Source organism: Methylocapsa palsarum (assembly GCF_900114285.1).
GTDB classification, from domain to species: Bacteria; Pseudomonadota; Alphaproteobacteria; order Rhizobiales; family Beijerinckiaceae; genus Methylocapsa; species Methylocapsa palsarum.
Genome location: NZ_FOSN01000002.1, coordinates 170,809 through 286,151, shown reverse-complemented (window position 1 = coordinate 286,151; position 115,343 = coordinate 170,809). Strand labels below are relative to the sequence as shown.

Annotated in this window: 102 protein-coding genes and 1 tRNA gene (2 of these 103 only partly in view); 57 read left to right on the top strand and 46 right to left on the bottom strand. The window is 62.5% G+C overall.

The features are described 5' to 3' along the window. Positions 1-876, bottom strand: the 5' portion of a protein-coding gene (locus BM177_RS04210; RefSeq protein ID WP_091678446.1) for a ChbG/HpnK family deacetylase. Its footprint begins 45 nt before the window's first position; only the first 876 of its 921 coding nucleotides appear in the window; the start codon lies at positions 874-876; the stop codon falls past the left edge of the window. Positions 877-1,231: 355 nt separating this feature from the next. On the opposite strand from BM177_RS04210, the gene BM177_RS04205 reads away from it, so the two are divergent. After that, entirely contained in the window at positions 1,232-2,236 is a 1,005-nt protein-coding gene (locus BM177_RS04205) for a glycosyltransferase family 2 protein (protein WP_091678858.1), read from the top strand. Between the two features lie 7 nt (positions 2,237-2,243). After that, positions 2,244-3,785: a murein biosynthesis integral membrane protein MurJ gene (murJ, locus tag BM177_RS04200; RefSeq protein ID WP_091678442.1), complete on the top strand. Its 1,542-nt coding sequence runs from the start codon at positions 2,244-2,246 to the stop codon at positions 3,783-3,785. Between the two features lie 2 nt (positions 3,786-3,787). On the opposite strand, the gene BM177_RS04195 is transcribed toward murJ, so the two are convergent. Next, entirely contained in the window at positions 3,788-5,170 is a 1,383-nt protein-coding gene (locus BM177_RS04195; RefSeq protein ID WP_091678854.1) for a M20/M25/M40 family metallo-hydrolase, read from the bottom strand. Between the two features lie 231 nt (positions 5,171-5,401). On the opposite strand from BM177_RS04195, the gene BM177_RS04190 reads away from it, so the two are divergent. The 5 genes from BM177_RS04190 (at position 5,402) to scpA (ending at position 11,158) form a co-directional block, all read left to right on the top strand. After that, positions 5,402-5,740 carry a DUF1491 family protein gene (locus BM177_RS04190; protein WP_091678439.1) on the top strand — a complete coding sequence of 113 codons (339 nt, stop codon included), beginning with the start codon at positions 5,402-5,404 and terminating at the stop codon, positions 5,738-5,740. A 153-nt stretch (positions 5,741-5,893) separates the two neighbouring features. Then, positions 5,894-6,385, top strand: coding sequence for an acyl-CoA thioesterase (locus tag BM177_RS04185; RefSeq protein ID WP_091678436.1), 492 nt, complete (start codon positions 5,894-5,896; stop codon positions 6,383-6,385). A 159-nt stretch (positions 6,386-6,544) separates the two neighbouring features. Further along, complete coding sequence (locus BM177_RS04180) at positions 6,545-8,488, top strand: methylmalonyl-CoA mutase subunit beta (protein WP_091678433.1); 1,944 nt, start codon at positions 6,545-6,547, stop codon at positions 8,486-8,488. 2 nt (positions 8,489-8,490) lie between these two features. Further along, entirely contained in the window at positions 8,491-8,880 is a 390-nt protein-coding gene (locus tag BM177_RS04175; RefSeq protein WP_139223509.1) for a hypothetical protein, read from the top strand. Positions 8,881-8,992: 112 nt separating this feature from the next. Continuing rightward, positions 8,993-11,158: a methylmalonyl-CoA mutase gene (gene scpA / locus BM177_RS04170; RefSeq protein ID WP_091678425.1), complete on the top strand. Its 2,166-nt coding sequence runs from the start codon at positions 8,993-8,995 to the stop codon at positions 11,156-11,158. Positions 11,159-11,167: 9 nt separating this feature from the next. Here scpA and otsB read toward each other — a convergent pair whose 3' ends face one another. Next, on the bottom strand, positions 11,168-11,923 hold the full coding sequence (otsB, locus tag BM177_RS04165; RefSeq protein WP_244532098.1) for a trehalose-phosphatase: 756 nt from the start codon (positions 11,921-11,923) through the stop codon (positions 11,168-11,170). After that, positions 11,920-12,360 (bottom strand): VOC family protein, encoded by a 441-nt coding sequence (locus BM177_RS04160; RefSeq protein ID WP_091678420.1) that lies wholly within the window; start codon positions 12,358-12,360, stop codon positions 11,920-11,922. The genes otsB and BM177_RS04160 overlap by 4 nt, the downstream gene beginning before the upstream one ends. A gap of 209 nt (positions 12,361-12,569) precedes the next feature. Between BM177_RS04160 and BM177_RS04155 the strand changes: the two genes are divergently transcribed. The 4 genes from BM177_RS04155 to BM177_RS04140 are packed head-to-tail and all read left to right on the top strand — an operon-like array spanning position 12,570 to position 16,666. Then, entirely contained in the window at positions 12,570-13,949 is a 1,380-nt protein-coding gene (locus BM177_RS04155) for a cation diffusion facilitator family transporter (RefSeq protein WP_091678416.1), read from the top strand. Positions 13,950-13,990: 41 nt separating this feature from the next. Continuing rightward, complete coding sequence (locus BM177_RS04150) at positions 13,991-15,247, top strand: MFS transporter (RefSeq protein WP_091678411.1); 1,257 nt, start codon at positions 13,991-13,993, stop codon at positions 15,245-15,247. A gap of 33 nt (positions 15,248-15,280) precedes the next feature. Continuing rightward, positions 15,281-15,976 carry a pyroglutamyl-peptidase I gene (locus BM177_RS04145; RefSeq protein ID WP_175492491.1) on the top strand — a complete coding sequence of 232 codons (696 nt, stop codon included), beginning with the start codon at positions 15,281-15,283 and terminating at the stop codon, positions 15,974-15,976. A gap of 9 nt (positions 15,977-15,985) precedes the next feature. Beyond that, positions 15,986-16,666, top strand: a complete 681-nt coding sequence (locus BM177_RS04140) for a TerC family protein (RefSeq protein WP_210185883.1) — start codon at positions 15,986-15,988, stop codon at positions 16,664-16,666. Between the two features lie 7 nt (positions 16,667-16,673). Here BM177_RS04140 and BM177_RS04135 read toward each other — a convergent pair whose 3' ends face one another. Then, positions 16,674-17,228 (bottom strand): hypothetical protein, encoded by a 555-nt coding sequence (locus BM177_RS04135; protein WP_139223508.1) that lies wholly within the window; start codon positions 17,226-17,228, stop codon positions 16,674-16,676. A 145-nt stretch (positions 17,229-17,373) separates the two neighbouring features. Between BM177_RS04135 and aat the strand changes: the two genes are divergently transcribed. Beyond that, positions 17,374-18,051 carry a leucyl/phenylalanyl-tRNA--protein transferase gene (gene aat, locus BM177_RS04130; protein ID WP_244532097.1) on the top strand — a complete coding sequence of 226 codons (678 nt, stop codon included), beginning with the start codon at positions 17,374-17,376 and terminating at the stop codon, positions 18,049-18,051. 18 nt (positions 18,052-18,069) lie between these two features. Here the strand turns inward: aat and BM177_RS04125 are convergent, their stop codons facing one another. The 7 genes from BM177_RS04125 to BM177_RS04095 all read right to left on the bottom strand — a co-directional run bounded on the left by BM177_RS04125 (position 18,070) and on the right by BM177_RS04095 (position 25,002). Then, entirely contained in the window at positions 18,070-18,567 is a 498-nt protein-coding gene (locus BM177_RS04125; protein WP_425284363.1) for a cytochrome c-type biogenesis protein, read from the bottom strand. A gap of 5 nt (positions 18,568-18,572) precedes the next feature. After that, positions 18,573-20,555 carry a heme lyase CcmF/NrfE family subunit gene (locus BM177_RS04120; RefSeq protein WP_091678834.1) on the bottom strand — a complete coding sequence of 661 codons (1,983 nt, stop codon included), beginning with the start codon at positions 20,553-20,555 and terminating at the stop codon, positions 18,573-18,575. A 122-nt stretch (positions 20,556-20,677) separates the two neighbouring features. Then, the gene (gene ccmE / locus BM177_RS04115; protein ID WP_091678395.1) at positions 20,678-21,127 is read right to left on the bottom strand and encodes a cytochrome c maturation protein CcmE; all 450 of its coding nucleotides are present in this window, start codon (positions 21,125-21,127) and stop codon (positions 20,678-20,680) included. A gap of 32 nt (positions 21,128-21,159) precedes the next feature. Continuing rightward, on the bottom strand, positions 21,160-22,335 hold the full coding sequence (gene ccmI / locus BM177_RS04110) for a c-type cytochrome biogenesis protein CcmI (protein ID WP_091678392.1): 1,176 nt from the start codon (positions 22,333-22,335) through the stop codon (positions 21,160-21,162). 48 nt (positions 22,336-22,383) lie between these two features. Next, positions 22,384-23,778, bottom strand: a complete 1,395-nt coding sequence (locus BM177_RS04105; RefSeq protein WP_091678830.1) for an ATP-binding protein — start codon at positions 23,776-23,778, stop codon at positions 22,384-22,386. 129 nt (positions 23,779-23,907) lie between these two features. Continuing rightward, positions 23,908-24,615, bottom strand: coding sequence for a response regulator transcription factor (locus BM177_RS04100; RefSeq protein ID WP_091678389.1), 708 nt, complete (start codon positions 24,613-24,615; stop codon positions 23,908-23,910). A 33-nt stretch (positions 24,616-24,648) separates the two neighbouring features. Further along, positions 24,649-25,002, bottom strand: a complete 354-nt coding sequence (locus tag BM177_RS04095; protein ID WP_091678386.1) for a PepSY domain-containing protein — start codon at positions 25,000-25,002, stop codon at positions 24,649-24,651. On the opposite strand from BM177_RS04095, the gene BM177_RS04090 reads away from it, so the two are divergent. Further along, positions 25,001-25,882, top strand: coding sequence for a S1 family peptidase (locus BM177_RS04090; protein WP_175492490.1), 882 nt, complete (start codon positions 25,001-25,003; stop codon positions 25,880-25,882). The genes BM177_RS04095 and BM177_RS04090 overlap by 2 nt on opposite strands. A 10-nt stretch (positions 25,883-25,892) precedes the next feature. Here the strand turns inward: BM177_RS04090 and BM177_RS04085 are convergent, their stop codons facing one another. Continuing rightward, complete coding sequence (locus BM177_RS04085) at positions 25,893-26,225, bottom strand: hypothetical protein (protein WP_091678378.1); 333 nt, start codon at positions 26,223-26,225, stop codon at positions 25,893-25,895. A 215-nt stretch (positions 26,226-26,440) separates the two neighbouring features. Here BM177_RS04085 and sseA point away from each other — a divergent pair, with 215 nt between their 5' ends. The 6 genes from sseA (at position 26,441) to parE (ending at position 33,862) form a co-directional block, all read left to right on the top strand. Beyond that, positions 26,441-27,292, top strand: a complete 852-nt coding sequence (sseA, locus tag BM177_RS04080) for a 3-mercaptopyruvate sulfurtransferase (protein ID WP_091678374.1) — start codon at positions 26,441-26,443, stop codon at positions 27,290-27,292. Positions 27,293-27,648: 356 nt separating this feature from the next. Further along, positions 27,649-28,029 carry a hypothetical protein gene (locus BM177_RS04075; protein WP_091678369.1) on the top strand — a complete coding sequence of 127 codons (381 nt, stop codon included), beginning with the start codon at positions 27,649-27,651 and terminating at the stop codon, positions 28,027-28,029. 361 nt (positions 28,030-28,390) lie between these two features. Further along, on the top strand, positions 28,391-28,729 hold the full coding sequence (locus BM177_RS04070; RefSeq protein WP_091678364.1) for a P-II family nitrogen regulator: 339 nt from the start codon (positions 28,391-28,393) through the stop codon (positions 28,727-28,729). A 73-nt stretch (positions 28,730-28,802) separates the two neighbouring features. Then, positions 28,803-30,212, top strand: coding sequence for a type I glutamate--ammonia ligase (gene glnA, locus BM177_RS04065; protein WP_091678361.1), 1,410 nt, complete (start codon positions 28,803-28,805; stop codon positions 30,210-30,212). Positions 30,213-30,536: 324 nt separating this feature from the next. Beyond that, the gene (locus BM177_RS04060; protein WP_091678358.1) at positions 30,537-31,571 is read left to right on the top strand and encodes a glutamine synthetase beta-grasp domain-containing protein; all 1,035 of its coding nucleotides are present in this window, start codon (positions 30,537-30,539) and stop codon (positions 31,569-31,571) included. A 233-nt stretch (positions 31,572-31,804) separates the two neighbouring features. Further along, positions 31,805-33,862 carry a DNA topoisomerase IV subunit B gene (gene parE / locus BM177_RS04055; protein WP_091678827.1) on the top strand — a complete coding sequence of 686 codons (2,058 nt, stop codon included), beginning with the start codon at positions 31,805-31,807 and terminating at the stop codon, positions 33,860-33,862. Positions 33,863-34,477: 615 nt separating this feature from the next. On the opposite strand, the gene BM177_RS04050 is transcribed toward parE, so the two are convergent. Beyond that, the gene (locus BM177_RS04050; protein WP_091678824.1) at positions 34,478-34,849 is read right to left on the bottom strand and encodes a response regulator; all 372 of its coding nucleotides are present in this window, start codon (positions 34,847-34,849) and stop codon (positions 34,478-34,480) included. 106 nt (positions 34,850-34,955) lie between these two features. On the opposite strand from BM177_RS04050, the gene BM177_RS04045 reads away from it, so the two are divergent. Together BM177_RS04045 and hemB are read left to right on the top strand one after the other, a co-directional pair. Further along, the gene (locus tag BM177_RS04045) at positions 34,956-35,270 is read left to right on the top strand and encodes a DUF3572 domain-containing protein (RefSeq protein ID WP_091678355.1); all 315 of its coding nucleotides are present in this window, start codon (positions 34,956-34,958) and stop codon (positions 35,268-35,270) included. Positions 35,271-35,326: 56 nt separating this feature from the next. Beyond that, on the top strand, positions 35,327-36,337 hold the full coding sequence (gene hemB, locus BM177_RS04040) for a porphobilinogen synthase (RefSeq protein WP_244532094.1): 1,011 nt from the start codon (positions 35,327-35,329) through the stop codon (positions 36,335-36,337). A gap of 156 nt (positions 36,338-36,493) precedes the next feature. Here the strand turns inward: hemB and BM177_RS19430 are convergent, their stop codons facing one another. Then, on the bottom strand, positions 36,494-36,766 hold the full coding sequence (locus BM177_RS19430) for a hypothetical protein (RefSeq protein ID WP_139223507.1): 273 nt from the start codon (positions 36,764-36,766) through the stop codon (positions 36,494-36,496). On the opposite strand from BM177_RS19430, the gene BM177_RS04035 reads away from it, so the two are divergent. From BM177_RS04035 to BM177_RS03975, 11 genes are all read left to right on the top strand, one after another. Next, positions 36,759-37,751 (top strand): DUF2778 domain-containing protein, encoded by a 993-nt coding sequence (locus tag BM177_RS04035; protein ID WP_244532093.1) that lies wholly within the window; start codon positions 36,759-36,761, stop codon positions 37,749-37,751. The genes BM177_RS19430 and BM177_RS04035 overlap by 8 nt on opposite strands. 13 nt (positions 37,752-37,764) lie before the next feature. Beyond that, on the top strand, positions 37,765-38,007 hold the full coding sequence (locus BM177_RS04030; protein ID WP_091678347.1) for a hypothetical protein: 243 nt from the start codon (positions 37,765-37,767) through the stop codon (positions 38,005-38,007). 335 nt (positions 38,008-38,342) lie between these two features. Further along, complete coding sequence (locus BM177_RS04025) at positions 38,343-38,738, top strand: hypothetical protein (RefSeq protein ID WP_091678344.1); 396 nt, start codon at positions 38,343-38,345, stop codon at positions 38,736-38,738. A gap of 98 nt (positions 38,739-38,836) precedes the next feature. Further along, on the top strand, positions 38,837-39,040 hold the full coding sequence (locus tag BM177_RS04020; protein WP_139223506.1) for a response regulator transcription factor: 204 nt from the start codon (positions 38,837-38,839) through the stop codon (positions 39,038-39,040). 248 nt (positions 39,041-39,288) lie between these two features. After that, positions 39,289-40,782 carry a replicative DNA helicase gene (locus BM177_RS04010; RefSeq protein ID WP_091678332.1) on the top strand — a complete coding sequence of 498 codons (1,494 nt, stop codon included), beginning with the start codon at positions 39,289-39,291 and terminating at the stop codon, positions 40,780-40,782. Positions 40,783-40,865: 83 nt separating this feature from the next. Beyond that, positions 40,866-42,290, top strand: coding sequence for a DNA repair protein RadA (radA, locus tag BM177_RS04005; RefSeq protein WP_091678327.1), 1,425 nt, complete (start codon positions 40,866-40,868; stop codon positions 42,288-42,290). 226 nt (positions 42,291-42,516) lie between these two features. After that, a complete protein-coding gene (locus BM177_RS04000) occupies positions 42,517-43,143 on the top strand; it encodes a CvpA family protein (protein WP_091678323.1) in 627 nt (208 codons plus the stop codon). Positions 43,144-43,480: 337 nt separating this feature from the next. After that, the gene (gene purF, locus BM177_RS03995) at positions 43,481-44,980 is read left to right on the top strand and encodes an amidophosphoribosyltransferase (RefSeq protein WP_091678818.1); all 1,500 of its coding nucleotides are present in this window, start codon (positions 43,481-43,483) and stop codon (positions 44,978-44,980) included. A gap of 62 nt (positions 44,981-45,042) precedes the next feature. Continuing rightward, positions 45,043-45,810 (top strand): SDR family NAD(P)-dependent oxidoreductase, encoded by a 768-nt coding sequence (locus tag BM177_RS03990; protein ID WP_091678320.1) that lies wholly within the window; start codon positions 45,043-45,045, stop codon positions 45,808-45,810. A gap of 46 nt (positions 45,811-45,856) precedes the next feature. After that, positions 45,857-46,231: a DUF2946 family protein gene (locus tag BM177_RS03985; RefSeq protein WP_091678318.1), complete on the top strand. Its 375-nt coding sequence runs from the start codon at positions 45,857-45,859 to the stop codon at positions 46,229-46,231. Between the two features lie 294 nt (positions 46,232-46,525). Beyond that, on the top strand, positions 46,526-47,191 hold the full coding sequence (locus BM177_RS03975) for an RNA polymerase sigma factor (protein ID WP_091678311.1): 666 nt from the start codon (positions 46,526-46,528) through the stop codon (positions 47,189-47,191). On the opposite strand, the gene BM177_RS03970 is transcribed toward BM177_RS03975, so the two are convergent. Further along, the gene (locus BM177_RS03970; RefSeq protein ID WP_091678306.1) at positions 47,091-49,241 is read right to left on the bottom strand and encodes a glycoside hydrolase family 3 N-terminal domain-containing protein; all 2,151 of its coding nucleotides are present in this window, start codon (positions 49,239-49,241) and stop codon (positions 47,091-47,093) included. The two genes, BM177_RS03975 and BM177_RS03970, sit on opposite strands and share 101 nt — an antisense overlap. A 97-nt stretch (positions 49,242-49,338) precedes the next feature. Here BM177_RS03970 and BM177_RS03965 point away from each other — a divergent pair, with 97 nt between their 5' ends. The 8 genes from BM177_RS03965 (at position 49,339) to BM177_RS03925 (ending at position 58,672) form a co-directional block, all read left to right on the top strand. Further along, the gene (locus BM177_RS03965) at positions 49,339-51,165 is read left to right on the top strand and encodes an ABC transporter ATP-binding protein/permease (protein WP_244532092.1); all 1,827 of its coding nucleotides are present in this window, start codon (positions 49,339-49,341) and stop codon (positions 51,163-51,165) included. A gap of 41 nt (positions 51,166-51,206) precedes the next feature. Further along, positions 51,207-52,532: a glucoamylase family protein gene (locus tag BM177_RS03960; RefSeq protein ID WP_091678302.1), complete on the top strand. Its 1,326-nt coding sequence runs from the start codon at positions 51,207-51,209 to the stop codon at positions 52,530-52,532. A 42-nt stretch (positions 52,533-52,574) separates the two neighbouring features. After that, positions 52,575-52,757, top strand: coding sequence for a hypothetical protein (locus BM177_RS03955; protein WP_091678298.1), 183 nt, complete (start codon positions 52,575-52,577; stop codon positions 52,755-52,757). 521 nt (positions 52,758-53,278) lie between these two features. Then, a complete protein-coding gene (locus tag BM177_RS03945; RefSeq protein WP_210185879.1) occupies positions 53,279-54,748 on the top strand; it encodes a glycoside hydrolase family 15 protein in 1,470 nt (489 codons plus the stop codon). Next, positions 54,745-55,635: a LysR family transcriptional regulator gene (locus BM177_RS03940; RefSeq protein ID WP_091678291.1), complete on the top strand. Its 891-nt coding sequence runs from the start codon at positions 54,745-54,747 to the stop codon at positions 55,633-55,635. The genes BM177_RS03945 and BM177_RS03940 overlap by 4 nt, the downstream gene beginning before the upstream one ends. Positions 55,636-55,881: 246 nt before the next feature. Then, positions 55,882-56,262 carry a hypothetical protein gene (locus BM177_RS03935; protein WP_139223505.1) on the top strand — a complete coding sequence of 127 codons (381 nt, stop codon included), beginning with the start codon at positions 55,882-55,884 and terminating at the stop codon, positions 56,260-56,262. A 201-nt stretch (positions 56,263-56,463) separates the two neighbouring features. Further along, a complete protein-coding gene (tnpA, locus tag BM177_RS03930; protein WP_091678283.1) occupies positions 56,464-56,901 on the top strand; it encodes an IS66-like element accessory protein TnpA in 438 nt (145 codons plus the stop codon). A gap of 436 nt (positions 56,902-57,337) precedes the next feature. Then, positions 57,338-58,672 (top strand): DUF3422 family protein, encoded by a 1,335-nt coding sequence (locus tag BM177_RS03925; RefSeq protein WP_091678805.1) that lies wholly within the window; start codon positions 57,338-57,340, stop codon positions 58,670-58,672. Between the two features lie 126 nt (positions 58,673-58,798). Here BM177_RS03925 and BM177_RS03920 read toward each other — a convergent pair whose 3' ends face one another. Next, positions 58,799-60,601 carry a cation:proton antiporter domain-containing protein gene (locus BM177_RS03920; RefSeq protein WP_091678278.1) on the bottom strand — a complete coding sequence of 601 codons (1,803 nt, stop codon included), beginning with the start codon at positions 60,599-60,601 and terminating at the stop codon, positions 58,799-58,801. 586 nt (positions 60,602-61,187) lie between these two features. Between BM177_RS03920 and BM177_RS03910 the strand changes: the two genes are divergently transcribed. The 5 genes from BM177_RS03910 (at position 61,188) to xseA (ending at position 67,314) form a co-directional block, all read left to right on the top strand. Continuing rightward, positions 61,188-62,165, top strand: coding sequence for a hypothetical protein (locus tag BM177_RS03910; protein ID WP_139223504.1), 978 nt, complete (start codon positions 61,188-61,190; stop codon positions 62,163-62,165). A 52-nt stretch (positions 62,166-62,217) separates the two neighbouring features. Continuing rightward, positions 62,218-62,571, top strand: a complete 354-nt coding sequence (locus BM177_RS03905; protein WP_244532091.1) for a cupredoxin domain-containing protein — start codon at positions 62,218-62,220, stop codon at positions 62,569-62,571. 47 nt (positions 62,572-62,618) lie between these two features. After that, on the top strand, positions 62,619-63,476 hold the full coding sequence (locus tag BM177_RS03900) for an FTR1 family iron permease (protein WP_091678265.1): 858 nt from the start codon (positions 62,619-62,621) through the stop codon (positions 63,474-63,476). Positions 63,477-63,620: 144 nt separating this feature from the next. Continuing rightward, positions 63,621-65,714 carry a multicopper oxidase family protein gene (locus BM177_RS03895; protein WP_244532090.1) on the top strand — a complete coding sequence of 698 codons (2,094 nt, stop codon included), beginning with the start codon at positions 63,621-63,623 and terminating at the stop codon, positions 65,712-65,714. A gap of 25 nt (positions 65,715-65,739) precedes the next feature. Next, the gene (gene xseA, locus BM177_RS03890) at positions 65,740-67,314 is read left to right on the top strand and encodes an exodeoxyribonuclease VII large subunit (RefSeq protein WP_091678262.1); all 1,575 of its coding nucleotides are present in this window, start codon (positions 65,740-65,742) and stop codon (positions 67,312-67,314) included. Positions 67,315-67,336: 22 nt separating this feature from the next. Here the strand turns inward: xseA and murI are convergent, their stop codons facing one another. The 5 genes from murI to BM177_RS03865 form a co-directional block, all read right to left on the bottom strand. Then, entirely contained in the window at positions 67,337-68,176 is an 840-nt protein-coding gene (gene murI / locus BM177_RS03885) for a glutamate racemase (protein ID WP_091678796.1), read from the bottom strand. Between the two features lie 240 nt (positions 68,177-68,416). After that, positions 68,417-69,280: an RNA methyltransferase gene (locus tag BM177_RS03880; protein WP_091678257.1), complete on the bottom strand. Its 864-nt coding sequence runs from the start codon at positions 69,278-69,280 to the stop codon at positions 68,417-68,419. A 25-nt stretch (positions 69,281-69,305) separates the two neighbouring features. Beyond that, the gene (locus tag BM177_RS03875; RefSeq protein WP_210185878.1) at positions 69,306-70,247 is read right to left on the bottom strand and encodes an efflux RND transporter periplasmic adaptor subunit; all 942 of its coding nucleotides are present in this window, start codon (positions 70,245-70,247) and stop codon (positions 69,306-69,308) included. A gap of 8 nt (positions 70,248-70,255) precedes the next feature. Then, positions 70,256-70,459, bottom strand: a complete 204-nt coding sequence (locus BM177_RS03870) for a DUF1656 domain-containing protein (protein ID WP_091678254.1) — start codon at positions 70,457-70,459, stop codon at positions 70,256-70,258. Further along, the gene (locus tag BM177_RS03865) at positions 70,456-72,540 is read right to left on the bottom strand and encodes an FUSC family protein (protein WP_091678249.1); all 2,085 of its coding nucleotides are present in this window, start codon (positions 72,538-72,540) and stop codon (positions 70,456-70,458) included. Before BM177_RS03865 ends, BM177_RS03870 begins: the two co-directional genes overlap by 4 nt. Positions 72,541-72,672: 132 nt before the next feature. On the opposite strand from BM177_RS03865, the gene BM177_RS03860 reads away from it, so the two are divergent. Then, a complete protein-coding gene (locus BM177_RS03860; RefSeq protein ID WP_091678245.1) occupies positions 72,673-73,551 on the top strand; it encodes an alpha/beta hydrolase in 879 nt (292 codons plus the stop codon). Between the two features lie 111 nt (positions 73,552-73,662). Here BM177_RS03860 and BM177_RS03855 read toward each other — a convergent pair whose 3' ends face one another. After that, positions 73,663-74,232 (bottom strand): invasion associated locus B family protein, encoded by a 570-nt coding sequence (locus BM177_RS03855; RefSeq protein ID WP_091678242.1) that lies wholly within the window; start codon positions 74,230-74,232, stop codon positions 73,663-73,665. Between the two features lie 188 nt (positions 74,233-74,420). Here BM177_RS03855 and BM177_RS03850 point away from each other — a divergent pair, with 188 nt between their 5' ends. Both BM177_RS03850 and BM177_RS03845 read left to right on the top strand, forming a co-directional pair. Next, positions 74,421-75,110, top strand: coding sequence for a nucleotidyl transferase AbiEii/AbiGii toxin family protein (locus tag BM177_RS03850; protein ID WP_091678239.1), 690 nt, complete (start codon positions 74,421-74,423; stop codon positions 75,108-75,110). Further along, the gene (locus BM177_RS03845) at positions 75,107-75,397 is read left to right on the top strand and encodes a hypothetical protein (protein WP_091678234.1); all 291 of its coding nucleotides are present in this window, start codon (positions 75,107-75,109) and stop codon (positions 75,395-75,397) included. Before BM177_RS03850 ends, BM177_RS03845 begins: the two co-directional genes overlap by 4 nt. A gap of 99 nt (positions 75,398-75,496) precedes the next feature. On the opposite strand, the gene BM177_RS03840 is transcribed toward BM177_RS03845, so the two are convergent. The 3 genes from BM177_RS03840 to BM177_RS03830 all read right to left on the bottom strand — a co-directional run bounded on the left by BM177_RS03840 (position 75,497) and on the right by BM177_RS03830 (position 80,329). Beyond that, on the bottom strand, positions 75,497-78,865 hold the full coding sequence (locus tag BM177_RS03840; protein WP_091678230.1) for a transglutaminase family protein: 3,369 nt from the start codon (positions 78,863-78,865) through the stop codon (positions 75,497-75,499). 170 nt (positions 78,866-79,035) lie between these two features. Next, the gene (locus BM177_RS03835) at positions 79,036-79,827 is read right to left on the bottom strand and encodes a YbaY family lipoprotein (RefSeq protein ID WP_091678226.1); all 792 of its coding nucleotides are present in this window, start codon (positions 79,825-79,827) and stop codon (positions 79,036-79,038) included. Positions 79,828-79,882: 55 nt separating this feature from the next. Next, positions 79,883-80,329, bottom strand: a complete 447-nt coding sequence (locus BM177_RS03830; protein ID WP_091678222.1) for a host attachment protein — start codon at positions 80,327-80,329, stop codon at positions 79,883-79,885. A gap of 222 nt (positions 80,330-80,551) precedes the next feature. On the opposite strand from BM177_RS03830, the gene BM177_RS03825 reads away from it, so the two are divergent. Further along, a complete protein-coding gene (locus BM177_RS03825) occupies positions 80,552-80,914 on the top strand; it encodes a c-type cytochrome (RefSeq protein ID WP_139223503.1) in 363 nt (120 codons plus the stop codon). Positions 80,915-80,936: 22 nt separating this feature from the next. On the opposite strand, the gene aspS is transcribed toward BM177_RS03825, so the two are convergent. Further along, positions 80,937-82,751, bottom strand: a complete 1,815-nt coding sequence (gene aspS, locus BM177_RS03820; protein ID WP_091678218.1) for an aspartate--tRNA ligase — start codon at positions 82,749-82,751, stop codon at positions 80,937-80,939. A 218-nt stretch (positions 82,752-82,969) separates the two neighbouring features. Between aspS and rnd the strand changes: the two genes are divergently transcribed. Further along, entirely contained in the window at positions 82,970-84,145 is a 1,176-nt protein-coding gene (rnd, locus tag BM177_RS03815; protein ID WP_091678215.1) for a ribonuclease D, read from the top strand. 33 nt (positions 84,146-84,178) lie between these two features. Here rnd and ppx read toward each other — a convergent pair whose 3' ends face one another. From ppx to BM177_RS03750, 13 genes are all read right to left on the bottom strand, one after another. After that, entirely contained in the window at positions 84,179-85,657 is a 1,479-nt protein-coding gene (ppx, locus tag BM177_RS03810; protein ID WP_091678211.1) for an exopolyphosphatase, read from the bottom strand. A gap of 46 nt (positions 85,658-85,703) precedes the next feature. After that, a complete protein-coding gene (locus BM177_RS03805; RefSeq protein WP_425284362.1) occupies positions 85,704-88,052 on the bottom strand; it encodes an RNA degradosome polyphosphate kinase in 2,349 nt (782 codons plus the stop codon). Positions 88,053-88,219: 167 nt separating this feature from the next. After that, a complete protein-coding gene (locus tag BM177_RS03800) occupies positions 88,220-88,699 on the bottom strand; it encodes a DUF6163 family protein (protein ID WP_091678207.1) in 480 nt (159 codons plus the stop codon). Then, entirely contained in the window at positions 88,696-89,763 is a 1,068-nt protein-coding gene (locus tag BM177_RS03795) for an enoyl-CoA hydratase/isomerase family protein (protein WP_091678204.1), read from the bottom strand. The genes BM177_RS03800 and BM177_RS03795 overlap by 4 nt, the downstream gene beginning before the upstream one ends. Before the next feature lie 165 nt (positions 89,764-89,928). Next, the gene (rpoC, locus tag BM177_RS03790; RefSeq protein ID WP_091678200.1) at positions 89,929-94,119 is read right to left on the bottom strand and encodes a DNA-directed RNA polymerase subunit beta'; all 4,191 of its coding nucleotides are present in this window, start codon (positions 94,117-94,119) and stop codon (positions 89,929-89,931) included. 122 nt (positions 94,120-94,241) lie between these two features. Next, positions 94,242-98,372 carry a DNA-directed RNA polymerase subunit beta gene (gene rpoB, locus BM177_RS03785; protein ID WP_091678197.1) on the bottom strand — a complete coding sequence of 1,377 codons (4,131 nt, stop codon included), beginning with the start codon at positions 98,370-98,372 and terminating at the stop codon, positions 94,242-94,244. A gap of 230 nt (positions 98,373-98,602) precedes the next feature. Continuing rightward, positions 98,603-98,980 (bottom strand): 50S ribosomal protein L7/L12, encoded by a 378-nt coding sequence (gene rplL, locus BM177_RS03780; RefSeq protein ID WP_091678781.1) that lies wholly within the window; start codon positions 98,978-98,980, stop codon positions 98,603-98,605. 103 nt (positions 98,981-99,083) lie between these two features. After that, a complete protein-coding gene (gene rplJ, locus BM177_RS03775) occupies positions 99,084-99,599 on the bottom strand; it encodes a 50S ribosomal protein L10 (RefSeq protein ID WP_091678778.1) in 516 nt (171 codons plus the stop codon). A gap of 539 nt (positions 99,600-100,138) precedes the next feature. Further along, positions 100,139-100,831 carry a 50S ribosomal protein L1 gene (gene rplA, locus BM177_RS03770; protein ID WP_091678192.1) on the bottom strand — a complete coding sequence of 231 codons (693 nt, stop codon included), beginning with the start codon at positions 100,829-100,831 and terminating at the stop codon, positions 100,139-100,141. A 5-nt stretch (positions 100,832-100,836) separates the two neighbouring features. Next, the gene (gene rplK / locus BM177_RS03765) at positions 100,837-101,265 is read right to left on the bottom strand and encodes a 50S ribosomal protein L11 (RefSeq protein ID WP_091678188.1); all 429 of its coding nucleotides are present in this window, start codon (positions 101,263-101,265) and stop codon (positions 100,837-100,839) included. A 166-nt stretch (positions 101,266-101,431) separates the two neighbouring features. After that, positions 101,432-101,962, bottom strand: coding sequence for a transcription termination/antitermination protein NusG (gene nusG / locus BM177_RS03760; RefSeq protein WP_091678184.1), 531 nt, complete (start codon positions 101,960-101,962; stop codon positions 101,432-101,434). A 32-nt stretch (positions 101,963-101,994) separates the two neighbouring features. Continuing rightward, on the bottom strand, positions 101,995-102,186 hold the full coding sequence (gene secE, locus BM177_RS03755) for a preprotein translocase subunit SecE (protein WP_091678774.1): 192 nt from the start codon (positions 102,184-102,186) through the stop codon (positions 101,995-101,997). 201 nt (positions 102,187-102,387) lie between these two features. Then, the gene (locus BM177_RS03750) at positions 102,388-103,269 is read right to left on the bottom strand and encodes a hypothetical protein (protein WP_139223502.1); all 882 of its coding nucleotides are present in this window, start codon (positions 103,267-103,269) and stop codon (positions 102,388-102,390) included. On the opposite strand from BM177_RS03750, the gene BM177_RS19930 reads away from it, so the two are divergent. Further along, a complete protein-coding gene (locus tag BM177_RS19930) occupies positions 103,270-103,428 on the top strand; it encodes a hypothetical protein (RefSeq protein WP_175492489.1) in 159 nt (52 codons plus the stop codon). It begins immediately after the preceding gene. A 380-nt stretch (positions 103,429-103,808) separates the two neighbouring features. On the opposite strand, the gene BM177_RS03745 is transcribed toward BM177_RS19930, so the two are convergent. Then, positions 103,809-104,726 carry a cupin-like domain-containing protein gene (locus BM177_RS03745; RefSeq protein ID WP_091678178.1) on the bottom strand — a complete coding sequence of 306 codons (918 nt, stop codon included), beginning with the start codon at positions 104,724-104,726 and terminating at the stop codon, positions 103,809-103,811. 298 nt (positions 104,727-105,024) lie between these two features. Here BM177_RS03745 and aroQ point away from each other — a divergent pair, with 298 nt between their 5' ends. The 3 genes from aroQ (at position 105,025) to accC (ending at position 107,396) form a co-directional block, all read left to right on the top strand. Next, positions 105,025-105,480 carry a type II 3-dehydroquinate dehydratase gene (gene aroQ / locus BM177_RS03740; RefSeq protein WP_091678175.1) on the top strand — a complete coding sequence of 152 codons (456 nt, stop codon included), beginning with the start codon at positions 105,025-105,027 and terminating at the stop codon, positions 105,478-105,480. Beyond that, positions 105,477-105,959 carry an acetyl-CoA carboxylase biotin carboxyl carrier protein gene (locus tag BM177_RS03735; protein ID WP_091678171.1) on the top strand — a complete coding sequence of 161 codons (483 nt, stop codon included), beginning with the start codon at positions 105,477-105,479 and terminating at the stop codon, positions 105,957-105,959. Before aroQ ends, BM177_RS03735 begins: the two co-directional genes overlap by 4 nt. 75 nt (positions 105,960-106,034) lie before the next feature. Beyond that, entirely contained in the window at positions 106,035-107,396 is a 1,362-nt protein-coding gene (accC, locus tag BM177_RS03730) for an acetyl-CoA carboxylase biotin carboxylase subunit (RefSeq protein WP_091678167.1), read from the top strand. 102 nt (positions 107,397-107,498) lie between these two features. On the opposite strand, the gene BM177_RS03725 is transcribed toward accC, so the two are convergent. From BM177_RS03725 to gspD, 5 genes are all read right to left on the bottom strand, one after another. Then, positions 107,499-108,890 (bottom strand): carbohydrate porin, encoded by a 1,392-nt coding sequence (locus BM177_RS03725; RefSeq protein WP_175492488.1) that lies wholly within the window; start codon positions 108,888-108,890, stop codon positions 107,499-107,501. A gap of 191 nt (positions 108,891-109,081) precedes the next feature. Next, positions 109,082-109,155, bottom strand: a tRNA-Gly gene (locus BM177_RS03720). Between the two features lie 127 nt (positions 109,156-109,282). Next, positions 109,283-109,879, bottom strand: a complete 597-nt coding sequence (locus tag BM177_RS03715) for a tetratricopeptide repeat protein (RefSeq protein ID WP_091678158.1) — start codon at positions 109,877-109,879, stop codon at positions 109,283-109,285. A 102-nt stretch (positions 109,880-109,981) separates the two neighbouring features. Continuing rightward, positions 109,982-110,581, bottom strand: coding sequence for a prepilin peptidase (locus BM177_RS03710; RefSeq protein WP_244532088.1), 600 nt, complete (start codon positions 110,579-110,581; stop codon positions 109,982-109,984). After that, positions 110,578-112,911 carry a type II secretion system secretin GspD gene (gene gspD, locus BM177_RS03705; RefSeq protein ID WP_091678154.1) on the bottom strand — a complete coding sequence of 778 codons (2,334 nt, stop codon included), beginning with the start codon at positions 112,909-112,911 and terminating at the stop codon, positions 110,578-110,580. The genes BM177_RS03710 and gspD overlap by 4 nt, the downstream gene beginning before the upstream one ends. Before the next feature lie 487 nt (positions 112,912-113,398). Between gspD and BM177_RS03700 the strand changes: the two genes are divergently transcribed. From BM177_RS03700 to BM177_RS03690, 3 genes are all read left to right on the top strand, one after another. Then, positions 113,399-114,241 carry a PulJ/GspJ family protein gene (locus BM177_RS03700; RefSeq protein ID WP_091678151.1) on the top strand — a complete coding sequence of 281 codons (843 nt, stop codon included), beginning with the start codon at positions 113,399-113,401 and terminating at the stop codon, positions 114,239-114,241. Between the two features lie 16 nt (positions 114,242-114,257). Further along, on the top strand, positions 114,258-115,151 hold the full coding sequence (locus BM177_RS03695; protein ID WP_244532086.1) for a type II secretion system minor pseudopilin: 894 nt from the start codon (positions 114,258-114,260) through the stop codon (positions 115,149-115,151). A 63-nt stretch (positions 115,152-115,214) separates the two neighbouring features. Next, positions 115,215-115,343, top strand: partial view of a hypothetical protein gene (locus BM177_RS03690; protein ID WP_091678148.1) — the 5' portion only. The gene runs 630 nt beyond the window's last position; the window shows 129 of its 759 coding nt (coding positions 1-129); its start codon is at positions 115,215-115,217; the stop codon falls past the right edge of the window.

Here is a 115,343-nt window from a genome sequence, read left to right as displayed (position 1 = left end):
ACTTTCTCCCGGCTTCTGGAAGGACATTGAAATCCGCTCCAATTCGCCGCCCCGCTGCTGAAGCGTCCGGATAAACGCCGGAGACAGGAGAAAACTGAGTTCGCGCTCGCGCGTCAGCGTGACCGGATCGGTCAGCACAAGCTCTTCGTCGCAATATCCCGGATGGCACATGATCAGGTGGCGAGGGCCCGGCGCGCGCAAATAACAGGCGAAGTCGAGACCATAGTCGCGGCAGGGATCGAAACAGGAAAATCCGGCGAACCCGGAATTGGTGACAAAACCCCTCGCCTGCGCGGCTTTGGCGAAGCCCCGGGCGAGCCAGGTGATCCCGAGCGCCTTTTTGACCTCGATTCCGCGCTTGAGGATATTCGAGACGCGGTCTCCGCTGTTGCGCAGCCAGATCTTCCCGCAAAGCTGTTTTGCTTCGAGGCAATCGAAAAGCCAATGGCGGATGCCGGGGAAAACCTGGACGTGCTGATGTCCGTCGACGAAATCCGGCGGCGCGCCAAAAGCGTCAACGAACGCATCGAACTGGCGTTCGATTTCGCGCCGGATCTCCGCTTCGGGCAAAGCGTTCGCGCCGGCCGCTTGCAGCAGCTGGCGGATTTCAGGCAGCCGTCCGGACGGCGCGAACCGGGGCATGACGCCCAAAGGCGCCCCGAGGGTCAGATTGAGATGAAGACCTATGTCCGCCCTGCCCCTGAACGCGCGAAGACGCGCGGCGTCGTCGCGCCAGGACGGGCGGGTCGTCATCACGCTTGTCGCGCTCAGCCGGCCAGCGTCCAAGGCTTCCAGAATTCCCTGGCTGACGCCTCGCGACAGCGCGAAATCGTCGGCGCAAAGACCAAATGAGAATGAAGCCCCGGCCGCGCCCATTGGCGGTTCCTCCAATTTCGTAACGCCTCTTCCCGGTGTGGCCGGCCGGCGCGTCCGCCCGTGGCTCGCGGAGACGCCGCTCAATCATCGAATTCCGCGCGACGGGCGCAGGCTCGGCGCCAGGCAGTCGGGAGCGCCGCCACATCGGTCAGCCGCCGTTCATCCCGACTCTTGCATCCTGCGATGACCGAGCCTAGGAGAAGACGCTTCGCCTTGCCTTTCTGTTCACCTTGCCTTCCTAAAAGAAAACAGGAAAAAACGGAAGGACAAACTCCTTGTCCGTCCGATTCGAAGCGCCGCCTCCAGCTCGATTTCGCCCCCAGCCCCAGCGCCTTAGATGAACGAGCGGCATTCGATGACCAAGAACGAGCCCGAAGCGGCGGAGCCTGAACTTTCCGTCGTTGCGCCGGTCCATAATGAAGCCGAAAACATAGCGCCTTTGCTGAACAGACTCGCGGCCGCCCTCGAGGGCTGCGTGAGTTCGTTCGAGGTCGTCTTCGTGGACGACGGCTCGACCGATGCGACGCTCCAGGAATTGCGCGCCGCGAACCAACGCGACCCCCGCGTGCGCGCGCTGTCGCTCAGCCGGAATTTCGGCAAGGAAATCGCCATCGCCGCCGGCCTCGATCACGTCAAAGGCGCCGCGACGGTCATCATGGACGCGGACTTGCAGCATCCTCCGGAGACGATCAGGAAATTCGTGGAGCTTTGGCGGGCGGGCTACAAGAATGTCTATGGAGAACGGGTTTCTCACACGTCGGACAGCCGGCTGCGCCAGGTGCTGACGCAACGCTTCTACCGGCTTTTTGAATCTCTCTCGGACACGGACCTTCCCGAAGGAGCCGGCGATTTCCGTCTTCTCGACGCCTCTGCGGTCAGGGCGCTTCGCACCATGCGCGAGCACGCCCGGTTCTCCAAAGGCCTTTACGCCTGGATCGGCTTCAAATCGATCGGCGTTCCATTCGAGGTCGAGCCGCGCGCGCATGGCGCGACAAAGTATAATTATCTCAGACTGACCAATTTCGCGCTCGACGGACTGATGTCCTTTTCGACCCTTCCCCTCAAGGTCTGGAGCTTTATCGGTCTTGGGACCTCCATCTTCGCGCTGGCGCTGGCGACCTTCTATCTCGTGCGGACCTTGTTGCTGGGCGTCGACGTCCCGGGTTACGCCTCCCTGATCGTGTCCGTCACCTTCTTCGCCGGCATCCAGTTGCTTTCGCTCGGGATCGTCGGAGAATATATCGGCCGCATCTTCGCCGAGGTGAAGCGCCGCCCGCTCTACCTGGTCGAGGAGCGAATCGGGGTCGCTCCGGTCGCGCCCGACGATCAGATCACCAGCACTCAGCACGACTGGACCTGACCGCTCGATGTACAAGAGCCTCCTTTCGGTCGGCGGCTTCACGTTGATCTCGCGCGGCGCCGGGTTTCTTCGCGACGTCATGCTTGGCGCCGTTCTGGGCGCGGGGCTCCTCGCCGACGCGTTCGTCGTGGCGCAGCGGCTGCCGAACCATTTCCGCGCGATCTTCGGCGAGGGCGCCTGGAACGCGGCTTTCGTGCCGACCTATTCGCGTGTTCTCGAGACCGAAGGCCTCCCGGCCGCGCGGATATTCTCCGGCCAGATTTTCATCGGGCTGCTGCTCACCCAAATCATCCTGCTGGCGCTCGCGCTCGCCTTTACGCCGGCTTTCATCGATCTTCTCGCGCCGGGGTTTCGCGACAATCCCGAAAAATTCGACCTGACCGTCACATTGACCCGCATCACGTTTCCCTACCTTTTGCTGGTTTCGCTGGTGACGCTGCAATCGGGCGCCTTGAACGCCCACCGGCTCTTCGCCGCCGCCGCCTTCGCGCCGGTGCTGATGAACCTCTCCATGATGCTCTTCCTCGGTCTCGCGTTCTCCTTCTCCAACGCCGGTGCGGCGGCCAGCTGGGGCCTCACCTTCTCCGGCGTGCTGCAGCTCGCGTTGACGTCGTTCGCCGCCTGGCGCGCCGGCATTCTGGAGCGTTTCGCGATCCCCGAGATGACCGCCAACGTCAGACATTTTCTCAAAACGCTCGGCCCGGCGGTGATCGGATCGGCCGGCGTGCAGATCGCGCTGTTCACCGACACGATCGTCGGTTCGCTGCTGCCCACGGGCGGACCGTCCTCTATCTATTACGCCGATCGCATCTATCAATTGCCCGTCGGCGTCATCGGCATTGCGGCGGGGACCGTCCTCTTGCCGGAAATGAGCCGGCTTCTCGCGGCCGGCAAACGCGACGCGGCCCTGCACGCGCAAAACCGCACCATGGCGCTCTCTCTTGCTCTCTCCGCGCCTTTTTTTGTCGCCTTCATCATGATCCCGGAGTTCATCATGAGGGGCGTCTTTCTGCGCGGCGCCTTCACGCTCGAGGCGGCGGACGCCTCCGCCAACGTTCTGACCGCGTATGGCTTCGGCCTTGTCGCGATCGTGCTCTTGCGTTCCGCCATCGCGAGCTTTCAGGCGCAAGGCGACACAAAAACGCCGATGATGATCGCCCTGGCGGCGGTCGCGGTCAACATCGCTCTGAAGCTCGTGCTGTTCACGCCGCTCGGCGCGCCGGGGCTCGCCGCCGCGACGGCGGCGGGAGCTTGGGTTAACCTGCTGCTGCTTGTGTTCTTCGCAATTCGCCGCAGAGCAATGAAGATCGACCTTGTCTTGTGGAAGGCTGCGACCTGCGTCGTGACAGCGTCCTGCGCCCTGGCGATTTTCTCACTCCTTTCGATCGGGCCGGTCGAACTGCTCGCTTTATGGGTCGGGCGCTTCGTCAACGAGACCGAACTTTTGGCCCTCGGCGTTTCCGGAGCGGCGGTCTACGCCGCCGTCCTTCTGGTCGGCCTTCGCGTTTCGGGGGTCGAGCTCCGCCGGAAAGCCACCGCAAACGCCTGACGTCACAGCGCCAGCGCGTTGAGCACCCGCGCCCAGCTGCGCGCGCCCTTGTGGAACGAGGCAAGATCGTATTTCTCGTTGGGCGAATGCATCCGGTCATCGTCAAGACCGAACCCGATCATCAGGCTGTCCATCCCAAGGTCATGCTTGAACGATCCGATGACGGGAATCGAGCCGCCGCATCCGGCGAGAACCGGCTCCTTGCCCCACTCGGCCTGAAGCGCCCGGCTGGCGCGGGTCAGAGCCTCCGAACTGAACGGAAGTTGAAGCGCGGCGGAGGCGCCGTGCGAGATGAATTCCGCGCGGCAGTCGGCCGGCAGACGCTTCTGCACGAAAGCGCGGAAACTCTCCGCGACCTTGACGGGATCCTGCTGGCCGACCAGCCGGAACGAGAATTTGGCGCTGGCCTGCGCGGGCAGCACGGTTTTCGATCCCTTGCCGGTGTAGCCGCCAATGATTCCGTTAACGTCGCAGGTCGGGCGCGACCAGATCATCTCCAGCACGCCGCGGTCTTTCTCGCCGGCCGGAACGGAGAGGCCGACGCCTTTCAGGAACTCCGCTTCATGCGCGCGCAAACCCTGCCATTGCTCGGCCACCGCTTCGGGCAGTTCCGCGACGCCGTCGTAAAAGCCGGGCAAGGCGATCGCGCCGTTTTCGTCATGCAGATCGGCGATGATGCGGGCGAGAACATGGATGGGGTTGATCGCCGGGCCGCCGAACATCCCGGAATGCAGATCCCGATCGGCGCCATGAATCACGACCTCCTCCAAAACGAGCCCGCGCAGCATGGTCGTGATCGCGGGGGTCGACCGGTCCCACATGCCGGTGTCGCAGACCAGCGCCATGTCGGCCTCAAGTTCAGCCTTGTTGGCGGCGAGAAAGCCCGGAAGCGAAGGCGAGCCGGTCTCTTCCTCGCCTTCGATGAAAAAGGTGACGTTGCACGGCAGGCCGCCCGTCTCCTTGAAGGCACGGCACGCCTCGACGAAGGTCATCAGCTGGCCCTTGTCGTCGGCGGTCCCGCGTCCGACGATTTGCTTGCCTGTGGACGCGTCGGCGACTCGGGGCTCGAACGGCGGCGTCTCCCAGAGATCCAGGGGATCCGGCGGCTGCACGTCGTAATGTCCGTAAAAAAGAACATGCGGCACGTCGGGGCGCGGCCCCTTTCCCTGAGCGACGACCATCGGACGCCCTGTCGTCTCCCTGACGGACGCCTCGAAGCCAAGACCTTGCAGCTCGGCGGCGAGCCATTGCGCCGCCCTGGCGCAATCCTCCGCATAGGCCGGGTCGGTCGAGATCGACGGGATTTTGACGAAGTCGAAAAGCCTCCCGAGCGCTGAGTCGAGATTAGCGTCGATTTTCGCGAGAACCGTGTCGATCGCGGCCATGCATATCTCCTTGAAAGATCCGATCGCCCCCTCGCCCGGCGACGAAGGCGGCAATGCCGGGACAGGCTATAATCCGATTCCATCAATACAATACAAAGGAATGCGGCGGGATCATTATAGTCTTGCGGGGGGAATAGTTTTGCGGGCGGAGCGGACTATCGTTCTTGGACGCCGGAGCGCAAGCTCCCGGATCGTTCGGCACGCTCATTCTGGATCGGAATCGGAGATTTCATGCGGCTGCGGGCCGATTTCTGGGTGTCTGCCTATCTGCGGCGCTGCGCGCTCGAGGGCGCATGCGCCGTTTTGCGCCGCCGGGGATCCCCCGAGGCGGGCGCGATCTTCGTCAAACTCGACCGGCTCGACGGTTCGGCCGCCCTGTTTGGGCCAGCTCCCCAAAGCGAACTCAAGGAGGGCGTCGACCGCGTTTTCGCGCGGATGCACCGCGAAGCCTTCATCGATACGGGCGAAGCCGAACTCAAACTCTCCCGGGAGATTTCCTTCGACCCCGACCTCTGGATTGTGGAAACGGAGGACAGGCAGGGCCGCTGTTTCCTCGATCTCGCCGATTGACGCCCGCCGCGACGACTTACCCCAAAACTTGCCCCCAAACCTGCTCCAAAACTTGCCCCAAAAACGTCTCTGTGCCATTGGCTTCGCCTGCGCCTTCATTTGTCGCCGGAGCGCCAAATCGGGCGACGAACGCGAAATCGGGTGATGAATTCCATGAGCCAACAGGAAAAGTCGCTGTTCATGACCTTCCTCATGACGCCCGACATGGCGAACTTCTCCGGCCATGTGCATGGAGGCGTCATCCTGAAGCTGCTCGATCAGGTCGCCTACGCCTGCGCCGCCCGCTACTGCAAGAGCTATGTGGTGACCGCCTCGCTGGACCAGGTGATTTTCAAGGAGCCGATCCGGGTCGGCGAACTCGTCACCTTCAAGGCCAACGTCAATTTCGTCGGGCGCACCTCCATGGAGATCGGGATCAAGGTGATCGCCGAAAATCTGACGGCGTCCGAGGAGCCGCGCCATACCAATTCCTGCTACTTCACCATGGTCGCGCGGCGGGAGGACGGCAGCGCCTTCGTGGTGCCGCCGCTCGTGATCGAAACCGAGGTCGAACGTCGATTGTTCGAGGCCGGCAAGATGCGCAAGGAGATGCGCCAGGAAATCATGGAGCGCAACAAGACGCTGCACGTCGGCATTCCCGACTAAGCCGGGCGGAAGCCTGCCTTGAGCATATTCCGATCGGATTGAATCAATCCAATCGAGGAGACTATGCTCAAGCTTTTGACTCTGGAGCGATTTCTGATTGATCGCATGACTTCATGCGATCGGAAAGCGCTCTAACGCCGTGACGCCGGGAGAGCGCGCATGAGCGACGACAGCCTCTCGATAACGGATAGGTTTATAACGGATAACTTTATCAACGACTTTCCTTCGGCCACCCTGGAGCAATGGCGCGCGCTCGTCGCCGCCGCGCTGAAAGGCGAGCCGTTTGAGCGGCTCGTCTCGGCGACCCCCGAAGGTTTGCTTCTCCAACCTCTCTACGCGCGGGCGACGGGCGCGGATGCGCGGGCCTTTCGGCAAAAGCCCGGCGGCTGGGCCATCGCGCAACGGATGGACCAGCCGGATCCTTCCGCCGCCAATGAATCGGCGGTCGCCGACCTTCAAAACGGCGTCGGGGCGCTGACCCTGACGATCGCGTACGCCCCCGCCGGACGCGGGTTCGGCGTTGAGATCGGAGACGAAGCTGATCTCGCAATGGCGTTGTCGGGGTTTGAACTCGATTTGATCTCGCTCCGGATCGACGCGGCGTCGAGAAGCCTTGAGATCGCGGGCGCGCTCGCGGCCGAGGCCCGAAAGAGGCGTCTGAGCGCCGCCGCGCTCGACGTCGATTTCGGCCATGATCCGATCGGTAATTTCGCCCGCTCCGGCGCGACGCCTCAATCGCCGGACGAAATCGGACGCGAGGCCGCGCATGTCGCGCGCGCGCTCCGCGACGGCGGTTTCGCCGGGCGCTTTCTGCTCGCGGACGGCCGGCCCTATCATGAAGCTGGCGCGGGGGAGGCCCAGGAACTCGCCTATGCGCTCGCCGCGGCCGTTGAATATCTGCGCCTGCTGGAGGCCGCGGGTCTACCGCTCGAGGACGCGCGCGACGAGATTGCGTTTCTCCTTGCGGCGGATGCGGACCTGTTTTTGACCCTGACGAAATTTCGCGCCCTGCGGCGGCTTTGGGCGCAGGTCGAGTCCGCCTGCGGGCTGAAACAGAAGCCGGTCCGGCTCCATGCGGAAACATCGTTTCGCTGCATGACGCGCTACGATCCGTTCGTGAACATTTTCCGCGCCGCCGCGGGGGCTTTCGCGGCGGGCCTCGGCGGCGCTGACGTCATCACTGTGCTGCCCTTCACTCTCGCGCTCGGTCTGCCGGATGCGTCCGCCCGCCGCATCGCGCGCAACACGCAACTGGTCCTTCTCGCCGAATCCCATCTCGGGGAGGTCGCCGATCCCGCGGCTGGTTCCGGCGCTTTCGAGGCCCTGACCGGGCAGCTCTGCGAGCGCGCCTGGAGCTTGTTTCAAGACATTGAAAAGGCTGGCGGCCTCATCCGCGCTCTGGAGGCAGGAACGCCGCAAAAGCAGATCGCCAGCGTCGCCGCCCTTCGGCGGGACAAGATCGCCCGGCGCGTCCAGCCGATCACCGGAGTCAGCGCATTTCCCGATCTTTGCGAGGCGCCGCTCGAGGTGCTTCAGCCAGCGCCGATCACGATCGAACCGGCTCGTCCCGCGCCGGACGGCGCTCCGCCAAACCGCCTCAGCTGCGCGCCGCTCCCCGCCCGCCGTGACGCCGAACCCTACGAAAGATTGCGCGCGGCTTCGGATGCGCAATGCGCCCGCAACGGCGCGAGGCCGAAGATTTTTCTCGCTCTTCTCGGCAAGCAGGCTGCATCGCTCGCAAGCGCTCGCTTCGTCAAAAGCCTCTTCGCGACGGCCGGGATCGAGACGGCCGAAAGCGACGGCCTTGAGACTGCGGAAGCGTTATCGGAGGCGTTCCGCCATTCAGGCTGCAAAGAGGCGTGTATTTGCGCCGCCGACCCCGTCCCGCTTGCAGCCGTGATTGCGGCGGCGAAAGCCCTTCGCCAAGCAGGCGCAGCGAAAATCTGTCTCTCGGCAGCCTCGGGAGAAAGGGACGACATTTTGCGTGAAGCCGGGATCGGCGTTTTTATTCATCCGGGCTGCGACGCACTGGCTATCCTAGACGGTTTGGTTAAAATCTCCGCGGGAGCGGATGACGTCCAAAGGCGTGACGAAGGAGAATAACCTTGAACCCAGTGCGACTTTCCCGTCTTTTCGCCTCAGCGCTCGCCGCCGCAAGCCTCCTTCCCGGCATGGCCTTGGCCACATCGGGCAGGTCCGGCGCAGACAATCACGACGGCGTCTATGCCGTGGACGTCGTCACCCGGCAGGGCGCTTGCGATCGAAGCTATCGCTGGACCATCGCCGTCTCCGGAGGCCGGGTCCGTTCCACAGGCGACGCCCTGATGCAGGCTTCGGGCAGCATCGACAAAAACGGCGTCGTCGCCCTTACCTTCCGGCGCGACAACGACTTCGCGCGCGCGGCGGGACGCGTTAAAGGAAGCACTGGCTCAGGCGCCTGGTCGTCGCCAACCCTGCAATGCGGCGGCTCATGGCGGGCGACCCGTCTGGGCTGATCGCCCGCAAGGCGACGCTTTTGGCAATGCGACTTCGGCGGTTAAATTGCGGACCGCCCCACAGGCGCTATGATCCGGCTGAACATCGGCTCGCCCTGCAGGAGGCGCGCGTTTGAGCCAAATCCCCGACTTTACGACGGTTTCGCTCGCGCAAGCCGGGAGCGCTCCTGACGTCGCCGTGGGCGACGGCTGGAGAACGCTGGAAGGCGTCGACGTCAAGCCGGTCTATGCCGCCTCGGATCTCGACGGGATCGGCTGGCTCGACACCTTTCCCGGCATCGCTCCCTATTTGCGCGGCCCCTACCCGACAATGTATGCGCTTCGGCCCTGGACCATCCGGCAATACGCGGGATTCTCGACGGCGGAAGAGTCAAACGCCTTCTACCGCCGCAATCTCGCCGCCGGCCAGAAAGGTCTTTCGGTCGCGTTCGATCTGCCGACCCATCGCGGCTACGACAGCGATCATCCAAGGGTTCTCGCCGACGTCGGCATGGCCGGAGTGGCGATCGATTCCATCCTCGATATGCAAACGCTGTTTTCCGGCATTCCGCTGGACGCGACGTCAGTCTCGATGACGATGAACGGGGCGGTGCTGCCTGTGCTCGCCCTCTATATCGCGGCGGCCGAGGACCAAGGCGTCGCCGGGTCGAAACTCACCGGCACGATCCAGAACGATATTTTGAAGGAGTTCATGGTTCGCAACACCTACATCTATCCGCCCGAGGCGTCGTTACGCATCGCGTCGGACATTTTCGCCTACACATCGCGGAATATGCCGAGATTCAACTCGATCTCGATCTCAGGCTATCACATGCAGGAGGCCGGCGCCTCCGCCGATCTCGAACTCGCCTACACCCTGGCGGACGGCGCCGAATATATCCGCGCAGGGTTGAAGGCCGGGCTCGCCATCGATGAATTCGCGCCGCGACTGTCGTTCTTTTTCGGAATCTCGATGAATTTCTTCATGGAGATCGCGAAATTACGCGCCGCGCGGCTGATCTGGTCGAAGCTCGTCAAGGCCTTCAATCCGAAGCTGGAACAATCCCTCGTACTGCGCACCCACGCGCAAACATCCGGCTGGTCGCTGGCGGCGACAGACCCGTTCAACAACATCGTCCGCACGCAGATCGAAGCGATGGCGGCGACGCAGGGCCACACCCAATCCCTCCATACCAACGCGCTCGACGAGGCTCTCGCGCTGCCGACGGATTTTTCCGCGCGGATCGCGCGCAACACCCAGGTTTTCCTCCAGCAGGAAAGCGGGACGCATCGCATCATCGATCCATGGGGCGGCTCCTTTTATGTAGAGCGCCTCACCGCCGATCTCATAACCAGAGTCATGGCGCGCCTCGATGAGATCGACGCCCTTGGCGGCATGGCGAAGGCGATCGAGGCGGGCGTGCCGAAACAGCGGATCGAAGAGGCCGCCGCGCGCACCCAGGCGCGGATCGACAGCGGCGCGCAAAAAATCATCGGCGTCAACGCCTACAGGCCGGATCACGAGGCTCCGATCGCCGTCCGCAAGGTCGACACGGCGGCGGTCCTCGCTCGCCAGATCGAAAAGCTCGAACGCCTGAAGGCGGGCCGCGACGCCGCCGCGGTCGAGGAAAGGCTCGCCGCGCTGACGCGGGGCGCGGCGTCCTCCGCCAATCTCGTCGCGCTCGCGCTCGAGGCGGCTCGCGCAAAGGCGACCGTCGGCGAAATTTCGTTCACGCTCGAAAAAGTCTTCGGGCGCCATCAGGCCAGGATCGAGACGATCTCCGGCGTTTATGCGCGCGAGGCCGGCGCCCGCGCCATTGCGAAAACCAGGTCCCTGGTCGAGGCGTTTATCGAGAACGACGGCCGTCCGCCGCGCATTCTCGTCGCTAAGGTCGGCCAGGACGGGCACGATCGCGGCCAGAGAATTATAGCTACGGCGCTTCGCGATTTTGGATTTGCGGTCGAGACCGGCCCCCTTTTCGCCACGCCCGAGGAAGCCGCGCGTCTGGCGATCCAGTCGAATGTCCAGATCATCGGCGTCTCGTCGCTCGCGGCAGGGCATTTGACCCTTGTGCCGCAATTGCGCGACGCGCTTCAAAGCCAGGGGCGCGGCGACATCATGATCGTCGTCGGCGGCGTCATTCCGCCGCAGGATTTCGACGCCTTGCGGGACGCCGGCGCCGTCGCGATTTTTCCGCCCGGAACTCCGGTTCCGGAAGCCGCCGAAAAACTCATCGACCTGCTGAACGAAAAGCTCGGCTACCAGCAAAGAGCCGGGAGCGCGCAAAAGCCGTTGTGAGCTTCCCGCTCAGGCGTCGAGTGTCGCCGCGACATGGCGCAGTTGCGTTCGCACTGCGAGGGGATCGCTCAGGAAAAACCGCGCCGCCGTCGGACCAACGGCTCCGACGCGAATTGTGACGCCGCCAGCCCGATTGACAAAATCGAACCCGCTCTCGTCGGTCAGATCGTCGCCAATGAAAACCGGGGTCCTCCCGCAAAACGGGCGGGCGGCCAGCAGCGCCTCGATTGCAGTTCCTTTTTCGTATTGAGCCTGCTTGAGTTCGGCGACCATCTTGCCTTCCTGAACGGCAAGGCCCGGCCGCCGCGCGAATTTTTCGAGCGCGGCCCGCACCTCATCGGCCAGTTCCGGCCTCTGCCGATAATGCAGCGCCAGCGTCGCGCCTTTATCCTCAAGCATCAGTCCTGGATGTGTTTGCGCGAACAGGCGGAGTTCCGGCCTCGCGGCGTCCATGACGGCGCTTTCGGCGCGCGACCGCGCGCCATCCGCGAAACGGATTTCGGCGCCGTGCAATCCGGCCGAGGGAAATGAACAGGGCGCGAAGATCTGGTCGAGATCGTCAACCGCCCGGCCGCTGACGAGGGCGAGCGCTCCGTTAAGGCCGGCGGCCAGACGTGAAAGCAGTTCACGCAGCGGCGCGTCTGCGCTGACGTCCTGAGGACGCGGTTTGATCTCAAGCAGAGTGCCGTCGACGTCGAGAAAATAGGCGGAGGCCGCCGCCGGCGCCAGTTGGGCGAGTTCGCCTGCCTGCAAAAAGCTGCTCACCAGACCCCGACATTGGGCATCGACGCCCAAGGCTCCTGCTTCGGCTTGGGGGAATCCTTTTGCAGGAGTTCGATCGAAATATGATCCGGAGAGCGGATGAACGCCATCGCCCCGTCCCGAGGCGGACGATTGATAATGACGCCCGCTTTCACGAGTTTGTCGCAAAAGTCGTAAATATCATCGACGGCGTAAGCGAGGTGGCCGAAATTCCGGCCGCCCTGATAGACTTCCTTGTCCCAATTGTAGGTCAATTCGATGACAGGAGATTTGCTCTTTTTGTCTCCATCGAGATCCCCGGGCGCGGCGAGAAACACGAGCGTGAACCGCCCCGCCTCATTGTCGATGCGACGGACCTCGACGAGGCCGAGTTTCCCGATATAAAAATCAAGCGATTGATCGAGGTCGGCGACTCGAACCATCGTGTGCAGAAAATTCATCTCCGTTCCTCTCCTCCGCTGGGGCGGCTGGCTTGATGGCATTGGCTTGGCGGCATTGGCTTGGCGACGGATGCCGTATAGCATGGAGCAAGCCGCCTCGTCTTGCGAACGCCCGCAAAAGCCTCCGGGTCGACACTCCCCCCTTGGATCCGTCCTCCACGCGCCGGAATTTCCGGCGTCGCTGAAATTGAAGTTTAGGGAACGCGGTCATGACTGAAACCAGTCAGCGCAAGGAGCGCGCGGCGCTAGCCTCCATCGCGACGAGCGCCGCCTTGACGGTGGCCAAGGTCATCGCGGGGCTCTCGTCCGGTTCACTCGCGATTTTGTCCGAAGCCGGGCACAATCTGGCGGATGTCGCGACGACGATCCTCACCTATTTCGCGATCCGGATCGCCCACAAGCCCGCCGACGACGAACACCCCTATGGCCACGGCAAGGTCGAATCGCTGGCGGCGCTGATCGAAACCGGATTCTTGTTCGCATTGTCGGCGTTCATCCTGATCGAAGCCCTGAGGCGGCTCGGGCGGCCCGACGTCACGATTGAAGCCAACGCCCTCGCGTTCGGCGTTCTGATCGTCTCGATGATCGTCGATCTCATTCGCTGGCGATCGCTGTCCCGCATCGCCAGGGAAACAAAAAGCGACGCCCTCGCCGCGGACGCCCTGCATTTCTCAAGCGATCTCGTCAGTTCCGCCCTCGCCCTCGCCGGCATCACCGCCGCGCATTATGGCTACCCTCAGGGCGACGCCATCGCCGCCCTCGGCGTCGCCGCCTTCGTCGCCGTGGCCGGCTATCATATCGGCCGGCGCACGGTGGACAACCTCGTCGACGCGGCGCCCAAGGGCCTGACCGAGACCATCGCCTCGATCGCCCAGTCGGTTCCGGGGGTGATCAAGGTCACCGCCGTCAGGCTGCGCCCGGCGGGCGCCGAAGTCATCGGCGACGTCACGATATCGGTGTCGCGGACCCTGACGCTCGAAACGCTCTCCGCGATCAAGGCGAAGGTTGGCGCCGAAATCGCCGCGAGCAACCCCGAAGTCACGGTCACGATCTCCGCCGAGCCGATCGCGCTCGACGACGAAACCATTCTGGAACGCGTCACGCTGATTGCGGCCAAGCGTCACCTGCCGATTCATCACATGACCTTGCAGGAGATCGACAGGCGGACCTCGGTCAGTTTCGATGTCGAACTCGACGGCCGGATGACGCATGGCGTGGCGCATGAGATCGTCACTGGACTGGAAAAAGAGATCCGGAGCGAACTTGGCTCGGATTTCGAGGTGGAAACCCATATCGAGCCGCTCGAACTTCGCCATCTTGAGGGCCGCGACGCGCCGCTCGACACCCAGATCAAGATCGCCGGAGCGTTAGCCGGACACGCCCCCCGCGAGGGGGCGATCCAGGACATCCACAACGTCAGGGTCCGGAACACGCCGGCAGGACTTGTCGTGAACTATCATTGCCGGGTCGATCAACGGCTCACGGTCAATGACGTCCACGACCAGATCGACGAACTGGAACGCCGGGTCCGCGGCGACTTCGGCGAAATCGTCCGCATTGTCGGACACGCCGACCCCTTGCATCCATGAGAGAAGTCGAACCTCACGATCAGGCTTTGGCACCCTGGCCCATGCTCGGACGCCTGCTCGCCTCGAGGCGCTTCGCGCCCCTGTTCTGGTGTCAGTTTTTTTCGGTCTTCAACGACAATTTCGTCCGCAACATGCTCGCCATGCTGATCCTGTTCCGGCTTGGCGAGACCGAGGCCGGTCCGTTGATCACGCTGGCGGTAGGGATTTTCATGCTTCCCTCGCTGCTCCTTTCGGGCGCGGGCGGAGAGATGGCGGACGCGCAGGACAAGGCGCGCCTTGCTCAAAGGCTGAAACTCGCCGAGATCTTCGTGCAGGCCGCCGCCGCCACGGGCCTTTGGTTTTCCTCCCTTCCCCTGCTCTATGCGGCGCTGTTCGGCCTTGGCGTCATCGGCTCCCTCTTTGGTCCGATGAAATATGGCATCCTGCCCGACCTGATCGGCAAACACGAACTCGTGGCGGGCAATGCGCTGGTCGAAGCCGCGACTTTCATCGCGATTTTTCTTGGCCTGATCGCGGGCGGGCTTTCGGCCGGCGGCCGCACTCCCGGCGGAACAGTGCTTCAGCTGATGGTCATCGCCCTCGCCTGCTATGGCTCCAGCCTCTTTATTCCGGCGACCCGGCCGGCCGCCCCCCATCTGAGGCTCAATCCCAACATTTTCGCCTCGACCGCATCGCTTCTGCGCGAATTCAGCCACGACGGCAAACTGTGGTCCCGAAGCCTCGCCGTTTCGTGGTTCTGGATGACCGGCGCGATTGCCCTCTCGCTCGTGCCGGTGGTGATCCGCAACAAGACCGGCGGCGGGATCGTCGTGGAAACCGCCATCAGCGCTTTGTTCGCCCTCGGGATCGGCATCGGCTCGATCAGCGCCGCAATCATTGCGCGCGGGCGGATCTTCTTGCAGCCGGTCCCCTATGCTGCGATCGCCATGGCGGGATTTTTGATCGATGTCGGCGCTGCGACCTGGAGCTTGCCCATGGCCGAAGCCGAAGTCGATCTTCCGACTTTCATCAACACTGCGGCCGGACTTCGCATCGCGGTCGATGTCGTTGGACTTGCTTGCGCCGGAGGCCTGTTCGTCGTGCCGCTCTTCGCCGCGATCCAGGCTGATTCCGCCAACGAGAAGCGCGCGCGGATCATCGGCGCGGTCAATATCCTGAACGCCGCCTTCATCGTCGGAGGCGTTCTGGTGACGGCCGCCCTGCAAAGCAGGAGCGTCGGACTATCGGAACCCGCCCTGCTGGCCGGACTCGGAATTTTAAATCTGGGCGCGGCCGCTTATGTGCTGCGCTGCCGTTGACTTTAGCTTGGCCGGGTTCAAATGGCTGAACGATTGCAAGCGAATCTGACAGGCTCTTCTCCTATCCGCATCCTCGTCACCGGGTTTGGAAGTTTTCCGGGCGTTCCCCAAAACCCCACGGCGCGGCTCGTCGCCGCTCTCGCCAGACAACGCGCGAGATTCGTCAGACTGGGCGTCGACCTGCACCTGTGCGTCCTGCCGGTCACCTACTTTGGAGCCCCCGAGACGATGGAGGCGCTGATATCGTCCCTTCGTCCTCACGCGGTTTTACATTTCGGCTACGCCGTGAGGCGGCGCGCGGTTTGCGTTGAAACCCGCGCCTTGAATCACGCCAGCGTTCTTCGTGCGGACGCTAACGGATCTTCGCCGTCACGCGCCAGCATCGATGAAGCTCCGTTCGTCGCGGTTTCCGCCCTGCCCTACCGAAGGATCGCGGTTTCGTTTCGACGCGCCGGCCTTAAATCGGCGGTTTCGATCGACGCCGGAGATTACGTGTGCAACCATATTTTTCTTCGCTCGCTGATGGCGATGAAGACAGGCGCGGCGGGATTCGTTCATATTCCGCCCGTCAGGCGCGCAGGCCAGCAAAGGTCCGCCCTCCCGAGCCATCGCCCGGATTTCGAAACGGTCGGCCGGGCGGCTTTTTTTGCGATCCTCGAGACCGCGCGAAGTTTACGCGCCGCCCACGCCCGTCCGCCAGGGCTTGATCCGCGCGCGCAAGGCGCCTAATTGTGGACGATGCATCCAGAAACGACTGCATTCGTCATTCACCTCGTGCAGATCATCTGGATCGACATCCTGCTGTCGGGCGACAATGCGATCGTTATCGCGCTCGCGTGCCGGGCTCTGCCGGAAGGGAGCCGCCAGAGGGCGATGTGGCTTGGCGCGGGCGCGGCGGTGGGAATGCGCGCCGCGTTTACGGTTTCAGTCGTCTCGTTGATGGCGCTTCCCTTCGTCAAGATCGTAGGCGGCGCGCTGCTCCTCTTCATTGCGATCCGTCTTGTCGGTGAGGACGAGGAGCAGAATGCGCCGAAAGCCGAACCTTCGATCTGGGCCGCGGTCCGCATCATCGTCGTCGCCGACCTTGTGATGTCGCTCGACAATGTCGTCGCCGTCGCGGCGGTCGCGCGGGGATCGCCCGTTTTGATCTTCACCGGGCTCGCGCTTTCGATTCCCCTGATTGTTTCCGGCTCCGCCCTGGTGCTTTCGATGCTTGGCCGCTTCCCTGTCCTGGTCTGGGCCGGCGCAGCGATGCTCGGCTGGATCGGCGGCGAATTTATCGCCTCGGACCATGACATCGACGCCTGGCTGCGGCTGTACGCTCACGGCCTCACGCAGGCGCCTGGTCCCGTGGGCGCAGCGCTGGTTCTGACGTTCGCCTGGCTGCGCTACAGGCTGATCGTACGCGCCTGGCGCTGACAGCGCTCTAGCCGATCCGGCGCGCGTTCGTGCGCAAGGTCGTTTCGGGACGAACGAACCGCGCCAGTCCGGCGAATTCTTTCACGGGCCCCGCAAGCAGCAAGGCGCGGGGCGCGATCAATCCCGCAGCCGGCGCCGCGCGCGGGAAGAGCCGCTCGACGAAATTCTCCGGCGCGCAGGTCATTCGGGCCGCCCGAGAGCGTCCGTCTCCGGACAGACCGGCGCGGCTGGCGCTCGCGAGGAAGTCGCCCGCCTCCTCGATAAATCCAGCGTCAGGGGCGCGGCCGGAACGCAGCAGGAATACCTCCGGGCCGCGCGCGGCCTCAATGGCGAGGCGCAGCCAGCCGGCTTCGTTCTTTGCTTCGAACAGGCCACAGCCGGCGTGATCGGCGACAGTGGCGAGATCGAGACCGAACGGTCCGGCGATCGCCACATCGCGCACGAGGCCTTCGACGTTCGCCCTGACCAGCGAGGCCAGCGTCCGCACAAGGGCCTCAAGCGGGTCCCGTCCCTGGCGGGTCGTTTCGGTCTGACTTTCCATGAAGACGATCGTCGAAAGCATAGGCCCCGCCTTGGGTCGAGTTGTTCCTGCGCCTGATCTCGAGCGCCGCGAGCGCAGTCGCAAAATGGTCCGAGGTCACCTCAACGCGGGATTCACACGAACGCTCCAGCTTGACGTAACGTTATGGAAAGTTCAAAATTTTCTTGTGGCCAAATCCCGCAACGATTTCCAGATCACCACCGACATCTTGTTAAGGGCCTATTCCATCGGCCTGTTTCCGATGGCGGAAAGCGCCGACGATCCGAACCTTTTCTGGGTCGACCCGGAGCTGCGCGGCGTGTTCCCGCTGGACAGACTCATCGTCTCGAGAAGCCTCGCAAAGACGGTCCGCTCCGACCGGTTCGAAATCCGGGTCGATCATGATTTTCCCGCCGTGATCGACGCCTGCGCCAGCGCCTATGAGGACCGCGAGAAAACCTGGATCAACCAAAGGATCAGGGAGCTTTACGGCCAGCTCTTCGACGAAGGCCATGTCCATACAGTCGAAGCCTGGCGCGACGGCGCGCTGGCCGGCGGACTTTACGGCGTCCATATCGGAGCCGCGTTTTTCGGCGAAAGCATGTTTCACCGCGTGACCGACGCCTCCAAGGTCGCCTTGGTGCATTTGGCCGCGCGCCTCGTCAACGGCGGGTTCAGCCTGCTCGATTCGCAATTCGTCACTCCCCATCTTGCTTCCCTTGGCGCCGTCGAGGTCTCGCAGCGGACTTACCGGTCTCAACTGGCGGAGGCCGTATCGCGCCAGGGGAATTTCTGGGCATGGCCCAGATCCTTCAGGGTTCCAGGAGCCGAGGCTCTTCGCGCGCTGACGCTCCGGCGGATCTGATCGTTTGCTCGCGGCCGATCAGGGCTCGGGAGACTTGTCGGCCCCCTCGGGAGATTTGTCGGCGCCAAGGAGCGCCTCGAGTCTGGCGCGTTCGCTTTCGCTCAACCTGGGCGCGGCGTCGCGGATGCGCCTACGCGATGCGAAAACAATCGCGATCCCGCCGCAAAGCAAAACAAGAAATGGCGCGCCCCAGAGCGCCAGCGTTTCCAGCTTGAACGGCGGCTTGAGCAAGATAAAATCGCCATAGCGCTGAACAAGGTAGGATCGGACCTGCTCGTCGCTGTCCCCGGCCTGCAGCCGCTCCCGCACGAGAATGCGGAGATCCTTCGCCAGCGACGCCTCGGAATCGTCGATCGATTCGTTCTGACAGACCATGCACCTCAATTGCGCCGAAAGCGCCCTCGCGCGCGCCTCCAGTCTGGCGTCCGGCAAGATCTCGTCCGGCTGGACCGCCATCGCTGGCCATGACAATAGCACCAGCCCGGCAAGCGCTAAGGCGCGAAAAATCGTCATCATCAGCATCATTCTGCGAGCTGCGGGCTTCCCGCCCGGGCTTTTCCGGCTCGGCGGGCGACGCCGATGCGGAAACTCCTGTCGCTCAAGGAAAGGCCGCCTCCGAAAGCCATCAGCAAGGCCCCGATCCAGATCAGCGCGACGAGCGGCTTCCAGAAGATACGGGTGTTGACAGCGCCATTGCCCGTCATCTCGCCGATGCTCATATAGACCTGACCAAAGCCGATGGTCGAAATCCCGGCCTCGGACCGGCTCATGCGGCGGGCGGGATAAAACCGCGTCGCGGGCTCGATCCTTGCGACGACGTTCCCACCGGAGCGGATCGTCGTCGCCGCCACCATTTCCGAATAATTCGGGCCCGCGCGCGGCGTGACGCGGTCGAGCGTGACATCGTATCCGCCGACCGAAACGGTCTCGCCCGGCTTCATCGCGATGATTTTCTCGGCGCCCCATCCCGTCGCGGCGAGGCCAAGCAGCGTGACGCCGATTCCGGCGTGCGCAAAGGCCGCTCCGAACGCCTGGCGCGGCAGGCCAAGCGCCCGCTGACCAGCGGCGGCAAAAGAAGCGCCGCCGCCAAAGAGCCGGCGCCAGACGTCGGCGAAAGACCCGATGATGACATAGACCGCGATCCCGGACAAAACGACGCTCGCCACCGGCCCCCCGCGCCACGCGGCCAGCGCCAGCATGGCGGCGAGGCCCGCGGCGATCGCGACGAAGACGCGCTGCGCGGCGCCGGCGAGATCGCCGCGCTTCCACGCGAGACATTGCCCGATCGGCATCAGCAGAAAGAGCGGAACGAAAAGAGGCCCGAAGGTCAGATTGAAAAACGGAGCGCCGACCGAGATCTTCTCGCCGGTCAGGGCTTCAAGCGCCAGCGGATAAAGCGTGCCGACGAAAACGGTGGCGCAGCAGGTCGTCAGCAGCAGATTGTTCAGAACCAGCGCTCCCTCGCGCGAGATCGGGGCGAAGAGGCCTCCCTGTTTAAGGCCGCCCGCGCGCAAGGCGAACAATACGAGCGAGCCGCCGATGAAGACGACGAGAATGGCGAGAATGAAAATCCCTCGCCTTGGATCGCTGGCGAAGGCGTGGACCGAAGTCAGCACGCCCGACCGCACAAGAAACGTGCCGAGAAGCGACAGGGAAAACGCCAGGATGGCGAGGAAGATGGTCCAGATCTTCAGGGCGTCGCGCTTTTCCATCACCAGCGTGCAATGCAGCAGCGCGGTCGCGGCGAGCCATGGCATCAGGGACGCGTTCTCGACCGGATCCCAGAACCAGAAGCCGCCCCATCCCAAGGTATAATAAGCCCAATAGGAGCCCATCGCGATGCCGAGCGTCAGGCAAATCCAGGCGACCAGCGTCCAGGGGCGCACAAACCGGGCGAACACCGAGTCGATGCGGCCGGAGATCAGGGCCGCCGCGGCGAAGGAATAGGTGATCGAGAGGCCGACATAGCCAAGATAGAGCAGCGGCGGATGGATCGCGAGCCCCGGATCCTGGAGCAGCGGATTGAGATCGGCCCCCTCCATCGGAGCCTCGGCGAGACGGGCGAACGGATTCGACGTCAGGAGAATGAACAGAAGAAACGCCGCCGCGATCCAGGATTGAACGCCCAGAACATTGGCGCGCAGGTCCTCGGGCATCGAGCCGGAAAACAGAGCGACGGCCGCGGCGAAGAGCGAAAGCACCAGAACCCAAAGCAGCATGGAGCCTTCGTGATTGCCCCAGACGCCGCTGATCTTGTAGATCATCGGCTTCGCCGAATGCGAGTTCTCGACGACGTTCGCGAGCGAAAAATCAGAGGTGACGTGGGCGTAGGTCAGCGCGAAAAAGGCGTAGGCCGTGAAGGCGAAGCCCATCAGCGCGACAGATGGCGCGATCGCCATGAGGCGGCGGTCCCCGCTCACGCTTCCGCAGATCGGCGCGACGGAATTCACGAGCGCGAGCGCAAGAGCGAGAACGAGCGCGTAATGGCCGGTTTCGACGATCATGTTGACCTCGCTCAACGGGTCCTGAATGCGGACCGCTTCTCTCATAGAACATTCGGCAGACAATTTTAGCAGCGACGCGGGGCGTCAAGGCCGGGATCCGACCAGGCCGCGCCTGACGCGCTTTACGGACTTTTCTGATCGCCCTCCCGCCAGACTCCCTGTTTCTTCAGGGCGTCGGCGACCTCGCGCGGCATGTAGCGTTCGTCGTGCTTGGCGAGGATGGTGTCGGCCCAAAAGACGCCGTCCTGACCAAGCGCGCCTTCGGCCACGACGCCCTGCCCCTCCCGGAAAAGGTCCGGCAGCGCCCCTTTATAGACGACGGCGACATCTTGCCTCGCGTCGGTGACCTTGAAACGGATGGTCTCGTCCGGCTGCCGCGAGAACGAGCCTTCTTTGACCAGCCCCCCGATCCGAAGCCTCTTCCCGACGGCTGGCGCTTTTTGCGCGAGTTCGCTCGGCCCATAGAAAAACACGATGTTGTCGCGCAACGCGACGAGCATCAGCCCCACGGCGAGAGCCAGAGCAAAAAGCGCGGAGGAAATCAGCGTGATCCGGCGTTGTTTGCGGGTCATGGCTTATGGATCTTGCGGGTCATGGCGTGAGACTAACCTTCAATCCCGAGTTCGCGCGCGAGCGCATCGATCCGCCCGACGGCGCCGGGATCGGCGGTCAGATTTCGTTTTGCGTCGAGAACGGCTTCACGGGCCTTGGCGGTTTCGTTCAGGACGGAATAGGCGCGCACGAGGCGAAGCCAGCCTTCGACGTCCTGCCCGTTCCGGGCGAGGCGCGAGGCGAGCTTGTCGACCATGCCGCGAATAACGCCGGAGCGCTCGGCTTCCGGCATCGCCTGTATCCTTGCGGCCATTTCCGGTTGAGCCGCCGGGCCGGTTGGCGCCGCGCGTCCCCCTGCCCCGGACTCGCCGGCTTGCGATGGTTCGGAAGAGCGCGCGAGAGCCGCCGATCTCTGCCTCAGGGCCTCGACCCAGGGCGCGTCCGGCGGCGATCCCGCGATCAGCCTGTCCCAGATCTCGCGGGCGCGGGGAACATCGCCATTCTGCTCGGCGGCAAGGCCCAGAAAAAACTGCGCCTTGGCCAGTTCAGGCTTTTCAGCGACCGCGGCCTCGAAGGCCTTCTGCGCCTCGGACGTCACGGCGCCATTGGCGGCGTAGACAAGAGCCTCTCCGTAAAGGGCGAGCCGCGCCGGAGTTTCGCCCAACAGCCGCAGCGCCTCACTGTAGGCGCGCGCGGAATCATAGGCGCGCCCCATGCGCAGATAAACCGGCGCAACGACCTCATAGGCGCGCCCGTCGTCTGGATGCTCCGCAAGGTGAGCCTCGATCTTTTCGATCGCCGCCATCAACGCCTCATGATCGGGCCCGGAGTTTGGCGGGTTCTGCAGACGGGCGCTGAGCGGCTGGTCCGGCAGATCCGGAGCGCCGGTCAGAGAATAAAGTCCCAGCGCGAACGCGGGAACGAAAAGGACAGCGGCGAGCGACGCGATCTTGGCCACGCGCCCGGATTTCGCCAGCGAGGCGACTTGTTTTTCACCGGCTTGTTCCGTGGCCGCGATAAAGCGGCGGGCGGCTTCCGCCTTGGCGCCTTCGGCGTCGTCGGCCGTGACGAGCCCTTGCTTGGCGTCCCTGTCGATTTCGGCGATCTGCGCCTGGTAGAAGGCGCCCTCCGTCTCGTCGCGGGAACGAACGCCCGGCGCCCTGGCGAGCGGCCACAGAACGCTGAAAACGGCGAGACCCGTCAACGCGGCGAAAATCGTCCATAACATGCGCCACTTAATAGGGGCTGACCGGCCTCTTGCAAAGGCCTGTTTCATTCAAGAAGCCGTGGCGGCGACGCTATTCGAGGCGGCGGGAAGCCGCAGCGTCGCTCGCATCCCGCCCGTTGGGCTTTCATCGAGAGCGAGAGCGCCGCCATAGAGCCCCGCGAGGTCGACGACGATCGAAAGGCCGAGGCCCGAACCGGGTTTTGTCTCGTCGAGCCGAAGGCCCCGTCTGAGGGCGCTCTCGCGCTGCTCCGCCGCCAGCCCCGGTCCGTCGTCATCGATCACGATCCGCAGGTACGCGCGCTCCGCGGCGCTGCGCGGCGCCTCCGGCTCGACGCTGACGGAAACCTCGCTCGCCGCCCACTTTCCGGCGTTGTCGACAAGATTGCCGATCATTTCCTCCAGATCCTGGCGTTCGCCCAGAAACCGGACGGCTTCCTGCGCGGCGGCCGAAAAGTTCACGCCGCGCTCGCGGTAGATCTTCTGGAACGTCCTGACCAGACCATCGATCACGGGTCCGACGTCGGTCGAGCCGGTCACCGCTCCGGCGCGGACCGCAACCCTCGCCCGGTCGAGGTAGTAGGTGATCTGATCGCGCATGACTTGCGCCTGCTCCTCCACCTTGCCGGCGAGGGCGCCCGCGTCGGCTGAAGCTTCATTGACGATCACGCTCAACGGAGTCTTGAGCGCATGGGCCAGATTGCCGACCTGCGTCCGCGCCCGTTCCGCGACAGTGCGATTTGCGGCGATCAGCAAATTGATTTCGCCAGCGAGCGGCGCGATGTCCTGAGGAAAATCGCCGTCGATCTTCTCCGCGTCGCCGCGCCGGATGGAAGCCACCCCTTCCTGCAGCCGGCGCAGCGGCCGCAATCCATAGCGAAGCTGCAAGGCGGAGGAGCCAAGCAGGGCGATCGCCAGCAGGGCGAAAGTGACGACGAGGTCGAATTCGAAACGGCTGATCTGGGCGTCGAGTTCGTCCGACTTCGCCGCAACCTGAACGAGGTAAAGACCCTGATCCCCTGCGTCGATGACCCTTTCGAGCATCCGCAGCGGCCGGTCGTCCGGACCTTTCACATAGCCCCTGCGTGCTCCGCCAAGACCGGCCGGCACACCCTGATTGGCGAGGCGCGGAAGCCGCGCGGCGAACAAAGAACGCGATCCGCGAACGCGCGGCTTGTCGCCGTCAAGCCTTGTCACCTGCCAGTACCAGCCCGAAAGAGCCAATTCGAATTGCGGGTCCGACAGCTCGTCGGCGCCTTCCCGGCCGCCTTCGCCGGGAGTCGCGATATCAGCGACGAGCGCGCGCAGATAAACCCCAAGGCGCTGATCGAAGCTGGCTTCGGCGGTGCGCCGGTAAATGGCGGACAGCACAAGTCCGGCCGCGAGCAGGATCGTGAAGCTGAGGACCGCCGCCGAATAGAAAAGCCGCCGGGCGATGGATTCCATTCGCGGCTCGCGCGGCACAACGAGCGGACCCGCATCATTCCCGGTTTTCCGCATATCGATCGCCGAACCAGTCCCGCGAAAAGCGTGCGCCCGCTCCGCCGGCGGGCAAATCTGAAAAGGGAGGAGGCGTCAGCGCGCAGGCCGCGCCGGGGAAGGCTCGGCCTTTAGGCTATTCTCCTCGGGAGGCGCAAGAAGATAGCCCAACCCTCGCACGGTCTGAATGATCTCGACGCCCAGCTTTTTTCGCAACCGCCCGACGAAAACCTCGATGGTGTTCGAATCGCGGTCGAAGTCCTGATCGTAGAGATGTTCGACGATCTCGCCGCGCTGAACGACGCGGCCGGCGTGATGCATCAGGTAGGACAGAAGCCGATATTCGTGGGAGGTGAGCTTGACCGGCGACCCGTCGACCGAAACGCGGCCCGCGCGCGCGTCGAGATGAACGGGGCCGCAATTGAATTCGCTCGTCGCGTGACCCGCGGCCCGGCGCAGGAGCGCGCGCAACCTGGCCAGGATCTCCTCCATGTGAAAGGGCTTGGCGACGTAATCGTCGGCGCCGCAATCGAAACCCTGCACCTTGTCGCCCCAGCGGTCGCGCGCGGTCAGGATCAGGACCGGCATGGCGCGTCCGGCCTTGCGCCATTCGGTCAGGACGGAAATTCCGTCCTTCTTCGGCAGGCCGAGATCGAGGACGACGGCGTCATAGGGCTCGGTGTCTCCCAGGAACCAGCCTTCCTCGCCATCGAAGGCGCGGTCGACGGCGTATCCGGCCTGAGCGAGCGCGGCGACGATTTGCCGGTTCAGATCCTTGTCATCCTCGACGACGAGCAAACGCAAATCTTGATCTCCGATGTTTTCCCCGAACGAGTTCTACTCCGCAGTCTTGTGAACTCGTTCGGTCTCATTTTTTGAACCGAGCGTCCGGCCGGTCTTCGCGTCGACGATAATCTGAATGACGCGTCCATCCCAACGCAGCAGGCTTATTTCATAGACAAGTTCGTCGCTTCTGCGGCAAAGTTTGGCGCCGATCGCTTCGGCCTGCGCCTTCGCCGCCGCGCTTTGCATCGTCCGGAAAGGCTCCGAGAGGCCGTCGGCGGCGATCTTGTCCCGGGTTTCGGCGGTCGAATAGCACAGACGTTCGCTCTGCGGCTCGGCGCTCGAGCGCGGACACAAGAAAAAAATGGCGGCAATGGCGACGCCAAGGCCCGAAAAGAGGAAACGCATGGCGGGATGTTCACTCAACGACGATGAATGCTCCATGAATGTTGCGGCGCATGTTGCGGCGAATGTTGCGGCGCCCAAGGAGAACTTGACCGCCGCGTCGCGTCGCCAGCTCATCTTGGAGCGGCTGCTGGCGCTCGTCTGTTTGGCGGCGCCTTTTCTGGCGGCGGCGCTCATGACCGGGACGGCTGCGGCGCTGGTCGGACCGGCGCGGCTCGCGCCCGAACTCGAACCCTATGTCGTGACGGTTCTCAACCGCAGCGGCGACAGTTCGGGATTTTGCACGGGGAGCGTGATCTCTCCAACCGTCGTCCTGACCGCGGCGCATTGCGTCGGAGCGCCCGACGACACGCGCATCTTTTTCAAAGACGCAAAAGGCGCTCCGGTCCTCGTCGAAACGGCTGCGGTCGCCATCAATCCGGGCTTCCGACCAGACGCGATCCGCCGCCGCATCACTTCCATCGATCTCGCGCTTGTTCTGTTGGCGGAGCCCTTGCCTTCGGCCTTCACGCCCGTCGAGATCGCCAAGGGCGCTTTGCCCACGCCAGGACAAAAGTTTCTCATCGCGGGCTTCGGCGTCGCCGATGAAGCGCAGGGAAAAACCGGCGGGATCCTGCGATCGGGAATTCTCGTCGATACCGGACCGAAGTCGTCGGTTCTGCTTTGGGCCGCCGATCCAGCACGTTCGGGCCTTGGAGCCTGCACCGGCGATTCCGGCGCGCCGCTCCTTTCTTTTGACCGACCCGCGGTGGTGGCCGTCGCCGTTTGGGCCAAGGGCCAGGGCGGCAACCACTGCGGCGCCCTGACTCAGGCTGTTCTCGTCGCGCCGCAAAGGCATTGGATCGAGACGACCATGAACGCCTGGAGCGCCGCCGCCCGATAATTGTCCTTATCTAGCGCCCGCCGGCCGCGCCGCCGCCCGCTCCTGCTGCGCCGCTCATGCCTCCTGCCGCGCCGCCCATGCCCGGCGACCTCGAAGACCCCGGCGCGTTCGGGTTCATCGCCGGCGGATCGTAATCGTTCGTTCCCTGCCCGCCTGGATTGGCGGAGCGGCCCGTCATGGCGCCTGGAATGGAAGTCTGGCCGGTCGCCGTGTCGCCGTTTTCAGAGGCGGGACCAACGGCCCTGCCGCCGGACCCGCGGCCATTCCCGGACGTATCCTGCGCCCATGCGACGACCGGAGTGACCGCAACGGCGGACGCGATTAACAGTTTTGAAAGATTCATGACGTGCTCCTGGGGTGATAAACTCTTGGAGATAGCTTGAACCGCAGCGCGGCGGCGCGGCGCAAGCGCGCCACCCTGAACGGGCGTCTTTCGAAATGGTTCACGCCGGGTTTCGGTCTGATTTTCCAGCGGAGCCGATGCGCGAACATGTTTGGGCTGCGTCGCGCCAGCGTGTAAAAGACGCTTCGCTCTTTCGATCAACCCGAGGCGAAGACATGACAGAAGACCGGAACCCAGCCTTATTCGTCTCGACGGAATGGCTCGCCAAGAACCTCGGCGCGCCCGATCTGGCCGTGATTGACGGGACTTTTTTCATGCCTGGCGAAGGCCGCGATGCGAAAGCCGAACATTTCGCCGGCCATATCCCCGGCGCAGTGTTTTTCGACATCGACGCGATCGCAGACCATTCGAGCGCATTGCCGCACATGCTGCCGGACCCGAGCGCCTTTGCGGCGGAGATGGCGAGGCTCGGCCTCAGCGAAAACATGCGCTTCGTCGTTTATGATTCAACCAGCTTGATGGGCGCGGCAAGGGTCTGGTGGACCCTGCGGATTTTCGGCGCGCGAGACGTCAAGATCCTCGACGGCGGTTTGCCGCAATGGCGAGACGAGAAACGCCCGCTGGAAACCGGCGCCGCGCAACGGCCGCCCGCGAGTTTCACGCCCAGATTCAATTCGTCAGGGGTCGCCGACGTCGAGACGGTAAGACAAGCGAGCGCGACCGGCGCGGCCCAAATCATCGATGCGCGCGCCCATGGACGCTTCACCGGGGAAACGCCTGAGCCGCGTCCGGGATTGCGCTCGGGACGCATTCCGCAAAGCCTGAACGTCCCGTGGGGCGAAGTCGTCGCCGGCGGCCGGCTCAAGCCCGACGCCGGCGTTAAAGCGGCCTTCGCCAAGGCGGGCGTTGATCTCGAACGCCCGGTGATCACGACGTGCGGTTCGGGAGTCACGGCGGCGATTCTTCTTCTGGCGCTCGAATCGATCGGCAAGAACGGAGTCGTTTTGTACGATGGCTCCTGGTCCGAATGGGGGGCGAGGCAGGATTTGCCGGTCGCCGTCGGTTAGGGATGTAAAGCGCGGCGCGGGCCGCGGCGATAAAAGCATTTGGTGGCCGACTTAATTAACTTGACGGCGAAAAACGGTGCGGTAGCATCGAGTTAAGCGAAAACAGATTGAAACCTTAGAAGGTTTTCCGTGTTTGTCGCGTGAGTGGAACCGTCCGACGGCCGTTGGACGGGGTTTGATCCGAACGCGGGCCCGCGCCGCGCGTCTTCTCCGGATCGAACCTTAAGCCCCAGGGCTTCCACCTGACCCGGCCCTCCGGGGCCTCCAGAACAGATGCTGACCCTTCCGCGCGCGCAAGGGAAATTGCGATCCGGCAGGGATTCTCAATCCGTCTCGAGACATGAGGAGTGACACACATGTGTGACTATTCGCTAGAAATGTACGCCTCCCGGCCTGCTCGTGAGTCTGAGAAATATGTGACCACCCGCTTCCCCTCCGGGAGTATCGGACTGGCGGCGCCTGGAGATTGTTCGACGGCCGTTTGCGTTCAATACGACACGCGGCTCAGCCTCGAAGGGATATCGAGCGATCTTCAAACCCGCCTCGGCGTCGCCCCGGCCGAGCAAGTCGTCTTCGCTCGTCTGGAACATGGCGCCTATCGTGATGGCGTGAAGTTCGGCAACGGCAAGGAGATATCGATGCAGCTCCTTGGCTCAGGCGTCAGCGTCTCTCTCGTCGAAGTGGAAAAACCTCAGGTGGTTGTCGAGCACAAAGGCGTTCTCGAGCCCATCAGCTGAGATCCAGCGTGAGCTGAGATCCATTGCGAGCTGAGATTTATCGCGCGCGTTGGAATTTGGAACAAGTCAACGAAGGATCGCTCCGCAGCTTTGCGCGGAGCGATTTTTTTTGCGCGGCCTCTTTGCGCGGCCTCCAGGCTTTTCTGGCCTTGCCGTCGCTCTTATCGCGAGAAAGACGAGCGCTCCACTGTCCCCGTTTTCTGTTCAGTCCCGAATAATTATTATCTATTTTTTGCGTGACGCCTCAGCTTTTTGATTGCTAAATGCTCGCCGAAAAGTAGAAATTTTGCTCACGGAAGCCGTTTTCCGGCCTTTTGCGCCAGGACGCCCTTCCTGAACCGAGGCGACGCCAGAAACGCTAATGAAAAAAATCGAAGCGATCATCAAGCCCTTTAAGCTCGACGAGGTGAAGGAAGCCCTTCACGACGCAGGCGTCGCTGGAATCACGGTGAGCGAAGCCAAAGGCTTCGGCCGGCAAAAAGGCCATACCGAGCTTTACCGCGGCGCCGAATATATCGTCGATTTTCTTCCCAAGGTTAAGATAGAAATCGTCGTGGCTGACGGCCTTGTCGACCAGGCGGTCGAAGCCATTCGCAAAGCCGCTCAAACCGGGCGAATCGGCGACGGCAAGATATTCATCTCGAACATCGAAGGCGCGATCCGTATCCGCACCGGCGAATCCGGAGCCGACGCCATTTGACGGGCGGGCGAGACGCAGACGGGCGACGCCGCGAACCCAGTTTCAAAATCAACAAAAAAGCATAGGAGAGGACATGAAGACCGCCAAAGACGTGCTCAAGGCGATCAAGGACAACGACGTAAAATATGTCGACTTCCGCTTCACGGATCCGCGCGGCAAGTGGCAACATGTCACATTCGATCAGACCCTGATCGACGAGGATATTTTTTCCGAGGGAACCATGTTCGATGGTTCGTCCATCGCCGGCTGGAAGGCGATCAACGAATCCGACATGCTGCTGATGCCAGATCCCTCGACCGCGTGCATGGATCCGTTCTTTGCGGCGTCGACAATGGTCATCGTCTGCGACATTCTCGAGCCCGGCAGCGGCGAACCCTATGGCCGCGACCCCCGCGGCATCGCCAAGAAGGCGGAGGCCTTCGTATCCTCCTCAGGCATTGGCGATTCCGCCTATTTTGGCCCGGAAGCCGAATTTTTCGTCTTCGACGACGTCCGCTTCAAGGCTGATCCCTACAACACGGGCTTCGTCCTCGACTCGTCGGAATTGCCGACCAATTCGGACACGCCCTACGAGGGCGGCAACCTCGGCCACCGCATCCGCACCAAGAGCGGCTACTTCCCCGTTCCTCCGCAGGATTCGGCGCAGGACATGCGCGGCGAAATGCTCGCCGCAATGGCGCAGATGGGCGCGAAGGTGGAAAAACATCACCACGAGGTGGCTTCGGCGCAGCATGAGCTTGGCCTCAAATTCGGGCCGCTGACGACAATGGCGGACCATCTTCAGATCTATAAATACTGCATCCATCAGGTCGCGCAGAGCTACGGCAAGACCGCGACCTTCATGCCGAAGCCGATTTTCGGCGACAACGGCTCCGGCATGCATGTCCATCAATCGATCTGGAAAGGCGGCAGGCCGCTGTTCGCCGGAAACAAATACGCCGACCTCAGCCAGGAATGCCTCTATTACATCGGCGGCATCATCCGGCACGCCCGCGCGCTCAACGCCTTCACCAATCCCTCGACCAATTCGTACAAGCGCCTGGTGCCAGGCTATGAAGCGCCCGTGCTGCTCGCCTATTCGGCGCGCAACCGATCCGCCTCGTGCCGCATCCCGACGGCCTCGAACCCCAAGGCCAAGCGCGTCGAAGTCCGCTTCCCCGATCCGATGGCGAATCCTTATCTCGCCTTCGCGGCCATGCTGATGGCCGGTGTCGACGGAATCACGAACAAGATCGATCCGGGTCCGGCGATGGACAAGGATCTCTATGATCTGCCGCCGAAGGAACTGAAGAAGATTCCAACGGTCTGCGGTTCGCTGCGCGACGCGCTCGCCAATCTCGACAAGGACCGCGCCTTCCTCAAGGCCGGCGGCGTGTTCGACGACGATTTCATCGACAGCTATATCGAACTGAAAATGGCGGACGTGATGCGATTTGAAATGACTCCGCATCCGGTCGAATTCGAAATGTATTATTCCCTCTAGCCTTATCGGGGGCGGGACCGGCTGCCCGCCTCTTTCAGAACTCGGTCAGGCCAGATCCATGAGCGGGTCTGACCGAGATTCAGCAGCCCCGCCCTTGCGGCTTCAGGCCCTGACCGGTCCGGCGATCGGCCCGGTTTCCGGCAGCCCTGCCGATCGTCGCCTGAACATCTCATGAAGGCAATTGGCACGAATGATGCTTCAAATGAATGCGCCCGGTGCAGCCTTGAAAACGGCTGAATTCAGCGGCGTTTGACACCGCGACAATAACCGCAATCGACATGCGACAATAACCGCAATCAACAATGGACGGAGGCTCCCGGAAAAATGGCCAAATACAAACTTGAGTACCTCTGGCTAGACGGTTACAAACCCGTCCCGAATCTTCGCGGCAAGACCCAGATCAAGGAATATGAGAGCTTTCCCACGCTTGAGCAGCTTCCGCTCTGGGGTTTCGACGGCAGCTCGACAAAGCAGGCCGAAGGCAGAAGCTCCGACTGCGTTCTGAAGCCCGTCTCCGTCTTTCCGGACAGCACGCGCACGAACGGCGTCCTCGTCATGTGCGAAGTCATTATGCCGGACGGAGTGACGCCGCACTCGACAAACGCCCGCGCCACGATTCTCGACGATCCCGGGGCCTGGTTCGGCTTTGAGCAGGAATATTTCTTCTACAAGAACGGCCGTCCGCTCGGGTTCCCCGAGACCGGCTATCCCGCTCCGCAGGGCCCCTACTACACCGGGGTCGGCTACAGCAATGTCGGCAATATGGCCCGCCAGATCGTCGAGGAGCACCTCGACATTTGCCTTGCCGCCGGCATCAATCACGAAGGCATCAACGCCGAGGTCGCCAAGGGCCAGTGGGAATTTCAGATCTTCGGCAAGGGGTCCAAGAAAGCCGCCGACGAAATGTGGGTCGCCCGTTATATTCTCCAGCGGCTCGGCGAAAAATACGGCGTCGATATCGAATATCATTGCAAGCCGCTCGGAAACACCGACTGGAACGGCTCCGGGATGCACGCCAATTTCTCCACGACCTATATGCGTGAAGTCGGCGGCAAGGACTATTTCGAGCAGCTCATGGCGGCGTTCGAAGCCGCCAAGGACGATCACATCGCGGTCTACGGCCCCGATAACCACATGCGGCTGACGGGTCTGCACGAGACGCAATCGATCGATATGTTCAGCTGGGGAATCGCCGATCGCGGCGCCTCGATCCGGGTGCCTCACAGCTTCATTAAAAACGACTACAAGGGCTATCTGGAAGACCGCCGTCCGAATTCCCAGGGAGACCCCTACCAGATCGCTTCCCAGATTCTGAAAACGATCTCGTCTGTGGCTCTCGCCAAAAGCGTCGCGGCTTGATATTTTAATTCAGGAAGCCTATGTAACTTCCTGAATTAACGTAAAGAAATACAAAGGGCGGCCATGAGGCCGCCCTTTTTTGTCGGCTTTTCCACGTCACGGGCCGCCGCCATGAATCGGAAAATGTTTTCGTTCCGTTCCATTTCCGCTCCGTTCGTGGCATAAGCGGCGGTCAAGGCCGATTCAAAGGGACTGACGTACGAATGGCAACGGATGACGATCTTTTCGGCAATATGGCGCAGAAGAAGGCCGATATTCGACCAAAATCACAGCGGCACGATTTCAAGCACGACCCGGAGCAAAATCTGAAACAAGATCTGAAGCAGGACTTGCGGACTGAAACATCTCAGGACTCCGGCTACAACGCCGCCTCGATCGAAGTTCTGGAAGGGCTCGAGCCGGTCCGGCGACGGCCGGGCATGTATATCGGCGGCACCGACGAGGCCGCGCTGCACCATCTTTTCGCCGAAGCCCTCGACAATGCGATGGACGAGGCGGTCGCCGGCCATGCGACCTTCATTGACGTCCGGTTCGAGGCGTCCGGCTTTCTCGGCGTCACCGACAACGGCCGCGGCATCCCGGTCGATCCCCATCCGAAATTTCCGAAGAAATCGGCCCTTGAAGTGATCATGACGACGCTGCACGCCGGCGGAAAATTCGACCAGAAATCCTACCAGACCTCCGGCGGCCTGCACGGGGTCGGCATTTCCGTCGTCAACGCATTGTCGGAGCGGCTCGAGGTCGAAGTCGCGCGGGGGCAGCAGCTTTACCGTCAGACCTTCGAGCGCGGCGCGCCGCTGTCAGGGCTCGAGAAGCTCGGCAAGGCGCCGAACCGGCGCGGCACCAGCGTGCGGTTCAAGCCAGACGAAAAGATCTTCGGCAGGGGCGCGCATTTCAAGGCCGCGCGACTGTTCAGAATGGCACGCGCCAAGGCCTATCTCTTCGGCGGCGTCGAGATCCGCTGGCATTGCGCGCCGGAATGGCTCGACGCCAACGTGCCGGCGGAGGCGAAATTCCGCTTTCCCGGCGGCCTCAAGGATTATCTGGCCCAGGATATCGAGGGCAAGGATCTCGTCATCGAGCCGATCTTCGCCGGAAAGGTTGAAAAGCCGGGCGGCCATGGCTCGCTGGAATGGGCGCTCGCCTGGCTCAGCTTCGATGACGGCTTCGTCCATTCCTATTGCAACACGATCCCGACTCCGGACGGCGGAACGCACGAAGCGGGACTGCGGGCGGCCTTGCTGCGCGGCCTCAAGGATCACGCCGAGCGGATCGGCCAGAGCAAACGCGCCGCCGCGATCAGCGGCGAGGACGTCATGACCTCCTGCGCCGCGATGGTATCGGTCTTTTTGCGCGAGCCGGAATTCCAGGGCCAGAACAAGGGTCGCCTGATGACGCCCGAAGCCTCGCGCATCGTCGAGGGAACGCTGCGCGACGCCTTCGACCATTGGCTGGCCGCATCCCCCTCCCATGCCGCGAGGCTGCTCGACTGGTCGGTCGAGCGCGCCGAGGAAAGACTGCGCCGCCGGGCCGAAAAAGATATCGCCCGCAAGACCCCTAGCCGAAAGCTGCGGCTTCCCGGAAAGCTCGCGGACTGCTCGAATGCAGGCGCAAAAGGCTCTGAAATCTTTATTGTTGAGGGCGATTCGGCCGGCGGCTCGGCAAAACAGGCGCGCAACCGCGCGACGCAGGCGATCCTGCCGTTACGCGGCAAGATCCTGAATGTCGCCAGCGCCACACGCGACAAGCTCTCCGGCAATCAGCAATTGAGCGATCTGATCCAGGCGCTCGGTTGCGGGATCGGCGCGCAGTACAAGGAAGACGATCTTCGCTACGAGAAGGTCATCATCATGACCGACGCCGACGTCGACGGCGCCCATATCGCCTCCCTGCTGATCACCTTCTTCTACCGCCAGACGCCGAAACTCATCTCCGGCGGGCATCTCTATCTGGCGGTGCCGCCGCTCTATCGGCTGACCCAGGGCGCAAAGCAGGTCTATGCGCGCGACGACGCCCACCGCGAGGAGCTGATCGCCAGGGTTCTCACCGGGAAGGCCGCTGTGGAAGTAAGCCGATTCAAAGGCCTGGGCGAAATGCTTCCGGCGCAGCTTAAAGAAACGACGATGGACCCGGCGAAGCGCAACCTGTTGAAAGTGGTCGTTCTCGACGAGGATCAGGAGAGCGCGTCCGATTGCGTCGAGCGGCTGATGGGCAACAAGCCGGAAGCCCGGTTCGCCTTCATTCAGGAACGCGCGGCCTTCGCCAATGTCGCGGAGCTTGTGGTGGTGTGAAACAACGCGGCGTCGCGGGAGCGACACTGGGTCTGACCTTTGCCGATCCATAGGCCGCCGCGCCCGCCCGCCTCAACATCAATCGCCCGTTCAAGGGCGGAGTCTCGTTGATGGCGGCGAAGTCTCTTCCTTTGAAGGAGTTGAGATTCTCTTCCTTTGAAGGAGTTGAATTTCTCTTCCACTTGAGGAGATGAGGATCTCTTGCGCTGAAGGAGGCCAGGATCTCTTGCTCTGAAGGTTGAAGTCTCTTCCGCCAGGGCGCCGCGTCTTTGTGAAGGTGGCCGGCGGCAAATGGCGTTTCGAGGAGGCCACTCCTGACCATTTGCGCGCCGGCCAACCCTACGGACCCAGGAGATGCGGCGGACCTGAGCACTCCGTAGGGGATCTTTAAGTCAAGTCACCGGCAGCGCATTGACTGCGCGCAGGCGCGGATCAGGCTTTCTTATCGAAGCCGCTGTCCCCGCCACCCGTAAGGCCCGGCGGCCTGACGTTAGCGCGATGGCGCAGGAATGCAATCGCGATATTGAAGAGCCATTGTTGAACTTTCATTAACCTAAACGTCGAGCCTGTGGCGAGGCTGACCGCGCCGGGCCGGCCGCCTCCGCGAATGTCCGCTCATTGCTCCTTGAGATGCTTGCGCACGGTTTCGAGAAATTTGACGATCGAGATCGGCTTAGAGAGATACGCCTCGCAGCCGCCTTGCAGGATCTTTTCCTCGTCTCCCTTCATCGCGAAAGCGGTGATGGCGATGACCGGAATGTGGCGCAGCGTTTCGTCGTCCTTGATCCATTTCGTCACTTCAAGGCCGGAGACCTCCGGCAATTGGATGTCCATCAGGATCAGGTCCGGCCTGAATTTGCGGGTCAGCTCCAGGGCTTCGACGCCGCTGCGGGTCTGAACGGTCCTGTAACCATGCGCCTCGAGAAGATCATTGAAGAGCTTCATATTAAGCTCGTTGTCTTCTACGATCAGGATGGTTTTCTGCATTGGCAAGACCCGCTCCGCCCGTCGAGGCGGCGGACCAATCCCCGCCAGGACGGCCTATCATACGCCGGACCTTTAGCCGAAAGAAATTGACGATGGGGAAAACGGCGTGAAGCGAAATGGCCCGTTCCAGAAACCGGGCGCTCGCCCCCTCCCAGCCTCGGCCGAGGCCGCGGAAGCGCTCGCCATTGAAGTTCTCGGCTTCCTGGCGTCGGATCTCGAGCGGCTGGAGCGGTTCATGTCCTTGTCCGGCCTTGGCGTAGAAAACCTGCGTGAAGCCGCCGCGGAGCCGGGATTTCTGGCCGCCGTGCTCGATCATCTGGCGTCGGACGAGGCTTTGCTCCTCGCCTTCGCGGCCAATTCCGGGCGCGACCCATTGCTTGTCGCGAAGGCGCGGGCCAGCCTGTCGCCGCCGCCGGATTGAGCGAAAAAGGCTTTTGGATTTAATCTGTCCGCATGATCATTCCCCAAGGCTCCGAGATGAACGCGCCACAGCCGAACAAGCTCGACCTCACCCAGCGTCACCGGCGCAACCGCAAGACGGACTGGGCGCGCCGCCTCGTGCGCGAACATGTCCTGACGGTGAGCGACCTGATCTGGCCGATCTTCCTTGTCGAGGGCGAAAACCTGCGCCAGCCGGTCGCCTCGATGCCGGGCGTCGAGCGGCTTTCGGTGGACGCGGCCGTCCGCGCGGCGGTGGAGGCGGTCGAGCTTGGCATCCCCGCCATCGCTCTTTTTCCCAATACCGACCCCGCCCTGCGCAACGAACAGGCCAGCGAGGCGCTGAACCCCGACAACCTCGTCTGCCGGGCCTGCCGCGCGATCAAGGCCGCGGCGCCTGGGCTGGGGCTCATCACCGACGTGGCGCTCGACCCTTATACGAGCCACGGCCATGACGGACTTTTGCTCGACGGCGAAATTCTCAACGACGAGACCGTGTTCGTTCTCGTCCAGCAGGCGCTGAACCAGGCCCGCGCGGGCGCCGATGTGATCGCGCCCTCCGATATGATGGACGGGCGCATCGGCGCCATTCGCGCCGGGCTCGACGCACAGCATTTCGACCGGGTGCAGATCCTGGCCTATGCGGTCAAATACGCTTCGGCTTTTTACGGTCCGTTCCGCGATGCGGTCGGCACCGGCGCGATCCTGACCGGCGACAAGCGCACCTATCAGATGGACCCCGCCAACACCAACGAGGCCTTGCGCGAGGCCGCGCAGGATCTCAAGGAAGGCGCCGACATCCTGATGGTGAAGCCAGGCCTGCCCTATCTCGACGTGATCTACCGGGTGAAGCAGAAATTCGGCGCGCCGACCTTCGCCTATCAGGTGTCCGGCGAATACGCGATGATCATGGCGGCGGCGAACAACGGCTGGATCGACGCCGACAAGACGATGCTCGAAAGCCTGCTGTGCTTCAAGCGGGCTGGCGCCGACGCAATCTTGACATACTTCGCGCCGCGCGTGGCGAAGACGTTGAAAGATCTGATCTAGCTCCGCCCCCTTTTTTCCATTTTCGACAGGCTCGTTCATCGCGCGTCCGCCGTGAGTCGCCACGCGCGCGACGGGCCGCGTCCGGCGCGCGGGCTTTGCCGCCGAAGCGCTCCATCCTGCGCCAAACGCGAAATCACACTTTTAATCCGAGTTTAACTAAAAATCGCCCAAATGGTGCGCGACCAATGCGCTGAAGTTTGTTTGCGGGTCATCCTGAAAGGCGGCGAGACCGTCCCGCGCAGGTGTTGTTGATGATTGCGCCTTTTTGGCGCCGCGGATTTTGGCCGAAAGGCGCCGCTCATTAGAAATCAATACGAAAGCGAGACGAATGACTGACGGCATCAATACGTCATATGATTTCATTCCATCGGGCCGCGGCCAATCATTTTGGAAATCACTTTTTTCGCAGGCTGTTCCCGGCGTGGTCATTGTTGCGTTGAGCGCTCTTTTCGGAGTGTGGACGCTGTATCTTCGCCCTGCCGACGACCCGCGTGTTGTCGAAGCCCAGATCGCCGCGCCAACAGCAATGGAAGCGTCCGACTCGAAGGGCGACTCCAACGTCTACGGCGCGCTGTTCGATCCCGGCTTCGCCTCGGGCGCGGCGCCCGCTTCGCTCGGGCAAAACTTCCCGCTGTCAGCCAGTCTCGAACGGGCGCCGACCGCCCAGGAGGGATTCGAACAGGCCGAAATTCTCCCGCCCGATACGATGGCGACCGCGGAGTTTGATTCCGGTGAGAGCGCGCCTCTGCCGATCCCACGTCCCGATGATCTCGCGCCTCCCGCGGGCCGCGCGCCGGTCCTGGCGCCAGGGCGCAGGATCGCGCGGCAGAACGCAAACACCGCGGTCGCCGCCGCCCCCGGCGACAACCGCAACTTCTTCGAGAAGATCTTTGGCGGATTGTCGCAACCGCAACCCTCGCGTCCCGTCCTCGCCTACGCTGCGCCCGAGGATGGAGTTGCGAGCGTCGCGCGCACAACAGCGCCCGCCGCACAAGCGTCGGCTCCCGCGCCATTGCTGAACCTTGCGCCGCGCGTAGATCGCGGCACCGCTGTCTACGACGTCTCCGCGCATACAGTCTACATGCCCAACGGAACGCGGCTCGAGGCGCATTCCGGCCTTGGCTCCATGATGGACGATCCGCGCTACGTCCATGAACGCATGCGCGGCGCGACGCCGCCCAACGTCTACCAATTGTCGCTGCGCGAAGCGCCTTTCCACGGCGTGCGCGCGCTACGTCTCACACCCACCGCCGGCCATGTCTACGGCCGCACGGGCCTCCTCGCGCATCGCTACATGCTCGGCCCCAACGGCGCCTCAAACGGCTGCGTGTCGTTCAGGAACTATGATGAATTCCTGAAGGCCTACGACCGCGGAGAGGTGCAGCGCCTCGCCGTCGTCGCGCGTATGAACTGAGCGAAGCGCCGGGATGATCGTCGGGATAATCGCCAGGATTTTGGCCCTCGTGATCTGCGCCTCGATCAGCGGCGCAGCCCTCGCCGCCGGGCGCTTCGGCTATACGGAGGGTTCGTGCGGAGGATCCTACAGGGGCCTCGACGGCGATTCCTACGCGTGCTCGATCAAGCGCATCCCGTCCTGTGAACAAAGCACGGGACGCTGCGAATGCCTCGAACGCAAGGCCTGCGGCGGCTCCCGCGACGAGCCGTGGTGAGAGCTTGTTTTTGTAACCTGCGCCGGCGACCACTGTTATAAACTTCGCCACCGGTAAGATTGGCGCTGTTTGATCCCCATCGAAAACGCGGACCTCGACCCGGCGCCTCGCGGCCGCCGGGCGGCGAAGGCCCATCAACGCCGCGCTACGCGCGAACGTTGCTTCCCCCTTGGACGAAATGGGCCAGCCAGCCCTTCGCCCTGGGCCCCGCCGCCGCAGCGCAGCGTCGAACCGCGAAGACAAATCAACACATTTGATCGAAGGCGTCCTCCACCAAACGGTTGACGCCCTCTTGATTCGCCTGGATTCGGATTTCAGTCGATGGCGCCCTGCGCATGGCGTCTCAAAATATAGAAATTTACGTTTGCGCGCTCGATCCATCGCTCTGGCCGCAGACGCTTAAAGAAATAACCCGGCAACTGGGCGCCGAGGCGACCTCTATCTTCGCCATCGAACCCGCTGAGCAAAGAATGGAATTTGCCCAAATCTGGGGAGCGGACCTCGCCCAGGTCGCCGCTGACGCGGCGAGAACGAATGCGATCAATCCGTTCCTGACCATCGGCTGGCATAGTCAGATCGACGAACCCTTCCGGATGAGAACTTTCGCGGCCCCCGAAGAGATTCGGCCCACGCAATATTATCGTGAATTTATGGCTTCGAAGGGCTGGTTCGATTTTGTCGGAATGACCCTCCAAAAGTCGGCCCGGCGCTACACAGCGAGCTGCCCCTGACAGATCCTGTCCGCCAATCGGCGGCGACTCGCGGGGCCGTCCTGGCGCTCTTCATTCACAAGATTGGCGAACACGAACTGCTGCCCGGGGAGGTTTTGGTGAAGCTCTACGGCCTCACCCCGGCCGAGACCCGGCTTCTCGTTCTTGTCGCGCAAGGCATGACTGTCGTCAACGCGGCCCATGCGCTCGGCGTCAGCGCGGCCACCGTGAAAACCCATATGCAGCATCTTTTCGCCAAGACGGGCGCGCGCCGCCAAGTCGATATCGTCAAGCTCGTCATGTCCGCGCTGCCGAAGCGGTGAGGCCGTGGGCCGTAGAGCGGCGACCGCTCCTTTTCGGCCGTCCGCGGAAGCAAGCGAATCTTTACTTTTTCCGGCAAAATCTTTCCCGATGTGGATAGCGGGCGCTCCCGCTTTGGCGCCAAAACGCCTCTCCTTTTTCCCGCAACGCCGTGCGACAAGTAGTGAGCGCGCCGGACTGATTCGGCGCCGCCGGGCCACGCGCCTCGCAAAAATCCAAGAAAACCGCCGCGAAAGATTGCTGACCCATCATGCCCGCCCTCGACCAATTCGAACGGTTCGACGTCGCCGCTGTCCCGGAAAAACCCTATCGCCTCGCCCCGCATAATATCGAGGCCGAACAGGCGCTGCTCGGCGCGGTCCTCGTCAACAACGACGCCTTCGACCGCGTCTCGGATTTCCTGCGGCCCGAGCATTTCTCGGAGGAGCTGCACAGGCGCATCTTTGACGTCGCGGGACAATTGATCCGCGCCGGCAAGCTCGCCTCGCCGATCACGCTGAAGACCTTTCTCGGCGATCATGATCTTGGCGGCGTCACCGTGCCGCAATATCTCGCCCGCCTCGCCGCCGAGGCGACGAGCGTCATCAACGCGGAGAATTACGGCCGCACGATCCACGATCTCGCGGTCCGGCGCGACCTCATCCTGATCGGCGAGGATATCGTCAACGCCGCCTACGATTCGCCGGTCGACGCCTCGCCGCGCGAACAGATCGAGGAGGCCGAACGCAAGCTCTATTCGGTCGCCGAATTCGGCCGCTACGAGGGCGGTTTCCAGCGCTTTTCCGACGCCCTCACGGTCGCCGTCGATATGGCTGCGAAAGCCTTCGAGCGCGACGGGCGGCTCTCCGGGATCGCGACCGGCCTTGTCGATCTCGACCGCCACATGGGTGGGCTGCAAGCCTCCGACCTCGTGATCGTCGCAGGGCGCCCCGGCATGGGCAAGACGGCGCTCGCGACCAACATCGCCTTCAATATCGCCAGAGCCTACGAATTCAAGAACAGACCGGACGGCTCCGCCGAGACGACCAACGGCGGCGTCGTTGGCTTCTTTTCGCTTGAAATGTCGGCCGAACAACTGGCGACGCGCGTCATCGCCGAACAGGCCGCCGTCGCCTCCAACAAGATCCGCCGGGGCGACATCACCGAGGCCGAGTTCCACCGCATCGCCGAGGCGGCGCGGGAGATGCAGTCGATTCCCTTCCATATCGATCAGACCGGAGGCCTTTCGATCGCGCAGCTCACCGCGCGGGCGCGCCGCCTGAAACGCCAGCGCGGCCTCGACGTGCTGGTGATCGATTACCTTCAATTGCTCGGCGGCTCGAAGAACAGGAGCGACGGGCGGGTGCAGGAAGTGACCGAAATCACCACCGGGCTCAAGGCCCTCGCGAAGGAGCTGAACGTGCCGGTGGTGGCGCTGTCGCAATTGTCGCGGCAGGTCGAAAGCCGCGACGACAAGCGCCCGCAACTCTCGGACCTGCGTGAATCGGGCTCGATCGAGCAGGACGCCGACGTGGTGATGTTCGTGTTCCGCGAGGAATATTATCTAAAGAACAAGCAGCCGCGCGAAGGCACCGAAGAGTTTGTGCAATGGCAGACCGACATGGAGCGGGTGCATGGCCGCGCGGAGGTCATCATCGGCAAGCAGCGCCACGGTCCGACCGGAACCGTCGAACTCGCTTTCGAGGCGGAGATGACGCGGTTTTCGAATCTCGCCCGCGAGGACGCTCTGCCGGAGCGGATGTGAAGACCATCGGTTCGCTCGCGCCGAAGGGGCCGTCGAAGCGTCTCCCGGCGCTGCCGCAGGCCTGGCAAACGAAGGCCGCTTGAATGGCCAAACCTCACGCATCCTTCGTTTGCCAGGCCTGCGGCGCGGCGACGCAACGCTGGCAGGGCCGCTGCGAATCCTGCGGCTCGTGGAACACCATCATCGAGGAAGCAGGCGCCTCCGGCATCGGCGCGAGGGCGGCGCTCGGCGCGCAAAAGGGCCGGATTTTCAGCCTCGCCAATCTGACCGGAGCCGAGCCATCCGCGGCGCCCCGGATCACCACCGGCGTCGCGGAGCTCGACAGGGTGACGGGCGGCGGCTTCGTTCCCGGGTCGGTCCTGCTGCTCGGCGGCGAGCCGGGCATCGGCAAATCGACGCTTTTGATCCAGGCCTGCGCCGCGCTTGCTTCGGGCGGCCGGCGCGTCGTCTATATTTCCGGCGAAGAGGCGGTCGATCAGGTCCGGCTGAGGGCGCAAAGACTTGGCCTCGGCGGCGCGCCAGTCGAACTCGCCGCCGAGACGAGCGTCGAGGACATTGTCGCAACGCTCGCTCATGGCAAGCGTCCTTCCCTGGTCGTGATCGATTCCATCCAGACCATGTGGACGCAGATGGTCGAATCGACTCCCGGCACGGTCGGACAGGTGCGCGGCGCGGCGCAGGCGCTGATCCGGTTCGCCAAGACGACGGGGGCCGTGGTGATCCTGGTCGGCCACGTCACCAAGGACGGCCAGATCGCCGGGCCGCGCGTCGTCGAACATATGGTCGACGCGGTGGTCTCGTTCGAAGGCGAGGGCGGGCGCGATCTGCGCCTGCTACGCGCGGTCAAGAACCGGTTCGGGCCGACCGACGAGATCGGCGTGTTCGAGATGACGGGGCGCGGCCTCGCCGAGGTCGCCAATCCGTCGGCTTTGTTTTTATCGTCGCGCGAAAACGCGTCGCCCGGCGCCGCCGTCTTCGCCGGGATGGAGGGGACGCGGCCGCTCCTGGTTGAAATTCAGGCCCTGGTCGCGCCGAGTTCGCTCGGAACGCCGCGCCGCGCCGTCGTCGGCTGGGACGGCGCCCGGCTCGCCATGGTTCTCGCCGTGCTGGAGGCGCATGGCGGATTGAGGCTTGGCCAGCACGACATTTACCTCAGCGTGGCGGGAGGCCTTCGCGTCGGCGAACCTGCGGCCGACCTTGCGGCCGCCGCGGCGCTGATCTCCTCCCTGAGCGGCGTCAGCCTGCCGTCCGATTCGGTGTTTTTCGGCGAAATCGCGCTGTCCGGCGCCATCCGTCCGGTCGCGCATGCCGCGGCGCGGCTCAAGGAAGCAGGAAAGCTCGGTTTTGGCCGCGCCACGACGCCGCAGGAGCAGCAGGACCGGACCTCCGGAAAGTCAGGCGCGCCGGCGCAGGATTTGACCGTCGCGACATGCAAGCACATTTCCGAACTGGTCGCCGAGATCGCCAAAGGGACGCCGGAACGGACTCGCTCGCGGCGCGGCGATTGACGGATTTGGACTATTTGCGGCTGTTTGAGGCCGTGACGAACGCCGTTCGGCTCGCTATAAGACCGCAGGCTCAGTTCCGGGCGCGGTTTTTTTAAAACGCTGTTCGGAGCGCTTTGTCGGCTTCCCCCCCGGTCCTTGCGGGAAGAAGCGGGAAGCTTAGCGGTTTCGCGGCGCTCACGCGCGGCGGCTTAAATGATTCACGTTCGCGGCGCGAAGGGCCAAAGACATGTCCTATTTCGATCTGGGGTTGATCGTTGTCGTCCTGATTTCCGCTCTGCTTTCGATGTTGCGCGGCTTCACGCGCGAAGTCCTCGCCATTTTTTCCTGGGCGGCGGCGGCGTTCGCGGCGGTCTATTTTTATCCGCTGCTCGTCCCTTACGTTAAACCGTATTTCAGCAAGGATATCGTTCAGCAGGGCGTATCCGCGGCGGCTGTCTTCTTCGGCACGCTGGTCCTTGTCTCGTTGATCACCATCAAATTGTCGGACGTCATCCTCGATTCAAAGGTCGGAGCGCTCGACCGTTCGCTCGGCTTCGTTTTCGGCGTCGTGAGAGGCGTCCTCCTGTGCGCCATCGCTTTCTTGTTTTTCAGCTGGCTTTCGCCGGAGAAAAATCAGCCGGAATGGGTCAAGAACGCGCGGACGCGGCCGTTGCTCCAGGCGACCGGGGACCAAATTCTGGCCTTGCTGCCCGACGATCTCGAAGGAATTCTCAACAAGCTGAAAAAGCCGAAAGGCTCTATTGAGGAGCCGGCTTCAACGTCCGACCCCGATTCTGAGCCAAAGAATGCGAACGAACCCAAGGCGGCGCCGGCCTTGCCCACGCAAAAAGCCGGGGTTGGCAAAAAGACCTGAGCACTCTGCGGCGCGGCTGACAAACGCGGGGAACGCCCTTACGTAACGCAGGCGGTTCGAATTTGCTGTCTCTCGCCGCCCGAAGCCTATATTGAAAGTTGTGCAAAGCCGGGATGGATTGAGGCATTCGTGAGGCGTCTCGTGTTCCGGATGATATGCTTCAGAGTGATTGAGGCTCGGCCTGGACTTTGCTTTGGACGATGCGCTCCTGAGCGGCCGCCACGCGTTGCAAGGGGCGTGCGCGGGCTTTGGCCAGGCGCGTTTCGGGAGACGGATCATGGATGAGACAGCCGACGAAAACCCGAATTCGAACGGCGGACCGGGGCTGTGTCCAGAGATGTTTGGCGATTCGCGAACGCCGCGAAGCTTAAATCCCCCCGAGCTGGACGACGAGGAGTTTGATCCCGAAGCCGATCGGCTACGCGAGGAATGCGGCGTCTTCGGCATCTTCGGCCATCCGGAAGCCGCCGCGATCACCGCGCTCGGCCTGCACGCCTTGCAGCATCGCGGTCAGGAAGCCGCGGGCATCGTCTCGTTCGACGGCAAGCGGTATAATTCAGAGCGCCGTCTCGGGCTGGTCAGCGATCATTTTTCCAAGGCGTCCACGATCGCGCGCCTTCCCGGCGAGGCCGCCATCGGCCACGTCCGCTACTCGACCCTCGGCGAGACCATCCTGCGGAACGTCCAGCCGCTGTTCGCCGAATTGAATTCCGGCGGCTTCGCGGTCGCCCACAACGGCAATCTCACCAACGGTCTGACGTTGCGCCGCGAACTCGTGCAAAGCGGCGCCATTTACCAATCGACGTCCGACACGGAGGTCATCCTCCACCTCGTCGCCCGCAGTCGGCGTCAGCGCCTCGTCGAGCGATTTATCGAGGCGCTGCGCTGCATTGAAGGCGCCTACGCCCTTGTGGCGCTGCTGAACAAGAAGCTGATCGGCGCGCGCGATCCCCTGGGCATCCGCCCTCTCGTTCTTGGCGAACTCGACGGACATTACATCCTCGCTTCGGAAACCTGCGCGCTCGACATCATCGGCGCCCGTTTCGTCCGCGATATCGAGAACGGCGAGGTCGTCGTCATTTCCGAGGACGGGATCGAAAGCCTGAGGCCGTTTCCCCCACGGCCGATGCGTCCGTGCATTTTCGAATATATCTATTTCGCGCGGCCGGATTCGGTCGTGCACGGCCGTTCCGTTTACGACGTCCGCAAACGGATGGGCGCGGAACTCGCCGCGGAGGCTCCGATCGAGGCGGACGTCGTCGTGCCCGTGCCGGATTCGGGCGTTCCCGCCGCGATCGGCTACGCCCGTCATTCAGGCATTCCGTTCGAACTCGGCATCATCCGCAACCATTATATCGGCCGGACCTTCATCCAGCCGACCCAATCCGTGCGTGAACTGGGCGTGCGCCTGAAGCACAGCGCCAATCGCGCGGTCGTCAACGGCAAACGGATCGTGCTGATCGACGATTCAATCGTTCGCGGCACCACTTCGGTCAAGATCGTGCAGATGATGCGCGACGCCGGCGCGAGGGAGGTCCATTTCAGGATTTCCTCCCCGCCGATCACTCATCCCGATTATTATGGCATCGACACGCCGCAGCGCGAGTTGCTGCTCGCCGCGACGCATTCGCTCGACGAGATGCGGGCCTATATCGGCTGCGACACGCTGGCCTTTCTTTCGGTGGACGGGATTTACCGGGCGATGGGCGAGGCCGGCCGCGATCCCCTCCGCCCGCAATTCACGGATCATTGTTTCACCGGGGATTATCCGACCCTCCTCACCGATCTCCGGGAAGAAGCCAAATCCCAGCTTTCCCTGCTCGCCGAGGCGAGCTAGATCGTTTACCAGACACTTCACGGCGGGTCGGCAGGCTCCGCTCTTGAGCGGAGCCTTGGTAAATGTCGGAAGCAGCCGCCCCTTCTCGTTTGCTCGAGGGCCGCATCGCCCTCGTGACCGGAGCGTCCCGAGGAATCGGCCGCGCCGTCGCTCTTGAACTCGCGCGGGCCGGCGTCCATGTCGTCGCCCTCGCCCGCACCCAGGGCGCGCTCGAGGATCTCGACGACGCCATTCGCGCCGAGGGCGGCAGCGCCACCTTGTCTCCTTGCGACGTCACCGATTTTCCCGCGCTCGACCGGTTGGGAGCGGGAATATTCGAGCGCTGGGGCAAGCTCGACATCTTCGTCGCCAACGCGGGCGCCCTCGGTCCGTTGACGCCGCTGGCTCATCTCGATCCGCGTCAATGGGACGCAGTCATGGCGGTCAACGTGACCGCCAATTGGCGACTCATCCGCTCGCTCGATCCCTTGTTGCGCGCCTCGGACGCGGGACGCGCGATCTTCATCTCATCCGCGGCGGGGAACCGGGCGGACATGAAGCCCTTCTGGGGCCCGTACGCTGCGTCGAAGGCGGCGCTCGACGCCCTCGCCCGCACTTACGCGGCCGAGACGGCCAAAGTGTCCGCGGTCAAGGTGATGGCGGTCAATCCCGGCCCGCTGCGGACCCGGATGCGCGCCGCCGCCATGCCCGGCGAGGATCCCTTGACCCTGAAGACGCCGGAAGACTTCGCCGCCAAACTGCTCGCGCTGTGCGCCCCGGCCTGGGACGAGACCGGCAAGCTCTATGACTTTCCGCTTGATCGGGTGTTGAGTTTCAACGGGCCGGCCTGAACATCGTATAGTTGCAACAGCGCCGACGCGTGATACACTCAAAATCATGAAGGGGTTTCGGCAAAACTCGGGTGCAAAGCGCATCGCCGTTGGCGTGCTCGCGCTCTACGCCCTGTTGCTGCAAGCGTTCTTCGCCTCGGCCACGCCGACTCAGGCTTTCGACTCATCGGCTGGCGTCATTTGCGCCTCGCTCGATGGAAGCTCGACGGGAAACGGCGCCCCGGGGCATGACCATCATGGCTCATGCTGCATCCTTGCGTGTTCGAGCGCGACCTCCGTCGTTCTGGATACGGCTTCGGATGTTGTTTATTTTCCTGCCCGCGCGCCATCGCGGTTCGAGTTCGCCGCAACTCGCACATTCGCGCTCAGGACGGCGTTCAAGTTCTATTTCGCCGCGCGCGGTCCCCCGCAGACTGTCTGATCGCGTCCCCCCGCGACTTCTCAAGCCCTCTTCTCAACCTGTCTTTGGCCGGCGTTTAACCACGCCCCGTCGATGGCGCGTCTGAGCCGACGCTTGATCTGAAGTCCGGCATGGATCGCGCCGGGCCGCGCGGAATCGCGGCGCAGAAATCCCCCTTTTTTCCAGGCTGTCGCGCGCCGTTCCGGCCCCGGCCTACGAAGGAATCCAGCTCCATGTCCACTTTCGTAAACGGAGGCGGAATTCCCGCCGTTCCGGCATCCTTTTGCTTTCGGCCTCTGTTGTGGGAGACCAAACATGCCGGGGCCTGACGCGGTTCTCGAAAGCCTTTATCAGGCCCACGCGCGCGAGCTGCAGGGGTTCGCCCGCCGCCGCGTCGGCCGGGAGGAGGCCGAGGACGTCGTGCAGGACGCTTACCTGCACCTCCTCCAGAAGGAGCATTTCGAGACGCTCGATCATCCGAGAGCCTTTCTCTTCCGCATAGCGTCGAACCTCTCGGTCGATACGCTGCGCAAGATCAAGACCCGGTCCCGTCACGCCGAATTCGAATTCGCGCTGCAGGAGACGGGGTGTTGTGTGGTCGACCCGGAATCTGCGGCCGAGAACGCGGCGGAGGTGCGTCATTTCCAGGCCTCCCTCGATGAATTGCCTTGCGTTTGCAAGCAGACGTTTGTGCTCAGCCGAATCGAGGGATTCACGCATTCCGAGATCGCGGCGCGCCTTAATATCTCGGTGAGGACCGTCGACAGGCATCTGGTCAAGGCCACGACGCATTTGCGCCGCCGGCTGAAACCCTGCCCCTCGCACGCCAGGGACCGGAACCGGAAGGTTGCTCGCCCCGACGCGAAATCGCTCGAACGGCTCAAACTGGCCGGGCGCGCAGCAGAACGGTCAGATGAAACTGCGGATCGGCGCTCGGTCCGACCGACACTCGAAAATCGCCTGGTTCCAGAACTGGTTTGAAGTCTGGTCCGGGGAAAGCGAACGCGGCGGCGGGAAGCGGAAATCTCAGGATTCCGCTTTCCCCTGGGCCCAGCGCGATCCTGGCGAATCCCTTCAACTCGAGAATCGGCCGCGCGACGCTCGCCACAAGGTCGCGCACGAACACAAACAGAGTTTGTTCGCCCGCCCGCGATCCCTCGTTGCGAACGGCGACCTCGACCGTGAGGCTGTCGCCGGTCCAGAACTCCTCCGCGCTGGCGGTCAGGTTCTCGATGGCAAAATGTCCATATGACAATCCATGACCGAAGTAGAACTGCGGCCCCTCGGGAAGGTCGATATACTTGCTGGTGTAGTGGTCGTCTTGATGATACGGCCGCCCTGTGGGACGGCTGGCGAAGTAGAGCGGAATCTGCCCGGCCGAACGAGGCCAGGTCACGGGCAGGCGTCCCGTCGGGTTGAAACGGCCGGACAAAACATCGGCGATCGCAGGCCCGGCTTCGACGCCAAGAAACCATGTGGCGACAACCGCCCCCGCCCTTTCGACGATCTCCGGGATGATCAGCGGCCGGCCCGAGGAAATCAGCGCGACGACGGGGACGTCAAGGGCGAATACGAGGCGGGCGAACTCCATCTGTAGTCCGGGGAGGCCGAGGGCGGCGCGGCTCGCCGCTTCTCCGCTCATCGAAGCCGATTCGCCAAGACAGAGAATAACGAGGTCCGACGAGCGGCAGATGTCGAGAGCCTGCGCGATTCCCGAAGAATCGTCATTCTCGATCGTGATCCCCGGCGCGCTCTCGATAGCCGCGTTTGGACATGCGGCCCGAAGACCCTGGAGAAACGTGACGCAATCGCCTGGATCGCCGGCCGCCGCCCATGGGCCGTTCATCTCGGCCTGAGCGTTTGCAAGCGGACCGACGAGCGCGATTCGGCGCAGGCCTGGCTGGAGCGGAAGGAGGCCGTCATTGGTCAAGACGACGATGGAGCGGCGCGCGATGTCTTTGGCCAGCTCCCGTCGCGCCCGGAGCGATGAAGGCTCCCGGGCGCCGGCTCCCCGGCTGTAGGGATCCTCGAAAAGACCGAGGCGCTCCTTCAGCGCAAGAACCCGGCGCGCGCATTCATCGATCTCGGACATGGTCACGAGGCCGCGGTCGAGCGCGTCCGGCAAACCGAACCTGTAGGCGGAGCCCATCATGTCGATGTCGACGCCGGCCTTGAGCGCGGCGGCGGCGGCCTCCGCGAGATCCGCCGCGACGCCGTGCCGCAACAATTCCACGATGGCGTTGTAATCGCTGACGATGACTCCATCGAAACGATGTTCGCGCCTCAGCCATCCGCGCAACAGCGGGATGTGCATCGTCATCGGGACCCCGGCGAGGTCGTTGAACGCAGGCATGATCGCGGCGCATCCCGCAGCGACGGCGGCTGCGAAGGGCGGAAGGTAAACCTCATGCAGAAGGCGCTCGGAAACATCGACCGAGGCGTATTCGAGCCCCGCCCGCACCGCTCCATAGGCGCAAAGATGCTTGGCGGTCGCGGCGACGGCCCCGGCCCCGGCGAGACCTTGGCTGCTCCCGCCGTCCTGGAACCCGGCGACTTTCGCCTCGGCGTATCTGGACGCCACCCACGGATCTTCCCCCGGCCCTTCCGCGATTCGCCCCCAGCGGGGATCTCGGGCTATATCCAGCATCGGGGCGAAGGTCATCGAAACGCCGTCGCCCCCCATCTCGATGGCGGATTCGCGAGCGCTGCGTCGCCAGAGCTCCGGATCGAACGCGGCGGTTTCCGCCAGCGGGATAGGAAAAATCGTCTTATGCCCATGCAGGACGTCAAGCCCGATCATGAGCGGTATCTTGAGGCGGCTCTCCTCGACGGCGATCCGCTGGATCGCATGCGCTCGTTCGGCGCCCCAGATATTGAGCAGGCTCCCGACGCGGCCGGAGCGGACGTCTTCGCTTACGTCGCCGGCGAGCACAGGGCCGGTGACGGCGTATTGCGCCGCACTCATCGTGAGCTGACCGATTTTCTCCTCGCAAGTCATGGCCGCGAGAAGTTTGTCGATCCTCGATGTCATCCACGTCCCCGGGATTTTCTACCCAAATGCAGCACGACCTCGGCCAGCTGAAGTGCTAGAGTTCGACCGATTCTCGAATAGAACATAAACGGGATCAATGGCGCATCAATCTCAGACGATGGAGGATACGCTTGCGCCCGAGCCGGGCGCATTCGATCAGCAATACGCGCTGGCGCCCCAGATCATGATGATGGCGCAGGCCTTCATTTCATCGCCGGGGCGCAATCCCCTCATCGCGCTCGGGGCCGCGATCGTCGGCGTCGTGGGCGCGACGGCCTATGGCCAGATCAGGCTGAACGCCTGGAATCGCCCATTTTACGATGCGCTCGAAAACCGGGATCTCAGGCAATTTCTTTTTGAACTCGGCATCTTCGCAATGATCGCGGGGACGCTGCTGGTCTTGAATGTCGCGCAGGTCTGGCTGAACCAGACCAGCAAATTGAGACTTCGAGAGCAGTTGACCCGTGATCTTTTCGACCAATGGCTTCAGCCGACCCGCGCGTTTCGCCTGGCGGGAGACGGCGAAATCGGAGCCAATCCGGATCAGCGCATCCATGAAGACGTCCGCCATCTGACGGAACTCTCGACCGATCTCGGCATCGGCCTGCTTCAGGCGACGCTTCTGCTTTTGAGCTTCATCGGCGTTTTGTGGGGCCTGTCCGAGCGGGTCGTCTTCGACTTCGACGGCTGGAAATTCTCCATCCCCGGCTACATGGTCTGGTGCGCGCTTTTTTACGCCGGCGCGGCGTCATGGCTCAGCTGGCGCGTCGGACATCCCCTGATCAATCTCAACGCTGAACGCTATGCGCGCGAAGCCGATTTGCGATTCGCGCTGGTGCGGGTCAACGAACATTCCAACAGCATCGCTGTCTATGGCGGCGAACAGGACGAAAAAGCGCGGCTCCATCGCGAACTCGATCAAGTGCTGCGCGTGATGCGCCGGCTGGTGACGGGCGTCACTAGGCTGACATGGATCACGGCTGGCTACGGCTGGTTCGCGATCGTTGCGCCAATCGTCGTCGCGGCGCCCGGATATTTCGCCGGAGACCTTTCCCTCGGGGGACTGATGGTCGTCGTCGGGGCGTTCAATCAGGTTCAACAGTCATTGCGATGGTTTGTCGACAATTTCAGCGTGATCGCCGATTGGCGCGCGACGCTTCTGCGCGTCGCCAGCTTTCGGCTGGCCCTCGTCGAGATGGACAAACTCGGCGATCAAAGCACGCGCATCGAAAAAATCGCCACGACCGACGAAAAAATCGTCTTCGATAACCTCGGAATCGCCTCACCCTCGGGCTGCACCGCCCTAAGCGAACCGCATATCGAAATCCTCCCCGGCGACCATGTTCTGATCGTCGGCTCGACGGGAGCCGGCAAGACCAACCTTTTCCGGGCCATCGCCGGGCTTTGGCCCTGGGGCTGCGGACGCATCCTGATGCCGCCTCAGGAACGTATGATTTTCATGCCGCAACGCCCCTATATTCCGCCGGGCGCGCTGAGGGACGCGCTCGCCTATCCGTCCGCCCCGGGCAAGTTCGCCGACGGCGCGTATGTGGCCGCGCTTCACCGTCTGGGCTTGTCGCATCTCGTTCCCTCGCTCGATCGGGTCTCGCGGTGGGACAAGGAACTGAATAGCGACGACCGCATCAAACTCGCGTTCGCCCGGCTCCTGCTGCTGAAGCCACGCTGGATCTTGATCGATGAGGCGATCGATTCGCTTGACGAGTCGAACCGGGCTCTCGTTCTCGACGTGCTCGGCGAGGACCTGGAGACGGCTGCGGTCATCAGCATCGGCCGCCTCAACGCGCATGAGCAATTCTTCAGGACGGTCCTGCATCTGACCAAAGATCCCGAAGGCCAGCGCCTTGAACCGTTCGTCATCGACGAGGCGCTTGACCGGACGATGAAGCGCAGCGCCGCGGAATAGCCGCCGCTCAGGTATCCCCGATCAACCCGAAGCCGGTCCAAATGCCCGCTAAATCCAAACCCGCCAAATCCAAACCCGCCAAACCCGCGAGAACGAAGCCTGCCCTCGAGACGTCCCTGCTTCGGCCGGCCCGGATCTCGGACGAGGCGCTGCTTGATCTCGTCCAGAAGCAGACGTTCGGCTTTTTCTGGGAAGGGGCGCATCCTGTTAGCGGATTGGCGCGCGACCGCACCGGCCTAGAAGCGGATGCAAGCGACGATCTCGTTTCGATCGGAGGTTCCGGCTTCGGAGTCATGGCGATCATTGTCGCGGCCCATCGCGGCTGGGTCACGCGGGAGGAGGCGCTCGAGCGCATCAACGGCGCGCTTTCGTTTCTGGACCACACCGTCAGTTATCATGGGCTCTTTCCGCATTTCATGAATGGGCGCACGGGAGCGACCGTCCCTTTCGGCCGCAAGGACGATGGCGGGGACATTGTCGAGACGGCGCTGCTGTTCCAGGGGCTCTTGTGCGCGCGCAAGTTCTTCGACGCCGCCTCCCCCGCCGAAAAAAGCCTGCGCGATCATATCACCTGGCTGTGGCGGGAGGTGGAGTGGAACTGGCACGCCCGGGAAGGCCGTCACGTCCTGACCTGGCACTGGAGCCCTAACAATGGCTGGAGCATCGACGTTGAGGTCCGCGGCTGGAATGAATGCCTGATCGCCTATGTTCTCGCCGCCTCGGCGCCGCGTTACGCGATTGACCCGATCGTCTATCACAGCGGCTGGGCTCAGAGCCGGACCTTTGTTAATCGCCGCCGGTTCTATGACCTCGAACTGCCGCTAGGTCCCGACTACGGGGGTCCTTTGTTCTTCTGCCATTATTCATTTTGTGGACTGGATCCGCGCGGGCTGTCGGACGCCTACGCCGACTATTTCCAGCAGAACGTCAAACATACGCTGATCAATTACGAGCATTGCGTCCGCAACCCTCATCGCCATAAAGGCTTCGGCCCGTCTTGCTGGGGCTTGACGGCGAGCGATGATCCCTCCGGTTATGCGGCGCACGCCCCCGACAACGATAATGGCGTGATCTCTCCGACCGCGGCCCTGTCGAGTTTTCCCTATGCTCCCGAACAGGCCATGCGGGCGCTGCGCTATTTTCACGACAACCTCGGCGAAAAGATCTGGGGCCGTTTCGGCTTCACGGACGCGTTCAGCGAAAGCGCGGATTGGTACGCGAAGACCTATCTCGCCATTGATCAGGGACCCATCGTGGCAATGATCGAGAATTACCGCAGCGGCCTTTTATGGAAGCTGTTCATGTCCGACGAGGACATCCAGACCGGCTTGAAGCGGCTCGGCTTCGTGAGCGCGCCGGGCGCCTAGAGCATATTCCGATTGGAGTGAATCACTCCAATCGACAAGAATATGCTCAAGCTTTTGATTCTGGAGCGATTTCTGATCGATCGCATGACTGCATGCGATCGAAAAGCGCTCTATACGGAGCCACACGGGCGACTCGCGATCCTCGCCACCCGTCATGTATTCATCGGCGTAGCGAAGCTGACGGCTCCGGCGGCGAGGCGGCGCTATGGCGCAGCTCAAGAATAGCTGCGCTTTAACTTTGGCGCTGAACATTATCAACTTGTAACAGACAGAAATTTATTTTACTCATTGCCGAAGCGTGCTAGATTTTTATTTGCCTTATTGCAATGCAATACAATGCTGCACTGCATTAAGAGATTGGCGAGGGCTTTTAGTATGTTCGAGCGTATTAAGATCTTTCTTGAAAAGCATGTGATACAGGACGTTCCGCCTGAACTTGAATTTTGTGAATTTGGCTGTTCGCGCCGAAACTGCGAGCAGGGAAACTGGACTCGATGCCCGAACCGGCTCCGCGTCGACGATCACGAAGAGGCGATGCGTTGGGCCGCGCAAAACATGCAGACCTGCTGTGCGGAATCCTCTGAAATACGGCATCAGACGGCTTGAGAACACGCTTGCGCGCCGGATGCCGTCTCGGAGGGCGCAAGCCCGCTTGATCATCATCGACGGCGTGCGTATCCTCGTCGGCTGAGCAGCCTTCCGTCGTTTCAGGAACGCGCCTCGTCACGCCGCCGGAGCATACAATCGTGCAGATCTTGCCCGGCGCGACGGATGCCCCCGCCACGAAGCCCAATGAGACGCTCGGCGAATGGATCGAGCGGCAGACGGTCCTGTCCGCCGCGGCCATGCTGCGATGTATTTCGGCGACGGACATCATCAAGGACAGGCGCGGGTTTGGCCAGGTCATCAAGCCGACGAAAGGGTCCGTTCTTGCCTGCCCGATTCCGGCGTCCTACGACCCCGACCCCGACTATTTCTTTCATTGGCTCCGCGATTCCGCCGTCATCATTGACGCTTTGCGCTGTCTTCTCGAAGCCGGTAAAATCAATGACATGGGACGCCTGCATTTCAAGGATTTCCTGAGCTTCAGCCTTGCGCTTTGCGACCTCGACGGCCGGGCCTTTCTTGACGGCGCCGGCGACTTCCGGCGCAACATCGAACCCTATTTCCAGCAATTCGTGCGCCCGGACGACGACATCGAGTCGGTTCGCGGCGAGCGCGTGTTTGGCGAACCCCGGTTCAATCCGGACGGGACGCTGGACATTATCAAATGGTCCAGGCCGCAACACGATGGACCGGCGCTGCGCGCGCTCGCCGTCTTGCGGTTCGCGCGTCTCGCCGTGGCTCAAGAGGACGAGACGCGCAGATTGATGGCGGCGCTGATCGCCCGCGACATCGACTTTATCCTCGCCCATTGGCGCGAGGCGAGCTTCGACATCTGGGAAGAGGAACTCGGCGAACATTATTACACCCGGCTTGCGCAATGCGCCGCCCTTTCGGACGCGGAGCCCTGGATGGAGGCGGTCGGCGACCACGAACGCGCCAAGGCCTGCCGGGCCGAGGCCATGGAAATCTCGCGTCGCCTCGATCAGTTCTGGAGCCCCGCGGCAGGCATTTACGGCAGCCGTCGCGCCGCCGGAGACTCAGCCGGCGACAAGGCCCTGGATATCGCGGTCCTCCTTGCCGTGGTTCACGCCGCCCGGCGGGAGGGGCCCCATAGCCTCTCCGACCCGAAAGTCTGGGCGACGCTGGCCAAATTGGAAGATCTTTTCGCGTCGAGCTACAAGATCAATCAGGACATCGGCGGTGACCGGGCTCCGGCTCTCGGACGCTACGCCGGCGACAAATATTACAGCGGCGGCGCCTATTATTTTTCGACGCTCGGCGCCGCTGAATTCTATTTCCGCCTCGCCGGGCTGGCGGCGAATGGAGCGGTGATTGCAAAGACGCATGAAAGCGCCGCGTTCTTCTCCCGGCTGGGCCTCGCCGAGCAAGATCGGCTTCATGACAGGCGCTTCCTGTTTCAAGCCCTGTTCCGGCGCGCGGACCAGTATATGGCGACCGTGCGCGCCTTTACGCCCGCCTCCGGAGAACTCTCCGAGCAGTTCGACCAGGCGACCGGAGCCCAGACCTCGGCAAAAAGCCTTGCCTGGAGTCACGCGGCGTTCATCACCGCCGCCACGGGCAGGACGGCCGCTCTCGCCGCTGCTTCATGATCGACAAGCTGGAATTTCTGATGGCCGTGGCGCGCGAACGCAGTTTCAGCCGCGCCGCCGAAAGCTGCGGCGTCACGCAGCCGACCTTGTCGTCCGGCATCAAGCACCTCGAAGACGTGCTTGGCGTCATGCTTGTCAACCGCAGTTCGCGCTTCCACGGGCTCACCGCCGAAGGAGAGCGCGTCCTTGAATGGGCGAGACGGATCGTCAGCGATGCGCGGTCGATGCGTCAGGACGTCCAATCCGCCAAGACGAGCCTCACAGGGGAGCTGAGGCTGGCCGGCATTCCGACGGCGCTCGGGATGACGCCGCAATTGACGATTCCGTTCCGCGCGAAACATCCCGGCGTTCGCTTCACGATCCTTTCCCGGACCTCCCGTCAGATATTGACGATGCTCGAGGAGCTTCAGATCGACGCCGGATTGACCTATCTCGACAATGAGCCCCTCGGCAACGCGCGAACCGTGCCGCTGTACCACGAGCAATATCGCCTGCTGACCTCGCCGGAATGCCCGCTGGGCGACCGGGCGAGCGTCACCTGGGCCGAGGCTGCGACGATTCCGCTGTGCCTGCTCACGCTCGATATGCAAAACCGCCGGATCATCGACCGGCTTCTGGCGAAACACGGCCCCCCGCCGCCCCAGCCCATGCTGGAATCGGATTCGATGGTGGTTCTGGTGGCCCATGTCAAAACCGGGCAATGGGCCAGCATCATGCCGGCCGCCTTCGCCAACGTACTGGGCGTGCCCGAACCATTGCGGTCGATTCCGATTCTCGAACCTCAGGAAGTCCATAAGATCGGACTGGTTTTGCCGAGCCGCGAGCCGATGTCCCCGCTCGTGCGCGCGCTTCTGGCCGAAGCGAACAAACTTGCGTTACCGGTCTAATCTCTCAGGGCGAACTCGATAGACGGTTTCTATATACCAACGAAACCTCTTTATTGATCTTCATGTTGCATCGCGGCATTCTCGCTCTTGCTGTCGCCTGCGGGCGAAGTTGAACTCTTTCCCCGTTCCCGATCAATTGAGCGGTCGCAAACCATGACGCCTGACGCGCTTTCGCAATATAGAGCACGACGACAGAGGCATGACCAACCGCCCGGCCTTTGCAACGTTGCCCAAATATGATAGCAGATGAGAATGATAAGATTCCGCCAGAGTTCCGTTTCAACACGCGCCGCGATCAGCGTGATCGCGCTTTATGCGTTGTTGATTCATGGATTTCTTGCTTCAACGGCGCAAACGCAGGCGATGGGTTCGCCCGGCGACATTACCTGCGCGCCGGGCAAGGCGGGATCGGACGCGCCGAATGGCGGCGAGCGCCACTCGCATGGCGCATGCTGCATTCTAGCCTGCGCGGCCGCTGGCGCAGCCTATCTCGACAATTCGGTCGGCGTTTCGATCGCGGTTTCGAGAATTGCCTCCGCGATCGTATGGACGGAGAGCAACGGCGTCGAAACGCGTCAGGCGGAACGATTTCATTTCGCCGCGCGAGGCCCTCCGCTCCCGGTCTGATCGGCCTCCTCCAGGCGGCTCTATGGGCTGACGATTTTCCTTTCGATTCTCGCCTCACGCGTGAAGCGATTGGAGTGCGGACAGCCGCTGTTTCGCCGCAGGAGAGAGGCGCGCCGCGTTTCCGCGGCATTGGCCCTTTCCTTGAAGCCCGCGTCGATCCCTTTGGGCTCCCGGCTTCCAACATGTCCAGGTTCAATTCCGATGTTACATTTACGCAATAGCGCGTTCCTGCCATCGCAGGTGTCCCCGCGCGGTCTGACCTCATTGCCGGCGCCGTCGCCCCGGAGCGGAAAGCGCCGGGTTTTCACCGCTGAACAGAAGGCTCGCATTGTCGAGGAGAGTTTTGTCAGCGGGCAGTCCGTTTGCACGGTCGCGCGCAGGCATGGCCTTATGGCGGCGCAACTTTTCGCCTGGCGAAAGAACGCTCGTCTGCGGGCGGAAGAAGACCGTATGACCGAAAGCGCCGCGGAGCCTCTCTCGCTCGAATTCAACCCTTATTTTGAGTCCGACGATCATCCCCCGCTGCAAGAAACCGCTCCCATCGAAATATCGATCGGGTCTGTCGTCGTCCGGGTGCCTCCCGGGTTCGATGTCGAGACATTGAAGGCGGTCCTGGAGGTGGTGAGCGCCGCGTCCTGACCTTTGTGGCGCTGGCGCGCGGAGCATCGCCGACCTCCCGGAAGCAGCCGGCGCCCCCGGGAACGCCCTATCCCCGGCGTTTCGCGCGGTTCCGTCCGAGCGAAAAAATTGGCGGACGAGCCGAAGATGCGCTAAGCATCCCGCCTGAAAGGCAGATCGCGATTTCACCGGAAGCCTTGAGCATATTCCGATCAGAATATGCTCCAGCTTTTGAATCTGGAGATTTCCTACCGGCCGAGCGACTCCATCCGGTCGGGAAGCGCTCCAGGCGTCATCCTAGATCCTTGTCTTGTCGCGATATTTTCTTGTCGCGATATTTCTTTTTTTCGTGACGCTTCGCCACGGCGAATAAGCGCGGCGAAATCAAAGCCGTTTAAGTTTCAAGAACCGTGGAAGTGGAACCGTGGAAGCGGCAGGAATAAGGAACGCCCAGAGGTTGACCAAGGATTCCATCGGCGAAAATTGCGGCTTCGAGGTCCACCCCCTGCGCGGCAGGGTCCTGGCAGAGGTGCACGCGCGCCCGTTTACGCCGATCGACGGCCTCAAACGCATCCTTCACTTCGCCTTCATGACGGATCACGACGCCGCGGAAAAGGCGCGCGCCGCGCTCGCCGCGTTTTGCCTTGAGCGCGCTGTTCCCGCGCCTTTGCCGGACGCGAAACAGCACCGGGCAATGCTCTCGCCCGCGATTCTGCGCTGGGAGCATCACGGCGAATTCACAACCTACACCTGGGAATTTCCGCAGGAAAACAGCGGCGACGCCAAGGAAATCGGCGCCTTCCGTCCTCCGGCGGACGACCTTGCCAAGGTCATGCGGATGCTTCCGCAGCCGGGGCCTCTGCTTGTCGCGGTCGATCTCCAGATCCTGGCCGAGCAGCAGGCTGGCGAGAAATGGAGAAATCTCTTTTCGCCGAGCGAACTCGTCGAATCGGAGGTCATGGCGGGCGGGGCCGTCGTCGCCACCGACTTCTACGCCGATGCTTTCGGTTTCGTGCGCTTGCTGGTCCTCAACCGGACGTTGACGCCCATCGAGATGGGGGCGCTCGTTCAGCGCCTCTTAGAAATCGAGACCTACCGGACGCTCGCCCTGCTCGGGCTTCCCATGGCGCAGATGCTCGGTCCCGAGATCCGCCGCATCGAAACCGAATTGCCTGTGCTTGTCCAACGTTTCCGGGAAAGCGAAGGTTTTCTGGCGAGCCGGGAATTGCTCGACCGATTGACCGCCCTCGCTGCCGATCTCGAAGCGAGCGCGTCGAAGAGCCTTTACCGGTTCGGCGCGACGAAGGCCTATTATGAGCTGATGACCTTGCGCCTCGCGGCGATCGGAGAATCCCCCGCGCCAAACCTCTCGACCTTCGCGGCGTTTCTGACGCGACGGGTCACACCGGCGATTCGCACCTGCGCTTCGATCGAGGCCCGGCAGGACAACCTGTCGCGAAAACTGTCCCGTGCGGCTCAGCTTTTGCGTACGCGGGTCGATATCGAACTCGAAAGTCAGAACAGGGATCTTTTGAGCAACATGAACGAGCGGTCTCAATTGCAGCTGCAATTACAGACGGCGGTCAAAGGCATCTCGATCGCCGCGATGACCTATTACTTGGCGGCGATCCTCCACCTCCTGTTCGAGGGAGTGCATGAAGAGTTCCCGCTGCTCAACGCCACATTGGCGACGGCGATCGCCGTCCCCGTCTCCTTCGGCTTTATCTTGTGGATGATGCGCCGCGGCCGCAAAGCGCAGACTCCGGATCCGAAATCGTTCCACGACCATTAGAGCGCTTTCCGGCTGAATGGGATCATTCGGTCGATCAGAAATCGCTCCAGAGTCAAAGACTTGAGCATAGTCTTGTCGATTTGATCGATTCAATCCGATCGGAATATGTTCTAGCCCCGGATTTCGTCAAAGGGAATCGCGACGCGGATCCTTGAGCCGCGAAGATCTCCGGATCGCGCGCCTGACATCGGCGCCGCTTGACGCCGTCTGAAGCATTTTCCGGAATTCGTCTCTTTTCTCGTGGATGGATGCGATCACCTTGCCCATCGGCAGGCCCATGTCGACGAGGACGGCTTCCGACAATTGCAGACTCGCCTCGATCGTCTCCGGCACGGCGTCGGTCACGCCGAGCTCATAAAGCTGCGTCGCGTGCTGCGCGTCGCGCGCGCGCGCGACAATTGTCAGATGCGGATAATCCGCGCGCAGAGTCTGCACGATCTCCTCGGCCGCCGCCGGCTTGTCCATCGTGATAATGAGCGCCTTCGCCTTGGCGACCCCGCAGCGGACGAGGAATTCCGACCGCACCGCATTGCCCCAATGGATGTCGATCCCGTCCCGGCGATAGCGTTTGACGAGGGCGGCGTCGGTTTCGATCGCGACAAACTTCAGGCCGTGCGTCCGCAGCATGTCCCCGACGAGGCGTCCGACCCGCCCGTAACCGACGAGGATCGCGTCGGGCGCCTCCTGACTGTCGGAAGCAGGCGGCTCCGCCCCGCCAAGAGGCGCCGCATGGGCGCGAGAGCGCGCCAGCGATTGTGCGATCGCCCCGAGAGCGGGAACGGCGAACATCGAAAGCGTCACCGCTATCATGAGGTTCGCCCCAAGATCGGCCGGCAGAACGTTTGAACCGATCGCGACCGTTATGATGATGAAGGCGAATTCTCCGCCCGGCGCGAGCAGAAGCGCCGCTTCGGTCGAAACCGCCGGCGACAGCCTCATCAACCGTCCGGCGAGCCAGGTGACCACGAATTTGACCGCCATCATGCCGATCGCGAGGCCGAACGTCCGCAGCGGAGCCGCATAGATCTGCGAAAGGTCCAGTTCCGCCCCGATGGAGACGAAAAACAGGCCGAGCAGAAGCCCCTTGAAAGGGTCGATCGTGACTTCGATCTCGCGGCGATATTCAGTTTCCGCCAGAAGAACGCCGGCGATGAAGGCGCCAAGGCCCATGGAGAGCCCGAACATCGCCGTGAAGACGCCGGTGCCGATCACGACGAGAAGGCAGGCCGCCATGAAGAATTCCGTCGAGCGCGCCGCCGCGACGTGATGAAACAGCGGCCTCAGCACGAGATGCCCCCCCAGCACGACAAAGGCGAGCCCGAGGATCGCCGGCAACAGGGTCGATGCGATGGCGACCCCGAAATCGCCTTCCCTCGCGCCCAGCATCGAGACCATGAACAGCAAGGGCGCAACCATGAGATCCTGAAATAGCAGGACCGAAAAAATGGTCCGGCCCGCCGCCGTCCCGAGCCGCCTCGTTTCGGCGAGAACGGGAATGACGACCGCGGTCGAGGACAGGGCGAGTGCGAAACCGGCGACCGTGTCGGCGTTGGGCGGTTCGTCCAGCGCCAGCGCGATAGCGCCGAGCGCCGCCGCGGAGCCGAACACCTGGAGCGCGCCCAGTCCGAAGACGAGGCGCCGCATGACCGCCAGACGGGCCCAAGACAGTTCGAGACCGATCATGAACAACAAAAAGACCACGCCAAATTCGGCGACGGGCGCGATATGCGCGACATTCAGAGCCAAAGGCGAGAGCCAGCTCACCTCGTTCGCGAGCGCTCCGATCCCGAAAGGTCCGAGCAGAACGCCGGCGGCGAGGAAACCGAGAATCGGACTGATCTTCAGGCGGCGAAACAAAGGGACGGCGACTCCCGCCGTGCCGAGGAAGATCAGGATTTCCTTGTAATTTCCCGGGTCAAATTCGTTCATGAAGCACTTTCAACTGAATCCCCCTGAAACGCCGCCCGGCTCCGCCGAGAGAGCAAACGCCAGGCTTCGGACAGGTTTAGAAAGACCGACGCCGGTCAGTGGCGATCCCGGAATCGAGAAAACTTTAGCGAACGGAACTCGTTTCGGCGGTTCCGCAGCATTTTCTTCAAACCTGAGTTCAAGATCGCGGTGAAGCAGGTTTTCGTCTGGCGATCCTAGGGCGGCGGCCATGAGGACACAATTCGCAAAATGCCCGGCGACAGATCTCATTCCAGCTTTTTGCCAGCTTTTTGAGGCAACAGCGGCTTACCGACGCGCGGCGCTGATCAGAGACTGGAAGATAATCATACTTGCGCAACTTGGATTTTGCTTGTATTTAAAATTGAGAATTGCAGTTTGTACTCTATTTTCGAATCGTTCTAAAGTAAATCTAGGTTAGAATTAGTCTAAATAAAGAACATATTTCTTGATTTGCTGCGTTTCCCGTTTAAGCTGTGCCGATAGAATAATTCCAATCGGCGACAAGATTTTTCGGATCGGAACCGGCATGACAAAAGATCACCAGCCCTCCCGCGCATCGCGCGTAATGACATCCGCATCGATCCTCGCCGCCGTCCCGGCTCTGCTTTTGACCCGGTCGATCGCCTCTGCTCAGGACGGGGCCGCGCCTGCTGCGCCTCAAATCATCGCTGCGTCTCAGGACGCCGCCTTGCCAGCTCTGCTGCCGCTGCAGGATTTCGCGGCGGCCCAGGCTGGCGCGCCCGCCAAATTCAGAGAACTCGAAACCAAATATATTTTCGGGTTCACGACGGGGTCTGACATCGGCATTGTTGGCGAGCTGGCGATCGAATCAGAGACCAACCTCGAATTTCAAAAGCGCCAGGGCGTGTTCAATGCGCTTGAGCAGGAGGTGGAGCTCGAATGGAATCCCATCGACGCCCTCGAAATCGAAGCCTCCGTGCATGGAGTCTTTTCTCAAATTCATAACGTCGACGGCTTCGATAACTTCCACGGCGCCAATTTCGGCGGCTTGTCGACAAAAGTCAGCTATAACGCAATCGCGCGCGGCCCCGGCGCCCCGATCGGCCTCACCTTCTCCGCCGAGCCGGAATGGGGCCGCGTCAACGACAACGGCCGCGTCAGTACGGCTTTCGGCGTGACAGGCAAGATCGTCGCCGACACCGAACTCGTCCCCGACCGCCTCTATGCAGCGTTCAATGCGATTTATTCGCCGGAAGTCGGCAGGGACTTTGGCGACCCGAAATGGGAGAGAGGCGCGACCCTCGGCGCCACGACAGCCGTCACCTATCGGCTTTCGGAGCATGTGACGCTCGGCGGCGAACTGGAATATTACCGCGCTTACGACAGCCTCGGGTTCCAGGGTTTCGCCGGCGACGCCGTCTATGCGGGCCCAACCCTGTTCGCAAAGCTCACTCCCAAACTCCTGCTCGCCGCCGCGTTCTCGACTCAAATCACCGGCCACGCGGCAGGGATCAACAATCCCCTCGATCTTACGAATTTCTCTCGCAACAAGGCGCGCTTGCTGATCGAATACGAATTCTGATTTTCTGGTTAGCGGTCTCTGATTTTCCGGTTAGCGGTCAAGGAAAGGTCCAATGAAAAATATGCCGGCAGGCGCTCTGCTCAAGTTCGCGTCGATGTGCGCGGTCTTCACGTTGATGACGGCGACGCCCTCTCTTGCGCAGGAAGTCACCTTGCACACGACGATCAAGAACCATCGGTTCCAGCCCTCGGAATTGAAAGCGCCGGCAAATACGCCGATCGTGATCGTGGTCCGCAATCTCGATCCGACGCCGGAAGAGTTCGAAAGCAAGACGCTTCGCGTCGAGAAAGTAGTCGCGGGAAATTCCGAGATCACGCTCAGATTCCGGCCGCTGACTCCGGGACGGTACCGCTTCTATGGCGACTTCAACGAGGCGACCGCGGACGGCGCGATCACGGTGGAATAGATCTGACGGCGCGGGGGCGTCAACAAATCGCAGGATGAAACAGTAACATGATCGGCGCTCTCATCATCGTTTTCCGCGAGGTCATCGAAGCCGGACTGATCGTCGGCATCGTCCTCGCCGCGACGCAAGGCCTTCAAGGCCGCACTCCATGGATTCTCGCCGGCGTCGCGGCGGGGGTCGCGGGCGCGGCCCTCCTCGCGGTCTTCGCGGGCGCGATTTCAGATGCGATGAGCGGGACGGGACAGGAGCTTTTCAACGCCGCGGTCCTCGCCGTCGCCGTGGTCATGCTCGCCTGGCACAACATCTGGATGGCGCGGCACGGCCGCGAAATGGCCGCCGAGCTCAAATCGGTCGGACAGGCGGTTTCGACCGGCGCCCGTTCGGCAAGCGCATTGGCCGTCGTCGTCGGCGTCGCGGTGCTTCGCGAAGGATCCGAGATCGTGCTCTTTCTCTACGGCCTCGCCCTGTCCGATTCCGGCTCGGCCTGGAGCCTTCTCAGCGGCGGCCTCGCCGGCCTCGTCCTAGGCGCCGGCCTCAGTTACCTGACCTATCGCGGCCTCGTCAAAATTCCGGGCCGCTACCTGTTCGGGGTCACCGGCGCGCTGATCGCCTTCCTGGCGGCGGGTATGGCGGCGCAATGCGTCTATTATCTCGAACAGGCCGACGTCGTAAGGGTTCTCGGCGCGACCTTGTGGAACACCTCGAACGTCCTTTCCGAGAAAAGCATCGCGGGACGCGTGTTGCATACGCTGGTCGGCTACAGCGACCAGCCAACCGTCCTGCAGGGTTTGGCCTATATCGCCACGCTTTCTACAATCTTCGGATTAGGGCGCCTCGCTTCACGCCCTCGGCCGGCTCTCCGAACGGTTCCGGAACCGTCTCACAAGCATGTCATGGGCGAATAAAAGGATGGGCGAGTAGGAAGCGGGTAGGAAGAAGGCGCAGCCTGGACTGCCGGCGCGCCCCGGCGTCGGGACTGCAAATGAGAAAATTCAGACGCAATCGCCTCTGAATTTCCGCCGCGTGGCAAACTTTTTCGAGGTTCCATCATGATACGCACCTCATCGGCGCGCCGCTTGATTGCGGCGGGCGCTTTCCTTTCGCTCGCCTTCAGCGGGTCGGCGCCAGCGGCTCTCGCTGGAGATCTTGCCGAGCCGCCCGTTCTGGCCAGCAAGAACGGCGCGCTCAATCTTTTGATGGTGGCGCGAGCCGCGCCGATTTCGACGTTTCCGGATTACAGCGCCACCGGATGGGTGTTCGACATCTGCGAACGTCCCGCCCGTTTCGCCGCCACATGTCCGGCGAGCGACAAGAACAAGAATCCTTATGCGGGAGTTCGTCTCCAGTTGCGGCAAGGCGATCTGTTGAAAGTCCGACTCGTCAACGCCCTGCCGCCGATCAAGGATTCTGGACACGCCACGGAGCCGGGTCACGCCTTCCTGGCTCTCGATCCGATCAACATTCACACCCATGGAATGCTGGTGTCGCCACATGGGCCAGGCGCCGACGGCGCCTATGGCGACAACGTGTTCGTCATGACGCTGAACCCCAAAAATGGACCGATGCCGGCGGATTCCCATGCGCACAGCGATGTCCGATACGGCTACACAGATTACAGCATCAAGATCCCCGCTGGGCATCCGTCGGGCCTGTTCTGGTTTCATCCCCATATCCACGGCATCGCGCTCAATCAGGTGTCCGCGGGCCTTTCGGGGATCATCACCGTCGGCGCGCTCGAAGATTACGTTTGCAAGAACGCCTCTTGCGCGAGTTTTTTCAAATCTCTGCCGGTCCGGCATATCATTCTGAAGGACGCCCAGATTCTCAAGGACGGCGTCTTGCTCGACGAGGAGGAGCCCTCGTTCTGCGATCCAGCCCAGGCTTCGGGCGAACCTCCGAGGAAGGGCTCCTGCCCGGGCGTAAAATCGTCCGACGAAGACGGCGGCGACTATACCGGCGGACGATGGTACTTCACGCTCAACGGACAGCCCTATCCTTCCATTCCGGTTAAATCGCCAGGCGGCGAGATCTGGCGCATCACCACCGCCTCGGGCAGCGTCTCGTATGATCTCGGGCTCTGGAATCCGAAGCAGCAGCGCAACATGGTGGTGCAGGTCCTGTCGGTCGATGGCGTCGCCGTTCAACCTGGTCAGGGCATATCCCTCGGCGACCTTCGCCAAATCGGCGGAGCCAAGGTTAAACCTGTCGCTTGCCCGGGGATCACCTCCGCCGCGACGGACGGCGCGCCCCTGTGTGTCCGCCGGCTGTTGATGATGCCGAGTTCGCGGGTCGAATTGTGGGTCACGTATCGCGACGCGGATGACCGGCCGGCCCAGCCGAGCGGTGAGGAGACCGCCATCCTCAGAACGGCTGGCTTCGAAACCGGCCCTGATGGCGACTCGTGGCCGGCGATCGATCTCGCGAACGTCCAATTCAAGGGTTCGGGCGCCGAAACCCCCGCCCCTCAGGCCTTAACAATCGCTCCGGACGCGCTCACCTATCGCGAGCCGACGGACGTGAACGCCAGCCTCCTCGCCGCCAACACGGCCGTCGGCGTGGATCCGTCCTGCCATGCGCTCCCGCAAGGCCACAGCCGGCGCGTCTTTTTCAACGCTCCGACAAGCGACCCGGACGCCTTCGGCCTCGGGTATGAAGAGCTCGATGCGCACGGCGCTCCCGTTCCGGGGACCTTCATGGACGTCAAGGAATTCGACCCGAGCCGTCCGACCATCTGCCTCCCGCTCGGGCCTCGAAACACGCCTGTCCACGAGAAATGGGAACTTGTGAATCTCGCCGGAGAGGACCACAATTTTCATATTCATCAGGTCAAGTTTCGGCTCCTGACGCACGACGAAATCTCGGGAGCGATTCTGCCCGGCAGCGACCGAGGCAGCGGCATTTTACACGATAATATTCCGTTGCAGCACGCCGACGGTGTCTGCAACAGCGTCGCGGACTGGCGCAACGGCGCCTGCACCGCGCACCCGGTCACGGTCGACATCCCCTTCGCGATTGCCGGAGACTTTGTTTACCATTGCCACATCCTCGAACATGAGGACGGTGGCATGATGGCCCGGATCAGGGTCCGCCCGTCGAACGATCCTCCGCAGATGCGCGGAACGCGCCCGCTCGCTTCACAGTGAGATCAAACTCCTCCATGATCGCGACATGGCTGAAATCGCCGCGACCAACGCGCCAGAACTGAGCGTCAGCGAATTATCGCTCGCGCTGAAGCGAACGATCGAGGACCGTTTCGGTCTCGTGCGCGTCAGGGGCGAAATTTCGAACTATCGTGGCCCGCATTCGTCGGGCCACGCCTATTTCTGCCTGAAGGATCAGGCCGCGCGGATCGACGCGGTGATCTGGAAAGGCGTTTTTACGCGCCTGAAGACCAAGCCCCAGGAAGGGCTGGAGGTCGTCGCGACCGGAAAGATCACGACCTTTCCGGGCAAGTCGAACTATCAGATCGTGATCGATTCGATCGAACCCGCCGGAATCGGCGCGCTGATGGCGCTGTTCGAGGAGCGCCGGCGCAAGCTCGCCGCCGAAGGCCTGTTCGACGAGGCGCGCAAGCAGCTGGTTCCCTTTCTGCCCCGCAGCATCGGCGTTGTGACCTCGCCGACAGGGGCCGTCATTCGCGACATCCTGCATCGCATCGCGGAGCGATTTCCTCTTCGCGTCCTTGTCTGGCCGGTGCGGGTCCAGGGCGACGCCTCGGCCGAGGAAGTCGCCGCCGCGATCGACGGATTCAACGCCTTGCCCGAGGACGGCCCCTTGCGCCGCCCGGACGTTCTCATCGTCGCGCGCGGCGGCGGCTCGCTCGAAGACCTGTGGAGCTTCAACGAGGAAATCGTGGTCCGGGCGGCGGCCCGAAGCCATCTCGCGATCATCTCGGCGATCGGGCATGAAACCGATTGGACCCTACTCGATCTCGCCGCCGACCTTCGCGCGCCGACCCCGACCGCGGCGGCCGAAAAAGCGGTTCCGGTCCGCTCCGAACTCGCGGCCGCCGTCAGCGATCTTGGCCGGCGCCATTCCAGCGCCGCCTTCCGGCTGCTGGAGCGGTGCCGGAACGATCTGCGCGGCTTGCTGCGCGCCCTGCCGCATGCAGAAGCGCTGCTCGCCCTGCCCCGTCAGCGGGTCGATCATGCGGCCAGCCGTTTTTCGAACGCGCTGTCCCGCTCGCAGGACCGGCGTCGCATCGCCCTGGCGAACCTGTCGCACAGGCTGGCGCAGCAATCGCCTCACGCCAGGATGGGACGGGCGGAGGAGCAATTGGGGGCGATGAAGGCGAGGCTCGCTCGCGCCGCCGGACTGAACCTGCAGCGCGCGTCGGATTTGCTTCATCGGACGCAGTCCCGCCTAAGCATCGCCCGTTCCGCCCAAAATCGCATGCATCGAGAACGAGCGGAGGCGGCGCGCCTGCGTCTCGGCGCCCTGTCAGGTCGCATGGATCAGGCCGCCGCCGCGCGGATCGCGGTTCAGCGGGCGAAGGTCGCAAGCCTCGGACAATTGCTGAGCAGTCTCGGCTATCGGCAGGTTCTGGCGCGCGGATTCGCCCTGGTGCGGGACGCGGAGCAGAGACCTTTGCGGCTGGCGTCCGAAATCGCCGACGGCGCCCGGATCGAGATCGAGTTCCACGACGGCCGCAAGGAAGCGGTCGCCGGCGGCGCTGGAAAGGCCCCCTTGGCCAAGCCGAGCCGCAAACCCAAGACGCAGAAGGATCAGGAGACGCTCTTTTAAGCGACAAGCGATTCCAGCTCGGTCAGGCGAACACGAGCGGCATTGAGTCGAGGTCGATCTTCTCGATCCCCCGGCGCGAAAGCGCCTCCTTGAGTTTTTGTCCTGGAGCCGCGACCCCGGTGAAAAGCGCGGTCACGCTCCCCGGGTTCCGGATGATTGCGCCGCCCGCGCCAAATCCAAGCGCTTGCGTTAAAACATGATCGGTGCGGCGGGCGATCGCCTGCGCCGGATCGATCCATTCGACCGGCCACGGCGCCAAACGCTCGAAAAAACCGATAAGCAAGGGATAATGCGTGCAGGCGAGGACCACGCAATCCGTCCGCCGCGCGCCCACATCGACGAAGGCCGGAGCGATTTCCCGCAGGATCGCGTCGTCCGGGATGTTTTCGCCCTGCATGAAGGCTTCCGCGAGACTGGCGAGTTCGCTGGAGCCGACGAGCGTGACCGCGCAATCTGCGGCATAGGCGCGGACGAGATCGCGGGTGTAATCGCGCGCAACCGTCCCTGGCGTCGCCAGAACCGAAATCAGTTTAGTGCGCGATTGAATTGCCGCTGGCTTGATCGCGGGCACGGTGCCGATGAACGGCAGGGCGAATCGCTCGCGCAAATGCGGCAGCACAAGCGTCGACGCCGTGTTGCAGGCGATGACGATGACGTCGGGCGCGAAACGCGAGATCAGGCGATCCATCACCGCGACGACGCGCGCGACCAGAACGCTCTCGGGAAGATCGCCATAGGGGAACCCAGCTTCGTCGGCGGCGTATATGAACGCCGCGTCCGGCCGCAAACGGGCGACCTCGGCGAAGACGGTCAATCCGCCAAGGCCTGAATCGAACACGAGGATCTTGGGCGCGCGGAGCATTGGCGTCAAAACTTTGCGTGAGCCTATGACAGGCGCGCTTTTCTTCTCGATCCAAAAAGCGGAGCTCTTCTCGATCCAAAAAGCGGAGCCGGCGGACACTTCATGCAAACAGGTTAACGGTTAAGGGACAATTGACGGCAAAACGGCTTGTCGCGCAGCCTCGCGGCCCAATTAGGGCGAAGCAGGCGGATCGCTTGAATTCTCCACCGCCACACAGCCATCGAAATCACTCGCGTCGAATCACTCGGGCGGCTGGGATTTGTCCTCGCTCTCCAGCTCCTGCGGCTGGGTTGAGACTTTCGCCTTCCGGCGTCGCCCGCCTTCCACTCGGTCGCCTTCGACGAGGCGCACGACCATGCCGCGCAGCGTCCGCACGTCCTGCTCGGTCATCTCCAGCCGGTGAAAAATATTGCGCAGATTCCGCCGCATGACCGGCTGCTTGCCGGGCGGACGGAAAAAGCCGGTGCGTTCTAGTTCGCCTTCGAGATAATCGAAAAACGACAGCACCATGCCGCGCGGCGCGCGCGGAGAGCGTTCTGGAAGCGCGAAGGGCGCCTGCGCCGCGCTCGAGGCCCGCATCCATTCGTAGCCGGTGAGGAGCACCGCCTGGGCGAGGTTCAAGGACGCGTAGGCGGGATTGACGGGAAAGGTGATAATGGCGTCGGCCAGCGCCACCTCGTCGTTGGAGAGACCGGTGCGTTCCGGTCCGAACAAGATCCCGTGCCTTTCGCCCGATGCGATCGCCCGCGCGCATTCGGGCATCGCCTCCTCCGGGGTCAGGACCGGCTTTGACTGCCCGCGCTCGCGCGCTGTCGTCGCGAAGACGAAATTGACGTCCTCGATCGCCGCCTCGAGCGAATCAAAAAGCTTCGCCGCCTCGAGCAGGTGAACGGCCCCCGCCGCCGCCGCGTTGGCGCCCTTTTTTAAAGCGCCGGTGCGCGGCCAGCCCTCTTTCGGCGAAACAAGGCGGAGATCGGAAAGGCCGAAATTCGCCATCGCCCGCGCGCACATGCCGATATTCACGGCAAGCTGCGGCCGAACGAGGATGATCGCCGGACCGCCTTCGTAATTGCGCCTTCTGTGATCTGTTCCGGCGCAGTTCACCTGCCGCGGCTCCGCCCTGAAACTTTCATTTGGTTCGCTTCTGGTCTTTCCGCGCCGTCTTTTGAGGCGCAGGCTCGATCTCTACGGTCGCGGTCAGTCCCGCGATGAGGCGCACTTCCTTGGGGACCTCGTCGAGTTCGATGCGGACCGGCACCCGCTGGGCGAGACGCACGAAGGTGAAAATCGGATTCACCGCGGCAAGGCCGGACGGGTCCGGCTGGGCGTTCGAGACCTTGATTCCTCGGGCGATGCTGTTGACATGGCCGCGCACGATTTGATCATACCCCATCAGCTTGACGATTGCAGGATCGCCTTCATGGATCGACCCAAGCTGGGTCTCCTCGAAATAGCCGTCGACCCAGAACGAATCGGCGTTGACGATCGACACCTTGTTCTGCCCGATCGTGGCGTAATCGCCAAGCTGGGCCAGCAGATTGGTGACATAGCCATTGACCGGAGAAACAATCCGGGTGCGCTCAAGATTAACTCGCGCGCGGTCCAGCGCGGCTTGCGCCTGCTGGAAGCTCGCGTCGGCGCTTTGCGCGCGGCTGAGGTAGCTCTCTTTCTCCTCCACGGTCACGGCAAGCAGATTCAGTTTCTGCCGGCGATTCGATTCCGCCTGCGCGTTTTCAGCGACCGCCCGCGTCTGCTCGACCTGCGCCTGAGCCTGGCGGACGGCGATCGTGTAATCGGTCGGATCAATCAGCATCAAAAGGTCTCCCTTGTGCACGAACTGATTGTCGACGACCGGAAGTTCGACAATGCGTCCGGCGACTTCCGGAGCGATCGTCACGACATAAACGCGGACGGTTCCATCGCGCGTCCACGGCGCGCCCATATAGGCCCGCCACGCCGCCCAGCCGAGAAATCCCGCGGCCGTGACCATTGCGAGCGTAAGGACCAAAGGCATGGCGCGCTGGCGCGCGAACGCCGCAGCGGCTTTCGATTTGGGCTCGGGTGCGTCCATCGAAAGCCTCAACGCGCGCTGAAAAGAATGATGCAGGACAACAAGATCGTGTAGACTGCGAATTCGAAAAGCGCCGGATGCCAGACTTGCCGCTTCACGCCGAAACGATCCACGAGGCGGCGCAGCAGGATCATCGCCAGCCAGGCCGCGCCCATCATGAAAACGATGGGCGCGAAATAGACTCCGAACAGATTGATTTCCGTGAATTTCACCCAGGGCTTCCCGCATCGAAATAGTCTTCATACTCGGTGAGCGCGTCGGTCATCACAAGAATGCCAGCGCGCGCGCGAAGTCGCGCCGGCGCAGTCCTGGCATTCGCGTCCGCCAAAATGCGGTCGATCTCGGCGAGGCGGCCGATCGCCGCCGCGCAGTCGCCCCGGGCCAGCGCGGCGAAGGCGCCTTCGGCCTCGTCGCGGAGATTCAGTCGAGCAGCCAAATTGCGAAGCCTCAGGATTTCCCGTCCAAGCGTAAGCGCTCCGGCGAGCCAGGCGCGCTGCAAGGGCTCGGCTTGATCCGGCAGCGCGACAAGGCGGCTGATAATTCGCCCCTCCCATTCGCGTCTCGTCCAGTCGCAAGGATGCGTCGCGAGCCGCCGTAGATCCTGCAGGGTGAGCCGGAGAAGCCGCTCCGTCCATGCCGCCGGCGACAAGGGCGGCAGGAGGCGCAGGGCGAGCGTAGCGACGCCGACGCCCGCGACGACCGCCATCGACGAATTGAAGAACGTGAGAAGATCATAGCTCATGACATTGGCCGGCGCGAGCAGCGCGGCAAAGTTGATCGCCGCCGCCGCAAACAGCGCCGACCGCCACGGTAAGGCGATGAGAAATCCCAGGGGAGTCAGAACGAGGCCCATGACGAGGCTCAGACCGGCGAAGGTGACGATTTGCGGCAGAACCGCGAACTTGACGATCATCGCCAGCAGCACCGCCACACAGGCGCCGATGAGAAACATCATGGCCGCCGGGTAGGCCCGGTCGGCCTGCGGCGACAAAAGCAAAATCACGATTGCGGCGAATGTGATGGCCTGTGCTCCACTCGGCCATGCGGTCAAGGTCCAGAACAGTTCGACCACGCCGATCGTGAGAAACGCGCGAACCGCGTTGATCGCGGCAGGAAGCCAGTCCGGCACGCTCAGATCGGCCGCGCCCGATGCGGCGGCCGCGCGCCCGGGATGTTTGAGCAGGGCGAGCCCGTTGCTTGCGCGCGAAAGCCCCAGCATCGCTTCCGCCGCGCTGTCGGCGAGCAGCCGGAGCGAAGGGGTGTCCGCCGGAAGCGTCGTCAGCGCGCGCGCCGCAGTCCGGTAGAGATCGCGCATGCGCGCCGGATCCGCGGCGAGGCCGGCTTCGACGGCGCTCAACTCGCGCTCTCCAATCTCCTGCCGTCCTCGAAGCTCCTGCGGTCCTCTAAATTCCTGCGGCAGGCTGCTGCCGATGATTGCGCCTTCGACGCGAGCCTGATCGGCTGGCGAGACTTCGAGGCGACGCGCGGCGACGCGCCAGCCGGAAAGAGCCGCGAACAGGCCGCCGACCGCCGCCTGCAACGTGCGCGAGCGATAGCGCAGGTCGGACGCCTCCCCGATCGCGGCGTCGATGACCGGATCGAGCGCGATGACCCGTCGGATCAGTTCGCGCCGGACCCGCTGGGTCTCATCGGGTCCCCCCGTCAGGAACGCGGCCAAGAGGCGCTCTGTGATCGCGGCGCAAAGCGAGGCGAATTCGGCGGCGAGAGTGCGGCGCGCTCGGCCGAAATCGGTTCCCGCGAGCACCAGTCCGGCGCACAGGATCCCGATGCAGATTTCGCTCGCGCGGACGACGGCGAGCATGAACACTTCGGGGCCCGGGCCGCCCGTCGCTCCGAGCGCGTCGCTGGCGATGATCGCGGCGGTATAGCCGGCGAGCGACGCCGCATAGGCCGCGAAATTGCGCAGGATCGTCGCGAAGAAGCCGCAGGCCGCGCCCCAGGACGCCAGACCCAGGAAAAACCCGATCCGATTTTGTGGAAAGCACGCCGTCAGGACAACGATCGCGGCGGCGCCGATGAGCGTTCCAACGAGCCGGAACGAGGCTTTGCGCAGAGACGCGCCAAGCTGTGGCTGGCACACGACCGCCGCCGTCGTGCCCGCCCAGGAAGGATTGTCGAGTTCGAGCGAAAAGGCGACGTAAAGCGCCAAAGCGACCGACGCGGACAGCCGCAAACCAAAGAGCAGCGGAGGAGCAAAAGACTGCGCCAGCCGCCCCGCCTGCTGCGCAAAAGGCGTCGGCGCGCCAGGTGTGACGACGCCTGCCCGGCTCATCCGCGCGGACTCTCGTTGGAGGCTAAAATAAGAATTGCACCTGCGCAGGCCTCATGCTCAGACCGTGCGCGAAGTCGCCGCCGATTTCAAGCTTCCCGCCTTCGTGGACTGATCCGTCCCAAGGAGAACCCAATGCCCGATATGGGGATCGAGGACATCCGCGAATTGTTTCGCCTGCGGCCCCGGCCGCCGGATTTTCCCGAGCGGCGGAAACGGCTCGACGCAATGGGCGCAATTCCCCTCGCTCCGGACATCAAGCTCGAGACGGAAACCGTCGGCTCCCTTCGCGTCGAATGGTCCCTGGCCGAAGGGGCCGATCCCTCGAAGGCGCTGCTCTATCTTCATGGCGGCGGCTATTGTTCCGGCTCGATTGCGAGCCATCGTTACATGGTTGCGGAGGCAGGCCGCGCCGCCGGCGTGCGCACGCTCGCCGTAAACTACAGGGTTGCGCCCGAGCACCCATTTCCCGCGGCGCTGGAAGATGCTCGGGCCGCTTATGATTTCCTGATCCGCAGAGGCTTTACGCCCGACCGCATCGCGGTCGGCGGCGACAGCGCGGGCGGCGGGCTGACCCTGGCGCTGCTGACGCTGCTGCGCGACGCCGGATCGCCCATGCCCGCCTGCGGCTGGCTGGTTTCGCCCTGGGTGGACCTCCAGATGACCGGCGGGACCATCGCCTCGAAGGCGGACGTCGATCCGATGATCCAGAAAGACTATCTCGACGAACTGACCGCCGCTTACGTCGGCGGCGCCGATGCGGCCAATCCGCTGATCTCGCCGCTCCACGCGGACCTTCGCGGCCTGCCGCCCCTGCTGGTGCAGGTCGGCTCCGACGAAACCCTGCTTGACGACGCCGTTCGGATCGCCGGGCGCGCGGGCGCCGCGGAGGTCGCCGTGACGCTGGAGATCTGGCCGCGGATGATCCACGTCTGGCATCTGTGGGCGTCGGTGCTCGCCGACGCGCGCCTTGCACTGGCCTCGGCCGGCGCCTTCGTCCGGGCGAAGGTCTAGCGCTTTCCGATTGAATGAATTCATGCGATCGATCAGAAATCGATTCAGGATCAGTGGCTTGAGCATATTCCAGTGGATTGATTCGATCCAATCGGAAGATGCTCCAAACCGCTACTTCTCCTGGCGCTTGAGGAACGAATCGAGCGCCTGATCGAGGCCCTTGAACGACACCTGAAGCGCGGCCGGCTTGCCGGACGGATCGTCCAGAATGATCTGACCCGGCTGGGATTGCCCATGGAAATGGGCGACCTGCTCCTTGGTCAGTTCGATTTCGGCGATGCAGGCGGCCTGTACGCAGGTTGTGAAGGGAAGAGTAAAGAGGGTCTTGTCCGCAGTCTGGATCCTGACGCCGCCCTTGATCGCCACGTTCACCGGCACAAGGGCGACGAGCCGCATCGGCTGGTCCCTCGCCGCCCGCACGAAGCTGATCTGCGCCACCGGCGAGGTCTGCCCTCGAATGGTCAGGGCCGCGTCGACCTCGCAGACCTTTTCGCCGGCCGCCTGTGTGATGCAGACGACCGACCAGTCGCCGAAGGCGTCCGTCGTCTTGTCCGGCGCGCCTTTTGGCGCTGCGGCGGGAGTTTGCTTGGCGCCCGATTTCAAATCAGGCGAAGGCGCCTGCGCCTGCCCGGCGCTCGCCAGAAGGATGAGAAGGCCGGCGGCGGCGATGATGCGGCGCATTTTGATCCTGCATGTTTATCCTCGCGCGCTGGCGTGAGGCTGTTTTCACGAGCGCGCAAGCTAGCGCCGTCCACGCGTAGGTCAAGTTCGGCGAGAAGCGGAGAAGGAGCGGCGGAGGAACGGATCCTGCGCATCTTTGATTTCGGCCTCTCGAAACTGCTATGATGCCCGGCATCCAGAAAGCCTAGATGTCCGATTCCTTTTCGCCCCGTCTCGACATCTTGCCCCCGCCGCAGCGGCGGCTGTGGAATGAGCTTGCCGAAGTGCCGCCGGAATTCGTCCTCTATGGAGGCACGGCGATCGCCCTGCATCTTGGACATCGCGTCTCGGTTGACTTCGATTTTTTCGGCGACAAGGCGCTCGATCCGGCTCGGCTCGTTCCCGCCATCCCCTTTCTCGCCGGGGCGACGGTGACACAGCGAGAACCGAATGCTTTCAGTTGCAACGTTGACTGCGGCGGCTTGGTCAAACTGTCCTTCTTCGGGCTGCCGGACATTCCGCGTTTGCTGCCGCCGCTGATTGCGCCGGACAATGGATTGCGAGTGGCGTCCCTGCTTGATCTTGCCGGGGCCAAGGCGTCCGTGGTGCAGCAGCGGGCGGAAGCGAAGGATTATCTCGACATCGACGCCTTGTTGACCGACGGCAGGATCGATTTGCCGATGGCGCTCACCGCCGCGCGGGCGATTCATGGCATGGAGTTCAATCCACAAAGCACCTTGAAGGCGCTTTGTTATTTCGAGGACGGCAATCTTCGCCGCCTGCCCGGGTCGGTTAAGGATCGTTTGGCGAAAGCAGTGCGGGAGGTCGATCTCGACCGCCTCCCCGCGCTCCCAGGGGCCGGTCGCAACCTCGACCCCGATCACGGGCCCTCGCGATGAAACCCATCCCGCTCACCCCAGTCACGGAAGCTCTGGCGCGGCGTCTCGTCTGGTTCGAGGAACCGGCGGAGGCTTTGTCCGACCCGTTTCGCTTCGCCGCCTATGCTCTGGCGCGCGCGACTCACGAAGACATGAAGATCTTGCGCGAATTCATGAGCGATGACGATTTCCGGGACGCTCTCGACCACGCGCCGCCGGGCATTATCGATCCGCGTTCGTGGGCTTACTGGAATAACAGGCTCGGGCGCTATCCCGCGCCGCCGATGCCGAAGCGTCAGTTGAGGTGAGGCGATCGCCCGCCGCTCGCAAGCAGCGTGCGAGACGACCTAGATTCAATCCGATCGGAATATGCTCCAGCGAACCGCGCGAGAACGTCGCTTCGAGACTCACACATTCGCCGGCCGGCGCAGGTCGAGCGTCAGCGGAAAATCGCCGGAGCGCTCCTCCTTCGGCGCCTCGAACGGCCCCGGAGTATGGCCGAAACTCTGGAATCGCGCGAGGCGCCGGGCCTCGGCCTCGTAGGAATTGACCGGGAACGTGTCGTAGTTCCGCCCGCCCGGATGGGCGACGTGATAGACGCAGCCGCCGAGCGCCCGCCCGTTCCAGAGATCGACGATGTCGAAGGTCAGCGGCGCATGCGCGGGAATGGTCGGGTGCAGCCCGCTGCTTGGCTGCCAGGCCTTGAACCGCACGCCGGCGACGGCTTCGCCCGAGGCTCCGGTGCTCGTCATCGGCATCCGCCGGCCGTTGCAGGCGACGATATGGCGGCCCTCGACGAAGCCGGTCGCCTTGACCTGCAACCGCTCCACGGACGAATCCACATAGCGGACGGTGCCGCCGATGGCGCCCTGCTCGCCCATGACGTTCCATGGCTCCAGCGCCTGCCGGACTTCGAGCTTCACGCCGCCATGCTCGACCTCGCCATAGACCGGAAAGCGGAATTCGCGCTGCGCCTCGAACCAGACCGGATCGAACGCATAGCCGCCGCCCTTCAGATCGTCGAGGACGCCAAGGAAATCCTTCCAGATGAAATGCGGCAGCATGAACCTGTCGTGCAGCGTCGTGCCCCAGCGGACGAGACCGCCCTTCTGCGGCTCGCGCCAGAACCAGGCGACGAGGGCGCGCAGCAGCAATTGCTGCGCAAGGCTCATGCGCGCGTCCGGCGGCATCTCGAACGAGCGGAATTCGAGCAGTCCGAGCCGCCCGGTGGGGCCGTCCGGCGAATAGAGCTTGTCGATGCAGATTTCGGAGCGGTGCGTATTGCCCGTCACGTCGACGAGCAGATTGCGGAACAGCCGGTCGACCAGCCAGTATGGTGAGGGCTGGCCCGGCTCCGGCACATGCGACAAGGCGATTTCGAGTTCGTAGAGCTGATCGTGCCGGGCCTCGTCGACGCGCGGCGCCTGGCTCGTCGGGCCGATGAAAAGTCCGGAGAAGAAATACGAGAGGCAGGGATGGCGCTGCCAGTAGAGCACCAGACTTTTCAAAAGGTCGGGCCGGCGCAGGAAGGGCGAATCCGCCGGCGTCGCGCCGCCGAGGACGACATGATTGCCGCCCCCCGTTCCGGTATGGCGCCCATCGGTCATGAATTTATCGGCGCCGAGGCGGGTCTGGCGCGCGTCCTCATAGAGCCCCTTGGTGGTCTCGACCGCAACCCGCCAGCTGGCCGCCGGATGCACGTTGACCTCGATGACGCCGGGGTCCGGCGTCGCCTTGATGACGTCGATGCGGGGATCGAACGGCGGCGGATAGCCCTCGATATGAACCGGCGTCCCGCGCGCCTCGGCCTCGGCCTCGACCGCGGCGAGAAGTTCGAGGTAATCCTCCAGCTTTTCGACCGGCGGCATGAAGACGCACAGCACGCCGTCGCGGATCTCGACCGACACGGCGGTCCGCACCGCGCCGGCGATGACCTCCTGCTCGATCCGGTCCTGCCGGGCGGCGGCGGGCGCCGGAGCCCGCTCCACCCGCTGCAGCGCCTCGTGCATGTCCGGCAACGGTCCCCGCTCCTCCAGCGGATCCTGCGGATTGATGAACGGATAGGACGATTGCGGAACCCACGGCAGCGACGACAGCGGCAGCCGGTAGCCGACAGGCGAATCGCCCGGAACGAGGAACAGCTTGCCGCGCCGCAGCGCCCATTTTTCGCTGATCCACCGGGTTGAACCCGAGGCGCCCGCCTGCGTATTCCAGCGCTGCACCGGGAGGACATAGCCGGACGCCTTGGTCAGGCCCCGCGCAAAGGTGCGTATCATCCGATTGCGCTCTTCGGGGTCTTCGAGTTTCGGATCGAGCGGATCGGTGTTGTCTGGAAGGTTGCCTTCTTTCAGCAGCCAGGTCGCCGGATCCTCAAAGGCCGGAAGAACGTAATCCGTATCGATCCCCAGCCGCCGCGCGAGTCCGGTCGCGAGATTCTCAGCCTGGACACGATGCTCCTCCACGATCGCCGGCTCGGTCGGCTTTGCAGCCGTCGATTCTTCGCCTTTGGGGCTTGACGCCTTGATCTCCGCGACTTTCGCGATCAGGGCGCCGTTGCGCCAGATCGGAAGCCCATCCTTGCGCCAGTACAGCGAAAAGCCCCAGCGCGGCAACGACTCGCCAGGATACCATTTGCCCTGGCCGTAATGCAGCATTCCACCGGGCGCGAATCGTTGCCGCAAGCGCCGGATGAGCGCGTCGGCGAACGCGCGTTTCGTCGGGCCGACGGCGGCGGTGTTCCATTCCTCGGATTCGAAATCGTCGATCGAGACGAAGGTTGGCTCGCCACCCATCGTCAGGCGGACGTCCTGTTTGGCGAGATCGGCGTCGACCTGCTCGCCCAGCGCGTCGAGCCTGTCCCACGACGCGTCGGAGAACGGCAGCGTGATGCGCGGGGCTTCGGCGACCCGCGTCACCTGCATGTCGAAATGAAAATCGACGTTGGCGGGTTCGACGATGCCCGTGATCGGGGCCGCCGATTGATAGTGCGGCGTCGCGGCGACGGGCAGATGGCCCTCGCCGCAGAAAAGCCCGGAGGTGGCGTCCATGCCGATCCATCCCGCGCCAGGCAGATAGACCTCGGCCCAGGCGTGCAGGTCGGTGAAATCGTGCTGCGTGCCCTTCGGTCCCTCGACGGGATCGATGTCGGCGCGCAACTGGATGAGGTAGCCGGAGACGAACCGGGCCGCGAGCCCGAGGTTGCGCAGGATCTGAACGAGGGTCCAGGCGGAATCGCGGCACGAGCCTGAGGCAAGGCGCAGGGTCTCCTCCGGGGTCTGTACGCCCGGCTCCATCCGGATGACATAGCGGATGTGCTGCTGGAGCCTTGCGTTGAGCTCCACCAGAAAGGTGACGATATGGATCGGATCCTGCGGCAGAGTCGCCATGTAGTCCGTCAGAAACGGCCCCTTCGGCTCCGCATCGAGGTAGGGCGACAATTCGGCCTTGAGGTCGGCCTGATAGGCGAAGGGAAATTCCTCGGCGTAAGGCTCGATGAAGAAATCGAAAGGATTGATGACGGAGAGATCGGCGGTGAGGTCGACCTCGATTTTCAGTTCCGAGACTTTTTCGGGAAACACATAGCGAGCCTGCCAATTGCCATGCGGATCCTGCTGCCAGTTCACAAAATGGTTGGCGGGGGTCACCTTCAGCGAATAGCCGAGCACCCGGGTCCGGCAATGCGGCGCCGGCCGCAGTCGGATCGTCTGCGGTCCGAGCGCGACGGGCCGGTCGTATTTATAGTGGGTGACATGGTGGATGGCGGCAATGATGCTCACTCAGGGTGATCCTCGATGCGAGATGGGCCGGCTCGATGGGCGGGGGCCGCAAGGCTCATAGGCCGCAACCATTATATAAAAAACAAGCAATATCGCTGCCATGACCGCGTTCCCGCTGGCACGCACCGGGAACGACGCCGCCCGGCGCTTGCGCTCATGGCCGGGTCAACTCATGGCCGGGTCAATTTGACAAGAGGCGCGCCGTTTGCGTCGGCGAGAAAAAGAACTCCCCCTTCGATACGCGCCGTGCGGACGGCGGCGAGCGCCGCAAAATACTTTTTCTCATGATCCGCAATCGCGGGAATGCTGGCCATCATGGTCACGGCGAGCGGCCCGAACCGGAGTTTGGCCCCCGATGAGACGAAGCTTCCATTGAAATTATTGCATCCGCCATGGCCGGACGCCGCGCCGTTCGCTCCGAAACGCAGCGTCGATTGCAGGTCGTCCAGAACGCCGCGCCCGCCGATATCCTCCACCCTCCACTCTCCCGCGAGGGCGGGCGGAGCGGGTTTCTCTTCGGCTTTCCGCTCGGAGACCCGCTGAAGCCAGAGGTCCGCGTTGTTCGGATGGCCGTTGGTGATGACGAGGTGATTTTGCGCGCTGGCGAACATCAGCCGGCCGCCGACGAGGATTGAGGCGCGTACCGCGTAAGTGAAGCGAGGATCGATGCGGGCCTCATCATAGGCCAGTTCAAATGCGACCGGGACCTGATGCGGCGGCGTCAATTCAACGGCGGCGATGGGAGTTGATGGCGCGTCCTGCCGGGAAATGTCGAGCAGTTCCACCCGAACGACATAACCCGGCGGAAGGGCGATCCGCTCGCGATAGGAAACATTTCCCGAAACGCGGGCTTGCCCGGCCTTGGCCGAGGGAGCACAGATCAGCGCCGCCGCGAGACAAGCCGGGGAGATGAGGAGACGGCGCCGGCTTGTGGCGAATCCTGGTTCGTTCAGGACCATCATGGCTCCGTCGGTTGCTCGAAGGGCGCTCCAGAAGGGACGCAATGCAGGCGATGCTTCAATGCAAGAGATGTTTCTCGATTTCGTAAATCGGCAAATGGGTCAGATCATGATCGATTTCGCCCCGCAGCGCCGCGCTCACGGAGGGCGAATATTCCTTTCTGATGAGACCGAGAACCGTCGCCGGCGCGACGATGATCAGGCCTTTGACGCCGCCCGAGGCGATCAATCCGGTAAGCCTTTCAGACAATTCCGCCACAAAGACTTTTTCGGCTTCGAAATGCCGGTCGGTCTGTTCGACGGAGCTGCGGGACACATTCGCTGACTGATGCACCCTGCCCGGGCGGTCGTCGTTCAGCTCGCGATTGGGCGGGTCCGCATGTTCGCGGACTTCGCGCGTCTTGAGGTTGAGCAAGGTTTCGTCGCCTTCGTTTTCCAGAAGAAGCGCCTTGCGTCCGTCGGCGACGACGACCCAATCGCCGTTGCGGATCTTGACCTTGGACATCGCATCCTCCCTGTAAATTGCTTGAACGTTGATTTTTGTAGATTTAACCCTTCCTCTCAAAGGAGCGAAGGTCAACGCGGAAATGCGCCCGGCCAATGCGCCCGGCCCTGGAATCAAACTTTGTTGAGGGGCGTTACCTTCGCGCCCTCGATATCGTAAGCTGACGCCAATTCTCCATCCGCCGCCGTCGGCTCAACCAATCCCGTGAACAAGGCTCTTCCATTGGCAAGATCGTACGTTTACGCCGCGGCCGCCGGTTTTGTCCTCGCGGCCGCCAGTCCCGCTCTTGGCGAGGGTGGAAATCCGCAACTGGGGCAAAGGCTCGCCCAGGAATGGTGCTCCAAATGTCATGCGATCGGGCGCTTTGGCGACAGCCCGTTGCAGCTTGCGCCCCCGTTCCGTCAATTGCATCTGCGATACAACGTCGAGGATCTGTCGGAATCCTTGGCCGAGGGCATCATGGTCGGCCATCCGACGATGCCCCAGTTCCGGTTCGATGCGGACCAGATCGAAAATTTCATCTCCTATCTGAAATCGCTGGAGCCGCCCGGCGAGGAGAAAGAGCAGGAGCCAAAAGACGAGTAACGTCCGGCCTCGCCCCGAGGAGCTAGCTTTTCGCCTCGGGCAGGTTCAGCCGGATGTGCAATTCGCGCAATTGCTTCATCGTGACGTCGGACGGCGCGCCCATGAGCAGGTCCTCCGCCCGCTGGTTCATCGGGAAAAGCACGATTTCGCGCAGGTTCTCCTCGCCGGCGAGCAGCATCACGATACGGTCGACGCCGGGGGCGACGCCGCCGTGCGGGGGCGCGCCATACTGGAAGGCGCGATACATGCCGCCGAACTTGTCCTCGAGCACATCCTCGCCATAGCCGGCGAGCGCGAACGCCTTCTTCATCACGTCGGGACGGTGGTTCCGGATCGCGCCGGACGAAAGCTCGATTCCGTTGCAGACGATGTCGTACTGAAACGCCTTCATGCCCAAAATCGTCTTCTCGTCCGACGGGTCGAGCGCAAGGAAGGCGTCGCGCTCAAAATTCGGCATCGAGAACGGATTGTGGGAGAAGTCGATCTTCTTTTCGTCCTCGTTCCATTCGTACATCGGGAAATCAACGATCCAGCAGAATTCGAAGACGTCGGTTTTCGAGAGGCCGAGATCGTGGCCGATTTTGATCCGCGCGGCGCCCGCGAGTTTGGCCGCCTTCTCCTCCTTGTCGCAGGCGAAAAAGACGGCGTCGCCGGCCTTGAGACCGGCTTTTTGCGCGATCGCCTTCTGAACATCCGGCGGCAGGAATTTCGCGATCGGCCCTTTGCCGGCGAGCGCACCGCCCTCGCCCTCGAAAATCACATAACCAAGCCCCGCCGCGCCCTCGCCTTTTGCCCAATCATTGAGCTTGTCGAAGAACGAGCGCGGCTGTGCGCCTGCACCCGTCGCGGGAATGGCGCGAACGGCGCCGCCCGCCTTGATGACGTTCTTGAACGCGTTGAAGCTCACGTCGTCGCGCGAAAACTCCTCCGTCACGTCGACGATGACCAAAGGATTGCGCAGGTCCGGCTTGTCGGAGCCGTATTTCAGCATCGCCTCGGCGTAGGGAATGAGCGGGAAGCTTTGCGTGACCGGTCTGCCGGCGCCGAACTCCTCGAACACGCCGCGCAAGACCGGCTCAACCGCAGCGAAAACATCCTCTTGTGTCGCAAAGCTCATCTCGATGTCGAGCTGGTAGAATTCGCCCGGACTGCGGTCGGCTCTGGCGTCCTCGTCGCGGAAACACGGCGCGATCTGGAAATAGCGGTCGAACCCGGCGACCATCAGGAGCTGCTTGAACTGCTGCGGCGCCTGCGGCAGGGCGTAGAATTTGCCCGGATGCAGGCGCGAGGGCACCAGAAAGTCGCGCGCGCCCTCAGGGCTCGACGCGGTCAGGATCGGCGTCTGAAATTCGAAGAACCCCTGCGCCTTCATGCGGGCCCGCAGCGAATCGATGATCCGCCCGCGCAGCATGATGTTCTGGTGCAGCTTGTCACGTCGCAGGTCCAAAAACCGGTAGCGAAGCCTGATGTCCTCGGGGTAATTCTGGTCGCCGAACACGGGCAGCGGGAGCTCGGCGGCGGGTCCAAGGACCTCGATCTCCTCGACGTAGACCTCGATGAGGCCAGTCGGCATCTCGGCGTTTTCAGTTCCCGCCGGGCGCACGCGCGCGGCGCCGTCGATGCGCACGACCCATTCCGAGCGGAGTTTTTCGGCAAGGCCAAAGGCCTGCGAATCGGGATCGACGACGCATTGCGTGAGTCCGTAATGATCGCGCAGATCGATAAAGAGAACGCCCCCATGGTCACGAATGCGATGGCACCAGCCGGACAGACGGACGGTCTCGCCGGCCATGGTATCGCGCAGGTCGCCGCAGGTGTGGGAACGGTAGCGGTGCATCGTCACTTCGCAAGCAGGAGGAAAGGCAAAGGGGCGAGCCTTCGCCCGCAGCGGGCGGAGAACCGCATGAGCAGGCGGCTTCTGTCAAGCCGCCAGAGGCCCTCTCTATGGCCTCGCCCTTGCTCGTATGGCTTGCAGGGTCTACTCGAAGGAGAGCGCCTCGCGCACAACGGCGCGGACTCGCGGCCTTTCGACGGTCATCGAATGATTGAGATCTTATGAGCCTTATCGCGACGACGGATGATCTGGCGGCGGCCTGCCGCCGTCTCGCCGAGCATGATTTCGTCACGGTTGACACCGAGTTCCTGCGGGAGACCACCTTCTGGCCGCGGCTCTGCGTCGTCCAGATCGCCTCCGAGGCGGAGGCCGTCGCCGTCGACGCCATGGCGGAGGGAATCGACCTTGGGCCCGTTTTCGAGCTCATGGCGAAACCGGCGCTCACGAAAGTGTTTCACGCTGCACGACAAGATCTTGAAATCGTTTGGAATCTCGCCAAAATGATACCCGCGCCCCTGTTCGACACGCAGGTTGCGGCCATGGTCTGCGGTTTTGGCGACCAGGTATCCTATGGCGAACTCGTTCAGACGGTTTCGAAGGTGACCCTCGACAAATCGTCGCGTTTTACCGACTGGTCGAGGCGCCCGCTTTTGCCGGCGCAGGTCGATTACGCCATCGCGGACGTCACCTATCTGCGCGATATTTATGCATTCCTGCGCCGCAAATTAGAGCAGACCGGACGCCTCGATTGGCTGCAGGACGAGATGGCGCTGCTGACCTCGCCATCGACCTATGAACAGCATCCAGAACATGCATGGGAACGGTTTCGCAACCGGGTCCGCAAGCCGCGGGATCTCGCCGTCCTCATGGAGGTCGCCCGCTGGCGGGAAGCCGAGGCGCAGGAGCGCGACGTGCCCCGCTCGAGGGTGCTGAAGGACGATGTGCTGATCGAGGTCGCGCTCGCGGCTCCGCGGACTGCCGACGCCTTGGGCAATCTGCGCGCGTTTCCGCGCGGCATGGAGCGCTCCCGCGCCGGCGTCGAAATCCTGGCGGCGATCGAGCGCGGTCTCGCCCGCGATCCGAAAACGCTGCCGAAGCTCGAACGCGAGCGGCGCAGCGGCGGCAACGGCGCGACTGTCGAATTGTTGAAGGTTTTGCTCCGCCAGGTCAGCGAGAGCCATGGTGTGGCGGCCAAGATGATCGCCACGGTGGATGATCTCGAGGCGATCGCCGCCGACGATAACGCCAAGGTCGCCGCCCTCACCGGCTGGCGGCGCGAACTTTTCGGCGTCAAGGCGCTGGAACTGAAGCAGGGCCGCCTTGCGCTCACCGTGGAGGACGGCAGGGTCGTTACGCTTGAATGGCAGGACGCCGCGCGCGACAGCGCCGCCAATTGAGCGGCGGCCGAAAGGAGCGCGGGACGCAAGCGCTCACCCCGTAATAACGATCTCCGGCACGCGGCCGATGAGCCGGGCGAGCTGTTTCAGACGGTTGAGAAGCCGGTCGCAGGAGAGATCGGCGAGTTTGTGAGGCAAGGTCAGAATCAGCTTTGTCTTGAGGCAGGCGACAGGCGTGCTGGGCAGAACATCCGGCATCGCTCCCGAAAGCGTGGAGGCGAGCCTGATGGCGGCGGCGACGATCCGGGCCTTGTCGAGCGCCCTCGAGGACACCAGCGCCCGGATCTGGGGGCTAACGTCGGCGTCGAGGCCAAGATAGCGGTAGGATGTCGTCAGGGCCAGAAAAGAGCGGCCGGGATGGTCGACCCCGATGAAGGAGGTGTTCTCGACGAGATTGACGCTCTCGTCGCTCCGGTAATCTGGATGGGCGCGCCAGTTCACGTCCGCCAGCAGGCACGCGACATGGCGAAGGCGCCGTTCGTCAATGGTTTCCTCAAGCTGAGTCGACTTCACGAAACGGTCGGTCCAGGCGCAAAGATCCTCCGCGTGCCGGGGCGCGCGCGCGAAAAGCTGGTTGAACTCCGACGCCGCGACGATCAGCGGATCTTGCGCCTGCTCCTGCGCGGCGAGCATCTCGTAAAGCAGGCCTTCACGCACGCCGGTAGAGGAGATCATGATTTCCTTGGGCGGCGCGCGGCGGATGATTTCCTCCAGCACGGCGGCGCCATAGGCGAGCAGCGGACGGCGCTGCGCGCTCACGGTCTCGATCGAGCTTAGCGCTTCGGCGTTCACCCGTTCGACCAGTCCTGCGAAATCCATCGCGTCGGCCGTGGGGATGACATAGCCGTGCATGACGGTCAGCGGATAATTGCGCTGGCTCATGTGCAGTTTGGCCAGGGCGCGCCAGGTGCCGCCAACCGCATAAAACGTTCGCCCGGCGACGCGCTCGACGGTCTTGGACTTGGCCAGCGTCTCCCGGACGATCTTGACCGCCGCCCGGGGCGATTTTCCCGAGGCGTCCATCAGGGTGAGGCCGCCCAGGGGGAGCGTCGATCCCTTGCCAAGGTGCGCGCCCTTGACGTCGATCAGCTCCAGCGAACCGCCGCCGAGATCGCCGACGACGCCGTCCGGCTTGTGAATGCCCGAGACGACGCCGAGCGCCGACAATTGCGCCTCGCGGTCGCCGGAGAGGAGCGAAATCGGGGCGTTGATCGCCTGCTCCGCCGCCTGAAGGAACTCGGGGCCATTCGATGCGTCCCGCGCGGCCGCCGTCGCGATGACATGCATCTCGCGCACGCCCATCACGGCGCTGAGGATCCGGAAACGCCGCAGCGCCGCCAGCGCCTTTTCGACGCCGCCGCTCGAAAGACGCCCCGTCGTCGCTACGCCGTTGCCCAGCGCGCAGAGCGATTTCTCGTTGAAAATGGGACGCGGGGAACGGGTCAGGCTTTCGTAGACAACGATGCGGACCGAGTTCGATCCGATATCAACGATCGCGACCGGCTGTTTCATGACGAAATCCGGATCGTCGCTGGCTCGGCCCCGGAAGGACGGCGAATCACCGGACTTCCAATCGCTTGAAGAGCGTTTTCGGACTTGAGTGCTTGAGGGATTTTCCACGACCGGACAGACTCGGGTTCGTCATGAAGTAGGAATGAGCGTTGAACGGTTCTTCGTTTCCGTGAGTATGTATGCGCGAGCTCGAGCCGTCGGGCAAGACCCGATAGCTTTGCTGGTTGTCGATCAGATTGGCCACCATGATCTGATCCAAAATCTGCTCGTGCACGGTCGGATTGAGGATCGGCGCCAGCGCTTCGACGCGGCGGTCGAGATTGCGCGGCATCAGATCGGCGGAGGAAATATAGACCCGCGCCTTTGGATGCGGCAGCCCGTGTCCCGCTCCGAAACAATAGACGCGGGCGTGTTCCAGAAACCGTCCGATGATGGACTTCACCCTGATGTTTTCGGAAAGCCCCTGAACGCCCGGCCGTAGACAGCAGATACCGCGCACGACGAGGTCGATCGTGACTCCGGCCTGGCTCGCCGCGTAGAAGGCGTCGATGATTTCGCAATCGACGAGAGAATTGCATTTCGCCCAGATCGCGGCCGGCTTTCCAGCTTTGGCGAAAGCGATCTCGTCGCGGATATGTTCGAGGAAGCGCGCTTTCAGCGTGATCGGCGAAACGGCCATGCGCTCGAGGCCGACAGGCTCGGCGTAGCCGGTGATGTAGTTGAAGATGCGCGACACGTCCCGGCCGATCGCCGCGTCGGCGGTGAAGAACGAGATATCCGTGTAGATGCGCGCCGTGACAGGGTGGTAATTGCCGGTGCCTACATGGCAGTAGGTGACAAGACCGCCGCCTTCGCGGCGAACCACCATCGACAATTTGGCGTGCGTCTTTAGTTCGATAAATCCGAACACCACCTGAACGCCGGCTCGTTCGAGGTCGCGCGCCCAGCGTATGTTGGCGGCCTCGTCGAAACGCGCCTTGAGTTCAACGAGAGCCGTCACCGATTTGCCGGCTTCGGCCGCATCAATCAGGGCGCGCACAATCGGGCTGTCGGAGGAGGTGCGGTAGAGCGTCTGCTTGATCGCAAGAACGCTTGGATCGGTTGCCGCCTGATTGAGGAACTGGACCACAACGTCGAAGGACTCGTAGGGGTGGTGAACGACGAGATCCTTCTGCTTGATCGTCAGAAAGCAATCGCCGCCATTGTCGCGCAAGCGTTCGGGAAATCTCGGATTGTAGGGTTTGAATTTAAGTTCCGGCCGGTCGAGACTGACGAGCTCGGAGAGTTCGTTCAAGGCGAGCATGCCGTCGAGGACGCAAACTTCATCGGGGCTGACCTCGAGCTCTTCCGCCACAAACCCGCGCAATTCTTCCGGCATGACGCTATCGAATTCGAGCCGGATGACGGAGCCAAGGCGGCGGCGTTTCAGCGCGCTCTCGAACAACAAGACGAGATCTTCGGCCTCTTCCTCGACCTCGAGATCGCTGTCGCGGATGACCCGGAACAGGCCGAGGCCTCGAATCTGACAGCCGGGAAAAAGACTTTGCGTGAACAGCGAAATCGCCGCCTCCAGCGCAATGAAGCGATAATGTTTCTCGCCATGCGCGTCGGGCAGCCGAATAAAGCGTTCGATCTTGGCCGGCAGCCGGATCAGCGCCTTCGAGGTCTTGTTGCCGCCTGCGCTGACCAGTTCGAGCGCGATCGTGAAGCCGAAATTGGGAATGAACGGAAAGGGATGCGCCGGGTCGATCGCCAGCGGCGTCAGCACAGGAAATATATGAGTCAGGAAATGGTGCTGAAGCCACATCCTGTCAGCCTTGTCGAGATCCGCCGGATCGATGATCTTGATCTCGGCGCGAGCCAGTTCGAGGCGCAATTCGCGCCACCGGCGCTGCTGCTCGAGAGTCAGAAGACTCACGCGCTCACGAATTTTTTCGAGCTGCTCCGGCGGCGTCAGCCCATCCTCGGACGCCGTCGCGACGCCGGCGCGAAGCTGGCCGCGCAACCCCGCGACGCGCACCATGAAAAACTCATCGAGGTTGGTCGCGGAAATTGAAAGGAACCGCAATTGCTCGAGCAGAGGGTGGTTCTTGTTCGATGCTTCGAGCAGAACCCGCAGATTGAATTCAAGCCACGACAATTCGCGATTGATGAAACGGTGCGGCGACTGCGCCAGCGACGCCGCATGCGCGTCGTCAGGCCTCTCCGCGATTTCGGCTTCGGCAGCTCCGGGCGCGTCGGCGACCGAGAGCGCTTCATTCCCGGTCGATGGCTCGGGCTCGTCCAGCCGGACGGCGTGGGCGGAATTCGCCGGAGCCGCGCCCCTTGCGATCCGTTTCGCCCCGCCAACGCCAGCGCGCCTTGATCGCCTGAGCCCTTCGACTTCGGAACCCAATGAATCCTCCTCAACGGGAATGAACAAGCACAAGTCTGTGACGGCGAGTTGACCGTTTTCGAAGGGGTTACGCCAACCCGGCCCGCTGACTTAAAGAGTGCCTCGCGCACCACCAGTTGTAAACATCGGCGGAGAGAAACACGCCGCGAAACAAATCAAGAAAAAAATTATCTTGGCGCGCCCGACGCCGGGTCGATATGCCCCGCTTGCCAGGTAAGGCCGAAGTAAACCACGATCAGGACGATGTTGGCGACGATCCACATTATCGAGAAGAAACCGGGAACTGCGGCGGCCACAAGAATCTGCGCGATCGCGCTGAAAAGCCAGAGCACCCCGCCCCAGGGCGTCGCGAGCCACAGGCCAACCGCGGCGACAGGATCGAGAACCGCAAAAAAAATCACTGCCCCGCCCCAGAGCTGCGAAACCTTATCAAAGAGGGGTTGGCTCGGCAGCAGAACAGCGCTCCATTGCGCCAGAGCCTGGGCGATCCAGACCATCGCCAGGAGGCGCATGAAAACGACAAGCAGATTTCCCCAGGACATCCGGGGCCAGATCCTCCGATCGCCGCCAGGGGCGCTCCGAACCGCCCCCGTCGAGACTTGCGGGCTGTTGCGCGGATCCTTCTTCAACCCTGACAGAAAACTCATGACCGGCCAACCCCTGCGAAGAACTCCAGTTCGCCAAATTCCAGAGGCGCGAAATAGTCCTCCGTGTCCGATGGCGTGACCGCCGCGACGTCCGGCGGAATCCAGGCCGGCCGACGATCCTTATCGACAAGGGCCGCGCGGACGCCTTCGTAAAAATCCGCACCCATGGCGATGCGCGAGGCGATCCGAAATTCCGTCCTCATGGCCTCGTCGATGTCGAGACTGGCGCCGATCCGCATTTGCCGCAAGGCAATCGCAAGACTGGTTGGCGATCTCGACCGTATGAGCTGCGCGGTCGCGCGGGCGAAATCGGAGGCGCCGGCCGGCGCATTTTCCAGCCTCTCGAGAATCGCCGTAACGCTCGCGCCCGAAAAACATGCGTCGATCACCCCTCGTTCATCGCCGAGCGCAGCTCGAGGCGCGGGGGCGCTTTCGGCCGCGATCGCGGCCTCGCACGGCTCCCCGTCGATCAGCCTTTGCGCCAGAGCCGGATGCCGGCAGGAGGGCGCAAAGGCGCTGGCGAGGCCGAAAGCGAGAGCGTCTCCAGTCCCAATCCTCGCGCCCGTCAGGGCGAGATACGCGCCGCTCGCTCCGGCAAGTCGGGGCAGAAAATACGTCGCTCCAATATCGGGAAAAAAACCGATGCCGACCTCCGGCATGGCGAAACTCAAAGCGTCGCCGGCGACGACATGCGAGCCATGGATCGACACGCCGGCTCCGCCGCCCATCACAATCCCGTCCACCAGCGCGATATAGGGTTTGGGATAGAGCTTGATGCGGCGATTGAGGACATATTCCTCACGCCAGAAGGTAAGTTGTTCGGCGTGGCGCCCGGCCCTGCCGAGTTCATACAATTGCTTGATGTCGGCGCCGGCGCAAAACGCCCGCTCGCCCGCGCCTTTGATCAGCACGCGGTCGACCGCGGGATCGTCCTCCCAGCGATCGAGCGCGTCCGCGATGGCGCGCACCATGTTCAAGGTCAGGGCGTTCAGCGCATGCGGCCGGTTCAGCGTGATGACGCCGCACCGCCCGGCCTTCTCGCAGATCGCCTCGGGAGGACTCATGTCAGGCCGAACGTCGCATCGATGAGGCCATCCTGGGCAAAAATATATATGGAGCCCGGCCGGCTCCATCCCTTCCCCCGATGACGGGCGCCTGCCGGAACGCCTGCCGGTCACCGAAAAACGCCAGGGCGGGCGCCCCGGCGGTTTTTGCGCCGGGGGGAGCTTTTACTCTTGTGGCGGCGCCGCCGGCAGAAGCGCCGTGGCCGCGGCGGCTCGGGAGGCTTCCGCCTTCTGCGCGAGGATCATTTCGTCCCGCATCGTGGCGACACGGCGCAGCTTCGCCATGGCCGCGCCCGTTCCCGCAGGAATGAGCCGGCCGACGATGACGTTTTCCTTCAGCCCTTCGAGCGTGTCCGCCTTGCCATTGACGGCCGCCTCGGTGAGCACCCGCGTCGTCTCCTGGAACGAGGCCGCCGAAATGAACGAGCGGGTCTGTAGCGAGGCTTTCGTGATGCCGAGCAGCACCGGAGTCCCCGAAGCAGGCTTCTGGCCGGCCTCGATCGCCTTCGTGTTCGCCTCGTCGAGCTCCATCTGGTCGACCTGCTCGCCAGACAGAAATTCGGTGTCGCCCGGATCGACGATATCGACCTTCTGCAGCATCTGCCGGACAATCACCTCGATGTGCTTGTCGTTGATGCTGACGCCCTGGAGGCGATAGACCTCCTGGATCTCGTTGACGAGATAGGCGGCGAGCTCCTCGACGCCCTTGATCGCCAGAATGTCGTGCGGCGCGGGATTTCCATCGACGATGTAGTCGCCCTTCTCCACGACGTCGCCGTCCTGAAGATGGATGTGTTTGCCCTTGGGGATCAAATATTCGATCGGCTCCGCGCCTTCCTCGCTCGGGATGATCGAAATCCGGGTTTTGTTCTTGTAGTCGCGCCCGAACTGGACGGTGCCGGAGGCTTCCGCGATGATGGCGTGATCTTTCGGCCGACGCGCCTCGAACAATTCGGCGACGCGCGGCAAACCGCCGGTGATGTCGCGCGTCTTGGCCGATTCCATCGAAATACGCGCGACGATGTCGCCCGCCTGGACCTTGCTGCCGGGATCGACGTTGAGGATGGATTCCACCGGCAGCGTGTAGCGGGCGTCGCCGCCGCGCTGCAATTTGCCGATTTTGCCATCGCTGGTCTTGATCACGATCGAGGGCTTCAAGGTCGCGGAGCGCTGATTGAGCCGCCAGTCGATGACCATGCGCTTGGCTATGCCCGTCGCCTCGTCGATGGTTTCCGTCATCGAGGCGCCCTCGACGAGATCCTCGAACCCGATCACGCCGTCGATCTCGGTCAGGATCGGCCGCGTGTAGGGATCCCATTCGGCGATGCGCTGGCCGCGCTTGATCTTGTCGCCCTCTTCGACCTTGAGCCGCGCGCCATACTGGACGCGATGCACAGCCCGCTCCGCGCCGTCCGGCCCCTCGATCACGACGGCGACGTTACGCGCCATCACCATCAGGTCGCCTTCGCCGTTGCGCGAAAGATGACGATTGCGGATCCTCACCACACCTTCGAAATTGGATTCGATGAAGGACTGGTCCGCGATCTGGGCCGCGCCGCCGATGTGGAACGTGCGCATCGTCAACTGCGTGCCGGGTTCTCCGATCGACTGCGCCGCGATCACGCCGACCGCCTCGCCCATGTTGACCGGCGTGCCGCGCGCGAGATCGCGCCCGTAGCACTTGCCGCAAACGCCGTTCTTGGCTTCGCAGGTCAGAACCGAGCGGATTTTCACTTCCTGGATTCCGGCCGCGTTGATGCGGTCGATATGCCATTCCTGAATCATCTCGCCCGCCGCGACGATCACCCCGCCGTCGGCGTCCTTCAGATCCTCGGCCGATGTCCGTCCAAGGATGCGGATCGCCAGCGAAGCGACGATCTGACCGGCGTCGATGATCGCGCGCATCCGGATGCCGTTCTGCGAACCGCAGTCGACGAGCGTGATGATCGAATCCTGGGCGACGTCGACGAGACGGCGCGTCAGGTAGCCGGAGTTCGCGGTCTTGAGCGCGGTGTCGGCGAGACCCTTCCGGGCGCCGTGGGTCGAGTTGAAGTATTCAAGGACGGTCAGGCCTTCCTTGAAGTTCGAGATGATCGGGCTCTCGATGATTTCTCCCGACGGCTTCGCCATCAGTCCGCGCATCGCCGCGAGCTGCTTCATCTGCGTCGGCGATCCGCGCGCCCCGGAATGCGACATCATGTAGATCGAGTTGATCGGCTTGTCGCGGCCAGCGTCGTCCTTCTGCACCGTCGAAATGCGGATCATCATCTCTTCGGCGAGCTTGTCCGAGCACTTCATCCAGGCGTCGACGACCTTGTTGTATTTCTCACCCTGGGTGATGAGGCCGTCGTTGAACTGCTGCTCATATTCCTTGGCGAGCGTGCTCGTCTCGGCAATGATGCGCGGCTTTGTCTCAGGCACGACCATGTCGTCCTTGCCGAAGGAAATGCCGGCCTTGAACGCTTCCCGGAAACCGAGCGCCATGATCCGGTCGCAGAAGATGACCGTCTCCTTCTGCCCGCAATTGCGGTAGACGATGTCGATCATGTTGGAGATTTCCTTCTTCGTCATGAGCTTGTTCACGACGTCAAAAGGAATTTTCGTGTGGTACGGCAGCAACTGCCCGAGGATCAGGCGGCCCGGCGTCGTATCGAAGATTTTCGCGACCCGCTTGCCGTCAGCGTCGAAGCTCCACGCGCGCCCCTTGATCTTGGTGTGCAGCGTGATCGCCTTGGCGTGCAGCGCGTGTTCGATCTCGCCGATGTTGGCGAACGCCATGCCCTGCCCCGGCTCTCCGTCGCGCATCAGCGAAACATAATAGAGCCCCAGCACGATATCCTGGCTCGGGACAATGATCGGCTGACCATTGGCCGGATGCAGGATGTTGTTGGTGGACATCATCAGCACGCGCGCCTCGAGCTGCGCCTCGAGCGAGAGCGGAACATGGACGGCCATCTGATCGCCGTCGAAATCGGCGTTGAACGCGGCGCAGACCAGCGGATGCAGCTGGATCGCCTTGCCCTCGATCAATTTCGGCTCGAACGCCTGGATGCCGAGACGGTGCAGCGTCGGCGCGCGGTTCAGCATCACCGGATGTTCGCGGATGACCTCGTCGAGAATGTCCCACACTTCGGGCTTTTCTTTTTCGACAAGTTTCTTCGCCTGTTTCACGGTCGCTGAAAGGCCCTTCGCGTCGAGGCGCGAATAGATGAAGGGCTTGAACAGTTCGAGCGCCATCTTTTTCGGCAGCCCGCATTGATGCAGCTTGAGGTCGGGACCGACGACGATGACCGAACGGCCGGAGTAATCGACGCGCTTGCCGAGCAGGTTCTGACGGAAACGCCCCTGCTTGCCTTTCAGCATGTCGGCGAGCGACTTCAGCGGACGCTTGTTGGCCCCGGTGATGACGCGGCCGCGGCGGCCGTTGTCGAATAGCGCGTCGACCGCTTCCTGCAGCATCCGCTTTTCGTTGCGGACGATGATGTCGGGCGCGCGCAGTTCGATCAGCCGCTTCAGACGGTTGTTGCGGTTGATGACCCGGCGGTAGAGATCGTTCAGATCCGATGTCGCGAAGCGGCCGCCGTCGAGCGGCACGAGCGGCCGCAGGTCCGGCGGAATGACCGGGACCTCGGTCAAAATCATCCATTCCGGCTTGTTGCCCGAATGCATGAACGCCTCGATGATCTTCAATCTCTTGGCGAGTTTTTTGGGCTTCAGCTCGGTCGTCGACTGGGCGATTTCGATCTTCAGCCGTTCGGCGATCGCGGCGAGATCCATATGGCGCAGCAGTTCGCGGATCGCCTCGGCGCCGATCATCGCGGTGAAAGAATCCTGACCGTACTCGTCCTGCGCGAGCAGGTGGTCTTCCTCATTGAGGAGCTGGCGTTCCTTCAGCGGGGTCAGGCCGGGATCGAGAACGATATAGGACTCGAAATAGAGAATCCGCTCGAGATCCTTCAGCGTCATGTCGAGCAGCAGCCCGATCCGCGAGGGAAGCGATTTCAAAAACCAGATATGCGCGACCGGCGCCGCGAGCGAGATATGCCCCATGCGTTCGCGCCGCACGCGCGACAAAGTCACCTCGACGCCGCATTTCTCGCAGATGACGCCCTTGTATTTCATCCGCTTGTATTTGCCGCAGAGGCACTCGTAGTCCTTGATCGGACCAAAGATGCGGGCGCAGAACAATCCGTCGCGCTCCGGCTTGAAGGTCCGGTAGTTGATGGTCTCCGGCTTCTTGATCTCGCCGAAAGACCACGACAAAATCTTCTCCGGGCTGGCGATCGATATCTGGATTTGATCGAACGCCTGCGGCTGAACAACCGGATTGAAGAGATTCATGACCTCTTGATTCATTGCCATCTCCTGATGCTCGGGCCTGCGCGGCGCTAAGGCCGGGCCACTTGCCGGAAATTCTCAAACTAGACAGGGCGCGCGCGTCACGGCTGCCCGCCCGCGCCCCTTCCGCATTTTGAAGTTTACTCAGCCGCCTCCGCGGGCGGCGGCGCGGCGATCTTCGTCGTCGACGTCAGTTCGACGTTGAGACAGAGCGAGCGCATTTCCTTGACGAGCACGTTGAAGCTTTCCGGAATGCCCGACTCGAACGTGTCGTCGCCGCGCACGATCGATTCGTAGACCTTCGTGCGGCCGGCGACGTCGTCGGATTTCACGGTCAGCATTTCCTGCAGCGTGTAGGCGGCTCCATAGGCTTCGAGCGCCCAGACCTCCATTTCGCCGAAACGCTGCCCGCCGAACTGGGCCTTGCCGCCAAGAGGCTGCTGGGTGACCAGACTGTAGGGACCGATCGAGCGCGCATGAATCTTGTCGTCGACGAGATGATGCAGCTTCAACATGTAGATATATCCGACCGTCACTTTCCGGTCGAAAGCGTCGCCGGTGCGGCCATCGTACAGCGTCACCTGACCCGACGAATCAAGACCCGCCTGGCCGAGCATTTCAACGATGTCCTTTTCCCGCGCGCCATCGAACACAGGCGTCGCGATGGGAACGCCGCGGCGAAGATTTTCGCCGATTTCGACGACTTCGTCATCGCCGAGCGCCATGATCTGCTTTTCGGCGTCGTAGATCTCGATCAGCTTCTTGCGCAGCGGCTGTGAGTCCTGGTTGCGCAGATACGCATTGACCGTGTCGCCGACCTGCTTGCCAAGACCCGCGCAGGCCCAGCCGAGATGAGTCTCGAGAATCTGGCCGACGTTCATCCGGCTCGGCACGCCAAGCGGATTCAACACGATGTCGACCGGCTGGCCATCCGCAAGGAACGGCATGTCCTCCTGCGGCACGATCTTCGAAACGACGCCCTTGTTGCCGTGCCGACCGGCCATCTTGTCGCCGGGCTGGATCTTGCGCTTCACGGCGACGAAGACCTTGACCATCTTCATCACGCCGGGATTGAGCTCATCGCCGCGCTGGAGCTTTTCGACCTTGTCAAGGAAGCGGCTTTCGAGCCCTTTCTTGGCTTCGTCGTATTGTTTGCGCATCGCCTCGAGTTCGGCCATCGTCTGGTCGTTCTCGATCGCGAACATCCACCATTGCGACCGCGGGAAATCCTCGATGATCTCCTTGGTCAGCACAGTGTCCTTCTTGAACCCTTTGGGTCCGGCGATCGCCTTCCGGCCGGCGAGAACGTCGACGAGGCGGGCGTAGACGTTGCGGTCGAGAATCGCGAGTTCGTCGTCGCGGTCCTTGGCGAGCCGCTCGATCTCCTCGCGCTCGATCGCCTGCGCGCGCTCATCCTTCTCGACGCCATGCCGGTTGAACACACGGACTTCGACGATCGTGCCCTGGACGCCCGGCGGGACGCGCAACGACGTGTCCCGAACGTCCGAAGCCTTCTCGCCGAAAATGGCGCGGAGGAGTTTTTCCTCCGGCGTCATCGGGCTTTCGCCCTTGGGCGTGATCTTGCCGACGAGAATATCGCCAGCCTGAACCTCGGCGCCGATATAGACGATGCCGGCCTCGTCCAGATTCTTCAGCGCCTCTTCCGAAACGTTCGGAATGTCGCGGGTGATTTCTTCGGGACCAAGCTTGGTGTCGCGCGCCATCACCTCGAATTCGTCGATGTGAATCGAGGTGAAGACATCGTCCTTCACGATCCGCTCGTTGAGCAGGATCGAATCTTCGAAATTATAACCGTTCCACGGCATGAAGGCGACGAGGACGTTACGGCCAAGCGCCAGGTCGCCGAGGTCCGTCGAGGGGCCGTCGGCGATGATGTCGCCTTTGCGAACGAAGTCTCCGACGCGAACCAGCGGCTTCTGGTTGATGCAGGTCGACTGGTTCGAACGCTGGAACTTCATCATCCGGTAGATGTCGACGCCAGGCTTGCCGGCGTCGGTCTCCTCGGTCGCCCGGATGACGATGCGGGTCGCGTCGATCTGATCGATATATCCCGTCCGCCGCGCCGCGATGGCCGCGCCCGAATCGCGGGCGACGATGGCTTCCATTCCGGTTCCGACGAGAGGAGCGTCCGCCCGCACAAGCGGAACGGCCTGGCGCTGCATGTTCGAGCCCATCAGCGCGCGGTTGGCGTCGTCGTTTTCAAGAAACGGAATCAGCGCCGCGGCGACCGAGACCAGCTGCTTCGGCGAGACGTCCATGAAATCGACGCGCTCGCGCGGCGCCATCACGACATCGCCGGCGTGGCGGCAGACAACGAGATCCTCGGTCAGCGCTTGTGACGCGTCGAGGGGAGCGTTGGCCTGGGCGACGTAATATTTGCTCTCCTCCATAGCCGACAGATAAACGACCTCGTCGGTGACGCGGCAATCCCTGATCCGGCGGTACGGAGCCTCGATGAAGCCATATTTGTTGACCCGGGCGAAGGTCGCGAGCGAATTGATCAGTCCGATGTTCGGGCCTTCCGGGGTTTCGATCGGGCAGATCCGTCCATAATGGGTGGGATGAACGTCGCGCACTTCGAATCCGGCGCGTTCGCGCGTCAGACCGCCAGGGCCAAGAGCCGAAAGACGCCGCTTGTGCGTGATCTCGGACAGCGGATTGGTCTGATCCATGAACTGCGACAATTGCGAAGAGCCGAAGAACTCCCGCACCGAAGCGGCGGCGGGTTTTGCGTTGATCAGATCCTGCGGCATCACCGTATCGATATCGACCGAGGACATGCGCTCCTTGATGGCGCGCTCCATCCGCAGCAGGCCAAGCCGGTACTGGTTTTCCATCAATTCGCCGACCGAACGCACGCGGCGGTTGCCGAGATGGTCGATGTCGTCGATTTCGCCTCGTCCGTCGCGAAGGTCGACGAGCGCGCGCATCACCGCGATGATGTCCTCCTTGCGCAGCGTCCGCACCGTGTCGGCCGCATCGAGATCCATCCGCATGTTCATCTTGACCCGGCCGACGGCCGAGAGATCGTAGCGTTCGGGATCGAAGAACAACGAGTGGAACATCGCCTCGGCGGAATCGAGCGTCGGCGGCTCTCCCGGACGCATGACCCGGTAGATGTCGAACAAGGCTTCTTCGCGCGAGCTGTTCTTGTCCACCGAAAGCGAGTTGCGGATATAGGGGCCGATGTTGATGTGGTCGATATCGAGAACAGGCAGCTCGTCGAATCCGGCCTCGATCAGCAGGACAAGGGATTTGGCGCTGATTTCGTCGCCGGCCTCGGCGAAAATCTCGCCGGTCACGGGATTGTAAAGATCCGAGGCGATATATTGACCGTGCAGATCCTCGTCCTGGGCGCGCAGATATTTAAGGCCGCGCTCCGAGAGCTGGCGCGCCGTGCGCACGGTCAGCTTCTTTCCGGCCTCAAGCACGACTTCGCCGGTGTCGGCGTCAAGCAGATCGACGACGGTCTTCAAACCCTTCATCCGCTCGGCGTCGAAGGGCAAGCGCCAGCCTTCGCCGTCGCGCGTGTAGGTGATGGATTTGTAGAATGTCCCGAGAATCTCCTCGCCGTCCATTCCGAGGGCGTAGAGGATCGACGTCGCGGGAAGCTTCCGGCGGCGGTCGATCCGCGCGTAGACAATGTCCTTGGCGTCGAATTCGATGTCGAGCCACGAGCCCCGGTAAGGGATGATCCGCGCCGCAAACAAAAGCTTGCCCGACGAGTGGCTCTTTCCCTTGTCGTGATCGAAGAAAACGCCCGGCGAACGATGCATCTGCGAGACGATGACGCGTTCGGTCCCATTGACGATGAACGTGCCGTTCATCGTCATCAGGGGGATGTCGCCCATGTAGACATCCTGCTCCTTGATGTCCTTGACCGATTTCGCGCCGGTGTCAGGATCGACGTCGAACACGATGAGGCGGAGCGTCACCTTGAGCGGCGCAGCGAAGGTCATGCTGCGCTGGCGGCATTCGTCGACGTCGTATTTCGGCGGCTCGAATTCGTATTTGACGAATTCGAGCAGAGCGGTGCTTGCGAAATCGGAAATCGGAAACACGGACTTGAAAACGGCTTGAAGCCCCTCGTCCGGACGTCCGCCTTCCGGCTCGTCGACGAGAAGAAACTGGTCATAGGAAGCTTTTTGGACTTCGATCAGGTTCGGCATTTCCGCGACTTCGCGGATGTGCCCGAAAAATTTACGAATACGCTTACGGCCGGAGAAATTCTGCGCCGAATGATGAGCCATGTCGCTCCTCGCACCTCGTCAAAATGGCGAATATCCCGCACGGATATAAGCCTCGCCGCCAGCTCAGTCGCCAACGACCGGGTTAGCCCAACCCTCGCGCCGTGGCGAAATCGCCTCGAACGCTGCTCCGGAAGTTCTGTTAAGTTTCCAGAACGAACTTCAGTCCCGCGACCGGAGGCTGCGGGACTGCTGATATTTTTAAAAAAGATCGCGACAGCGATCGGGTAGCGTCACTTAAGCTCGACTTTCGCGCCGGCCTTCTCGAGGGCGGCCTTGATCTTTTCGGCTTCTTCCTTGGTCGCGCCTTCTTTCACGGCCTTGGGAGCGGCTTCGACGAGATCCTTGGCTTCCTTGAGCCCAAGCCCCGTCACCGCGCGGACTTCCTTGATGACTTCGATCTTCTTGTCGCCGACTAACGCCAGCATGACAGTGAATTCGGTCTGCTCTTCGACCGGCGCCGCCGCGGCGCCGCCAGCGGGGCCCGCCGCAACCGCAACGGCCGCAGCCGCCGATACGCCCCATTTTGATTCGAGCAGCTTGGCGAGTTCCGCAGCTTCGAGCACCGTAAGGCTCGACAGGTCCTCGACGATCTTTTCCAGGTTAGCCATTTTCATTTCCTTCGATTGGTCTTCGATTGGTCTCAATACAATGACGTTCGGCCAAGATTTCGATGTTCAGCCAAGATATCGCCTTCGCGGATCCGTCCGCCCGTCAGCCGGCGTCCTTGTCCGCATAAGCGGCCACGACGCGCGCGAGCTTGGCGGCCGGCGCGGTGGTGAGTTGCGCGAGCTTCGTCGCCGGCGCCTGAATGAGGCCGACAATTTTGGCGCGCAACTCGTCCAGGGACGGCAGCGTCGCGAGCGAGCGCACGGCGTCCACGTTGAGGGCGGTCTTCCCCATGGCGCCGCCGAGGATCACAAGCTTGTCGTGGTCCTTGGCGAAGGCCACCGCAACCTTGGGCGCAGCGACCGGATCGTCTGAATAAGCGATCAGGGTCGGCCCCCTCAGCAGGCCTGAAATCGAAGCGACGTCAGAGCCATCGAGCGCGATCTTGACGAGACGGTTCTTGGCGACCTGAACGGTGGCGCCAGCCGCGCGCATCTGCTTGCGCAGAGTCTGCATCTGAGCCACGGTCAAGCCGGAATAATGCGCGACGACGACGACCGAGGTCTTTTTGAAGACCTCGTTCAAGGACGCGACGCATTCTTTCTTTTCCGCTCTGTCCACAGTGCCATCTCCTTGGCGGGCGCTAACGCCCGCGGGCTGCAATTGCCGCCCCGGCCATGAGTCGAAGACCCACAATCGGAGGCGGCGCTGTGCCTGTCCCCGGAACGAAAACTCGCGCCGGACAGAGGGATTCGACCAAAATCGAAGGATGCGCCCGGCGAGCCGACCGCAATCCAGAATCAGGTTCTTAAACCCCGTCTATGCCGGCCCAGCGCGCCGGCCCCGAATGACCAGGGCCTGGAGCGTGAATTAAGCCCGGGCTCGATGAAAAGCCCATGCGCCGACAGTCTTGGACAGGACAAGACCGGAGGGGACAGGCGTCGCCGCCTATCCTCCGGCCTATCCACCGCGCCCGACAAACCTTAAACCTGAGATCACAGGAGGGGAGAAATCAGACGCGGAAAATGATTGGGTGCGGGACTGCAAATCCGCTCAACCCCGAACAGCCTTCTTAAACGAATAATTTTTGCCTGCCAAGGGTCATTTCGACTTTTTTGCTTTTGTCAAGCAGGCCCGCAGCAGGCGCCTCGCGCCGAAGACTAGGTTATGGTCGCCGGATCGACCTTCACCCCCGGCCCCATCGTCGACGAAATCGCCACCCGTTGAATATAGGTTCCTTTGGCGCCCTGCGGCTTGGCCTTGGCCACCGCGTCGACGAAAGCCGAGATGTTCGCGGCCAGCTTTTCATCGTCGAACGAGGCCTTGCCGACGCTGCCCTGAATGATCCCGGCCTTTTCGACCCTGAATTCAACTGCGCCGCCCTTCGAGGCTTTGACCGCGCTGGCGACATCCATGGTCACAGTGCCGACCTTCGGATTGGGCATCAGACCGCGCGGACCCAGCACCTTGCCGAGCCGCCCGACGAGCGGCATCATGTCCGGCGTCGCGACGCAGCGGTCGAAATCGATCGTTCCGCCCTGCACGACGGCGACGAGCTCCTCGGCGCCGACGACATCCGCCCCGGCCGCCTTGGCCTCATCCGCCTTGGCGCCCCGCGCGAACACCGCGACCCGCAAGGTGCGGCCCGTCCCATTCGGCAGATTGACCACGCCGCGCACCATCTGGTCCGCGTGTTTCGGATCGACGCCAAGATTCATCGCGATCTCGACGGTCTCGTCGAATTTCGCGTTGGCGCGCTCCTTGACGAGCTTGATCGCCTCAGCGACGGGATAAAGTTTAATCCGGTCGATGTTTTCGCGGGCCTTGGCCACGCGCTTCCCGATATGCGCCATCTTGCCTACCCCACTACCTCAAGGCCCATGGAACGGGCGGAACCCTCGATCATCGCCATCGCGGCTTCGACAGAGGCGCAATTGAGATCAGGAAGCTTTTTCTCGGCGATTTCCTGAACCTGCGCCTTCGTGATCTTGCCGACGAAGCCGCGTCCCGTCGTTTTCGAGCCGGACTGGACGCCCGAGGCCTTCTTCAGAAAATAGGACACCGGCGGCAATTTCATTTCGAAGGTGAAAGAGCGGTCCGCGAACGCGGTGATGACGACCGGAATCGGGGTCCCCTTCTCCATCTGCGCGGTCTTCGCATTGAACGCTTTGCAGAATTCCATGATGTTCAGGCCGCGCTGACCCAGCGCGGGCCCGATCGGGGGTGACGGATTCGCCGACCCCGCGGGCACCTGAAGCTTCACATAACCTGTGATCTTCTTCGCCATTGTTCAAACTCCCTACAGACCGGCCCGACGGGCGCGGCGGTTGCGGTCGTGGTCGCGACGGGCGCTCCGGCTTGGCGCGCCGGACCCGTCTCCCACGTTCGTAAGCGGAACGGACATATCCGTTCCGATTGATCGGTTCCGGGACAGCCCGGCCCGAGTTTACGCCTCAGGTCTTCTCCACCTGGGCGAATTCCAGTTCGACGGGCGTCGCGCGGCCGAAGATCGACACCGCGACCTTGACCCGCGACCGGCTCTCGTCGACATCCTCGACGATTCCGTTGAAGGAGGCGAAGGGCCCGTCGGCGACGCGGACGGTTTCGCCGATTTCGAACGTGATCGACGCCTTGGGCCGCTCGACGCCCTCGGCCACCTGCCCCTTGATCCGCTCGGCCTCGCTGTCGGAGATCGGCATCGGCTTTTTGTCGGCGCCGAGAAATCCGGTCACTTTCGGCGTGTTCTTGATCAGATGATAGATGTCGTCCGAAAGGTCGCACTTGACCAGCACATATCCGGGGAAAAACTTGCGCTCGGAATTGATTTTCCTCCCGCGCCGGATTTCGACGACCTGTTCTGTCGGAACCAGGATTTCCTCGAATTTCGCGGCGAGTCCACGCTGCGCGGCCTGTTCCTTGATCGATTCGGCGACCTTTTTTTCAAAGTTCGAATAAGCGTGAACGATATACCAGCGCATGCTCATCGGGGCGTCCCGCAACCTTCCTGCACTGAGACTCAATGCCCGATCCTTAGGATCAGGGAAACGATCAGCCTCAGGCCCTGGTCGACCGCGACGAAGAAAAGACTGGCGAAAATCACCATGAGAATGACCATGAACGTGGTGGTCATGGTCTCCTTGCGCGTCGGCCAGGTGACTTTGCCTGCTTCCGCGCGGACTTCCTGTAGGAATTGGAAAGGATTCGCCATTTTCGAGAACCTCGCGCCGGCGACTGCCCGGCGGCCTAAAAAAATCAGGGCGCGCAACCGCAAGGCCACGCGCCACATTTCGGATCATATAATCCAGTCACACAAGTTTAATCAAGCAGGCAAAAAAGGCAAAGAGCAAAATTCGCCGCGTCGCCGCTCACGGCCGGAACCTGCTTTCGCCTCGTTTTTTTGAGCGCGAGTTCAAATCGGGCTCGGATTTTGGCCACCCGGTCGAGCGGCCCGGAGTTTCCGGATCTCGTCTCTGACGAAGCGAGCCGGCCATGTCAGCCGCGCGTAGCCGCGAGACAAGGCGGAGCAGGAATCCCGGGGGCCTGAAATCACCCGGAAGAAAGCGGCCTTCATCCGGTCCCGCCGGGTCGAAAGATCGGGAAAAGGCGGCCGCAGCCCGACGCTGCGTAAGAAAAGATTGGCCTGATGGACGCGCGAGAGATCGTCGATCTCCTTTGTGCAGAAAGCTATGGCCACGCTGATCGACACAGAGTCGCCATTCGTGACCGAGTGCGGCGCGGCCAGCGGATGGTGGACGCCAACTCCCGGCTTGATGTGGAACAAGGTCCCCATGTCGCTGAAGGCTTCGTCGAAAGGCGCGGCCAGCGGATCTCCCTTGCAAAGCCCTTCGATCGCGTCTTGTGGAAAGAACCGGCGGTTCTCCCGATCGTAGAGCCGGACCTCCTTTTCGCCCTGGATCTGGAGCAGGAAGTTTTGCTCGAAATCGCCGTGAAAGGGGGTCGGCAAACGAGGGGCGGTGATGAACACCGTGAGAATCGACCAGGTGACGTCCTCAAGCCTTATGCCGGCGTCGCCAGCAAATTGACGGACCGCCGAACGCAAAACCGCATCATAGGCCGGATCAACCTCATTCAAGGCCGAGATCTTGCACGCGGCCGTCAGGGTCCCCGCCTCAAGTTCATCGAACATCTTTTCGAGCTTCTGCGCCTTCGAAAGCCGCTGCGTCTCGGCGTACGCCGGTTTCCAACGAGGCAATGAAAGCTCGGCGTCCTTGGCGAACCCGGACTCCTCTCGTGCGAGAATCGCCCGCGCCGCTTCTCGCAGGCGAGGCAATTGAAAAAGATCACTTCCCGCAAGGTTATGACCAACCAAAAACGGCTTGCGCCCGATCCATTGCGCATTCAAACGCAACGCATCGTCGAAAACATCGTCATTGAAGACATCGCCATGGAAAACATCGTTAACGTCAGCGCTTGGCTGATCCAACCGTAATTGTTTCATGTAAACATTCGCTACAAATCAGAAAAAAGCCACAAACTCGCCACAATCGTACCACTTCCTCTTATTTTTTCAATATACCGCGCAATCAATTCAATCGTGATTACGGTTAGATCGCTCAATTACTAAAATGAATCATAATAATACTATTATTATGATTGTTGTTATATAACTGATGATGTTATTCAGATTCAGAGGTCGCGCCCGCTTGCCTGGGATCGGGAAAGGCCGAGCAGGCGTTTAAGGCGCGGATGCGCCGGCGGCGAGAGACTATGAAGTGTGGGAAAATCCTACGAGCGCGCGCCGAAAGGCCGCGCAGATCTTATCAGCGGCGCCGCTTTTAAGGGGCCGACCAGTCGGGCCTGCCGGGCGGCTCAGTTTCCTCGCTTGACCAAATGTTTTACCTGCTGCAGCGAAGCGATGACGCCCTGTTTCGCACGATCAATCAGAACCGACTGGCCCGGCGGCCGCGGCGCAAAGCCAAGCCGGCGCAAATAGCGATTGAACTTGTAGACATTGGCGTGTTTCGAGGCCGGAAACCTGAAATACATGCTGACCGATACCGAAGGCTTGTCGCCGGTTTCGATCCAATGGGCGCCATGGGTCGGGATATGCACGGCGTCGCCCGGCGAAAGGACGAATTTTGTCGCGGATTTTTCGAATTCCGGTTTGAACTTCGCCGAATAAATGTCGCCGCTATATTCGCGTTCAAGACTTTCATCCGGCGAGGTTTCGCGGTTCAGCGGATCGCAAACCCAGACATGCTTCTCCCCATGCGCCTGCATGAGAAAGTTGATTTCCTCATCGAAATGATAACCCGTTTTCCGACGCGGCGACGTAATGAAAACGAGAAAATTGTGTCGAGGCAAAAAGTCCTCGACCTCGGGCCCGCCGAGATCGCGAAGAAACTCCTTGAACTCGTCGAGAAGCGGTTTGTAATCGGGGTGAGCTTCGAGGTGCTGGAGGATCACCAGCGCATTCGCCGTGTCGATCTGCTTGACCACTTCCTTCGCCGGGATCTCCGGCGTCTTGCCTTTGAATGGCTGGTCCGAATGGGACACGTTGCCCGAATCCATATGAACGTTCGGGCGGCCAGCTTCGACGACCGGCCGCTTCGACCATTCGTCAGCCAAGGCGCCAAGCGCCTCGAACGAAAAAAGCGGGTTTTCTGAGAGATTGTGCCGGAGCAGGAACGGCTCGCGATGCAGGGCCGATCGGCATGACCCGGCCGGATCGACGGTGCTCCAGCGTCCGGCAAGCCGCTCGGGTTTAAGCGTCGCATCAGACGGCATGGCGTCTCTACTCCAAATTCGAAACGGAAAGCGATTCTTGAAAAGGCGGGATATATAACCCGGCGTTCGACCGGTTGAAAGTGTGACGATCGCCCGGCGAACAACACGTTTGCGTTAAAGCGCGGTCTGTTTCGCAAGGCGGATGCGGGGTCTGTTTCCGCAAGGACGAAAGCGGCTTTCGCCAGCCTGATGACGCCGCTCTCGATCAAGTTTTTCGATGGCGGAGGCCGCTGAGGCTTTCATTGCTCATCGATCCCGGCTATGGAAACCTCTTGGAAGGCCCTCCACTGCACCGCACATGAATGTTGTCCACGTCCTCAACGGCCCGAATCTCAATCTTCTCGGAATCAGAGAGCCCGATATCTATGGGGCGACGACTCTCGCTGCGCTGGAAGCCCGCTTGTCGGCGACGTGCAGGAACCGAGGCGTCACGTTGAACTTTCGTCAAAGCAACAATGAAGGCGATCTCGTGAACTGGGTGCAGGACGCCGGACTCGCCGGCGAGCCGGTGATCCTGAACGCGGGCGCCTACACCCATACGTCGATTGCTCTTCACGACGCCATCAAGGGCGCGAGGGCGCGGGTCATCGAGGTTCATCTTTCAAACGTTCACGCCCGGGAGCGTTTTCGCCGCCATTCCTTCATTGCCCCTGTCGCGGAAGGCGTCATTCTGGGGTTCGGGGCTTTATCTTATGATCTCGCCCTTGAAGCGATTCTCGCCGGCGGGACGGACAGTGAAAGTTTAACAAAATGAAATATACCGGGCCAAAGCCGGCCGAAAACGAAACCGAAAGCGCCGCTTCTGGCGCTGTGGATATTGATCTCGTCGAAGCCTTAGCCAAGATCATGACGCGGGCGGGATTAACCGAAATTGAAGTCGCCCAAGGCGATCTCAAGATTCGCGTCGCGCGCCAGCTCGTGGCTTCGGCTCCGCCGCCGCTTGCTCCGGCTCCAGTCGCCGCCGCGCCCATCCCGACGAAGGCCTCTGCGGCGGACGCTCCGGGGGCGGTCAAGTCGCCGATGGTCGGCACGGCCTACCTGCGCGCGTCGCCGGAAAGTCCGCCATTCGTCGAAGTCGGCTCGATCGTGAAGGCCGGCGACAAGATCCTCCTCGTCGAAGCGATGAAAACCTTCAACGAAATCGTCGCGCCCCGAAGCGGCGTCGTCGTCGGCGTGCTCGTCGAAGACGGCCAGCCCGTGGAATATGGTCAGCCGCTCTTCGTCATCGAATGAAGCCGCGCGCCTTATATGATTCCGCGCAATATGATTTCGCGCACCTGATGATTCCGCGCACCTGGTGATCTGATTATGTTCGACAAAATCCTGATCGCCAATCGCGGCGAGATCGCCCTCCGGATTCTGCGCGCCGCCAAGGAGCTTGGCATCGCAACGGTCGCCGTGCACTCGACCGCGGACGCCGAGGCGATGCATGTCAAGCTCGCCGACGAATCCGTCTGCCTCGGACCGCCGCCCGCGCGCGATTCCTACCTGAATATTCCGTCCCTGCTCGCGGCCTGCGAGATCACCGGCGCGGAGGCTCTGCATCCGGGCTACGGATTTCTTGCCGAGAATGCGCGCTTTGCGGAAATTCTCGCCGATCATCACATCGCGTTCGTTGGGCCCAAGCCCGAACATATCCGCATCATGGGCGACAAGATCGAAGCCAAGCGCACCGTGACCCGGCTTGGAATTCCCTGCGTTCCCGGCTCGGCCGGCGCGATCAAGGAAGACAGCGAAGCGATATCCGTCGCCAAGGAGCTTGGCTATCCGGTCCTCGTGAAGGCCTCCGCCGGAGGCGGCGGGCGCGGCATGAAGGTCGCGAGGAGCGCGGACGAACTGTCCGTCGCGCTCGAGACCGCCCGGATCGAGTCCAAGGCGGCCTTTGGAGACGATTCCGTCTACCTTGAAAAATACCTCGAGAAGCCGCGCCATATCGAAGTTCAGGTTCTGGGCGACGGTGCAGGCAAGGCGATCCACCTCGGAGAGCGCGAATGCTCCCTTCAACGGCGCCATCAGAAGGTCTGGGAGGAATGCCCCTCCCCGGCCCTGAATTCGTCGCAGCGCTTCGAGATCGGCGAAATCTGCGCGGCTGCGATGCGCAAGCTCGGCTATGCGGGGCTTGGCACCATCGAGTTCCTTTACGAGGACGGGCAATTCTATTTCATCGAAATGAATACGCGCATTCAGGTCGAGCACCCGGTGACGGAAATGGTCACCGGGGTCGACCTCGTCAACGAACAGATCAAGATCGCCGCCGGATCGCCTCTCACCCTGACGCAGGACGACATTACGATCAGCGGCCACGCCATCGAATGCAGGGTCAACGCCGAGAACGCGGCGACCTTCCGGCCTTCCCCCGGTACGATCGCCTATTATCATCCTCCCGGCGGACTTGGCGTGCGCGTCGACAGCGCCGTCTATGGCGGCTACACGATACCGCCGACCTACGATTCGCTGGTCGGCAAACTCATCGTGCACGGAAGGACGCGCAACGAGGCGCTGATGCGCCTGCGCCGCTCCCTCGACGAGTTCATCATCGACGGGATCGATACGACAATTCCGCTGTTTCAGACGCTGGTGCGCAACGCCGATATCCAGAACGGCCTTTACGACATCCATTGGCTTGAAAAATTCCTGGCCACCGGCGGAATGGATATCACCGAAGGCTAGAGCATGTTCCGATCGGATTGAATCCATCCCATCGACATGAATATGCTCAAGCTTTTGACTCTGGTTCGGCTTCCTCGCGCCAGGGCCGCGGGCGCGGCTTTGTCAATACCGGATCATGGTGCGCAATCCGAAAACGGCCGCGTCGGGAATCCTTCCAAGCGACGGGTTGCGCGGGTCTATCGTGTCGCCGCCCGGATGGAAGACATATTGAAAATCAGGCTGAATCGTCCATCCCGGAATGATTTGCGCTGAATAGGTGAGTTCCGCGACGAGTTCGTAATCGCGCGCTGGCACAGGCGCGCCGCCGAACCGGGCCTGATCGAAATCCAGTTGCCGCACGGCTGAAGACATCTTCATAAACGCGGCGGCCAGACCGAAATAATCATCAGGCCGGTTGGGCGTCAGGCCGGAAAACAAAAGCCCGCTGTCGGCGTAGAACTCGACAAGATTGCGATCGGACGGACTGAGCGAGATTCGGGCGAAAGCGCCGATCCCCTTGAGCGGATCCGTTGAATCCGGCAGCCGCCAGAGCATCTGATCGACGACGGCGTAGACTCCCGAGTCGCCGTGCTGGACGAGCGCCTTGCCGTTGCTGTTTGGATCGGCGAGGGACTTGCCGTCAAAACTGTAGTGCTGGTCGTTGAAATTGCCGAAATGACCCCAGACGCCAAACTTCGCGGTCCCCGCGAGCCCCTTCGAGGCCGCGCCCTGGTCGTGTTTGTACTGAATCTCGCCCATCACCAGAGGAGGGTCCTGAACGCGGAAATTCGCTCCATTCGGATTTTTGAATTCCTGGAGACCCGTGAACCCGGCGCCGGCCGGATCGCCGTCGTAAATCCCCGCCAGAATCGCCAATTGCTCGGTGGGCGTGAATTTCAGGCGAATTCCGGGCGTCGTCAGCGGATAGGCCGGGCCGCCGCTTGGGAGGTTCGCCGCAGTGATCGCCGGCCAGCCAAAACTATTGTTGACGAATTGCCCGGCGAGATCGCTGACGAAGAACTGGTTGTCGACCGCGAGCTGACCGATGCGGATTGATCCCCAGTCCGAAAACTGCTGTTCGAACCTGAGTTCGTAAAGCCGGGGTTCCGGCCGTGCCCCGATGCTGGAGATCGTCGCCAGGTTGAACAGATTGTAGGCCGAGAGGTTGAGGCCGTTGATTTCATAAGCGTTGACGCGAAACGTCGCGCCGTCCAGCCCGACAGCGGCCAGATTCACGTCGATCGCCATTTCAAGAACGCTCTGATAGGTCGCTCCCTGCTGGACGCCGCCTGTGGCGTTGCCGAAGGCGTCGCCGATATAGTTCAGCTGGAAGTTGACCCCACGGTCGAGCAGCGATTGCTTGAAGCTGTCAAGGCCAGGAAGGGTCGGCGCGATCGATGGCTGATCGAACCCCGGCGCCTGCACGTGACCGGCTCCGGGCGAAGCAAGGTTCGCCGCCGTCTGCGCCAGCGCGGGGCAGCCGGGAGGAAAGAGAACGAAAAGCGCCGCCGCCATTGCGGTTCCGGGCTTCCGGATCGATCCTTCATTAATCGGATTTGTCACTGCCGACATGCAAACTGCTTTTTCGCCAACAAATCCGATTTTTGCTTCCGGCGGGGGTCAAAACCGATCGGCGAAGCAGACGAAAGCGCAGCATCCAACGAAAGGACGGGAACCGGAGGAAACGCCGGAACTGGAGAAAAAAATGGAGCGGGTGAAGGGAATCGAACCCTCGTATTCAGCTTGGAAGGCTGCTGCTCTACCATTGAGCTACACCCGCATCAGCGTCCGGCTTCCTCGTCCGCCAGCTCTATATTCCACGGCCCGCCAAAGTGTCAAAGCCCCTTCGGCAGGATTGGCCATCCCGACCCTCTATCTGCCGGAGCGTGTGAAAGAAGCAACGGTCCTCACGGACCAAAACCCGTGACCATGGGAAGACACGGAACCTGCGGAGTGCCCGCAAAGGCCATCTCCTGCGAACGCAGCCGCTCGTTGAGGGTCAATTTCGACAGAAGGGCGTCCCGGATTATCGCCCAATGCTCCCTCTCCCGGCCTGCTCCCGCGACGGCGAGGTTCACCAGCGCATAGGCTGTGACATAGTCCTGCGGCACGCCCTGACCCTTGTCATACATCAGGCCGAGCATGTACTGCGCGGTCGGTACGCCCTGCTGGCTGGCGCATCGGTACCAGGCCGCCGAAACAACGTAGTTTTGCGGTACGCCTTTGCCGTTGGCGTACATATAGCCGAGATATGTTTGCGCCTGCGGATCGCCGACCGCGGCCATATCGAGGAAAATTTCGGACGCCCGGACGTAATTATGGGCGTCGAACGCCCTTTTGCCGTCGACCAACCGGTCGGCCGCGGCGGGACTCAAAAGACCGAACAAAGCAATGAAACCAAGCGCGATCGCCATCGTTGCTCGGCGGAGCAAGTAGGGCGTGAGGCGGGAATTGCGCTCCAACGTAACGGGAGCCTGACGTTTGCTCTGAATGGCCTCAATCATCGGCGTCTTCTTTCCCTTTGCTCCAGTCTTTCCCCTCAGCTCCAGGCTTCAGGCTTCAGGCTCCAAGCGTCAGACGCCGAAGCGGCTTCGCGCAAGCCCGGGCTAAAAATCGAAAAACGCATTTTGCAGAAGCCAACCCACCCAAATCGCCGGGGCGAAAAACAGACCGAACGGCAATGTCGCATCCGCCCGGAGGGGAAGGCGAAGGATAAACCGGCCGATTCCATAGGCCGCAAGGGCTGAAAGGGCCGCGATCTCGACCGCGACCGGCATAAACGGCCAATCGAGCCAGACCCCCGCGACAGCCGCGAGCTTGACGTCGCCCAAACCGATTCCGTCACGCCCGCGAAGCCGCCGGTAGATTTCGGCCAGGGCAAAGAACGCGGCGGCGAGGATTGCTCCTCTGGCAGCCGCCATCAGGACGCTTTCCGCAATCAGCGGCGAGCGCTGCCCGGCGGCGGCGAGGCCAAGCAGAAGAGCGCAGAGATTGAGTTCGTTCGGAATAAGGAAGGTTCGCGCATCGATGATCGCGACCAAAATCATCAGCGCCGCCAGCGCGGCGCCGAACAGGCTTTCCGGCGGCGGAACAAGCGTAACGCTCAAGGCGACGCCGGTGCAGACGGAAACGACCGCGATCAAAGCAAAGAGCCTGGTCCGCGGCGGATGAACCGAAGTGGCCGGATGCGAAACGGCGCCGCTCACTGAAGCGCTCTTGGCGGATTGGGAACGACCGCGCCCAGCGGGACGACGGAACCGACCTTGTCGCCGCGCAATTTCGCCCGCAATTCCTCGGCGACATTCGAGGCGTCGACGCCGTCCCGGATGATTTGCGGGCGGATGAAGATGATCAACTCGGTTCGGTTGATGTTTCTCTGCGCATTGCTGTTGAACGCATTCCCGAACACGGGAATCTGGTCAAGGAGCGGGATTCCGTCCTTGGTCTGACCTCCCTTATCCTGAATCAAGCCCGCGAGCAGGACCGTCTGGCCGCTGGCGACGAGGATCGAACTTTTCACCTTTCGGGTGGAGAAGGTCGGTCCCAAAGTCGTCGTCGCCACGGTCTGATTGCTGATCTCCTGTTCGACGTCGAGCAGAACGTTGCCGTTTGAATTGATCCGCGGCTGCACCCGCAGGATGATGCCCGTGTTCTTGTAATCAATCGTATTGGCGATGACGTTACTCGAACTGTTCGCCGTGTTCAGAACATTGGCCGATCCGGTCTGGATCGGCACCTGATCGCCGACCTGAAGCGTCGCCACCTGATTGTCGACGACGACGAGGGACGGGCTCGAGAGAACCTTGACGTCGGTATATTCGTGCAAGGCGCTGATCACCGCATGCGGCGTCAAAAGCGAGCCGATCAGGAGGTTGAACCCCGGAACGCTCGGCTGCGCGGGAAGCGTCTGCGAGTTCGACGCCGCTATCGAACCCGAATTGGTGTACGCCCCGCCGAGCGTGTGGCCGAGGAAGAACTGAACGCCGTAATTGAGCTGGTCAGTGAGCGTGACCTCGGCGATGGTCAGTTCGATCCCGACCTGCAGCTGCGGCCGGTCGAGCTGATTCAGCGCCCGTTCGATGACCTTGTAACTGGCCTGGTTCGCATAGATGACGACCGAATTGTTGGGGACGTCGGCCATGATCCGGACGCCCTGAAGGATCGCCTTGCCTCCTCCGCCCGAACCGCCGAAGCCTGAATCGCCGCCGGAAGATGAGCCGCCGAAGCCGCCTGGACCGGAAACGGATCCAAAAGACGATCCCTGCGACTGCCCGAGACCCCCGGAGCTTCCCGATCCGCTCCCGGACCCGGAACCAAGCCCGCCTGAGCCAAGTCCGCCGCTCGCGCCGCCTCCGGAAAGGCCTCCAGATCCGCCGCCGGATCCGCCGCCAGATCCGCTCGACGAACCGCCAAGTCCTCCGCCCTGGGATTGCGCAAGGCGCTCGGGAGAGCTGAGAGACGCCGATCCGCTTCCCGGGGCGAGATCGCTCGAGGCGTCGCCGCCGCTGCCGCCAATGAACAGATTGTTGAGCAATTTGGCGATCTGCCGCGCGTCGCCATAGCGGACCTTATAGACCTTGACTCCGGTGCTCGCCGCCGAAGAGCCGTCGAGGCGGGTGATCCATGTCTCGGCGGCCCGCAGCAATTCGGGCTTGCGGGCGACGACGAGGACCGCGTTGAGACGGCTGATCGGCTGGAACTTGACGAGATTTTGGCTGAGGCCGGATTCGCCCGAGTCGAGGATTTTCTCAAGTTCGGCGATCAAAGGCTCGGGCGCCGTATTGCGCACCGGGAAGATGCCGACGGATTGGCCCCTCATCCAGTCAGCGTCGAAGCTCAGAACCGTGTCGACGGCTGAACGGCGCTCGATCCCGCTGCCGACGACGAGAATGAGATTGCTCGACGAATCCGCGCGGATCGCGCCCGCCTTGGTCGCGAAACCGTCCAGCAGCTTCATGATGGTCGGCACGGAAACATGCTGCACAGGGATGACGGTCAGCCCATAGCCGGGCTCCTGACTATGGCTGGAAGCGTTATCGACTCCGCCGCTTCCGGCCGCGTCCTCGGATGGAACGATGCGGTAGCCGCCCGCGTCGTGAACCAGCACCGCGTTGCTCGTCCGCAAGGCGCTCTCGAGGACGAACAACAGCCGTGATTTCGGGATCGCGCGGCCCGAGGACAGGCTGATCGAACCCTGCACCCTGGGGTCGATCGAATAGCCGACGCCAAGGATGTCGCCGAGAATGACCTTCGCAACCGTCGTCACCGGGGTATTTTCGAAATTAAGGTCGACGCCCTCGCCTTTTCCAACCGAACCGGCGCCAGAGACCGTTGTCCCTGCCGGCGGTTGCTGGCTTCCATAATAGACCTGCGCGCGATCGGGAGAGGACGATCCCGTGTTGACATTCTCCAGCGGCTGGGGAAATCGCGGTGAAAGATCCGTGCCCCGAACCCGGTCCATCGCATCGGGCGCCTCATTGCCTCCGACCCCGAGCGGGGTCATGCCGCCGCACGCCGCGAGCGACAGGGCGGCCATAGCAAATAGCCCCGCCTTCGAAAGAACGCGGCAGAGAGGAACTCGCCTAAAAAACCGGATCACAAACTCAGCCTAGCCGCCGGAGATCGAAACCTTTGAGTGGCGGACGGCATTTTTTGCCACATTTCCGCATCACTGAAAATCCTCCAGATATTACAGATGTTTCAGCTCCCGTTTATAAGGTAACGGTCAAGTAGCAAGTTCGAAAATCGTTCCAGACCGGTCCATGATCCCGTCCGGACCTGCGTCCGCCCCCGCGCAATGTGTCAGCCATGGACCTCACACATCCTCTTACATTTTTTTAACACCATGAAATAATAGGACTTTTTTATTTTTAGCTTGACGTTTGCGGCGATCGGACACTCTGGAAATCCACTTCCAGCCCCAAAAAACAGGCGGAAACCATAAATCCAATCTATATATTCATTGGAGCTAGAGTTGTGCATTTTTGTGGCGCGCGCGGATATTGGAATGACTTGTCCCATGCTTGTCCCCTGCGGTCCGGGCCGGCGGTCTCGCGCATGACCGGGGCGCCCATGACGTCGCGCGCGACTGGGACGCCCATGACGTCCCTCGCCTCGAGGGCCCCTTGAACAAATCGCCGCACCCTGCCGGATCGACCCGGGCGGACCCACGCCATCGTCGATCTGAAGCCGGCTTCTCGATGATCGAAGTCCTGGTCGCTCTGGCGCTCCTTGGCGTCATTCTGACGACGCTCGCCAGCGTGACCGGGCAATGGATTCCCAATTGGAAAGCCGGATTTTTTCGCCTCCAGAAGATGGAGGCGCTCCAACTTGGCCTCAGCCGCGCCGTCGCCGACCTCGCCGCCGCCGAATATATCTCCACGACCCTTCAGCCAAAGCAGATTGTCTACCAGGGGACGACGTCCTCCGTAACGTTTGTGCGATCGGCCATCGGCCCCAATTCCAAAGGAGAGCTCGAAGTGGTCCGTCTGCGGGACGAGGCCGACGGCGAAGGCCTCGTTCGCGAAGCGGCGGCCTTCACCCCGGCGCTCCCGGACACGGCGGCCTCGGAAGGCTTTAAATTCTCCGGCGCGGTCAATCTGGTGAAGGCTCCGTTGAAGGTTTCGTTCGCTTACGCCGGACGGGACAGGATATGGCGGGAAAACTGGACCGGGAGCGACTTGCCGATGATCGTTCGAGTCACCGTTCACAATTCGAACTCCGGCGAGATTGTCGCTTTTTCCGCGGCGTCGCTTGTTCACGTCGGGGCGCCGGCCGATTGCGTCGGCGCGAACTCGTCATGGGGGTGCGTACGGGAGCTCGAGAGTTCGCGTCCTCCGCCGGCGTCGGGCGGCGCGCAATTTTGACCGGAAGCGGGCGCCCATGATGCGGTTCAGACCATTTCGCCGGAGGACCGGAGCCGAAGGCTTCATCGTCGTGGCCGTGCTCTGGATATTGGCCGCGCTTGCGGCCCTCGTTTCGATTTACGCCGTTTACGTCACAAACGCCGCAGTCGCCTCACGCATCGGCGATGACAGATTGCGCGTCGAGGCGGCGATCTGGGCCGGCGCCGAACTGACGGCCTACCAGCTGCTTGGAGCGGAACCGGCGAACCGGCCCACGTCGGGAAGGTTTAAATTCCAGCTCGGCCGCGCGGAAGTTTCTGTGGAATTCCTGTCCGAGGGCGCCCGGATCGACCTCAATGCTGCGAAAAAGGAAATCCTGTCCGGGCTGTTCTCGGCGCTTGGGGCGCCGCCCTCCAAATCGGCTTATTACGCCGAGCGCGTCATTGGCTGGCGTAAGAAATCCCAAAGCGGCGAACAGTTCGACGAGACCACGATCTACCGAAGCGCCGGGTTAAGCTACGGGCCGCGGCAGGCGCCGTTTCAGGATTCGGCGGAACTGCGGCTTGTGGCCGGATTGCCCCCGGATATTGTCGAAAAGGCGCTTCCGCTGGTGACGGTGTTCAACGGACGCGCCGAGATCGACGCCAATGTGGCGGAGGCGACAGTGCTTTCCTCCCTTCCTCACATCAGTCCGGACATTGTCGCCGAAATCCTGAAAGTTCGCGTCCCCACCGATCCCCGTGTGATACAGTCTTTACTTGGAGAGGCCCGCGCCAGCGTCGCAATGGAAAGTCGGAAAGCGACCCGCGCGCAAATCCACGCCGTGCTCGATCAGGGCCGCCGCGTAAACGCCGAACTTGTCCTCTTAATTCTGGAAGACGGTCCGGAACCCTATCGAATATTATCCTGGCGGGACGATTTCGATGGCTGAGACCGCGTGCGAACTCCTGAGAGTGACCGATGAGCGGACCCGCGGCAGGTTTGAGGCTTCCCGATGAATTCTGATGATCGCTTGATCCGTTGGAACGGCCTCGCGGCTCTGGCGACGATTATCGTCTCAAGCGGCGCCTTCGCCGGAGTTGCGGCTGTCCCGTTTTCTCCGGAGAATGCCAAGACGCAGGTG

Bases quoted from the DNA above. Each gene is read 5' to 3' on its own strand.
- BM177_RS03975 (WP_091678311.1), top strand. From the start codon at position 46,526: ATGCCGGGGCCTGACGCGGTTCTCGAAAGCCTTTATCAGGCCCACGCG.
- BM177_RS03830 (WP_091678222.1), bottom strand. From the start codon at position 80,329: ATGTCCAAGGTCAAGATCCGCAACGGCGATTGGGTCGTCGTCGCCGAC.
- rplL (WP_091678781.1), bottom strand. From the start codon at position 98,980: ATGGCTAACCTGGAAAAGATCGTCGAGGACCTGTCGAGCCTTACGGTG.
- tnpA (WP_091678283.1), top strand. From the start codon at position 56,464: ATGTTACATTTACGCAATAGCGCGTTCCTGCCATCGCAGGTGTCCCCG.
- BM177_RS03960 (WP_091678302.1), top strand. From the start codon at position 51,207: ATGCCCGCTAAATCCAAACCCGCCAAATCCAAACCCGCCAAACCCGCG.
- rplA (WP_091678192.1), bottom strand. From the start codon at position 100,831: ATGGCGCATATCGGGAAGCGCGTGGCCAAGGCCCGCGAAAACATCGAC.
- BM177_RS04185 (WP_091678436.1), top strand. From the start codon at position 5,894: ATGAGCCAACAGGAAAAGTCGCTGTTCATGACCTTCCTCATGACGCCC.
- BM177_RS03745 (WP_091678178.1), bottom strand. From the start codon at position 104,726: ATGCCGTCTGATGCGACGCTTAAACCCGAGCGGCTTGCCGGACGCTGG.
- ccmI (WP_091678392.1), bottom strand. From the start codon at position 22,335: ATGTTATGGACGATTTTCGCCGCGTTGACGGGTCTCGCCGTTTTCAGC.
- BM177_RS03965 (WP_244532092.1), top strand. From the start codon at position 49,339: ATGGCGCATCAATCTCAGACGATGGAGGATACGCTTGCGCCCGAGCCG.
- BM177_RS04075 (WP_091678369.1), top strand. From the start codon at position 27,649: ATGTGTGACTATTCGCTAGAAATGTACGCCTCCCGGCCTGCTCGTGAG.
- ccmE (WP_091678395.1), bottom strand. From the start codon at position 21,127: ATGACCCGCAAACAACGCCGGATCACGCTGATTTCCTCCGCGCTTTTT.
- BM177_RS03725 (WP_175492488.1), bottom strand. From the start codon at position 108,890: ATGGCGGCGGCGCTTTTCGTTCTCTTTCCTCCCGGCTGCCCCGCGCTG.
- BM177_RS04155 (WP_091678416.1), top strand. From the start codon at position 12,570: ATGACTGAAACCAGTCAGCGCAAGGAGCGCGCGGCGCTAGCCTCCATC.
- glnA (WP_091678361.1), top strand. From the start codon at position 28,803: ATGAAGACCGCCAAAGACGTGCTCAAGGCGATCAAGGACAACGACGTA.
- BM177_RS04030 (WP_091678347.1), top strand. From the start codon at position 37,765: ATGATCGTCGGGATAATCGCCAGGATTTTGGCCCTCGTGATCTGCGCC.
- BM177_RS03990 (WP_091678320.1), top strand. From the start codon at position 45,043: ATGTCGGAAGCAGCCGCCCCTTCTCGTTTGCTCGAGGGCCGCATCGCC.
- BM177_RS03850 (WP_091678239.1), top strand. From the start codon at position 74,421: ATGTCCGATTCCTTTTCGCCCCGTCTCGACATCTTGCCCCCGCCGCAG.
- BM177_RS04060 (WP_091678358.1), top strand. From the start codon at position 30,537: ATGGCCAAATACAAACTTGAGTACCTCTGGCTAGACGGTTACAAACCC.
- purF (WP_091678818.1), top strand. From the start codon at position 43,481: ATGTTTGGCGATTCGCGAACGCCGCGAAGCTTAAATCCCCCCGAGCTG.
- BM177_RS03860 (WP_091678245.1), top strand. From the start codon at position 72,673: ATGCCCGATATGGGGATCGAGGACATCCGCGAATTGTTTCGCCTGCGG.
- gspD (WP_091678154.1), bottom strand. From the start codon at position 112,911: ATGGCCGCCCTGTCGCTCGCGGCGTGCGGCGGCATGACCCCGCTCGGG.
- BM177_RS03910 (WP_139223504.1), top strand. From the start codon at position 61,188: ATGACATCCGCATCGATCCTCGCCGCCGTCCCGGCTCTGCTTTTGACC.
- BM177_RS04085 (WP_091678378.1), bottom strand. From the start codon at position 26,225: ATGAATCTTTCAAAACTGTTAATCGCGTCCGCCGTTGCGGTCACTCCG.
- BM177_RS04140 (WP_210185883.1), top strand. From the start codon at position 15,986: ATGCATCCAGAAACGACTGCATTCGTCATTCACCTCGTGCAGATCATC.
- BM177_RS04105 (WP_091678830.1), bottom strand. From the start codon at position 23,778: ATGGAATCCATCGCCCGGCGGCTTTTCTATTCGGCGGCGGTCCTCAGC.
- accC (WP_091678167.1), top strand. From the start codon at position 106,035: ATGTTCGACAAAATCCTGATCGCCAATCGCGGCGAGATCGCCCTCCGG.
- ppx (WP_091678211.1), bottom strand. From the start codon at position 85,657: ATGAAACAGCCGGTCGCGATCGTTGATATCGGATCGAACTCGGTCCGC.
- BM177_RS03900 (WP_091678265.1), top strand. From the start codon at position 62,619: ATGATCGGCGCTCTCATCATCGTTTTCCGCGAGGTCATCGAAGCCGGA.
- BM177_RS03905 (WP_244532091.1), top strand. From the start codon at position 62,218: ATGAAAAATATGCCGGCAGGCGCTCTGCTCAAGTTCGCGTCGATGTGC.
- BM177_RS03855 (WP_091678242.1), bottom strand. From the start codon at position 74,232: ATGCGCCGCATCATCGCCGCCGCCGGCCTTCTCATCCTTCTGGCGAGC.
- sseA (WP_091678374.1), top strand. From the start codon at position 26,441: ATGACAGAAGACCGGAACCCAGCCTTATTCGTCTCGACGGAATGGCTC.
- BM177_RS04125 (WP_425284363.1), bottom strand. From the start codon at position 18,567: ATGATGACGATTTTTCGCGCCTTAGCGCTTGCCGGGCTGGTGCTATTG.
- BM177_RS04010 (WP_091678332.1), top strand. From the start codon at position 39,289: ATGCCCGCCCTCGACCAATTCGAACGGTTCGACGTCGCCGCTGTCCCG.
- BM177_RS04120 (WP_091678834.1), bottom strand. From the start codon at position 20,555: ATGATCGTCGAAACCGGCCATTACGCGCTCGTTCTCGCTCTTGCGCTC.
- BM177_RS03875 (WP_210185878.1), bottom strand. From the start codon at position 70,247: ATGGACGCACCCGAGCCCAAATCGAAAGCCGCTGCGGCGTTCGCGCGC.
- rplK (WP_091678188.1), bottom strand. From the start codon at position 101,265: ATGGCGAAGAAGATCACAGGTTATGTGAAGCTTCAGGTGCCCGCGGGG.
- BM177_RS03920 (WP_091678278.1), bottom strand. From the start codon at position 60,601: ATGAACGAATTTGACCCGGGAAATTACAAGGAAATCCTGATCTTCCTC.
- BM177_RS03985 (WP_091678318.1), top strand. From the start codon at position 45,857: ATGAAGGGGTTTCGGCAAAACTCGGGTGCAAAGCGCATCGCCGTTGGC.
- BM177_RS19430 (WP_139223507.1), bottom strand. From the start codon at position 36,766: ATGACCACGCCGGGAACAGCCTGCGAAAAAAGTGATTTCCAAAATGAT.
- secE (WP_091678774.1), bottom strand. From the start codon at position 102,186: ATGGCGAATCCTTTCCAATTCCTACAGGAAGTCCGCGCGGAAGCAGGC.
- BM177_RS04090 (WP_175492490.1), top strand. From the start codon at position 25,001: ATGGCGGGATGTTCACTCAACGACGATGAATGCTCCATGAATGTTGCG.
- BM177_RS04150 (WP_091678411.1), top strand. From the start codon at position 13,991: ATGCTCGGACGCCTGCTCGCCTCGAGGCGCTTCGCGCCCCTGTTCTGG.
- BM177_RS03695 (WP_244532086.1), top strand. From the start codon at position 114,258: ATGATGCGGTTCAGACCATTTCGCCGGAGGACCGGAGCCGAAGGCTTC.
- BM177_RS03970 (WP_091678306.1), bottom strand. From the start codon at position 49,241: ATGACATCGAGGATCGACAAACTTCTCGCGGCCATGACTTGCGAGGAG.
- BM177_RS03800 (WP_091678207.1), bottom strand. From the start codon at position 88,699: ATGAGTTTTCTGTCAGGGTTGAAGAAGGATCCGCGCAACAGCCCGCAA.
- BM177_RS04160 (WP_091678420.1), bottom strand. From the start codon at position 12,360: ATGAATTTTCTGCACACGATGGTTCGAGTCGCCGACCTCGATCAATCG.
- BM177_RS03735 (WP_091678171.1), top strand. From the start codon at position 105,477: ATGAAATATACCGGGCCAAAGCCGGCCGAAAACGAAACCGAAAGCGCC.
- BM177_RS03865 (WP_091678249.1), bottom strand. From the start codon at position 72,540: ATGAGCCGGGCAGGCGTCGTCACACCTGGCGCGCCGACGCCTTTTGCG.
- BM177_RS03835 (WP_091678226.1), bottom strand. From the start codon at position 79,827: ATGATGGTCCTGAACGAACCAGGATTCGCCACAAGCCGGCGCCGTCTC.
- BM177_RS04180 (WP_091678433.1), top strand. From the start codon at position 6,545: ATGAGCGACGACAGCCTCTCGATAACGGATAGGTTTATAACGGATAAC.
- radA (WP_091678327.1), top strand. From the start codon at position 40,866: ATGGCCAAACCTCACGCATCCTTCGTTTGCCAGGCCTGCGGCGCGGCG.
- BM177_RS04070 (WP_091678364.1), top strand. From the start codon at position 28,391: ATGAAAAAAATCGAAGCGATCATCAAGCCCTTTAAGCTCGACGAGGTG.
- parE (WP_091678827.1), top strand. From the start codon at position 31,805: ATGGCGCAGAAGAAGGCCGATATTCGACCAAAATCACAGCGGCACGAT.
- BM177_RS04025 (WP_091678344.1), top strand. From the start codon at position 38,343: ATGGCGTCTCAAAATATAGAAATTTACGTTTGCGCGCTCGATCCATCG.
- nusG (WP_091678184.1), bottom strand. From the start codon at position 101,962: ATGAGCATGCGCTGGTATATCGTTCACGCTTATTCGAACTTTGAAAAA.
- BM177_RS04135 (WP_139223508.1), bottom strand. From the start codon at position 17,228: ATGCTTTCGACGATCGTCTTCATGGAAAGTCAGACCGAAACGACCCGC.
- aroQ (WP_091678175.1), top strand. From the start codon at position 105,025: ATGAATGTTGTCCACGTCCTCAACGGCCCGAATCTCAATCTTCTCGGA.
- BM177_RS03895 (WP_244532090.1), top strand. From the start codon at position 63,621: ATGATACGCACCTCATCGGCGCGCCGCTTGATTGCGGCGGGCGCTTTC.
- aspS (WP_091678218.1), bottom strand. From the start codon at position 82,751: ATGCACCGCTACCGTTCCCACACCTGCGGCGACCTGCGCGATACCATG.
- BM177_RS04050 (WP_091678824.1), bottom strand. From the start codon at position 34,849: ATGCAGAAAACCATCCTGATCGTAGAAGACAACGAGCTTAATATGAAG.
- BM177_RS03795 (WP_091678204.1), bottom strand. From the start codon at position 89,763: ATGAGTCCTCCCGAGGCGATCTGCGAGAAGGCCGGGCGGTGCGGCGTC.
- BM177_RS03935 (WP_139223505.1), top strand. From the start codon at position 55,882: ATGAGAATGATAAGATTCCGCCAGAGTTCCGTTTCAACACGCGCCGCG.
- rpoC (WP_091678200.1), bottom strand. From the start codon at position 94,119: ATGAATCAAGAGGTCATGAATCTCTTCAATCCGGTTGTTCAGCCGCAG.
- BM177_RS03955 (WP_091678298.1), top strand. From the start codon at position 52,575: ATGCTCAAGCTTTTGATTCTGGAGCGATTTCTGATCGATCGCATGACT.
- hemB (WP_244532094.1), top strand. From the start codon at position 35,327: ATGAACGCGCCACAGCCGAACAAGCTCGACCTCACCCAGCGTCACCGG.
- rnd (WP_091678215.1), top strand. From the start codon at position 82,970: ATGAGCCTTATCGCGACGACGGATGATCTGGCGGCGGCCTGCCGCCGT.
- BM177_RS04205 (WP_091678858.1), top strand. From the start codon at position 1,232: ATGACCAAGAACGAGCCCGAAGCGGCGGAGCCTGAACTTTCCGTCGTT.
- BM177_RS04195 (WP_091678854.1), bottom strand. From the start codon at position 5,170: ATGGCCGCGATCGACACGGTTCTCGCGAAAATCGACGCTAATCTCGAC.
- rpoB (WP_091678197.1), bottom strand. From the start codon at position 98,372: ATGGCTCATCATTCGGCGCAGAATTTCTCCGGCCGTAAGCGTATTCGT.
- murJ (WP_091678442.1), top strand. From the start codon at position 2,244: ATGTACAAGAGCCTCCTTTCGGTCGGCGGCTTCACGTTGATCTCGCGC.
- BM177_RS04000 (WP_091678323.1), top strand. From the start codon at position 42,517: ATGTCCTATTTCGATCTGGGGTTGATCGTTGTCGTCCTGATTTCCGCT.
- BM177_RS03940 (WP_091678291.1), top strand. From the start codon at position 54,745: ATGATCGACAAGCTGGAATTTCTGATGGCCGTGGCGCGCGAACGCAGT.
- murI (WP_091678796.1), bottom strand. From the start codon at position 68,176: ATGCTCCGCGCGCCCAAGATCCTCGTGTTCGATTCAGGCCTTGGCGGA.
- BM177_RS04095 (WP_091678386.1), bottom strand. From the start codon at position 25,002: ATGCGTTTCCTCTTTTCGGGCCTTGGCGTCGCCATTGCCGCCATTTTT.
- BM177_RS03845 (WP_091678234.1), top strand. From the start codon at position 75,107: ATGAAACCCATCCCGCTCACCCCAGTCACGGAAGCTCTGGCGCGGCGT.
- xseA (WP_091678262.1), top strand. From the start codon at position 65,740: ATGGCTGAAATCGCCGCGACCAACGCGCCAGAACTGAGCGTCAGCGAA.
- BM177_RS04190 (WP_091678439.1), top strand. From the start codon at position 5,402: ATGCGGCTGCGGGCCGATTTCTGGGTGTCTGCCTATCTGCGGCGCTGC.
- BM177_RS03715 (WP_091678158.1), bottom strand. From the start codon at position 109,879: ATGATTGAGGCCATTCAGAGCAAACGTCAGGCTCCCGTTACGTTGGAG.